Annotated in this window: 73 protein-coding genes, 3 pseudogenes and 1 riboswitch (1 of these 77 running past the window's edge); of the genes and pseudogenes, 26 read left to right on the plus strand and 50 right to left on the minus strand. The window is 63.5% G+C overall.

Annotated features, from left to right (window positions below):
• Nucleotides 1–62: 62 nt before the first annotated feature.
• From NTD89_RS24900 to NTD89_RS24910, 3 genes are read right to left on the minus strand one after another with little or no spacing between them, the layout of a single operon-like run.
• A complete protein-coding gene (locus tag NTD89_RS24900; RefSeq protein WP_262210219.1) occupies nt 63–1,358 on the minus strand; it encodes an NAD(P)/FAD-dependent oxidoreductase in 1,296 nt (431 codons plus the stop codon).
• Nucleotides 1,355–2,443 carry a polyamine ABC transporter substrate-binding protein gene (locus NTD89_RS24905; protein WP_145164639.1) on the minus strand — a complete coding sequence of 363 codons (1,089 nt, stop codon included), beginning with the start codon at nt 2,441–2,443 and terminating at the stop codon, nt 1,355–1,357. Before NTD89_RS24905 ends, NTD89_RS24900 begins: the two co-directional genes overlap by 4 nt.
• Nucleotides 2,444–2,466: 23 nt before the next feature.
• Nucleotides 2,467–3,825, minus strand: coding sequence for a glutamine synthetase family protein (locus NTD89_RS24910; RefSeq protein WP_145164641.1), 1,359 nt, complete (start codon nt 3,823–3,825; stop codon nt 2,467–2,469).
• A gap of 139 nt (nt 3,826–3,964) precedes the next feature.
• Here NTD89_RS24910 and NTD89_RS24915 point away from each other — a divergent pair, with 139 nt between their 5' ends.
• Nucleotides 3,965–4,861, plus strand: coding sequence for a helix-turn-helix domain-containing protein (locus tag NTD89_RS24915; protein WP_262210222.1), 897 nt, complete (start codon nt 3,965–3,967; stop codon nt 4,859–4,861).
• A 98-nt stretch (nt 4,862–4,959) separates the two neighbouring features.
• Nucleotides 4,960–7,119, plus strand: coding sequence for a TonB-dependent siderophore receptor (locus tag NTD89_RS24920; RefSeq protein ID WP_262210224.1), 2,160 nt, complete (start codon nt 4,960–4,962; stop codon nt 7,117–7,119).
• Here the strand turns inward: NTD89_RS24920 and NTD89_RS24925 are convergent.
• Entirely contained in the window at nt 7,109–8,239 is a 1,131-nt protein-coding gene (locus tag NTD89_RS24925) for an MFS transporter (RefSeq protein ID WP_262210225.1), read from the minus strand. The genes NTD89_RS24920 and NTD89_RS24925 overlap by 11 nt on opposite strands.
• 97 nt (nt 8,240–8,336) lie before the next feature.
• Between NTD89_RS24925 and NTD89_RS24930 the strand changes: the two genes are divergently transcribed.
• Nucleotides 8,337–9,107, plus strand: coding sequence for an AraC family transcriptional regulator (locus NTD89_RS24930; protein ID WP_262210227.1), 771 nt, complete (start codon nt 8,337–8,339; stop codon nt 9,105–9,107).
• Between the two features lie 4 nt (nt 9,108–9,111).
• Here NTD89_RS24930 and NTD89_RS24935 read toward each other — a convergent pair whose 3' ends face one another.
• Together NTD89_RS24935 and NTD89_RS24940 are read right to left on the minus strand one after the other, a co-directional pair.
• Nucleotides 9,112–9,549 (minus strand): carboxymuconolactone decarboxylase family protein, encoded by a 438-nt coding sequence (locus tag NTD89_RS24935; protein ID WP_262210229.1) that lies wholly within the window; start codon nt 9,547–9,549, stop codon nt 9,112–9,114.
• A 122-nt stretch (nt 9,550–9,671) separates the two neighbouring features.
• Nucleotides 9,672–10,142, minus strand: a complete 471-nt coding sequence (locus NTD89_RS24940; protein ID WP_262210231.1) for an Lrp/AsnC family transcriptional regulator — start codon at nt 10,140–10,142, stop codon at nt 9,672–9,674.
• Between the two features lie 123 nt (nt 10,143–10,265).
• Between NTD89_RS24940 and NTD89_RS24945 the strand changes: the two genes are divergently transcribed.
• On the plus strand, nt 10,266–11,513 hold the full coding sequence (locus NTD89_RS24945; protein ID WP_262210233.1) for a methionine gamma-lyase: 1,248 nt from the start codon (nt 10,266–10,268) through the stop codon (nt 11,511–11,513).
• A gap of 231 nt (nt 11,514–11,744) precedes the next feature.
• Nucleotides 11,745–12,422, plus strand: a complete 678-nt coding sequence (locus tag NTD89_RS24950) for a response regulator transcription factor (protein WP_262210235.1) — start codon at nt 11,745–11,747, stop codon at nt 12,420–12,422.
• A 56-nt stretch (nt 12,423–12,478) separates the two neighbouring features.
• Here NTD89_RS24950 and NTD89_RS24955 read toward each other — a convergent pair whose 3' ends face one another.
• From NTD89_RS24955 to NTD89_RS24995, 9 genes are all read right to left on the minus strand, one after another.
• Nucleotides 12,479–14,437: a MacB family efflux pump subunit gene (locus NTD89_RS24955; RefSeq protein WP_262210237.1), complete on the minus strand. Its 1,959-nt coding sequence runs from the start codon at nt 14,435–14,437 to the stop codon at nt 12,479–12,481.
• A gap of 3 nt (nt 14,438–14,440) precedes the next feature.
• Nucleotides 14,441–15,592: a macrolide transporter subunit MacA gene (macA, locus tag NTD89_RS24960; protein WP_242197590.1), complete on the minus strand. Its 1,152-nt coding sequence runs from the start codon at nt 15,590–15,592 to the stop codon at nt 14,441–14,443.
• 156 nt (nt 15,593–15,748) lie between these two features.
• The gene (locus tag NTD89_RS24965) at nt 15,749–27,073 is read right to left on the minus strand and encodes a non-ribosomal peptide synthetase (RefSeq protein WP_262210239.1); all 11,325 of its coding nucleotides are present in this window, start codon (nt 27,071–27,073) and stop codon (nt 15,749–15,751) included.
• Nucleotides 27,070–39,975, minus strand: coding sequence for a non-ribosomal peptide synthetase (locus NTD89_RS24970; RefSeq protein WP_262210241.1), 12,906 nt, complete (start codon nt 39,973–39,975; stop codon nt 27,070–27,072). The genes NTD89_RS24965 and NTD89_RS24970 overlap by 4 nt, the downstream gene beginning before the upstream one ends.
• A gap of 212 nt (nt 39,976–40,187) precedes the next feature.
• A complete protein-coding gene (locus NTD89_RS24975; RefSeq protein ID WP_145164675.1) occupies nt 40,188–40,790 on the minus strand; it encodes a vWA domain-containing protein in 603 nt (200 codons plus the stop codon).
• Between the two features lie 53 nt (nt 40,791–40,843).
• A complete protein-coding gene (locus NTD89_RS24980; protein WP_262210243.1) occupies nt 40,844–41,842 on the minus strand; it encodes an ATP-binding protein in 999 nt (332 codons plus the stop codon).
• 326 nt (nt 41,843–42,168) lie between these two features.
• A complete protein-coding gene (cobN, locus tag NTD89_RS24985) occupies nt 42,169–45,930 on the minus strand; it encodes a cobaltochelatase subunit CobN (RefSeq protein WP_262210245.1) in 3,762 nt (1,253 codons plus the stop codon).
• Nucleotides 45,931–45,933: 3 nt separating this feature from the next.
• Nucleotides 45,934–47,001 carry a cobalamin biosynthesis protein CobW gene (cobW, locus tag NTD89_RS24990; RefSeq protein WP_315975621.1) on the minus strand — a complete coding sequence of 356 codons (1,068 nt, stop codon included), beginning with the start codon at nt 46,999–47,001 and terminating at the stop codon, nt 45,934–45,936.
• A 92-nt stretch (nt 47,002–47,093) separates the two neighbouring features.
• Nucleotides 47,094–47,298: riboswitch (cobalamin riboswitch) on the minus strand.
• Nucleotides 47,299–48,297: 999 nt separating this feature from the next.
• The gene (locus NTD89_RS24995) at nt 48,298–54,567 is read right to left on the minus strand and encodes a non-ribosomal peptide synthetase (RefSeq protein WP_262210247.1); all 6,270 of its coding nucleotides are present in this window, start codon (nt 54,565–54,567) and stop codon (nt 48,298–48,300) included.
• A 490-nt stretch (nt 54,568–55,057) separates the two neighbouring features.
• On the opposite strand from NTD89_RS24995, the gene NTD89_RS25000 reads away from it, so the two are divergent.
• Nucleotides 55,058–55,852: a helix-turn-helix transcriptional regulator gene (locus NTD89_RS25000; RefSeq protein WP_106578919.1), complete on the plus strand. Its 795-nt coding sequence runs from the start codon at nt 55,058–55,060 to the stop codon at nt 55,850–55,852.
• A complete protein-coding gene (adeC, locus tag NTD89_RS25005; RefSeq protein WP_262210249.1) occupies nt 55,852–57,276 on the plus strand; it encodes an AdeC/AdeK/OprM family multidrug efflux complex outer membrane factor in 1,425 nt (474 codons plus the stop codon). Before NTD89_RS25000 ends, adeC begins: the two co-directional genes overlap by 1 nt.
• A 42-nt stretch (nt 57,277–57,318) precedes the next feature.
• Here the strand turns inward: adeC and NTD89_RS25010 are convergent.
• The 6 genes and pseudogenes from NTD89_RS25010 to NTD89_RS25035 all read right to left on the minus strand — a co-directional run.
• Nucleotides 57,319–57,939: pseudogene (locus NTD89_RS25010) on the minus strand (sorbosone dehydrogenase family protein); the annotation flags it as partial.
• Nucleotides 57,837–58,772, minus strand: coding sequence for a pyridoxamine 5'-phosphate oxidase family protein (locus tag NTD89_RS25015; protein WP_262210251.1), 936 nt, complete (start codon nt 58,770–58,772; stop codon nt 57,837–57,839). The gene NTD89_RS25015 and the pseudogene NTD89_RS25010, both read right to left, overlap by 103 nt.
• Before the next feature lie 80 nt (nt 58,773–58,852).
• A complete protein-coding gene (locus tag NTD89_RS25020) occupies nt 58,853–59,737 on the minus strand; it encodes a LysR family transcriptional regulator (RefSeq protein ID WP_262210253.1) in 885 nt (294 codons plus the stop codon).
• Nucleotides 59,737–60,657 (minus strand): LysR family transcriptional regulator, encoded by a 921-nt coding sequence (locus NTD89_RS25025; RefSeq protein WP_262210254.1) that lies wholly within the window; start codon nt 60,655–60,657, stop codon nt 59,737–59,739. The genes NTD89_RS25020 and NTD89_RS25025 overlap by 1 nt, the downstream gene beginning before the upstream one ends.
• Before the next feature lie 29 nt (nt 60,658–60,686).
• Complete coding sequence (locus NTD89_RS25030) at nt 60,687–61,319, minus strand: glutathione S-transferase family protein (protein ID WP_242199237.1); 633 nt, start codon at nt 61,317–61,319, stop codon at nt 60,687–60,689.
• 103 nt (nt 61,320–61,422) lie between these two features.
• Nucleotides 61,423–61,650 (minus strand): annotated as a pseudogene (locus NTD89_RS25035) (LysR family transcriptional regulator); the annotation flags it as partial.
• On the opposite strand from NTD89_RS25035, the gene NTD89_RS25040 reads away from it, so the two are divergent.
• Nucleotides 61,625–61,762, plus strand: a complete 138-nt coding sequence (locus NTD89_RS25040) for a hypothetical protein (protein ID WP_262210395.1) — start codon at nt 61,625–61,627, stop codon at nt 61,760–61,762. The pseudogene NTD89_RS25035 and the gene NTD89_RS25040 sit on opposite strands and share 26 nt — an antisense overlap.
• Nucleotides 61,763–61,903: 141 nt before the next feature.
• On the opposite strand, the gene NTD89_RS25045 is transcribed toward NTD89_RS25040, so the two are convergent.
• Together NTD89_RS25045 and NTD89_RS25050 are read right to left on the minus strand one after the other, a co-directional pair.
• Nucleotides 61,904–62,695 (minus strand): ABC transporter permease, encoded by a 792-nt coding sequence (locus tag NTD89_RS25045; protein WP_145165900.1) that lies wholly within the window; start codon nt 62,693–62,695, stop codon nt 61,904–61,906.
• Nucleotides 62,692–63,369 (minus strand): ATP-binding cassette domain-containing protein, encoded by a 678-nt coding sequence (locus NTD89_RS25050; RefSeq protein WP_262210257.1) that lies wholly within the window; start codon nt 63,367–63,369, stop codon nt 62,692–62,694. The genes NTD89_RS25045 and NTD89_RS25050 overlap by 4 nt, the downstream gene beginning before the upstream one ends.
• Nucleotides 63,370–63,500: 131 nt before the next feature.
• Here NTD89_RS25050 and NTD89_RS25055 point away from each other — a divergent pair, with 131 nt between their 5' ends.
• Both NTD89_RS25055 and NTD89_RS25060 read left to right on the plus strand, forming a co-directional pair.
• Entirely contained in the window at nt 63,501–64,577 is a 1,077-nt protein-coding gene (locus tag NTD89_RS25055) for an aldo/keto reductase (protein WP_262210259.1), read from the plus strand.
• Nucleotides 64,578–64,843: 266 nt separating this feature from the next.
• Nucleotides 64,844–66,049, plus strand: a complete 1,206-nt coding sequence (locus NTD89_RS25060) for a DUF1835 domain-containing protein (protein WP_262210261.1) — start codon at nt 64,844–64,846, stop codon at nt 66,047–66,049.
• Here the strand turns inward: NTD89_RS25060 and NTD89_RS25065 are convergent.
• On the minus strand, nt 66,035–67,150 hold the full coding sequence (locus NTD89_RS25065) for a catalase family protein (protein WP_404488452.1): 1,116 nt from the start codon (nt 67,148–67,150) through the stop codon (nt 66,035–66,037). The two genes, NTD89_RS25060 and NTD89_RS25065, sit on opposite strands and share 15 nt — an antisense overlap.
• A gap of 233 nt (nt 67,151–67,383) precedes the next feature.
• Between NTD89_RS25065 and NTD89_RS25070 the strand changes: the two genes are divergently transcribed.
• Nucleotides 67,384–69,741: an FdhF/YdeP family oxidoreductase gene (locus NTD89_RS25070; RefSeq protein ID WP_262210265.1), complete on the plus strand. Its 2,358-nt coding sequence runs from the start codon at nt 67,384–67,386 to the stop codon at nt 69,739–69,741.
• On the opposite strand, the gene NTD89_RS25075 is transcribed toward NTD89_RS25070, so the two are convergent.
• The gene (locus tag NTD89_RS25075; protein ID WP_262210266.1) at nt 69,684–70,205 is read right to left on the minus strand and encodes a chemotaxis protein CheY; all 522 of its coding nucleotides are present in this window, start codon (nt 70,203–70,205) and stop codon (nt 69,684–69,686) included. The genes NTD89_RS25070 and NTD89_RS25075 overlap by 58 nt on opposite strands.
• Before the next feature lie 220 nt (nt 70,206–70,425).
• Between NTD89_RS25075 and NTD89_RS25080 the strand changes: the two genes are divergently transcribed.
• From NTD89_RS25080 to NTD89_RS25125, 10 genes and pseudogenes are all read left to right on the plus strand, one after another.
• Entirely contained in the window at nt 70,426–71,097 is a 672-nt protein-coding gene (locus tag NTD89_RS25080) for a molecular chaperone (protein WP_262210267.1), read from the plus strand.
• Nucleotides 71,098–71,147: 50 nt separating this feature from the next.
• Entirely contained in the window at nt 71,148–72,104 is a 957-nt protein-coding gene (locus NTD89_RS25085) for a fimbrial protein (protein WP_256676528.1), read from the plus strand.
• A gap of 57 nt (nt 72,105–72,161) precedes the next feature.
• Nucleotides 72,162–74,960 (plus strand): ATP-binding protein, encoded by a 2,799-nt coding sequence (locus tag NTD89_RS25090; RefSeq protein ID WP_262210269.1) that lies wholly within the window; start codon nt 72,162–72,164, stop codon nt 74,958–74,960.
• On the plus strand, nt 74,947–76,140 hold the full coding sequence (locus NTD89_RS25095; RefSeq protein WP_106578938.1) for an EAL domain-containing protein: 1,194 nt from the start codon (nt 74,947–74,949) through the stop codon (nt 76,138–76,140). Before NTD89_RS25090 ends, NTD89_RS25095 begins: the two co-directional genes overlap by 14 nt.
• 83 nt (nt 76,141–76,223) lie before the next feature.
• The gene (locus tag NTD89_RS25100; protein WP_262210271.1) at nt 76,224–79,397 is read left to right on the plus strand and encodes a hybrid sensor histidine kinase/response regulator; all 3,174 of its coding nucleotides are present in this window, start codon (nt 76,224–76,226) and stop codon (nt 79,395–79,397) included.
• A gap of 23 nt (nt 79,398–79,420) precedes the next feature.
• Nucleotides 79,421–80,068, plus strand: a complete 648-nt coding sequence (locus NTD89_RS25105) for a response regulator (protein ID WP_053257033.1) — start codon at nt 79,421–79,423, stop codon at nt 80,066–80,068.
• A gap of 194 nt (nt 80,069–80,262) precedes the next feature.
• Nucleotides 80,263–80,865, plus strand: coding sequence for a fimbrial protein (locus NTD89_RS25110; protein WP_145165911.1), 603 nt, complete (start codon nt 80,263–80,265; stop codon nt 80,863–80,865).
• 78 nt (nt 80,866–80,943) lie between these two features.
• Nucleotides 80,944–81,675, plus strand: a complete 732-nt coding sequence (locus NTD89_RS25115) for a molecular chaperone (protein ID WP_262210272.1) — start codon at nt 80,944–80,946, stop codon at nt 81,673–81,675.
• 85 nt (nt 81,676–81,760) lie between these two features.
• Nucleotides 81,761–84,271, plus strand: a complete 2,511-nt coding sequence (locus NTD89_RS25120; RefSeq protein WP_262210273.1) for a fimbria/pilus outer membrane usher protein — start codon at nt 81,761–81,763, stop codon at nt 84,269–84,271.
• A 211-nt stretch (nt 84,272–84,482) separates the two neighbouring features.
• Nucleotides 84,483–84,602: pseudogene (locus NTD89_RS25125) on the plus strand (acid phosphatase); the annotation flags it as partial.
• 1 nt (nt 84,603) lies between these two features.
• Here NTD89_RS25125 and NTD89_RS25130 read toward each other — a convergent pair.
• Both NTD89_RS25130 and NTD89_RS25135 read right to left on the minus strand, forming a co-directional pair.
• Nucleotides 84,604–84,882 (minus strand): hypothetical protein, encoded by a 279-nt coding sequence (locus NTD89_RS25130; RefSeq protein ID WP_262210275.1) that lies wholly within the window; start codon nt 84,880–84,882, stop codon nt 84,604–84,606.
• Nucleotides 84,883–84,997: 115 nt separating this feature from the next.
• Nucleotides 84,998–85,486 (minus strand): Hcp family type VI secretion system effector, encoded by a 489-nt coding sequence (locus tag NTD89_RS25135; RefSeq protein ID WP_262210276.1) that lies wholly within the window; start codon nt 85,484–85,486, stop codon nt 84,998–85,000.
• Between the two features lie 187 nt (nt 85,487–85,673).
• On the opposite strand from NTD89_RS25135, the gene NTD89_RS25140 reads away from it, so the two are divergent.
• Entirely contained in the window at nt 85,674–86,588 is a 915-nt protein-coding gene (locus NTD89_RS25140; protein ID WP_262210277.1) for an NAD synthetase, read from the plus strand.
• On the plus strand, nt 86,585–87,151 hold the full coding sequence (locus NTD89_RS25145) for a hypothetical protein (protein ID WP_262210278.1): 567 nt from the start codon (nt 86,585–86,587) through the stop codon (nt 87,149–87,151). The genes NTD89_RS25140 and NTD89_RS25145 overlap by 4 nt, the downstream gene beginning before the upstream one ends.
• A gap of 4 nt (nt 87,152–87,155) precedes the next feature.
• Here the strand turns inward: NTD89_RS25145 and NTD89_RS25150 are convergent, their stop codons facing one another.
• The 19 genes from NTD89_RS25150 to NTD89_RS25240 form a co-directional block, all read right to left on the minus strand.
• Nucleotides 87,156–88,505 carry an LLM class flavin-dependent oxidoreductase gene (locus tag NTD89_RS25150; protein ID WP_262210280.1) on the minus strand — a complete coding sequence of 450 codons (1,350 nt, stop codon included), beginning with the start codon at nt 88,503–88,505 and terminating at the stop codon, nt 87,156–87,158.
• Between the two features lie 241 nt (nt 88,506–88,746).
• Nucleotides 88,747–89,181, minus strand: a complete 435-nt coding sequence (locus NTD89_RS25155; RefSeq protein ID WP_145165915.1) for a RidA family protein — start codon at nt 89,179–89,181, stop codon at nt 88,747–88,749.
• Between the two features lie 11 nt (nt 89,182–89,192).
• Nucleotides 89,193–90,776 (minus strand): flavin monoamine oxidase family protein, encoded by a 1,584-nt coding sequence (locus tag NTD89_RS25160; protein ID WP_262210281.1) that lies wholly within the window; start codon nt 90,774–90,776, stop codon nt 89,193–89,195.
• A gap of 11 nt (nt 90,777–90,787) precedes the next feature.
• Complete coding sequence (locus tag NTD89_RS25165; protein ID WP_262210282.1) at nt 90,788–91,711, minus strand: ABC transporter substrate-binding protein; 924 nt, start codon at nt 91,709–91,711, stop codon at nt 90,788–90,790.
• 17 nt (nt 91,712–91,728) lie between these two features.
• On the minus strand, nt 91,729–92,502 hold the full coding sequence (locus NTD89_RS25170; protein WP_262210284.1) for an amino acid ABC transporter ATP-binding protein: 774 nt from the start codon (nt 92,500–92,502) through the stop codon (nt 91,729–91,731).
• Complete coding sequence (locus tag NTD89_RS25175; protein ID WP_262210286.1) at nt 92,495–93,466, minus strand: amino acid ABC transporter permease; 972 nt, start codon at nt 93,464–93,466, stop codon at nt 92,495–92,497. Before NTD89_RS25175 ends, NTD89_RS25170 begins: the two co-directional genes overlap by 8 nt.
• Nucleotides 93,467–93,491: 25 nt before the next feature.
• A complete protein-coding gene (locus NTD89_RS25180) occupies nt 93,492–95,885 on the minus strand; it encodes a TonB-dependent receptor plug domain-containing protein (RefSeq protein WP_262210288.1) in 2,394 nt (797 codons plus the stop codon).
• Nucleotides 95,886–96,734: 849 nt separating this feature from the next.
• The gene (gspD, locus tag NTD89_RS25185) at nt 96,735–98,858 is read right to left on the minus strand and encodes a type II secretion system secretin GspD (protein WP_262210290.1); all 2,124 of its coding nucleotides are present in this window, start codon (nt 98,856–98,858) and stop codon (nt 96,735–96,737) included.
• A 5-nt stretch (nt 98,859–98,863) separates the two neighbouring features.
• Complete coding sequence (locus NTD89_RS25190; protein WP_262210291.1) at nt 98,864–99,382, minus strand: general secretion pathway protein GspN; 519 nt, start codon at nt 99,380–99,382, stop codon at nt 98,864–98,866.
• Nucleotides 99,379–99,978 (minus strand): type II secretion system protein GspM, encoded by a 600-nt coding sequence (gene gspM / locus NTD89_RS25195; RefSeq protein ID WP_262210292.1) that lies wholly within the window; start codon nt 99,976–99,978, stop codon nt 99,379–99,381. Before gspM ends, NTD89_RS25190 begins: the two co-directional genes overlap by 4 nt.
• Entirely contained in the window at nt 99,953–100,945 is a 993-nt protein-coding gene (locus tag NTD89_RS25200; protein ID WP_262210295.1) for a type II secretion system protein GspL, read from the minus strand. The genes gspM and NTD89_RS25200 overlap by 26 nt, the downstream gene beginning before the upstream one ends.
• On the minus strand, nt 100,942–101,643 hold the full coding sequence (locus NTD89_RS25205) for a general secretion pathway protein GspK (protein WP_242199197.1): 702 nt from the start codon (nt 101,641–101,643) through the stop codon (nt 100,942–100,944). The genes NTD89_RS25200 and NTD89_RS25205 overlap by 4 nt, the downstream gene beginning before the upstream one ends.
• Complete coding sequence (locus NTD89_RS25210) at nt 101,640–102,248, minus strand: prepilin-type N-terminal cleavage/methylation domain-containing protein (protein ID WP_262210298.1); 609 nt, start codon at nt 102,246–102,248, stop codon at nt 101,640–101,642. Before NTD89_RS25210 ends, NTD89_RS25205 begins: the two co-directional genes overlap by 4 nt.
• Entirely contained in the window at nt 102,245–102,577 is a 333-nt protein-coding gene (locus NTD89_RS25215) for a type II secretion system protein (RefSeq protein WP_262210300.1), read from the minus strand. The genes NTD89_RS25210 and NTD89_RS25215 overlap by 4 nt, the downstream gene beginning before the upstream one ends.
• Nucleotides 102,574–102,999 (minus strand): prepilin-type N-terminal cleavage/methylation domain-containing protein, encoded by a 426-nt coding sequence (locus NTD89_RS25220; protein WP_262210301.1) that lies wholly within the window; start codon nt 102,997–102,999, stop codon nt 102,574–102,576. Before NTD89_RS25220 ends, NTD89_RS25215 begins: the two co-directional genes overlap by 4 nt.
• A 7-nt stretch (nt 103,000–103,006) precedes the next feature.
• Nucleotides 103,007–103,456, minus strand: coding sequence for a type II secretion system major pseudopilin GspG (gspG, locus tag NTD89_RS25225; protein ID WP_145165883.1), 450 nt, complete (start codon nt 103,454–103,456; stop codon nt 103,007–103,009).
• Nucleotides 103,453–104,649 (minus strand): type II secretion system inner membrane protein GspF, encoded by a 1,197-nt coding sequence (gene gspF / locus NTD89_RS25230; RefSeq protein WP_262210302.1) that lies wholly within the window; start codon nt 104,647–104,649, stop codon nt 103,453–103,455. The genes gspG and gspF overlap by 4 nt, the downstream gene beginning before the upstream one ends.
• Entirely contained in the window at nt 104,646–106,343 is a 1,698-nt protein-coding gene (gspE, locus tag NTD89_RS25235; RefSeq protein ID WP_262210305.1) for a type II secretion system ATPase GspE, read from the minus strand. Before gspE ends, gspF begins: the two co-directional genes overlap by 4 nt.
• Nucleotides 106,344–106,607: 264 nt before the next feature.
• The gene (locus NTD89_RS25240; protein WP_262210307.1) at nt 106,608–107,648 is read right to left on the minus strand and encodes a LacI family DNA-binding transcriptional regulator; all 1,041 of its coding nucleotides are present in this window, start codon (nt 107,646–107,648) and stop codon (nt 106,608–106,610) included.
• A gap of 205 nt (nt 107,649–107,853) precedes the next feature.
• Here NTD89_RS25240 and NTD89_RS25245 point away from each other — a divergent pair, with 205 nt between their 5' ends.
• Genes NTD89_RS25245 through NTD89_RS25255 form a run of 3 tightly spaced genes read left to right on the plus strand, consistent with a single transcriptional unit; the run spans nt 107,854 to nt 112,309 of the window.
• Nucleotides 107,854–110,046 (plus strand): TonB-dependent receptor, encoded by a 2,193-nt coding sequence (locus tag NTD89_RS25245; RefSeq protein WP_262210309.1) that lies wholly within the window; start codon nt 107,854–107,856, stop codon nt 110,044–110,046.
• A 2-nt stretch (nt 110,047–110,048) separates the two neighbouring features.
• Nucleotides 110,049–111,380 carry an LLM class flavin-dependent oxidoreductase gene (locus NTD89_RS25250; RefSeq protein WP_262210310.1) on the plus strand — a complete coding sequence of 444 codons (1,332 nt, stop codon included), beginning with the start codon at nt 110,049–110,051 and terminating at the stop codon, nt 111,378–111,380.
• The gene (locus tag NTD89_RS25255) at nt 111,377–112,309 is read left to right on the plus strand and encodes a sulfonate ABC transporter substrate-binding protein (RefSeq protein WP_262210312.1); all 933 of its coding nucleotides are present in this window, start codon (nt 111,377–111,379) and stop codon (nt 112,307–112,309) included. The genes NTD89_RS25250 and NTD89_RS25255 overlap by 4 nt, the downstream gene beginning before the upstream one ends.
• A 180-nt stretch (nt 112,310–112,489) precedes the next feature.
• On the opposite strand, the gene fecE is transcribed toward NTD89_RS25255, so the two are convergent.
• The 4 genes in view from fecE to NTD89_RS25275 are tightly spaced (at most 4 nt apart) and all read right to left on the minus strand, a layout consistent with a single transcriptional unit that may run on beyond the window.
• A complete protein-coding gene (fecE, locus tag NTD89_RS25260; protein WP_242199170.1) occupies nt 112,490–113,281 on the minus strand; it encodes a Fe(3+) dicitrate ABC transporter ATP-binding protein FecE in 792 nt (263 codons plus the stop codon).
• 4 nt (nt 113,282–113,285) lie between these two features.
• On the minus strand, nt 113,286–114,254 hold the full coding sequence (locus NTD89_RS25265) for a FecCD family ABC transporter permease (protein WP_145165875.1): 969 nt from the start codon (nt 114,252–114,254) through the stop codon (nt 113,286–113,288).
• Nucleotides 114,251–115,240 carry an iron-dicitrate ABC transporter permease FecC gene (gene fecC / locus NTD89_RS25270; protein WP_262210315.1) on the minus strand — a complete coding sequence of 330 codons (990 nt, stop codon included), beginning with the start codon at nt 115,238–115,240 and terminating at the stop codon, nt 114,251–114,253. Before fecC ends, NTD89_RS25265 begins: the two co-directional genes overlap by 4 nt.
• A gap of 2 nt (nt 115,241–115,242) precedes the next feature.
• Nucleotides 115,243–115,343: the end of a Fe(3+) dicitrate ABC transporter substrate-binding protein FecB gene (locus NTD89_RS25275; RefSeq protein WP_410017229.1), read on the minus strand. The gene runs 814 nt beyond the window's last position; the window shows 101 of its 915 coding nt (coding positions 815–915); the start codon falls outside the window, past its right edge — the gene reads right to left on this strand; the stop codon is at nt 115,243–115,245.

The raw sequence follows: 115,343 nt of genomic DNA on the forward strand, positions 1-115,343 counted from the left end.
CCCCCCCCCCCCCCCCGCCCCGCCCCCCCCCCCCCCCGCTCCCACATTTGAATCGCGGCGCATCAGCTCACCCTCTCCCGCAGCCGGAACCACAACATCCCCAACGCCAGCAGCGGTGAGCGCAAGGCCTTGCCGCCCGGAAACGTCATGTGCGGCACCTGGCTGAAAATGTCCAGGCCCTGGCTATGGCCGGCATGAATGGCTTCGGCCAAAAGCTTTGCGCACCAGTGGGTCACGTTCAGCCCATGCCCGGAATAGCCCTGGGCATAGAACACATTCGGATATTGCTTGAGCCTCCCGACTTGCGGAAAGCGGTTGGCGGTGATGCCGATCTTGCCGCCCCACTGGAACTCGATGGCGGTGTTCGCCAACTGCGGGAATACCTTGAGCAGCTTGGGTTGCATGTACGCGGCGATGTCCACCGGATCACGCCCGGAGTAGTGACAGGCACCGCCGAACAACAGACGCCGGTCGGCGGAAAGCCGGTAGTAATCCAGCCCGACTTTCTGGTCACACAGCGCCAGGTTTTGCGGGATCAATTGCTTGGCGATAGCCTCGGACAACGGCTCGGTGGCGATGATGTAGCTGCCCGCCGGCAGCACCTTGCCGCTCAAGCGTGGCTCCAGTTCGTCCAAGTGTGCGTTGCAGGCCAACACCAAACGCGCGGCGCGTACCGTGCCAGCGGCGCAGCGCACTTGCACGGTGTCGCCGTGGATCAGTTCGAGCACCTGGGTGCGCTCGAAAATCCGCACCCCGAGCGACTCGGCCACCTGCGCCTCGCCGAGTACCAAGTTCAGCGGGTGCAGGTGCCCAGAGCCCATGTCCACCAAGCCACCGGCATAGACCGTCGAACCGACCACCTGCTGCATGTCCTGCGGTTCGACCAGCCGAGTCTCATGGGCATACCCAAGCGCCGCCAGGCCCTGCTGCTCGCCCTTGAACGCAGCGAATTGCGCGGTGGTATTGGCCAGTTCGCAAAAGCCCCAGCGCAGAGCGCAGTCAATGCTGTGCTGACGAATGCGCTCGCCCACCAGCGCCACCGAATCAATCCCGGCCCGCTCCAGGTAACGCACGCCCTCCTCGCCTACGTACTTGGCGAACCCCGACACGTCGTGGCCGATGCCGCGAATCAACTGCCCGCCATTGCGCCCGCTGGCGCCCCAGCCGATGCGCCGGGCCTCCAGCAGAATCACCGAGAGCCCGCGCTGGGCCAGTTCAATGGCCGTATTGACCCCGGTAAAACCGCCGCCGATCACGCACACATCGGCGCTCAGGTCGGTGCCCAGCGATGGACGCTCAGGCATGGCATTGGCCGAAGCACGGTAATAGGACCGGGCGTGGTCACTGGATGAAATCATTTGTTGGTCTTCACTTTGCTCCAGGCGCGGGTCATCAGGCGCATGGTCGCCGGGGTCGGCGTGGTGGAAATGTAGAGTTTGTCGAGCACTTCCTGGGGCGGGTACACCTCAGGGTTGTTCACCAGTTCCGGCGCCATAAACGGCTTGGCGGCGGGGTTGGCATTGGCGTAGCCGACCGAGGCACTGACCTTGGCGATCACTTCGGGGTCGAGCAAATAGTTGATAAAGGCATGGGCCTCTTTCGGGTTGCTCGCGTCGGCTGGGATGGCCAGCAGGTCAAACCACAGGTTGGAGCCTTCCTTGGGAATCGAATAGGCGATATTCACGCCGTTCTTGGCTTCCTTGGCGCGGTTGGCGGCCTGGAACACGTCGCCGGAATACCCGAAGGCCACGCAGATATCGCCGTTGGCCAGATCCGAGATGTACTTGGAGGAATGGAAATACGTGATGTACGGCCGCAGGGTCAGCAGCTTGGCTTCGGCCTGTTTGTAGTCCTCGGGGTTCTCGCTGCGCGGGTCCTTGCCCATGTAATTGAGGATCGCCGGGAACAGCTCGTCCGCCGAATCGAGGAAAGCCACGCCGCACTCGTGCAGCTTTTTGATGTTCTCGGGTTCGAACAGCACCGCCCACGAATCGATGTGGTCGATGCCCAGCACTTGCTTGACCTTGTCGACGTTGTAGCCGATGCCATTGGTGCCCCACAGGTACGGCACTGAGTGCGCGTTGCCCGGGTCGTTTTTCTCCAGCAGCTTGAGCAGTTTGGGGTCGAGGTTCTTGAAGTTGGGCAGCTGCGAGCGGTCGAGCTTGAGGAACGCGCCGGCCTTCACCTGGCGCGCCAGGAAGTGGTTGGACGGCACCACCACGTCATAGCCGGTGCGCCCCGCCAGCAACTTGCCCTCCAGGGTTTCGTTGGAATCGAACACGTCGTAGACCACCTTGATCCCGGTCTTGGCCTGGAAATCAGCCAAGGTGGTCTCACCGATATAGTCCGTCCAGTTATAGACGCTGACCGTCGGCGCGGCTTGGCTGGCACTGCTGAACGCGGCCACCAGGGCCAGCGGGAGAAGCTTTTTCACAAGACGCATATCGACACCCCTTTTGAGTTTTTTTAGACGCTCAACAGCAGGAACTCACGTTCCCAGGAACTGATCACCCGCTTGAAATTCTCATGTTCGGCGCGTTTGACCGCCACGTAGCCGCGCACGAACTTCTCGCCCAGGTACTGCTTGACCGTGTCGCAATCCTCCATCCGCGCCAGCGCGTCTTCGAGGGTGAACGGCAGGCGCAGGTTGCGGCGCTCGTAGGCGCGGCCTTCCACCGGGGCGCTGGGCTCGATCTTTTCGATCATGCCCAGGTAGCCGCACAACAAGCTGGCGGCAATTGCCAGGTACGGGTTGGCATCGGCGCCCGGCAAACGGTTCTCCACGCGCATCGCGTCGGGACTGGAAGTGGGCACGCGCAGGCCGACGGTGCGGTTTTCTTCGCCCCACTCCACATTCACCGGCGCCGAGGTGTCCGGCAGGAAGCGGCGGAACGAATTCACGTTCGGCGCGAACATCGGCAGCAGCTTTGGGATGTACTTCTGCAACCCGCCGATGTGGTGCAAGAACAGCTGGCTCATCTTACCGTCGGCATCGACAAACACCGGTTTGCCGGTGGCGATGTCCACCACGCTCTGGTGCAGGTGCATGGCGCTGCCCGGCTCGTCGGCCACCGGCTTGGCCATGAAGGTGGCGGCCACGTTGTGCTTGAGCGCCGCTTCACGCAGCGTGCGTTTGAACACGGTGATCTGGTCGGCCAGGTGCAAGGCATCGCCGTGGCGGAAGTTGATTTCCATCTGCGCCGGGCCGTCTTCGTGGATCAGCGTGTCGAGGTCCAGGCCCTGCAGCTCGCACCAGTCGTAGACGTCTTCGAACAGCGGATCGAATTCGTTGGCGGCGTCGATGGAAAATGACTGGCGGCCGGTTTCGGCGCGACCAGAGCGACCCACCGGGGTTTTCAATGGCAGGTCCGGGTCTTCGCAGCGCTGGGTCAGGTAGAACTCCATTTCCGGCGCCACAATCGGCTGCCAGCCTTGCTCGGTGTACAGCTGCAGCACCTTTTTCAGCACGTTGCGCGGCGACAGCTCAATCGGGTTGCCCTGCTTGTCATAGGTGTCGTGGATCACAATCGCGGTGGGCTCGATAGCCCACGGCACCACGTACGTGGCGTTGGACACCGGGCGGCAGATCATGTCGATGTCGGCCGGGTCGAGCAGGTCGTAATAGATATCGTCGTCGACAAAGTCCCCGGTCACCGTTTGCAGCAACACACTTTCCGGCAGGCGCATGCCTCGCTCATGCAGGAACTTGTTGGTGGGCGCAATCTTGCCGCGTGCGATGCCAGTCAAATCACTGATCACGCATTCGACTTCGGTAATCTTGTGTTCTTTCAGCCAGGCGGACAGCTGATCGAAGGGGGCGTTCATAAGGACCTCGTCATGGGTTGGATGCATGCGCTTGCTTGTACTCGCGGCGCATTGAGGTCTATCTTGATGCCGCCGCACGCCGGCATCTATCCACTTTGCACCCACCATAACGCACCAATAGAGTGCGCCCAGGTTACCCATGACACAGGCAACAGCTTTGCGCGTACAGGCTTTCACCACCGGTGATGTGGCCGCTCAATGCAGTGCGACACCCGGTTGGGTGCAGCAGTACCAGCAGATGTCCCCAGGGCATTTTGCCGGGCAGATCCGTTACCTCGACCTGCAAGGCGTGCAGGTGTACGAAGAGTGCATGAACACGCGCGTGGAGCAGAACTTCAACGCGCCGCCCGGTGCATTGGCGTTTTGTTTTGATGGCAGCGACAACGCGCTGTACCTGCTCAATGGCGAAAGCCGCAACACCTGGATCACCCCGGAAAACTACCGCGAAGTGGCCGTGGTGTTCGGCCCGCAGTTCGTGCAGCGCCAGGGCCTGGATGTGGCCCGACTTGAAGGCCTGTTCATGGCGCCGCTGACCTGTCAGCAGAACGCGCTGTTCACCCGCTGGCTCAGCGGCACCCTGACGCGGTTGTCCGTTACACTCGACCCGATCAGCCGCGACGCCCTCACCCAGCAGTTGCTCGACGATTGCCTGTTCATCCTCGACAACGCCTGCGTGTGCCTGGACCGCAGCTCATTGCAGCGACGCAGCGACGAACGCCTGCTGATGGCGCGCATCGGCGAGTGGGCAGCGGATGCGCCGGATGAAACCGTCAACTTGCTGGAATTGGCGCAAATCGCCGGTGTGCCGCTGCGCCAGTTACAGCAAGGCTTCAAGACCTACACCGGAATGAGCCCGGCGCAGTGGTTGCGTCTGCGCCGCTTGAACGGGGCGCGGCGCGAGTTATTGACCTCAGCCGACACCACTGTGGCCGAGGTCGCGATGAACTGGTCGTTCTGGCATTTGGGGCGGTTTTCGAATAGCTACCGCGCATTGTTCAAGGAACTGCCCAGTGAAACCCTGAAGCGCTCCAGCTGAAAGGCGGGACGGCAGAACCATTCGCGATAACTTGTAAAACCCCGCACTTCCCCCTAGCTTATGCGCCCCCCCGTCCTGCGCTTTAAGGCCCTGCCCCCATGGTTTTGCGTTTTCGTCCTGCCGTTCACTCACGTTTCGCCCTCGGCCTGCTGCTCAGCGGCGGCATCGGTAGCAGCCTGGCAGCTGAAATAGAACTGCCGGCGGTGAACGTCCAGGGCCAGGACGAGTCCGGCTACCGCAGTGAAACCGCATCGGTCGGCAGCTTCGATGAAGCGCCGTTGCTGGACACCCCGGCCTCGATCACGGTGATCAACGCCGCGCTGATCAAGGACCAGCAAGCGCGCCTGCTCAGCGAAGTGCTGCGCAACGATGCCTCGGTCGGCGACAGCTACGCACCGATTGGCTATTACGAAAACTTCGTGGTGCGCGGCTTCTCGCTCAATGCGGCAAGCAGCTACAAGATCAATGGGCGTACCGTCACCGGCGAGCAGAACGTTGCCCTCGAAAACAAGCAGCAAGTGGAAGTGCTCAAGGGCCTGGCCGGTGTGCAGAGCGGCATTGCCGAGCCCAGCGGTGTGATCAACTACGTGACCAAACGCCCGCAGGACGTGCGCTCGGTCACGGTGTCCACCGACGATCGCGGCAGCGGTTACATCGCCACCGATGTCGGCGGCTGGTTCGGCAGCGAGCAGCAGTTCGGCCTGCGCGCCAACGTGGCCCATGAAGACCTCAACAGCTATGTGGAGCACGCCAATGGCCAGCGCGATTTCGTGTCCCTGGCGTTCGACTGGACGATCAGCCCCGACGCGCTGCTGCAACTGGATGCGGAGTACCAGAACAAGCAACAGCGCTCGGTGCCGGGTTATCAGCTGCTGGGCGGCACCGAGGTGCCGCATGACGCGTCGCCGAAGAAACTGCTGGGGCACCAGAGCGGTTCCAAACAGGTGGGCATCGACTCGCTGAACCTCAATGGCAAGTTCGAATACCGTTTCAGCGATCAATGGAAAGGCACTATCAGCGCCGCGCGCAGCAAGGTGGTGATTGATGACTACAGCGCGTTTGCCTGGGGCTGTTATGGCTCGACCAGCTGTAGTTCATCGAGCGTGCCCAACCATTTCAGCCCCGAAGGCAACTACGACGTCTACGACTATCGCAGCCCCGACGATACCCGCCGTGACGATGAAGTGCAGGCTGCAATGACCGGGCTGTTCGACACCGGCGGCCTGGGCCACGAGCTGACTGTGGGCAGCAGCGCGTTTCGCCGGGTGATCGACAAGCGCGAAGCGGTCAACGCGTACATCGGCAGCGGCAATATCAACGAAGACGCACCGACCTTCGCGCCCACCGACGAACCGCTGAAAGACAGCCACCGCAACCTCGACAGCCGCCAGTACGGGCTGTTCGTCACCGACCGCATTCGCTTCAACGAGCAATGGCAAACCATTCTTGGCGGCCGCGAAGTGCGCCTGGATGAAAAAGCCTATGACGATAATGGCAACCAGGCTCGCCACACCCAGCAATACGTGTTCCTTCCTCAAGCTTCGTTGATTTACAAACCGGTGGAAAACATCTCGCTGTACACCAGCTACAGCAAAGGCCTGTCGCTGGGCGGCACGGCGCCTTGGTTCGCTGAAAACGCCGACGAAACTCTGGCTCCAACCGTGTCACGGCAAATCGAAGCCGGCGTGAAATACGACTGGCGCCGAATTAGCTTCGCCGCCGCCGTATTCCAGACACATCAGGCCTATCAGTACGCCAAACCGGAAGATGGCAAGTTCACCTACGTGCAACAAGGCCAACAGAAAAATACCGGCCTGGAACTCTCCGCCAACGGCTGGGCCACCGACCGCCTGCAAATCGCAACCAGCGTGGCGGCGATTCGCGCGCGCGTGAGCAACAGCGGCACGCCGGAATACGAAGGCCATCAGGCGATCAACGTGCCCACGCTGCGCGCCAGCGTGTACGCCGACTATGCGTTGCCGTGGGTGAACGGTCTGGCGCTGCTCGGCGGTGTGCAATACAGCGCCAAGAAATACGCCAACCGCACCGGCAATGTTGAAGTGGGGGATTATGCAGTGGTCAATGTCGGCAGCCGCTACACCACCAAAGTCGAGGGCTATGAAACCGTGTTTCGCCTGAGCGTCGACAACCTGTTCGACAAACGTTACTGGCGCGACGCCGGCGAATACATGGGCGATGACTACCTGTTCCAGGGCGCGCCGCTGACGGCGCGCCTGAGTGCTTCGGTCAACTTCTGAACACCCGCGGCGCTGCCAGACACAGCGCCGCCACGCCACAGATCAACAGGCTCCAGCCCAGGTTCTGGGCCCAGGCCACCAGCCCAAGCCCGGCGCCGATCATCAAGTAATACAGCAAGCCGAACACTGCGGCGGCCGTGCCAAGCCGGTCGGGATAGCGCACCAGCGCGGCACCCAGCACATTCGGAATTGCCATGCCGAATGCCAGCACCACCAACAGCATCGGCCATACAAAAAGCCAGCTGTCTTGCAGCAGCACGACGAGCAAGCCCCCCAGTGCCGCTACGCCAGCGGCGCTCAGCACCAACTGCTCACCGTTCATGCCACGCTTAAGCAACCGCTTGTTCAGCCACGCCCCAAGCCCCGAACCCAGCGCCAGCAGCACGCCGCTGTAGCCGAACTCGGCAGCGGACAAACCCAGCCGCGCGAAGATAAACGGCCCCACGCTGTAATAGCCGAACAGCGCAATATTGAACGCCGCCACCAGGCCGACCGAGCGCCAAATGCCTGCGTCCCTGAGCATCAGGCCCAGCGTTTCGGGCAGCGACGCCGTCGACACTGAGGCAGGACGCGTCTCGGGCAAGGCCCACAGGCACCAGCCCCACAACGTCAGCGCCGCCAGCAGCAACCCGGCCAGCATGCCGCGATAACCGAAGTACGCCACCAGCGTCGCGCCACTGAACAAACCCAGCGCAGGACTCGCAGCCAGGGCGATGCCCATTATCGAAAACACCTGGGCCAACTGCGCACCGTGGAAGCGATCGCGCAGCACGGTTTGCGTCACCACCGAGGCGACCGCTGCACCAAACGCCGCCAGCGCCTGGGCCACTAACAAGGCATTGAACGTGGTCACAGTCAAGGCCAGCACCGACGCCGCCACATACAGGGCCAATCCGGCCAACATCACCGGCCGCCGCCCCCAGCGATCACACAGCCGGCCCCACACCACGACCCCGAATGCGAACGCCAGGAAATACACCGACAGGGTCTGCCCTGCCCGTTCGGGCCCAACCGCAAACGCTTCGCCGATATCACCCAGGGCCGGGCTGTAAAGGGTCTGGGCCAATTGCGGAAACATCAGCAACGCCACAGTCAGCACCAACAAATTTTGCACGTTCATCGACGACTCCTTCGTATAAACAACGCCAGGAGTTTAAGGACCGTCAACTGGGGTATTATCCAAACTTCGCCATTTTATCGATCAAATCGGACAACCTATGGCCTGGCTTGCCGCCGACGCGTCTTTCGACCCCGACCGCCTCCCGGCGCCGGTCATCGGCATCGCCGCGCTGCTCGGCGACCATGACTCCGGCCTGCATCGGCACCAGCGTGGGCAACTGTTGTTTACCCAACAGGGCTGCACCCGCATCACCCTGGACAACCAACTGTGCCTGCTGCCGCCCTCCCGCGCGGCATGGATCCCCTGCGGTGTGCCCCACCGCGCGGTGATGCACAAAACCGTGGATTACCGCTCTGTCTACCTGAGCGCGGCATTGGCTGATCAGTTGCCCAAACAGGTGCGGGTCATCGAAGTCAGCGCCTTGCTGCGGGCGGTGCTGGAACCCATGGCAATGGCGCCGTTCCAGACCGATTGGCACGCCGGCCGGCATGCCCATCTATTGGGGTTGTGCCTGGATGAAATCCAGCAGGCCGCCGAGCAACCGATGCTCCTGCCCTTGCCGCACGACAAGCGCCTGGCCCCGTTGCTGGCCGATCTCGACAGGTTGCCGCCAACGCTGCAAGCGCTGGAAAAACAGATTGGCGCCAGCACCAAGACCATCGGCCGGATTTTCCTGCGGGAAACCGGCCTGGGGTATCAGCAATGGCGCCAGCAGTGGCGCTTGATGCGGGTCATCGAACTGCTCGCCACCGGGCGCAGCCTGGGCTACTGCGCTTTCGCGCTGGGCTTTGCCAGTGACAGTGCGTTGATCGCCTTTTTCAAGGGCATGACTGGCACCACGCCACGCGGGTATTTCAAATCAAGCTGAAGGCTTACTTGGGCATCTTGCGAAAGCCCACGGCCAGGCGGTTCCAGCTGTTGATAGTGGCGATGGCCACGCTCAAATCGACCTGCTCCTGGGCGCTGAACTCGGCGGCCAGCGCGTTGTAGTCTTCGTCTGCGGCGTGGGTCTGGCTGAGCAGGGTGAGGCTTTCGGCCCAGGCCAGGGCGGCACGCTCACGCGGGGTGAAAAACGGCGTTTCACGCCAGGCCGACAGGGTGTACAGGCGGCGCTCGGTTTCACCGCCCTTGCGGGCGTCGGCGGTGTGCATGTCGAGGCAGAAGGCGCAGCCGTTGATTTGCGAGACGCGCAGGCGCACCAGTTCCAGCAGCGGGAGTTCGAGGGACAGTTTGCCGACGGCGCCTTCCAGGGCGAGCATGGCTTTCATGGCGTCCGGGGAAGCGGTGTAGAAATCGGTACGGGTTTGCATGGTGATACTCCAGAACGGTGGGGATTGGTGGCCAGAGTAGTCACCGTGAGTGCCCGGAGAAATATCCAATTGCGGGGAAGATTGGGTGGCCAATGTGGCGACCGTGCGGGAAGGTAAAACGATCAACCCGGCAACGGAATCACCCGCAGCCGCCTGACCGACTTGTACGAAAAACTCGAATAGATCTCCTTGACGCAGGGCAGCGTTTGCAACACCTCGCGCGCAAATTCCCCGAACGACTCGAGGTCCTTGGCCACCACCTCGAGCAAGAAGTCATAGCGCCCGGACACGTTATGGCACGCCACAATCTCGGGAATTTCCAACAACCGCTGCTCAAAGGCGCGCGCGATTTCCTGGGTATGACTTTCCATCATGATGCTCACAAACGCGGTCACCCCGTACCCCAGCGCCTTGGGCGACAGGATCGCCTGGTAGCCGCTGATCACCCCGTTCTCTTCCAGGCTGCGCACCCTGCGCCAACACGGTGAGGTGGTCAGGGCCACGCGGTCAGCCAGCTCGGCCACCGTCAGCCGGGCATTGCCTTGCAACGCATTTAACAGTGCTTTATCGGTGCGATCCAGACTCACGGGCATGATGTGCCTCTATTCATTGTTTTTATCGACGTTTCGGCCCTTAACCCGGGCATTTCCAGCAAATTTTGCAAGGTTCATCTTTGGTTATGAGCATAGCATCGTAGGAAATAAGGAGCGTCCGGCATGAACAATAAACACAATGCATTCGGCTTTTCCACTCGCGCCATCCACCACGGCTATGACCCCAAGGACCACCACGGCGCCCTGGTGCCGCCGATCTATCTGTCTGCCACGTTTGCGTTCCCCACGGCTGAATACGGCGCTGCCTGTTTTGCCGGAGAAGCCAGCGGCCACTTCTATACGCGTATCTCCAACCCGACACTCGCGCTGCTGGAATCGCGCATGGCCACCCTGGAAAACGGCGAGGCCGCCGTGGCGTTCAGCTCCGGCATGGGCGCGATTGCCGCGACGTTCTGGACCCTGCTGCGTCCGGGCGATGAGGTAATAGTCAGCCAGACCCTCTACGGCTGCACCTTCGCCCTGCTGCACCATGGCATCGGCGAATTCGGCATCAAGGTGCGCCACGTCGACCTGACCGACCTGGCCGCCTTGCGTGCGGCGCTTTCCCCCGCGACCCGCATGATCTACTGCGAGACGCCGGCCAACCCCAACCTGCGCCTGGTGGACATTGCGGCGGTCGCCGCGCTTGCCCACCAGCAGCCCAACGTTACCGTGGTGGTCGATAACACCTACTGCACGCCCTACCTGCAACGGCCTCTGGAACTGGGCGCCGACGTGGTGGTGCACTCGGCGACCAAATACCTCAGTGGCCATGGCGATATCACCGCCGGCATCGCCGTGAGCAACCAGGCCCTGGCGCAGCGCATTCGCCTGCAAGGGCTCAAGGACCTGACCGGCGCGGTGATGTCACCGCAGGATGCGTCGTTGCTGATGCGCGGCCTCAAGACATTGGCCCTGCGCATGGACCGCCATTGCAGCAATGCCCTGGCGGTGGCCGAAGCGCTGCAGGCACACCCGGCCGTGCAGTGGGTGACCTACCCCGGGTTGCGCTCTTTCCCACAATACGAATTGGCGGCGCGGCAGATGAAGCAGTCCGGCGGCATGATCGCCTTTGAACTCAAGGGCGGCATTGCGAGCGGGCGCCGCTTCATGAACGCCCTCAACCTATTCACCCGTGCGGTCAGCCTGGGCGATGCCGAATCACTAGCCCAGCACCCGGCCAGCATGACCCATTCCACCTACACGCCCGAAGAACGTGCGCAACACGGCATCAGCGAAGGCCTGGTGCGTTTATCGGTCGGGCTGGAGGACATCGCCGATCTGCTGGAGGATATCCATCAAGCCTTGGCCAAGTGCACCCGCACCGTAGCGCCCCGCCGGGTCCTGGTAGAGGAGCACAGCGTGAAATAAGCCTTAGGCACCCAGTAACGCTTTCCCACAAACGGTGGTCGGACTGGTCTGACCACCGTTATGCGTTTTTAATCTGATTTTTTCCAGATTGGATCCCCATGCTTTCGTCAGGCTGTACTAGCATAGGTGCTCGACGGGTGCATTATCACTGCAGGTTATTCACCCTGGTTACCTTATTAAATCCCGTCGCGATAAGGCTGAATACCTGCACTGGAACTCATGGACGAATTGATGAACTCACACCTGTTCCCACATATAGGCAAGGTCATCGCCAGCACCGGCAGTCGCCATTTCCCACGCATGCTGCATGACCTCATCCTGACCCAACTGGCAGTGGACGCCACCCATATCACGCAATTGCGGGTCAGTGCCGAGGGCCACACCCGCCGCAGGATCAGCCCGGTCTACACCGATTCGGTAGCCGCCTTGGGTGAAGAACAGCCCGCCGCCCAGCTGCACCTCACGCGCCGCAGGGATGATGTTCGCTATGTGCTGTCGGTGTACCGCTCGCACCAGTCAGAAAGTTTTTCGCCGCAGGAACGCAGCATGCTGCAGGACTTCTCCACGCTGCTGCTGCCCATGGTCGAAAAACACATCACTGCGATCCAGCCTTGCCGCCCGACCAGCGAACCGGTGATGCCGGAAAACCAGGGCATCGAAACCCTGCGCCGGCGCATTGAAGAACGCCTGGTGCAATCGGGCCTGACGCTTTCCAACCGCGAACTCGAAGTGTGTGTCGGCCTGCTGGCCGGGCGCACTGCACCACAATTGGCAGAGCAACTGGCACTCAAGGTCAACACCATCGAGAGCTACCTCAAGCGCGCGGCGATCAAGCTGGGCATCAGCGGGCGGCATTCGTTGTTGCGGTGGATGTACGCGACCGAGGAAGGCACGCTTACAACCCTCTGAATCACCCAAAAACCTGTGGGAGCTGGCGTGCCTGCTCCCACATTTGACAGTTGCCGTCAGTCCCTGGCCAACGCCTCAATCGGGTCCAGCCGCGCCGCATTCCTGGCCGGTACAAAGCCAAACACAATGCCGATCAGGGTCGAGCACGCAAACGCGGTAATGATCGAGCCGAGGGAAAACACCATTTCCCATTCCTTCACAAACAACGAAAACAGATAGCCGATCGCAAAGGACAACGAGATCCCGATCATCCCGCCGATCAAACACACCATCACCGCTTCCACCAGAAACTGCTGGCGAATGTCCGACTGCCGCGCGCCCACGGCCATGCGAATACCAATCTCGCGCGTGCGCTCGGTCACCGACACCAGCATGATGTTCATCACCCCGATACCGCCGACCAGCAACGAAATTACCGCGATCAGCGACAACAGCAGCGCCAGCGAGCGGCTGGTTTTCTGCACCGTTTGCATGATGCTGTCGAGGTTATTGGTGAAGAAATCCTTGGTGCCGTGACGTTGCAGCATGAGTTTATTGACGTTTTCTTCCACCACTTTGCTCGGCTGGCCGTCCTTGATGCGCACGGTGATGCTGTCCAGATGGCGCTGGCCCAACAGACGCCCCGCCGCCGTCTCATAAGGCACCCACACGTTGAGCGCCTTGCTGGCGGCGAACATGTTTTTGTTGTCGGCCGTTACACCAATCACCGTGCACGGCAGATTGCCGACCAGGATCACCTGGCCCAAGGGGTCCACATTCGGTCCGAACAAGCGATGTCGGGTGTTGTGGTCGATCACCACCACCTGGGCCTGGCGCCGCGCGTCACTCTCGCTGAAGGCAATTCCGGCTTCCAGCTTCAACCCCTTCACTTTGAAGTAGCGGTCGCTGACGCCATTGACCTGTGCATCCAGGTCGATATTGCCAAAGCGCAGCAGCAGGTTGCGGCCCACCACCGGCGTGGCGCTGTCGACATAATACAGCTGGTTCAACGCCTCCACGTCCGAGGGCATCAATGTTTCGATGGCGGATGCGCGGCTGTCACCAAAACTGGTGCCGGAAAAGATGTCGATGGTGTTGCTGCCGATCGCCTGGATGTCTTTAAGCACATAACGCTTGGCGCCCTCACCGATGGCCGAGATCGACACCACCGAGGTGATGCCGATGACAATCCCGAGCATCGTCAGCAGGGTGCGCATGCGATGGGAAATCAACGCGACCCAGGCCATGTTGAATGCTTCCTTGAACAACCCCAGGCTCGCCACCAGGCGCCGTGCGCCGCTGCGCCGGGTCTCGATGGGCACCTCGGCGGGCACCTCCAGGCCGACGCTGTCGTTGGCCTTGTCGCTGACAATCTCGCCGTCACACACCTCGACAATACGCTGGGCATTGGCGGCCACCTTGGGGTCATGGGTGACGATAATCACTGTGTGCCCGGCGGCGTGCAGCTCGGCAAGGATGCGCATCACCTCCTTGCCGCTGTGGGTGTCGAGGGCGCCGGTGGGTTCGTCGGCGAGAATCACTTCACCGCCGTTCATCAACGCGCGGGCGATACTCACGCGCTGTTGCTGGCCGCCGGAAAGCTGGCTCGGCCGGTGGCTGGTGTGCCCCGCCAGGCCCAGGCGGGTGAGCAAATCCCGTGCGCGGCTGTGGCGTTGCGTCTCTGGCGTGCCGGCGTAGATCGCCGGCATTTCCACGTTGTGCAAGGCGCTCAGGTGCGCGAGCAAATGGTAGCGCTGGAAGATAAACCCGAAGTAATCGCGGCGCAGTTCCGCCAGTTGCTCATCGCCGAGCGAGCGGGTTTCGATGCCATTGATTTTGTAGCTGCCGGCGGTGGCGTAGTCCAGACCGCCGAGGATGTTCATCAGGGTGGATTTACCCGAGCCCGAGGCGCCGATGATCGCGACCATTTCTCCGGCATGGATGGTCAAGTCGATGCCCTTGAGCGCGATGAATTCGCGCTCGCCGGCCATGAAACTGCGGGTGATGCCCTTGAGTTCCAACAGTGGCTGGGTCATGCGTCAGTTCCCCGCCACAACAGGCGTTGCGTCACCGATCACGACCTTATCGCCCTCGACCAGGCCGTCCAGAATCTGCACTTTGACGTTGTTGTTGATCCCGGTCTTCACATCCCGCGACACGGCTTTGCCCTTGGCATCCAGCACACGCAGCGGGTAGCTGCCATCGGCGTTGCGCGAGCCGAGTGCCGCCACCGGCACCATCAGCGCGGCCTGGGCGGTGTCGAGCACGATACGCACCTGAGCGGTCATGGCGATGCGCAAGCGATGGTCAGGGTTGGGCACGTCGAACAGCGCGTTGTAGAACACCGCGGTGTTCTGCTTGGGCGTGCCGGCGGTCTGGGTTTCGAGGAAGTTCTGCGGCGCCGGCTCGGTCCCGCGCAGCTTGGCGTAGTAGCGCTTGTCGGCCTCGCCGAGGATGGTGAAATACACCTGCTGGCCGGGGCTGATGTGAATCACATCCGCCTCGGACACCTGGGCCTTGACGGTCATGGTGTCCAGGTCCGCCAGCTTGAGCAGCACCGGCGCCAGCTGGTTGGCGATCACGGTCTGGCCTTCCTGGGTGACGATGCCGACCACATCCCCGTCGATGGGCGCGACGATGCGGGTATAGGCCAGGTTGACCTTGGCGGTGTCGATCTGGATGTGCGCACTCTTGATCTGCGCATCCAGGGACAGCAGGTTGGCTTGCTGCACCTGGAAGGTGGATTGCGCGTCTTCAAAATCCTGACGCGACACCGACTCGTCGATCTGCAAGCCTTTGTAGCGCTCGTAGACAGACTTGGCCTGCTTGAGCTGCGCCGCCGTGGCGCGGCGCTGGGCCTGCAGGTTCTCTTCATCGACCTGGGCTTTGCGCAAGGTGTTTTGCAGGATCAGCGGGTCGATTTCGGCGAGCCATTGGCCTTTTTTGACCTTGTCACCGACCTTGACCTTGAGCGACTTCAACTGCCCCGAAACCTGGGCGCCGACGTCAACCTGTTTGATGCCTTCGAGCACGCCCGTGGCCAATACGGCATTTTCAATATCACCCCGTTCAGCCGTGGCGGTGAGGTATTGCGGTGTGTCGGCGGGCGCTTGCACCGTGTACACGACAAGGCCGATGGCAACCGCCAATACCGCGAGCATTCCGAGTTTGCGAAACGTTGACTTATCCATAAATGACCATAAAAAAATGAAGAGGGTCTTAAGCAAAAACGGCCTGATGTGGGCGCTGGATTGCCTGTGATTGCTGAGTGTCAGTCACCCTATGCCGGGCTGATACTCCGCTATCGCAGGCAAGCCAGCTCCCACCTTCAGTTCGGTGTATGCCACTCACGACACCACCTCCCCAATCGCCACACCCTCACGCCACCACCGTGCCAACCCTTGAACATTCGGCGCCTTGAGCAACGTAAAGTGGTTCCCCGGCCCATACCAAACCTCCAGCCCGCTGCCCTGCCGTCGCCATCCCTCAATCATCAGGCTCTGTTCGCGCTGATTGCCCGCCGCATCCAGCGAAGGGTCCTCAGCCAACACCAACCGCACCACGCCGTTGTAACGCTGATGCGGCTGATACACCGTGCGCAACGCCGCTGCATAGGTACGCGCCGGCCCGTCCATGGCATCCACCGCAGAGCGCACCGGCAACAGCCCCACGCCCACCATGCCCGCATGCAGCCATTGGCGCTGCGCCACTTCATCACGCTCGGCAAAGTCCACACGGTCGATACCCAGCGACTTGCCGGCGGCCAATTGCATCGCCTCGATCAACCGCAACAACGCCGCCGTGGTGGTGTAAGGCCGCCCGGTGCCCCCCGGCGCTTCGCTGTCAATCACCGTCAACGACGCCACCTCACGGCCCATCGCCTGCAACCGCAGCGCCATCTCCAACGCGATCCAGCCGCCAAACGAGTGCCCCACCAGGTGCACCGGCCCTTGCGGACACTCCTGTGCAAGCGCCGCCAGATAACACTGCGCCGCCGCTTCGACCTGGCTATGCGGCACCGCCTGGCCATCCAGCCCGCGCGGCTGCAAGCCGAACAGCGGCCAGTCACGCCCCAGCGCCTCGCTCAACCCCACATAGCCGGTGACGCTATCGCCCGCGCCCGGTACGCAGAACACCGGCGCATACCCTGCCCGCCCACTCTGAATGCGCAACAGCGGTTGATGCGCCACCTGCGCCACCGGCGAACACACGGCCAGCGCCTCGCTCATCGCCCGCCCCAGCGCCTGAATATGCGGTGCCTGCATCATGCTCTGGTGATCACCCGGCACCTGCACCCGGCGCAACTGCCCAGGCGCCAACGCGTCCTCCCACCCCAGCGAAACACTGCGCCGCGACAACTCGGTGGGCCGCTCTTGCGCGCTGAACAAATGCACCGCGACCGGCAACGGGAACAGGCTGTAATGCGCCAGCGCATGCCCATGCCCGACCTCCCGCTCGATAAAACTCAAGAGGTCCGCGTCCGCAGCCGCTGCCATTTGCGCGTATAGCAAACCTTGATCGCGACAGCGTTGCAGCAGACCCGCAAAGTCCAGCTGTCCAATGCCCGCCTCCAAGTATTCAAGGCTCGCCAGCTCATCCACACCTCCCTGTGCTTTCCAATACGCCGTGCACTGCAACAGCAAATGCCGTTTGAGCGCATCCGGCCCGCTCCAGCGCGCCTTGCCCTGATCGGTCATGCGCGGCACGTAGCTGTCGATCAAACCGAGGAAGGCCACCGCCTCATCCAGCCCGAGTAATTGCATCGCCACTTCGTAGGCCAGCACGCCGCCAAACGACCAGCCCGCGAGCCGGTATGGCCCGTGAGGCTGGATGCGCCGAATCAACCCGACCAGGCGCGCGGCCAGGCCTTCCATGGTGTTCAGGTGCGCTTCGCCAAGCGCCGCGCCCGGCAGCCCATAAATGGGATAGTCGCCCGGCAGGTGTTGGCCCAGCGCCGGGAAGTACACGTCCATGCCGCTGAACTCATGCAGCAGAAACAGCGGCGGCTGCGAACCGCTGCTGCGCACGGTAATCACCGACGTTTCGCGCGCCGGCGCCTGCGTGCGCTGCTGCAGCATCGCCGCAACGCCAGCCACGCTGGCATGCTGGAACAGCTCGGCCAGGGACACCTGCAACCCGGCCTCTTCCATCAGGTTGACCAGCCGGATTGCCAGCAACGAATGCCCGCCCAGCTCGAAGAAGCTGTCATGGCGCCCAACCTGCTCCAGCTTCAAGACTTCGGCCCACAGGTTGGCCAGTTGCTGTTCCAGTGCATCGCCAGGCGCTTCGAAATCACGGCGATTCAACGCGTCCAGCGCGGGAACCGGCAAGGCTTTGCGGTCGATCTTGCCATTGGCCGTCAGCGGCAAATGCGCCAGCGGTACATAGGCCGATGGCAGCATGTAGTCCGGCAGCTGGCCTTGCAGGTGCGCCCGCACGCTGTCGAGGTCGACAGGTTCGGCAGCCCAGGTGAAGTAAGCCGCCAGGCGCTTGTCACCCGGCACGTCCTCACGCGCCAGCACCACCACGTCCTGAATACCCGCAAAGCTCGCCAGGCGCGCTTCGATCTCGCCCAGCTCAATGCGAAAACCACGGATTTTCACCTGGTCGTCATTGCGTCCGATGCACTCCAGCAAACCCTCCTGGGTCCAGCGACCAAGGTCACCGGTGCGGTACATCAGGGCACCGGCGTTGAAGGGATCGTCGACAAACTTTTCAGCGGTCAGCTCAGGGCGGTTCAAATACCCCCTGGCCACGCCGTCGCCGCCGATGCAGATCTCACCGGTCACCCCCACCGGCACCGGCTGCAACCAGGCATCCAGCACGTGAATGTGCGTGTTGGAAATCGGCCGGCCGACGGGCACGCTGTCGGCGTCATCGGCAATCGCCTGCACTTCATAGGTGGTGGCATAGGTGGTGGTTTCCGTCGGCCCGTAGCAATGCACCAAACGCAGCCCTGGCGCCTGCGCCAACAGGCTGCGGAACGCCGCCGGGTCGGCGCGCTCGCCGCCGCAGAGCAACATGCGCAAGCCGGCCAGCGCGCGCGGAATCAGCTGCACGTACTGGTTGAACAGCGCCGTGGTGACGAACAGCACAGTCGCGCCTTGCAGCGCACTGCCAAACGCGGCCGGGTCGAGCAAGGTCGCGTGGTCGATCACCTGTACCTGCCCGCCGTTGAGCAACGCGCCCCACACGTCCATAGTGCTGGCGTCGAACGCCGGGTTGGAGGCGAAGGCAATGCGGTCGGCCGCATTGAAGTCGGCGTAGCCGTTGTTGAGCACCAGCCGCGTGATACCGCGATGCGGCACCAACACGCCCTTGGGCGTACCGGTGGAACCGGAGGTGTACATGATGTACGCCACACTGTCCGAGGCTTGTGACAGGTCCGGGTTGTGGCTCGGTTGCGGGTCAAGGGTCAGGGTGTCCAGGTCCAGACGCCGGGCGGCGTAATCGATGGACGCGTCGCTGCGGGTCAGCAGCCAGCTCGCGCCGCTGTCCTGCAGCATAAAGCCCTGACGCTCGGCGGGCGCGTGGATATCCAGCGGCACATAGGCCGCCGCGCATTTGAGAACCGCCAGTTGGCTGACCAGCAGATCGAGCGAGCGCGGCAGCAGGATCGCCACGTTATCGCCGGGACGCACGCCCAGGCTCAACAGGTGATGGGCCAGGCGATTGGCGCGGGTGTTCAATTGGCCGTAGCTCACTGCCTGCTCGCCATGCAACGCCGCCACCGCGTCAGGCCGCGCCTGGGCCTGGGCTTCGAACAGGCGCTGCACCGTGTGCTCGCGGGGGAATGCGCGCGCGGTGGCGTTGAAGCCCGCCAGCTGTTGGACTTCGGCGCTGGGCAGTATGGGCAGGCGGCTGATGGCAATTTCACGGTTGTGCTCCAGCGCATGCGCCACGTGTTCAAGTGCATGCTGCAGGTAGCCACACAAACGTCGGGCACCCGGCCCCATGGCGTGCACGCTGAACCCGTCGCCGAGGTCATCGACACTCACCGACAGCCCGTAATTGGTGTGTTCCTCGGCCTTGAGCAACTCGATGCCCTGCCAGGCCTGCGCCACGCCGCCGGTTTGCGCCGCGCTGTGGCGGTAGTTGAACAGCACGCTGAACAGCGGCGTCGCCACCGGCACGGCGCTGCAACGCTGGGCCAGCGCCAGCGGCGCGTGCTCATGGCCGAGCAGTTGGGTCAGGCGTGCATGAGTCGCACGCAACGCCGTACGCACCGAGTGCTCACCCAGATCGACCCTCAGCGGCAAGGTGTTGATAAACACGCCCATGGCGCGCTCGGCGCCTTCGCCGCCCTGCAGACGGCCGAGCATCACGGTGCCGAACACCACACGCTCGCGGCCGCTGACCTTGCCCAGCACATGGGCCCAGGCCAGGTGCATCAGGCTGGCGGCGCTCACGCCCGCTTGACGGGCCTGGGTGCGCAGGCGCTGGCTCAACTGAGGGTCGATGGTCAGCTGCGCTTGTTCATCGACACCCAGGTTTTCGACCTCGGTGGGCTCGTCGATCTCACCGAGCATGTCGCGGAAAAACGCCTCGTGATCGTTAACCGCCAAACGGGTCTGGGCCACGTAATTGCGGTACGGCACTGCAGCGCCCAACGCCGCGTCGCGACCCAACAGAAACGCCTGCATTTCGTGCTGCAGGATGTCCAGCGCGATGTGGTCCATCACCAGGTGATGAAACAGCAAGGTCGCCACCACGCGTTGCGGTTCCTGCACGTAAACCAGGCGCATCAGCGGCGCTTGAGCCAGGTCCAGACGCGACGGCAACGGCCCTGTTTCGACGCTTAACGAGGCTTCACGCCAAACCACCTGCACCGGCTCATGAAGGCCATCCCAATGGAAAGAGGAACGCAGCACATCATGCCGCTGGATCACCGCCTGCAACGCCTGGGCAAAGGCTTGCAGGCGCGCCCTGCTGTCGAACGCAAACTGCGCCTGCAGCAGGTACGCATCGCCCTCGAGTACGGCGCGATGGTGATAGAGAATGCCGGCCTGCAACGGCGCCAGCGGGTAGATGTCCTGCACATTGGCCGCCCCGCCGGGGATGCGGGCGACAATGCGCTCGATAGCCGTCTGATCCAGCTGGATCAGGGGCAGCATGTCCGGGGTGATGTGCGTGCAGCCGGGCGCGATGCCATTGGCCGGCACCGCCACTTCACGCCCGCTGCCCAGCGCCGCCGCCAACGCCGACAAGGTCGGCTGGCCAAACAGCACCTTCACATCCGCCGACAACCCAAGGCGGCGCATGCGCCCCATCAGGCTCACGGCCAGCAACGAGTGCCCGCCCAACTCGAAGAAGTTGTCGTGACGGCCCACCCGCTCCACGTTGAGCAGCTCGGCCCACAGGCTGGCCAGGGCAATTTCGGTATCACCCTGGGGCGCCTCGTATTCGCGCACCACCACCGAATCCAGGCCTGGCGCCGGCAGGGCCTTGCGGTCGAGCTTGCCGTTGGGGCTCAGTGGCAAGGCGTCGAGATGGACGAAAATCGCCGGCACCATAAACTCCGGCAAGTGGTGCAGCAGATGGCTGCGCAGCACGTCGATTTCGCAGTGCGCGCCGGTGTAGTAAGCCACCAGGCGTTGCTCGCGGGCGATAACGGCCGCTTCATTGATCGACGGATACTCGGTCAGACGGGCCTGGATCTCGCCCAGTTCGATGCGTAAACCGCGGATCTTCACCTGGTCATCATTGCGGCCCAAATATTCGATATTACCGTCCGGCAAGTAGCGCCCGACGTCACCGGTGCGGTACATGCGCCCGCGGGTGAACGGATCATTCAGGAAACGCTCGGCCGTCAGCTCAGGCCGATTCAGATAACCGCGCGCCACTTGCACGCCGCCGATAAACAACTCGCCGACCACCCCCAACGGCACCGGCTGCAACTGGCTGTCGAGCAGGTACATGCGCGTGTTGGCGATGGGCTTGCCGATTGGCGTATTGTCCGGCGTCACCGCGCCCGTGCAATTCCATGCCGTGACGTCCACCGCCGCTTCAGTCGGGCCATACAGGTTGTGCAATTCACTGTTCGGCAACTGCTGCTTGAAGCGCCGCACCAGGCTGCCCGGCAGGGCTTCGCCGCTGCACATCACACGCACCAGCCCGGCCGCCTGGCGCACATCGCCATGGGCCAGGAATACGTCCAGCATCGACGGCACAAAGTGCAGCGTGGTGATCTGCTCAGCCTCGATCACATCGCACAGGTACTCGGGCTCTTTATGCCCGCCAGGGCGCGCCATCACCAACCGCGCGCCCGTCAACAGCGGCCAGAAGAATTCCCACACCGACACGTCGAAGCTGAACGGGGTTTTCTGCAGCACCGAGTCCTGCGCCTCGAGGCCATATTCGTCCTGCATCCACAGCAGGCGGTTGACCACCCCGGCGTGTTCGTTGATCACGCCCTTGGGCTGGCCGGTGGACCCGGAGGTGTAGATCACATACGCCGTCACGCCCACTGCAGTCGGGTTATCCAGCGGCTGATGCTGCCAGCAAGGGTGGTCCAGATCGACCACCGGCACCGCGCCCAGCAACTCGCGCGTGGAGTCTTGAGCCAACACCACTGCCGGCGCACTGTCCTGCAGCATGTAGGCAATACGCTCCAGCGGGTAAGCCGGGTCCAGCGGCACATACGCGGCGCCCGCCTTGAGGATGGCGTACAGGCCCACGACCATGTCCAGGCTGCGCTCCACGCAAATAGCCACGCGCGAATCCGGCTGCACACCCAGCGCCAGCAAGTGATGGGCCAACTGATTGGCCTGCCCATTCAACTCGGCATAGGTCAGTTGCCGTTCGCCGGCCTTGACCGCAATCGCGTCCGGGGTGCGCTTGACCTGCGCCTCGAACATCCCGTGCAGGGTCTGGTCGAGGTTGTAATTGATCTCGGTGGCGTTGAACTCAAACAGCAGCTGCTGACGCTCACGGTCATCGATCAGCGATGCATGCTCAAGCACCGCCTGGTCGTTTTCGACCATCGCCTGCAACACGCGCTTGAAGTAACCGACATAACGCTGCACGGTCGACTCATCAAACAGCGCCACGGCATATTCCAGCGCGCCAAGAATGCTGCCCTGCACTTCGCCAAGGTTCAGCGACAGGTCGAATTTGGCAAAGTGGCTGTTTTCGACGATGCCTTCCAGGGCCAGGTCGCCCAATGCCAGGGTCGGTGCGCTGCTGTCCTGCCACGTCAACAGGGTTTGGAACAACGGGCTGTGGGCCAGGCTGCGCGGCGGCCGGGTGATTTCCACCACCTGTTCGAACGGCAGGTCCTGATGGGCCTGGGCTTCCAGCGTCAGCGCCTTGACCCGCGCCAGCAGCGCCTCGGTGCTCAACTCGCCGGAGGTGTCGATGCGCACTGCCAGCGTGTTGACGAACAGGCCGATCAGCCCTTCTACCTCACTGCGCGTGCGGTTGGCCACCGGCGAGCCGATCACCAGGTCATGTTGCCCGGACAGCCGCGCCAGCAACGAGGCCCAGGCACTCATCAAGGTCATGTACAGCGTGGTGCCATGGCGTTGGCTCAAGGCCTTGAGCCCGGCGGTGAGGCGTTCATCCAGGCGCACTTCGACGCTGCTGCCGGCGTAATCCTGCTGCGCCGGGCGCGGGCGGTCGGTGGGCAGCGTGAGCAAGGCCGGCGCGCCCGCCAGCGCCTGTTGCCAATAGCTGCTCTGGCGCTGCAGCACCTCGCCGCTCAACCACAGGCGTTGCCACACGGCGAAGTCACCGTACTGGATCGCCAGCGGCGGCAACGGGTCGGGCAGGCCGTGGCTGAAGGCTTGGTACAGCGCCATCAGCTCGCGGGTCAGCACGCCCATCGACCAACCGTCGGAGACGATGTGGTGCAAGGTCAGCAACAGCACATGGTGATCGTCGGCCATCACCACCAGCCGCCCGCGCAGCAGCGGGCCGCGCTCCAGGTCGAAGGGCGCCGAGGCTTCGCCGTGGATCAACGCATCCAGGGCCTGCTGGGGTTGCGGGTGGCGGCGCAGGTCCTGCACTTGCAGCGGCAGCACGTCTTCGGCCGGCACAATCAGCACCTGGGCGTCGTCGCCGTGCTGGGCAAAGCGGCTGCGCAGGGTTTCGTGGCGCGCCACAATCCGCGCCAGCGCCCGTTGCAGCGCCTCGACATGCAATTGCCCACGCAGACGCAGGCCAATGGGGATGTTATAGGCGGTGTTGGCGCCTTCCATCAGTGCCAGGAACCACAGGCGCTGCTGGGCGAAGGACAGTGGCACGGGTTCATCGCGGCTGGCCGGGAGAATATCCGGCAAGGTGCTGCGCCCCGATTGGGCCAGGACTTCAGCGACCGCCGCCAGCTCGGCATTGGCAAACAGGTCGCCGAGGATCAGCTCGACACCCAGACGCTGCCGCACCTGGGAAACCATGCGCATTGCCAGCAACGAGTGCCCGCCCAATTCAAAGAAATGGTCGCGACGCCCGACGCGCGCCACGTGCAATACATCGGCCCAGATCTGCGCCAGCACGCTTTCGATCTCGCCCTGGGGCGCCTCGTACTCGCGGGTAAACACCGCAGCCATGTCTGGCGCGGGCAAGGCCTTGCGGTCGAGTTTGCCGTTGGCGGTGAGCGGCAATGCCTCAAGCTTCACGTAGGCAACCGGGACCATGTAGTCCGGCAGATGCGCCACCAGGTGGGCGCGGATATCGCCAACGGCCAGCGGAGCGAACGACGGGTTTTCGGTGAAGTACGCCACCAGCCGATCCTCACGGACCAGCACCACCGCTTCCTGAATGCCCGGCAATTGATTGAGTTGGGTTTCGATCTCGCCCAGCTCGATGCGCACGCCACGGATCTTCACCTGGTCGTCGTTACGCCCCAGGTACTCGATATTGCCGTCCGGCAGCCAGCGCGCCAGGTCGCCGGTGCGGTACATGCGCCCGGCGTTGAATGGGTCTTGCAGGAAGCGCTCGGCCGTCAGCTCCGGACGGTTGAGGTAACCGCGCGCCACGCCTTTGCCGCCCACATACAGCTCGCCGGCAACCCCCAGCGGCACTGGCCGTTGCTGCTCATCGAGCAAGTACACCGTGGCATTCGCAACAGGCTTGCCGATATGCAGTGGCAGGCCCGCCTCCACCTTGCCGGACGTGGCGACCACCGTGGCCTCGGTGGGCCCGTAGTTATTGATCAACTCAAAACGCTGGGCCCGCGCGAACTGGCGCAGGCGATCACCGCCGATCAGCAAGGTGCGCAAGGTCGGGTGTTCGATCTGTTGGCTGAAGGCGTACTCGGCCACCGGCGTGGGCAAAAAGCACACGTCCAACGGCTGCGCGCACCACCACGCGAGCAAGGCGTCGATGTCTTCGGTGCCGTCATTGGCCGGCGGCAGGTGCAGGGTCGCGCCGACACACAGCGCCGGCCACACTTCCCAGGCCATCGCATCAAAGCCGAAACCGGCGACACTGGCGGTGTGGCGCCCGGCACACAGGTCAAAGGCGCGGCAATGCCAGTCCACCAGGTTGGCCACGGTGTGGTGTTCGACCATCACGCCTTTGGGCAAGCCAGTGGAACCGGAGGTGTAGATCACATAGGCGAGGTTAGCGGGCGTGACATCGACCGTGGGGTTGTTCGCCGAATGATGCTGCCGGGTGAAGCGGTCCAGGTTGATCACCGGCACTTGCAGCGCGGGCAGTCGGTCCAGCAGCGCCTGTTGCGTCAGCACCGCCACCGGCGCGCTGTCGGTGAGCAAATAATTGAGGCGCTCGGCCGGGTGGGACGGGTCCACCGGTACATAGCAGGCGCCGGCCTTGAGGATCGCCAGCAACCCGGCCAGGGTATCCAGGCCACGGCGGGCGACGATGGCCACGCGGTCGTCGGGCTTGACCCCCAGCGCCAGCAGGTGATGGGCCAACAGGTTGGCTTGCTGGTTCAGTTCGGCGTAGGTCAATTGGCGGCCTTGCTGCACGGCGGCGATGGCCTCGGGCGTGCAGGCCGCCTGAGCTTCGATACGCCCGTGCAGCGTGGTGCCTTGAGGGAAGTCGGCGTGGGTCGCGTTGAACTGCTTGAGCAGTTGTTGTCGCTCCGCGGCGGGCACGACCGAGACGTGATTGAGCGGAGTCTGTGGCGCCTGCTCCAGCGCAGTCACGAGGTTTTCCAGCGCGGTTTGCAGGTAGGCGCAGACGCGCTGCGGGTCCACCTGGGTGCTGGCGAGCAAGCTCAGGGCAAAGCCTTCGCCGAGGTCATCCACGCTCAAGGTCAGCGGGTAGTTGGTGCGTTCTTCGGCGCTGAGCGCCGCGATACCTTGCCAGGCCGACACGGCGGCAGCGCTGGCGGCCGGGGCACTGTGGCGGTAGTTGAGCAACGCGCTGAACAGCGGCGTCGGCGCGACCACGCCGCTGCAGCGCTGGGCCAGGGCCAATGCGGCGTGTTCGTGGCGCAGCAAGGTGGTCAGCCGCGCGTGAGTGGCTTTGACCCCGGCGCGCACGTCCTCGGCGCCCACGTCCACGCGAAACGGCAGCGTGTTGATGAAAATGCCCAGTGCCCGATCGGTGTCATGGCTGCCCTGCATGCGGCCCATCAACACGGTGCCAAACACCACGTGCTCTTTACCGGCCAGCACACCCAGCACCTGCGCCCAGCCCATATGAAACAGGCTGGCGGCGCTCACGCCCAGTTGCCGGGCCTGCGCACGCAAGCGCTGGCCCAGCTCCGGCGCCAATGGCAGGCTGACTTCGGCAATCCCGCGGGCATCGCCTTGCACGTCTTGCAGGCCAAATGGCAAGGTCGGCTCGCTGATGTCGCCGAGCATCTGGCGGAAGAAACTTTCGTGCTCCTGCTCGCTGATCCCCAGCCGCGCCTGCGCCACATAGTTGCGAAACGGCACCGCCTGGCCCAGCGCTGCGCCCTGCCCCAGCAGGCACGCCTGCATTTCATGGCACACCACTTCCAGGGCGCTGTGGTCGAGGGCCATGTGGTGAAACAGCAAGGTGGCGACGATGCGCTGATTGGCCGGATCTTCGGCACGCACCAGGCTCAGCAACGGCGCCTGGGTCACGTCGAGGCGATAGTGGCGGGCATCAAACAACGCGTGCAGCTGCGCGGCGATATCGCCGTCAGCCGGGTCCAGTTCCAACACCTGCACCGGCAATTGCGCCTGGCGCCAGACCACCTGCGACGGTTCCTGCAACCCGTCCCAGACCACGCCAGTGCGCAGGATGTCGTGGCGGTTCATCACGCTTTGCAGGGCGTGGGCGAAGGCCTCAAAACGCGCCAGGCTGTCGAACGCAAACTGCGACTGCATCACGTACGGGTCGCCCTGCTCGGCGCTGACGTGATGGAACAGAATGCCTTCCTGCAACGGCGCCAGCGGGTAGATATCCTGGATATTCGCCACGCCGCCATCGACGGTGGCGACGATGCGGTCGATCTCGTCCTGGCTCAGGCTCGACAGGGTCAGCATGGCCGGCGTGATGCGCTCGGCGCCCGCCGGGATGCCATTGGCCGGCACCGTCACTTCACCGGCCTTGGTCGGCGAATACTCGCCGGCCTTGATCAACTCGATCAACGCCGGCTTGTGCTCGCGCAACGCGGCAAGAATCGCCGGGTCGCTCAGCGCCTGTTTATTGCCCTGCACCGACAACTGCTCGCCCTTGAGCGCCAGTTGCACATCTTTGGTTTTCAGCGTCGCCAACAGCTCAGAAATGCTCACAGGACGATCTCCATTCGTTCGGTTATGGCGGCGTAGCCGGCCAGCGTCGGCTGTTCGAACAGCGCCCGCACATCGGCTTCCAGGCCTTCCTGGCGCAGGCGTCCGATCAAGCTCACGGCGAGCAGCGAGTGCCCGCCCAGTTCAAAGAAGTTGTCATGGCGCCCGACCCGCTCGACGTTGAGCAGCTCGGCCCACAGCCTGGCCAGGAGGATTTCGGTGTCACCCTGCGGCGCCGCGTACTCGCGCACGATCAGCGCGTCCATGCCCGGCGCAGGCAAGGCCTTGCGGTCGAGCTTGCCGTTGGGGCTCAGCGGCAGCGCGTCAAGGTGCATGAACAGCGCCGGCACCATGAAGTCCGGCAGGTGCTGCAGCAGGTGCGCGCGCAGCTGCTCGATGTCGGTAGGTACGCCGGTGTAATAAGCGACCAACCGGTCCTCGCGGGCCACCACCGCAGCCTCGTTGACCTGCGCATGTTCGAGCAGTCGCGCCTGGATTTCCCCCAGCTCGATGCGCAGGCCGCGGATTTTCACCTGGTCATCGTTGCGGCCCAGGTACTCGATATTGCCGTCGGGCAAGTAGCGGCCAACGTCGCCGGTGCGGTACAGGCGCCCATGGGTGAAGGGGTCCTTGAGGAAGCGTTCGGCAGTCAGCTCGGGGCGATTCAAGTAGCCACGCGCCACTTGCACGCCGCCGATAAACAGCTCGCCGACCACGCCCAACGGCACCGGCTGCAATTGCGTATCCAGCAGGTACATGCGCGTGTTGGCAATCGGTTTGCCGATCGGCGTGTTGTCCGGCACCTCGGGACGCGCGCAGTTCCAGGCGGTCACGTCCACGGCCGCTTCGGTGGGGCCATACAGGTTGTACAGGCCGATGCCCGGCAGTTGCTGCTTGAAGCGCCGCACCAGGCTGCCCGGCAAGGCTTCGCCGCTGCACATTACGCGCACCAGCCCGGCCGCCTGGCTGACATCGCCGTGGGCCAGGAACACGTCAAGCATCGAGGGCACAAAGTGCAGTGTGGTGATCTGTTCGGCCTCGATCACTTCGCACAGGTACTCAGGCTCTTTATGGCCACCCGGGCGCGCCATGACCAGGCGTGCGCCGGTAAACAGCGGCCAGAAGAACTCCCACACCGACACGTCAAAGCTGAACGGGGTTTTCTGCAGCACGCTATCACTGGCCGTAAGACCGTACGCGTCCTGCATCCACAGCAGGCGGTTGACCACCCCGGCGTGCTCGTTGATCACGCCTTTGGGCTGGCCGGTGGAGCCGGACGTGTAGATCACATAGGCCTGGTGCCGGGCGGTAAGGCCTGGCACGCGGGGGTTGCCAGCGGGCTGGTGCTGCCAGGTGGCGTGGTCCAGGTCGATCACCGGCACCTCACCCAGCAACGCGCGGGTGGCGCCTTGCGCGAGCACCACCACCGGCGCGCTGTCTTGCAGCATGTAGGCCAGGCGCTCGCGAGGATAGGCCGGGTCCAGCGGCACATAACCGCCGCCGGCCTTGAGGATCGCAAACAGGCCGATGACCATGTCCAGGCCACGCTCCACGCAGATGCCTACGCGCGAATCCGGCTGCACGCCGAGTTCACGCAGGTGATGGGCCAGGCGGTTGGCGCGTTCGTTCAGCGCGCTGTAGGTCAGCTGCTGATCGCCGGACTTGACCGCCACGGCCTGCGGCGTGCGCTCGACCTGGGCTTCGAACAGGCCGTGCAGGGTTTGATCGAGGTTGTAGTTGACGTCGGTGGCATTGAATTCCACCAGCAGTTTTTGCCGTTCCTCACTGCCCATAATCGGCAGGCGATTGAGCGGCTGATGCGGCGCCTGCTCGAGGGCTTCAACCAGCCCTGACAGAGCGGTCTGCATGTAACCGCACACGCGTTGCGCGTCGATTTGCGCCAGGGCGGTGACGTCATAACCATCGCCCAGGTCATCCACGTTCAAGGTCAGCGGGTAGTTGGTGCGCCCGTCGTTGACCAGCGTCTGCATGCCTTCCCAGGCCTGCTGCGCCTCGGCCGAGCGCGTGGCGGCGCCGCGATGGCGGTAGTTGAGCATCGAGCTGAACAACGGCGCCGGGGCCGCCACGCCGCTGCAGCGCTGGGCCAGCGCCAGCGACGCGTGTTCGTGCCCCAGCAGCGCGGTAAGCCGTGCATGGGTGGCTCGCACCGCAGCGCGCGCACCTTGTGCGTCGATGTCCAGGCGCAGCGGCAAGGTATTGATGAACACCCCCAGCGCGCGGTCGGCGCCCTCGCCGCCTTGCATGCGACCCACCAGCACCGTGCCGAACACCACGCTGTGGCGACCCGAAGTGGCCGCCAGCACTTGGCCCCACGCCAGGTGGAACAGGCTCGCCGTGCTCACGCCCAGCAAGCGCGCCTGGGCGCGCAGCCGGCGGTTGAGGTCATTGTCCAGGCGCAGGCAGTGTTCTTCGATCGCGTTGCCGTCGCCGCGCACATCCTGCAAACCGAACGGCAAGGTCGGTTCATCGACGTCCCCGAGCATCTGGCGAAAGAACGCTTCATGTTCCTGCTCGCTTACGCCCAGACGCGCCTGGGCCACGTAGTTGCGGTACGGCATCGGCGCCGCTGTTGGCGCTGCGTGGCCGAGCAAGTGGCCCTGCATTTCGCGCAGCACCACGTCGAATGCGGTGTGGTCGAGGGCGATATGGTGGTAGAGCAACACCACCACTACACGCTGGTTGGCCGGATCCCGGGCGTACTTGAGGCTGATCAACGGCGCGTGGCTGAGCGTCAGGCGATAGCGTCGCGCATCGAAACGCTCATGCAGGCCAGCCAGTACATCGCCTTGCAGGTGCAGCTCTTCACGCGGCAGTTCAGCCTTGCGCCACACCACTTGCAGCGGTTGCGCCAGGCCTTCCCAGACCACGCCGGTGCGCAGGATGTCATGGCGATCGATGACCTGTTGCAGCGCCTGGGCGAAGGCGTTCAGGCGCTCAATGCTGTCGAACGCCAGGTGCGACTGCAGCAGGTACGGGTCGCCCTGCTCGGCGGTGATGTGGTGGTAAAGAATGCCTTCCTGCAACGGCGCCAGCGGGTAAATATCCTGCACATTGGCAGCGCCGCCGGGTACGCGGCTGACGACGTCGTCGAGAGTTGACGGGTCGAGCTCCACCAACGGCAACATGTCCGGGGTGATGCGCTGGCAGTCGGCGGCGATGCGGTTGGCCGGCACCTGCACTTCGCGGCCACTGCCCACGGCGGTGGCCAACGCCGCGAGGGTGGGCTGGCTGAAAAGCACCCGCACGTCAGCGCTGAGGCCGACCTGGCGCATGCGTTCGATCAGGCTGACCGCCAACAACGAATGGCCGCCCAGTTCGAAGAAGTGGTCATGCCGGCCGACTTGCTCCACCTGCAACACCTCAGCCCAGATCCGCGCCAGGGTGGTTTCCACCGCGCCTTCCGGCGCTGCGTAGTCGCGGCTCAGCAACGCGGCTTGATCGGGTTGCGGCAAGGCCTTGCGGTCCAGCTTGCCGTTGGCGGTCAGCGGCAGCGTGTCGAGCCTGACGTAGGCTGCTGGCACCAGCGCGTCGGGCAGCTGTTGCTGCAGTTGCGCACGCAAGGTTTCAATCGCCAGCGGGTACTTTTCGATGAACCAGGCCACCAGACGCCCCTCGCGCACCAGCACCACGGCTTCAGCGATGCCGTCCAGCGCGGCCAGGCGGCTTTCGATTTCGCCGAGCTCGACGCGCACACCGCGCACTTTGACCTGGTCGTCGTTACGGCCCAGGTACTCGATATTGCCGTCGGGCAGCCAACGCGCCAGGTCACCGGTGCGGTACATCCGCCCAGGGTTGAACGGGTCCTGCAGGAAGCGTTCGGCGCTCATCTGCGGGCGGTTCAAATACCCCCGCGCCACGCCACGGCCGCCCACATACAGCTCACCGGCGACGCCCACCGGCACCGGGCGCAACTGTGCGTCGAGCACGTACACGCTGGCATTGGCGATGGGCCGGCCGATGTGCAGCGCCTGCCCGGCGCGCACGCGGCCGGAGGTGGCGACCACCGTGGCCTCGGTAGGCCCGTAGTTGTTGATCACCGCAAAGCGCCGCTCCTGGGTGAACTGGCGCAGGCGATCACCGCCGATCAACAGAATGCGCAAGGTCGGGTGGTGCAGGTTCTGGCTGAAGGCGTACTCGGCCACTGGCGTGGGCAGGAAGCTGACGTCCAGTGGCTGCTCCAGCCACCAGGCGAGCAATTCGTCAATGTTTTCATTGCCGACCTTCGCGGGCGGCACGTGCAAGGTCGCGCCTGCGCAGAGTGCCGGCCAGACCTCCCAGGCCATCGCGTCAAAGCCAAACCCGGCGACGCTGCTGGTGTGGCTGCGCGCGTCCAGGCCAAAGGCCTCGCAATGCCAGTGCACCAGGTTTTCCACGGTGCGGTGTTCCACCATCACGCCTTTGGGCTGGCCGGTGGAGCCGGAGGTGTAGATCACGTAAGCCAGGTGCGCCGGGGTCAGGCCGACCAGCTGCGGGTTGCTGACGGCGTGGTGCCGCAAGCACTCGTCGAACAGGTCGACAGTGGCATGCGTGCCCAGCAAGTCACGTGTGCTTGCCTCGGCCAAGACCGCTACCGGCGTGCTGTCCTGCAGCAGGTAGGCGATACGTTCGGCGGGGTAAGCCGGGTCGACAGGCACGTAGCCGGCGCCGGCCTTGAGAATGCCCAGCAGCCCGACCAGCATGTGCGGGCCACGGCGACAGCAGATCGCGACGCGGTCGTCCGGCTGCACGCCGAGTGTCAACAGGTGATGGGCCACCTGGTTGGCGCGTTGATTGAGCTGCTGATAGGTCAGGACTTCGCCGTCCTGCTGCACGGCAATCGCGTGGGGCTGACGTTCGACCTGGGCTTCGAAGGCGCCGTGCACGGTGTGCCCGGTCGGGAAGTCCGCGGCTGTTGCGTTGAATTCGCGCAGCAGGGTTTCGCACTCTGCCGGCGGCAGCACTGGCAATTGATTAAGCGGGGTGCTCACCGCGCTTTCCAACGCCGCGACCAACTGCTCCACGGCGCGGTGCATGTAGCCACACAGGCGCTGGGCGCCGATCTGCGGCAGTGCCAGCACGCTCAGGCCAAAGCCTGTGCCGAAGTCATCGACGCTGAGGGTCAGCGGGTAATTGCTGCGCTCCTCACCGCCCAGCAGTTGCACGCCTTCCCAGATGCCATGACCATCGCGGGCCATTTCGCCGGGGGTACTGTGACGGTAATTGAGCAAGGCGCTGAACAACGGCACGGCCGTCGGTACGCCGCTGCAACGCTGGGCGAGGGCCAGCGACGCATGCTCGTGCCCCAGCAGCGCGCTCAAGCGGCTATGCGTGGCCTTGACGGCCGCAGCAGCAGCGCACGCGACATCGACGCGCAGCGGCAAGGTGTTGATGAACATGCCCAACGCACGGTCAGCGCCCTCACCCGCCTGCATGCGCCCCATCAGCACCGTGCCGAACACCACCTCATCACGCCCGGACACCAGCCCCAGCACTTGTGCCCACGCCAGGTGCATCAGGCTGGCCGCACTGACCCCCAGCACCCGCGCCTGTTCACGCACCCGCATGGCCAACGCCGCGTCCAGCGGCTGTTCGGCCTCTTCGATAGCGCGGCCGTCGCCCTGCACGTCCTGCACGCCAAAGGGCAAGGTCGGCTCATCGACATCGGCGAGCATGTCGCGGAAAAAGTGCTCGTGCTCCGCCACGCTGACACCAAGGCGCGCCTGGGCCACGTAGTTGCGAAACGGTGCAGCGTCGGGCAATTCCTCGGCCTGGTTGAACAGGAACGCACGCATCTCCTGGCCGACCACTTCCATGGCGGTATGGTCGAGCGCCAGGTGATGGAACAACAGGATCGCCGCGACCCGATTATTCGCCGGGTCCTGGGCATAGACCATGCGCAGCAGCGGCGCCTGGGTGATGTCCAGGCGATAGTGGCGGGCATCGAAACGTTCGTGCAGTTGCTCGATGACGCCGCCGTCAGCCGGGTCCAGGACGACCTCCTGCACCACCAGGCGGGCCTCGCGCCAAACCACTTGCACCGGGCTGTCCAGACCTTCCCAGACCACGCCGGTGCGCAGGATGTCGTGACGGGCCGCGACCTGTTGCAGCGCGCCCATGAAGGCGTGCAAACGCTCAAGGCTGTCAAACGCCATGCGCGACTGCAGCAGGTACGGGTCGCCCTGCTCGGCGCTGATATGGTGATAAAGAATGCCTTCCTGCAGCGGCGCGAGCGGGTAGATATCCTGCACATTGGCCGCGCCACCCGGCACCGTGGCGACGATGCGCTCGATCGCTGCCTGGTCAAGTTGCACCAGAGTCAGCATCGACGGCGTTATCCGGGTGCAGCCGGCTGGAATGCCATTGGCCGGCACCTCGACCTCACGCCCGCTGCCGACTGCCGCTGCCAGCGCCGCCAGGCTTGGCTGGCTGAACAGCACACGCACATCCGCGCTCAGGCCCACCTGGCGCATGCGCTCAATCAGGCTCACCGCCAGCAACGAATGCCCGCCCAACTCGAAGAAATGGTCATGCCGGCCGACACGCTCGAGCTTGAGCACGTCCTGCCAGATCTGCGCCAGCAAGGTTTCCACCTCGCCCTCCGGCGCCTCGTAACCGCGACTGAGCAGCGCGCTCTGATCCGGTACGGGCAAGCCCTTGCGGTCGAGCTTGCCGTTGGCGGTCAGTGGCAACAGTGCCAGCCACACGTAGGCCGACGGCACCATGTAGTCCGGCAACCGGCCTTGCAGATGAGCACGCAGTGCCTGGATGTCCAAGGGTGCCTGGGCGGTGTAATACGCCACCAGGCGCTTGTCACCCGGCTCGTCTTCGCGGGCCAGCACCACCGCGTCTTTTACGCCGGGGAACGCGGCCAGGCAGGCTTCGATTTCGCCCGGCTCGATACGAAAACCGCGGATCTTGACTTGCAGGTCGTTACGCCCCTGGTACAGCAAGGTAGCGTCGGCCTGCCAGCTGGCCAGGTCGCCGGTGCGGTACAGCAGGCCTTCGCCAAAGGGGTTGGGGATGAATTTTTCTGCCGTCAATTGCGGCTGGTTCAAATACCCGTTGGCCACACCGGCGCCGCCGATATACAGCTCGCCAACCACGCCCAGCGGCAGCGGTTGCTGGCGCGCGTCGAGTACGTAGGCCTGGGCATTCGCGATGGGGCGGCCAATCGGGACACTGCCCGCAGCCGGCGCGGTGATTTCAAACGTGGTGGAGAACGTAGTGGCCTCGGTCGGGCCATAGCCATTGAGCAGATGCTGGGGTTTGCCGTGCTGGAGCACACGGCTGATCACCTGCGGGTCGAGCACGTCGCCGCCGACGATCAGGTAGCGCAGTTGGCGGAACACCGGCAACAACGCGTCGGCGTATTGATGGAACAGGCCGGCGGTCATCCACAACACGCTGACGGCTTGCTCCTGCAACAGCGAGGCAAACGCCGCCTGGGACAGCAGCACCGCATGCTCGACCACCACCACACAACCGCCGTTGAGCAACGGTGCCCACACGTCGAGGGTGCTGGCATCGAAGGCCGGGTTGGAAGCGAACGCCACGCGGTCGCGCTCATTGAAATCGGCATAGCCGTTGTTCAGCACCAGGCGCGAGATCGCGCGGTGCGGCACTTGCACGCCTTTGGGTGCACCGGTGGAGCCGGAGGTGTACATGATGTACGCCACGCTTTGCGCCGACTGGGCCAGGTCGGGGTTGCGCGGCGACTGCGCGTCCAGGTTCAGGTCGGCCAGGGTATTGAGCACACGATGCGCGCCGCTGTCCTGCACCATGAAGGCCTGGCGCTCGACCGGCGCATTGACGTCCAGCGGCACATACACCGCTGCGCACTTGAGGATCGCCAGTTGGCACACGAGTAAATCCAGCGAGCGCGGCAGTGCGATCGCCACGCTTTCGCCCGGCTGCACGCCCTGGCTGATCAGGTGATGGGCCAAGCGGTTGGCACGGCGATTGAGGTCGCGATAACTCAACGACAGCGCGCCCTGCACCGCCGCCACAGCGTCGGGACGGGCCAACGCCTGAGCTTCGAACAGTTGGTGCACCGTGAGCTGCGACGGGTAGTCACGCGCGGTGGCGTTGAAAGCCACCAACAGTTGGTGGCGTTCGGCAGCCGGCAGGATCGACACGGCCTGCAAGGGCGTGGTCGGCGCTTGTTGCAGCGCGGTCACCAGATGGCTCAACGCGGTGAGCATGTAGGCGCCCACGCGCTGTACATCCAGGCTGTTCACGCCCTGCACGGTCAGGGAAAACCCGCTGCCCAGGTCATCGACGTTCAACACCAGCGGATAGTTGCTGCGTTCTTGCGAACTGAGAATCTCGATCCCGGACGCGGCAAACGGGCTGTCTCCCGGGGCTTCACCCGGCGCGCTGTGGCGGTAATTGAGCAGCGTGCTGAACAGCGGCAATGAACCCGGTACGCCGCTGCAACGCTGTGCCAGCGACAGCGAGGCATGCTCATGCCCAAGCAACTGCGCCAGGCGCGCGTGGGTGGCGCGCACGCCGGCTTGCACGCTGACGGCGCCAAGGCTGACGCGCAGCGGCAAGGTATTGATGAACATCCCCAGCGCACGGTCGGCGCCCTCGCCGCCCTGCATACGGCCCAGCAACACGGTACCGAACACCACGTCCTGCTGGCCGGAGACTTGGGCCAACACCTGGGCCCAGGCCAGGTGCACCAGGCTGGCGGTGCTCACGCCCAGTTGCCGCGCCTGTTCGCGCAGGCCGTGACTGAGCGCCGGCTCCAGTGGCACGTGCGCGTCGACGATGCCGCTGCCGTCGCCATTCACATCCTGCAAACCGAACGCGAGCGTCGGCTCGTCGATATCGCCCAGCATGTCGCTGAAGAAGGCTTCGTGTTGCGCCTGCGTCACGCCCAAGCGCGCCTGGGCCACGTAGTTGCGGTACTGCACCGCGTCCGGCAGCTGCGCGCTGGTGCCGGCAAGGCTGGCGCTCATTTCTTCGACCAGCACTTGCAAGGCGGTGTGGTCGAGCAGGATGTGGTGCAGCAGCAGAATGCCGACGTAACCGCCCTGCTGTTCGGCGTAGCCAAAGTGCATCAGTGAAGCACGCGACAGGTCGAGGCGATAATGGCGTGGATCGAAGCGTTGCTGCAGTTGCGCGAGTGCATCAAGGCCGTGCGCGTCAATGCGCTCAACCGCCAAGGGCGCCTGGCGCAGCACCACCTGCACCGGTTCATCCAGGCCTTCCCAGACAATCCCGGTGCGCAGGATGTCGTTGCGTTCAATCACGCTGTGCAGCGCCTGGATAAACGCATCCACCGCCGCCTGGTCGGCAAAGCGCAACTGCACCTGCAACACGTAGGGGTCGCCCTCGGTGGTTGCCAGGTGGTGGTAAAGAATGCCGGCCTGCAACGGCGCCAGACCGTAGATGTCCTGCACGTTGGCAATGCCGCCGGGCACGCTTTCGAGGATGTGGTCGATAGCGGCTTGGTCCAGGGCCACCAGAGGAAGCATGTCTGGCGTGATGCGCGCGCAGGGGTCGACGATCAGGTTGGCCGGCACCTGCACTTCCCGCTGCCCGCCCACTGCTGCGGCCAGTGCGGCCAACGTGGGTTGGCCGAACAGCACGCGCACATCACAGCTCAAATCCACCTGACGCATGCGTTCGATCAGCTTGACCGCCAGCAGCGAGTGGCCGCCGAGCTCGAAGAAATTATCGTCGCGGCCGACCTTGTCGAGCTTCAACAACTGCTGCCAGATACTGGCGATGGCGACTTCAACCGCACCTTGCGGGGCGGCATAGTCACGCCGCGCCAGCGCGTCGGCGTCCGGTGCGGGCAAGGCCTTGCGGTCAAGTTTGCCGTTGGTGGTCAGCGGGAATTGATCCAGCAGTACGAACGCGCTGGGCACCATGTACTCGGCCAGGCTGAGCAGCAGGTGATCACGCAGCTGGGCAGCACCCAGTTCACGCTCGGCGATCACGTAGGCCACCAGGCGCTTGTCGCCCGGTGCGTCTTCACGGGCGATTACCACCGCATCACGTACGCCGTCAGCGGTGGCCAGACGCGCCTGGATTTCGCCCAGCTCGATACGGAAACCACGGATCTTCACCTGGTCGTCGTTGCGGCCCAGGTACTCGACACTGCCGTCGGCCAGCAGGCGGCCGAGGTCACCGGTCTTGTACATGCGCAGGCCGGTGGCCGGGTCGGCCAGGAAACGCTCGGCATTGAGCGCGTCACGGTTGAGGTAACCCCGCGCCACCCCGGCGCCGCCGACGTACAGCTCGCCGACCACACCAAACGGCAACGGCTCGCGACGCTCATCCAGCACGTACAGCTGCAGGTCGGGAATGCGCACGCCAATCGGGCTGACGCCGACCAGCTGCGCGTCCGCGGCCTCCAGCGCGCGATAGGTCACGTGCACAGTGGTTTCGGTGATGCCGTACATGTTGACCAGTTGGGTACCGGCGTTGATGGCGCGGGCGTACCACGGCTTGAGCATGCCCGGCTCAAGGGCTTCGCCGCCGAAAATGACTTGACGCAAGGAGTGCGACTGGGCGCCTTGGGCCGCAATCAACTGGCGGAACGCGCTGGGCGTCTGGTTCAGAATGCTCACGCCCGCGTCGCAGATCAGCGCGTAGCACTCATCCGGCGAACGGCTGACCAGTTGCGGCACGATCAGCAATTGGCCGCCGTGCATCAGCGCGCCCCAGATTTCCCACACCGAGAAGTCGAACGCGAAGGAATGGAACAGCGCCCACACATCATTGCGGTTGAAACCGAACCAGTGGTCAGTGGCAGTGAACAGCCGTGCGACCTGGCGATGCTCGATCATCACGCCTTTGGGCAGGCCGGTGGAGCCTGAGGTGTAGATCACGTAGGCCAGGCTCGCCGGGCTGAGAGCGATGCGCGGGTTGACGATGGATTCGCCGCGCAGGCTGTTGAGGTCGATCTGCGCCAGCTCGCCCACCAGGTGGCGGGTGTTGGCTTGCACCAGCACGGCCAGCGGTTCGCTGTCAGCCAGGGTGTAGGCGATGCGTTCCAGCGGGTAAGCCGGGTCAATCGGCACATAACCGGCGCCGGCCTTGAGGATGCCCAACAGACCGATGATCATCTCGGGGCCACGTTCAACGCAGATCGCCACGCGGTCATCCGGGCGCACACCCTGCGCAAGCAGACGGTGCGCGACCTGGTTGGCGCGTTCATTGAGTTGGCGGTAGGTCAGGCGCTGCGTGTCGAAGCGCACGGCGATGGCTTCGGGACGGGCGGCGGCATGGGTTTCGACTTGCTGATGGATCAGGGCGGTGTCGGCGTAGTGCGCGGGGCTTTGATTGAGGCGGTGCAGCAGGTGGTGGCGCTCGGTGTCAGGCAGGATGTTCAGGCCGCTCAGCGGCTGATCCGGTCGCTGCTCCAACGCATCGGCCAGGCTGTGCAGCGCGGTGTGCAGGTAAGCCGCGACACGCTGTGCGCCGATGGCGGCATCGACCATCACCGTCAGTGCAAAGTCTTCGCCCAGGTCATCCACGTTGACGGTCAGCGGGTAGTTGGTGCGCTCCTCGGCACCGAGCACCTGGATGCCTTCGGCCACGTCGATGACGGCGGCCATATCGGTAGCGGCGCTGTGACGGTAATTGAGCATGGCGCTGAACAGCGGCGTCGGCGCCGCCACACCACTGCAACGCTGAGCCAGGGCCAGGGACGCATGTTCGTGGTTGAGCAAAGCCGTCAGACGCGCATGGGTGGCCTTGACCCCGGCGCGCACGCCCTGCTCGCCCACATCCACGTGTAACGGCAAGGTATTGATGAACATGCCCAGGGCCCGTTCACCGCCCTCGCCTGCGCCCATACGGCCAAGCATTACCGTGCCGAACACCACCGCGTCACGACCGGACACCACGCCCAATACACGCGCCAATGCCAGGTGCATCATGCTCGCCACGCTGACGCCCAATGGTCGCGCCAGGCTGCGCAGGCGCCGGCTGAGGGCGCTGTCCACGGCGATGCGTGCTTCGTCAATGCCCTGCCCGTCGCCTTGCACATCCTGCAAGCCGAAGGGCAAGGTCGGCTCATCGATATCGGCCAGCATGTCGCGGAAAAACGCCTCGTGCGCCTGCTCGCTGACGCCGTGGCGCACCTGGGCGATGTAGCCGCGAAACGCGACCGGCGCACCCGCCTGGGCTTGCTGACCGGCCAGGTACAACTGGATTTCATGGCGCACCACATCAAGGGCGGTGTGGTCGAGGATGGTGTGGTGGAACAGCAGCATCGCCACCACCCGACTGTTGGCCGGGTCGTCGGCAAACACCAGGCGCAACAGCGGCGCCTGGCCAAGGTCCATGCGGTAGGTGCGTGCGTCATAACGCGCGAGCAACTGGGCCAGGGCATCGCCGACATTGAAGTGCGCTTGTTCGCAGACCAGGTTTGCCTTGCGCCATACCACTTGCAGCGGCTCGTCGAGGCGCTCCCACGCCATGGAGGTGCGCAGGATATCGTGACGGTCAATGACCCATTGCAACGCTTGCGCAAAGGCGTCCAGGCGTGCGCGGCTGTCGAACACAAACTGCGCGTGCAGCACGTAAGGGTCGCCCTGCTGCGCCGAAAGGTGATGGTAAAGCATGCCTTCCTGCAGCGGCGCCAGCGGGTAGATGTCCTGCACATTCGCCGCGCCGCCGGGGATGGCCGCGACGATACGGTCGATGGCCGGCTGGTCGAGGCTGACCAGCGGCAACATGTCCGGGGTAATGCGGTAGGCCGGGCTCAGCCAGTCGCCGCCCTGCTCGGCCACCCACTCCAGCAAGCGCGGCTTGTGCGCGATCAGTTGATCCCACAGCGCATCATCCAGCGCTTCGTCGTCGCCCAGGATGATCAGGTCGCCTTCTTCCAGTTGCAGACGGATCGCGTGGGTGGAAATCGCTGCCAATAATTCGCTGAACTGCATGGGGGTAACCTGCCTGATAAGTCACGGTAAAGGAGAAAGTCCGTTTTCAGCTGCCGTTAGGATCGGGTGTGCTGGGCGCCTGTAAAAAGCAGGCGCAGCCGCAAGCCTGAAGAGGCTTCCGGCAGGCTTGGAAAATTAAGGGATTTGGCAGGCGGGGGGTGACATGGGAAGCGGGGACAAGTGCAAATCGCGCAGAGTTCAGTTTATTAACGCTACAGACTGTCGATGTGCCGATAGTCCAGATTCAACGCCAACGCCAGCTGTGCTGCTCGCCCGAGTGTGATCGGACCGCGCTCGATATCCACCAGCAGCCCCGGGCAATCGAGCGCTGGCAAACCGGCAATATCCTTGAGCCGGCCATCGGTGATCACCAGCAGACGCTGTCGCTCGGCGGGGTAACGCTGGCGTCGCGCCTGCAGCCACTGCCCCGCTTCAGAGAGCGCCGCCAGCAACGGCGTGCCGCCGCCGGCGCCGAGTTGCGCCAGCCATCCGGTCAAGCCTTTGGCGGCCTTCAAACCCTGCACTTGCCAGGTGGGCGACTGGCCGCTGGCCGTGAGTAACGCCATGCGTGCGCGTTGGCGGTAGGCATCGTCGAACAGCTGCGCGAGCAGGCCTTTGGCGTCGGTCAACGCACCATGGCGCCGCGTGGAGGCCGAGGCATCGACGATCACCAGCCACAACTCGTGGGCCGCGCGGGTGCGCAGGTGGTAGCGCAGATCCTCACGGCCGTGCGGCCGCCCGCCGAGCAAGGTGCCCGGCCAGTTAATCGTGCCGTGTTTTGCACTGCGCGCCTTGCCGTGCCTGCCTTTTTCCAGTCGCCCCGCCTTGGGCCGGGCATCCGCCCCCGCGTCAGGACGAGGGCGAATGCCTAAGGCTTTTTTGGCCAGGCAGGTACTTCCCGGCGTGCGCCCGTGGGCAAGGCTGGCGCGGGCATGTCGCCCCACTGGCCCTGGCCGGGTGAAGAATCGGAAGGTTTGGGCGCCTGGCCTTGATTGGGCGGGCTCGCCGGTGGGGATTGCTCTTGCCGCCGATGGCGCAAGGCAAATTCGGCCACGGCTTCGATGTCTTGCTCGGCGATGGCGGTCGCGCCACGCCAGGCGGCATGGGCGCGTGCGCCGCGCAACCACACCAGGTCCGCGCGCAAGCCATCGACACCGGCGACGAAACAGCGCTCGGTGATCTGCGCCAGAGACTGGTCATCCAGCTCGATGCTGTCGAGCCGCGCCCGCGCCTGGGTGCAGCGCTCACGCAAGGCGCCTTGCTGCTCGGCCCATTGGGCGCAGAATGCGGCGGGGTCGCTGTCGAAATCCAGGCGCCGACGAATGATTTGCCCACGCTCGGCGGGCAGGGTTTGCCCGCTCAAGGCCACGTTGAAGCCGAAACGGTCGAGCAGTTGCGGGCGCAACTCGCCCTCCTCCGGGTTCATGGTGCCGATCAGCACGAAGCGCGCTGAATGGCGATGCGAGATGCCATCGCGCTCGATCAGGTTGGTGCCGCTGGCGGCGACGTCCAGCAGCAGGTCCACCAGGTGATCGGCGAGCAAATTGACTTCATCGACGTACAGCACGCCGCCATCGGCCTTGGCCAGTACGCCAGGGGAAAACTGCGCGCGGCCTTCGCCCAATACGGCGTCCAGGTCCAGCGTGCCGACCAGGCGTTCTTCGGTAGCGCCCAACGGCAGGGTGACGAACTGGCCGCTGGCGAGCAGGTCCGCCAGACCACGCGCCAGGGTCGACTTGGCCATGCCACGCGGGCCTTCGATCAGCACGCCGCCGATTTTCGGGTCGATGGCGGTCAGGCACAGCGCCAGTTTCAGTTCATCGGCGCCGACCACGGCGGACAGCGGGAAATGTGGAATGTCGGTCATGCATGTTCTCGTTAAATTCTGCGGCACAGGCAATCCCCTGAGGTGGCCGGGCTGGTCGTGTCTACCGCTCGTTGTGGCGAACGGGCTTGTTGTGGCGAGCGGGCTTGTTGTGGCGAGCGGGCTTGCCCCGCGTTGGGCTGCGAAGCAGCCCTAATACAGCCAACGCGGTTTTCCTGGAAGAACCGGGTGTGCGGTTTTGGGGCCGCTTCGCGACCCAACGCAGGGCAAGCCCGCTCGCCACAACCAGCCCGCTTGCCCCAAGCCCGCTTGCCACACGTTTGCTCGCCACAACAATTCTGCTCGCCGCGACAGTCGGGGCTCGTACGCTAGCTGTCTTCTTCTATATCCAGCAACAGGTTTTCCAACGCCTCGCGGTATGCGCCGGGCTCTTGCCACAGGCCGCGTTGCTGGGCTTCGAGCATGCGTTCGGTCATGTCGCGCAACGCGTCAGGGTTGTGCTGCTGCACGAAGGCTCGGGTGTCAGCGTCAAGCAGGTAAGCGTCGGCAAGCAACGCGTATTGGTGATCATCGATCAGCGCCGTGGTGGCATCGAAGGCGAACAGGTTGTCCACCGTCGCGGCCATTTCGAACGCGCCTTTATAGCCATGGCGCTTCACGCCTTCGATCCACTTGGGGTTGGCGGCGCGGGCACGGATCACCCGGTTCAGCTCTTCCTTCAAGGTGCGGATCTTCGGCAAGTCCGGCTGGCTGTGGTCGCCATGGTAACTGGCGGCCTTGTCACCGCTCAGGGTTTCCACGGCGGCGAGCATGCCACCCTGGAATTGGTAGTAGTCATTGGAATCGAGCAGGTCGTGCTCGCGGTTGTCCTGGTTTTGCAGGACCGCCTGCACCTGGCTCAGGCGCTGGGCGAACTGTTCGCGGGCGGCGGTGCCTTCATCGGAACCACCGTAGGCGTAGCCGCCCCAGTTCAAGTAGACCTCGGCCAAATCCTCGCGGCTCTGCCACAGCCGCGCGTCAATCGCACCTTGGACGCCAGCGCCATAAGCCCCCGGCTTGGCGCCGAAGATGCGCCAGCCGGCTTGTTTTGCAGCGGCGCTCTCATCCAGGCCGGCGCTGAGCAGTGCCTCACGTTCGCTGCGCACCTTGGCCGCCAGCGGGTTCATGTCATCCGGCTCATCCAGCGCCGCCACCGCCTGCACCGCGGCGTCGAACAGGCGGATCAGGTTGGCGAAGGCATCACGGAAGAACCCGGACACGCGCAGCGTTACGTCAACGCGCGGACGGTCCAGCAGGCTGATCGGCAGGATTTCAAAGTCATCCACGCGCTGGCTGCCCGTGGCCCAGACCGGGCGCACACCCATCAGCGCCATGGCCTGGGCGATATCGTCGCCGCCGGTGCGCATGGTCGCGGTGCCCCATACCGACAGGCCGAGTTGGCGCAGATGATCGCCGTGGTCCTGCAGGTGCCGTTCAAGGATCAGGTTGGCGGACTGGAAGCCGATGCGCCAGGCCGTGGTGGTGGGCAGGTTGCGCACATCCACGCTGAAGAAGTTGCGCCCGGTGGGCAGCACGTCCAGGCGTCCACGGCTCGGCGCGCCGCTCGGGCCGGCCGGTACGAAGCGACCGCTCAAGGCATCCAGCAAGCCGCGCATTTCCGCCGGCCCGCAGGCATCCAGGCGTGGCGCGACGACGATGCGCAGGCTCTCGATGACCGACTTCACGTCTTCCCAGCCGGGCTCTTCAAGCTGCTCAAGCGGCCCTTCCAGTGCTTGCTCGATCAAACGCGCGGCGTACAACTCCAGGCGCTCGCGGGTATCACCGGCGGTGCGCCACAGCTGCTGATCGATCTTTTGCAAGACCTCGGGTCGGCGCCCGGTCCAGGGCTCGGCCAGGGCGCAATCGAGCGGGTCAAAGCCCAGCTCAAAGGCCTTGGCCAACACGCGCAGCAAACTCGATTGCGGGCCACGGCCATCGCCGCGCGGGATGCGCAGCAAGGCCAACAAGGTGTCGATGCGCAAGCGGCCGTCGGGCGACTCGCCAAAGATATGCAGGCCGTCGCGGATCTGCGACTCCTTCAAGTCACACAGGTAGGTGTCCAGGCGCGGCAGCCAGACCGCCGCGTCGGCGTCGTTATCCAGCTCAAGTTCCTGGTCGATACGGGTTTCGCGCACCAGCTTGAGGATGTCTTTTTGCAGCTCGAGGGCGCGGCGCGGGTCGAGCAATTGCGCCTCGTAGTACTCGTCCGCCAACAGCTCAAGGTTGCGCAACGGGCCGTAGGTTTCGGCGCGGGTCAGCGGCGGCATCAGGTGGTCGATGATCACCGCCTGGGTGCGGCGCTTGGCCTGGGCGCCCTCGCCCGGGTCGTTGACGATAAACGGGTAGATGTTCGGCAACGGCCCCAGCAGCGCATCGGGCCAGCAATTTTCCGACAGCCCCACACCTTTGCCCGGCAGCCATTCGAGGTTGCCGTGCTTGCCGACGTGGATCACGCCGTGGGCGCCGTAGGTGTGGCGCAACCAGAAGTAAAACGCCAGGTAGCCGTGCGGCGGCACCAGGTCCGGGTCGTGGTACACCGCGCTGTGGTCGACCTGATAGCCGCGCGCGGGCTGGATGCCGACGAAGGTCTGGCCCAGGCGCAGGCCGGCGATCATTATGCGGCCGTCGCGGCACATCGGGTCGTTGTGCGGCGTGCCCCAGCGCTCCATGACCGCTTGGCGATTGGCCTCGGGCAAGCGCTTGAACATCGCCTCGTAGTCGTCCAGTCCCAGGCTTTGATGACACGGGCGCAGGTCGAGGCTGTCGAGGTCATTGGTGACGCCGCCGAGCAGTTCATGGATCAGCGCGGTGCCGCTGTCGGGCAACTCACTCGGCACCGGGTAACCTTCGGCGTGCAGCGCGCGCAGGATGTTCAGCGCTGCTGCCGGCGTGTCCAGCCCCACGCCATTGCCGATGCGGCCGTCACGGGTCGGGTAGTTGGCGAGGATCAGCGCGATACGCTTTTGCGCATTCGGCACCCGCGCCAGTTCAACCCAGCGCCGCGCCAGTTCGGCGACAAAATCCATGCGTTCGGGCGCGGCGCGGTAGCACACCACGTCGGACTGGCTGCGCTCGCTGCGCCAGGCCAGGTCCTTGAAGCTGATCGGCCGGCTGATGATGCGCCCGTCCAGCTCCGGCAAAGCGATGTGCATGGCCAGGTCGCGCGGGCCGAGGCCTTGTTCGCTGGCCTCCCAGCCGGGCTGGTTGTCCTGGGCGCAAATCGCCTGGATCACCGGAACATTGCGACGAAACGGGCGCAGGTGCGGCGCTTCGGGGCTGGATTGGGCAAAGCCTGTGGTGTTCAGAATCACCGCCGCTTGCACTTCATCCAGCAAGTCCTCGACCACGTTAAGGCAGCCGGGCTCTTTCAAACTGGCCACCGCCATCGGCAACGGGTTGAGGCCCGCCGCCTGCAAACGCTGGCAGAACACGTCGATAAAACCGGTATTGGCCGCCTGCAAATGCGAGCGGTAGAACAGCACCGCCGCCACCGGAAAATCGGCCTGCCAGTCCGCCAGCCAATCATTGAGGCGAGCGTTGGCTTTGTGCGGGTGATAAATCGCGGTGCGCGGCAGGGTTTGCGGCTCGGCCCAGGCGTAGTCGCGGCCCAGGTAGCTGCTCGCCAGGCAGCGATAGAAATCCAGCGCATTGCCCAGGCCGCCCTGGCGCAGGAAGTGCCAGAGGCGATCACGCGCTTCAGCGCCTACCGTGCTCAAGCCGCTGAGTTCCGGGTCTGGGCGATCATCACCCGGCACCAGGATCAGTTGCACGCCGCGCTCGGCCAGCTCCACCAGGCGTTCGATGCCGTAGCGCCAATAACCGATGCCGCCGTGCAGCGAAATCAGTATGACCTTGGCGTGGCGCAGCACCTCATCGACGTAAAGGTCGACCGAGGCATGGTTTTGCACCTGCATCGGGTTGGCCAGGCGAACGCTGGGGTAGTCGTCGGGCAACTGCTGAGCCGCTTCGGCCAGCAGCGCCAGGCTGGAATCGCCGCTGCACAGGATCACCAGTTCAGCGGGGGTTTGGCCTAAGTCGGCAATATTGTCGTCCGAGACGAAACCACCGGGCTGGGTCCTGAGCAGGTGCATGGGTTAAACGCTGAGGGCGGCGCGCAGTTGCGCTTCGAGGCCCGCCGCATCCAGTTCCTGGCCGATCAGCACCAGGCGCGTGATGCGCGCTTCGTCGGCGCCCCAGGCGCGGTCGAAGTGTTTGTCAAAACGCGTGCCCACGCCCTGAATCAACAGACGCATCGGCTTGTTCGGGATTGCCGCAAAACCTTTGACGCGCAGGATGCCGTGTTGCACCACCAGCTGGGTCAGGGCGTCGAGCAGCAGCGCTTCGTCGGCTTGCGGCAGGTCGATGGAGATGGAGTCGAAGGCGTCGTGATCGTGGTCATGGTCGTCTTCACCGTCGTGGTGATGATCGTGGTGACTGTGGCGGCCGTCGATGTGTTCTTCGGAGCCGGCGCCCAGGCCAATCAGCACGTCCAGTGGCAGGCGACCGCTGCTGGCTTCGACGATTTTCACCGCGGGCGGCAGCTCTTCGGCGACTTCCAGGCGCACGCGGGCCAGGTCGTCAGGGCTGATCAGGTCGGATTTGTTGAGGATCACCAGGTCGGCGCTGGCCAGTTGGTCGGCGAACAGCTCGTGCAGTGGCGACTCGTGGTCCAGGTTCGGGTCGAGTTTGCGCTGGGCGTCGACCTGGTCCGGGAACGCGGCGAAGGTGCCGGCGGCCACGGCCGGGCTGTCGACCACGGTGATCACGGCGTCAACCGTGCAGGCGCTGCGGATTTCCGGCCACTGGAAGGCCTGCACCAGCGGTTTTGGCAGGGCCAGGCCGGAGGTTTCGATGAGGATGTGGTCGAGGTCGCCGCGACGGGCGACCAGTTCGCGCATGACCGGGAAGAATTCTTCCTGCACGGTGCAGCACAGGCAGCCGTTGGCCAGTTCGTAGACGCGGCCGTTGGCTTCTTCTTCGGTGCAACCGATGGAGCACTGTTTGAGGATTTCACCGTCGATGCCCAACTCGCCGAACTCGTTGACGATCACGGCGATGCGACGGCCCTGGGCGTTGTCGAGCATGTGGCGCAGCAAGGTGGTTTTGCCCGAGCCGAGAAAGCCGGTAACGATGGTGACGGGGAGTTTGGCCAGTGTTTTCATCGGATGCCCTTTGGGGCGGGCATACGGGACGATAGGCCCTGCGGCGGCGCGCAGGAGCGGATTTCGTCACCGGATCACCCCGCCCGGTTGAAGTAGAAAATCGGTTACGAGGCAGGTCTCCTGGCTTGGGGCTTGCGGGTCTTGCGACCGGCGCTGGCTGCGCCTTCCCGCCTTGGTTAAGGGCAGTGGCGTGGCAGTCAGTTGAACCCTTTACAGTTGCGGGGGCAGCCGCGGCTTGGACCGCGTTCCCTTCTTAGCTTCGGCGTGGGCCGAAGAACCTCGAGGGTGCCAAGGCTACGCAGTGCGTGGGGGATGGTCAATGATGGGGTTGGGTGGATGGTGTGCATATCCGTTGCTGCGGTGAGGGCGGCTATGGGTTCCGCTCTTACAGCGGGTCACTTTTGAAAAGAGCCCAAAAGTAACCAAAAGGCTCTTGCCCCACCACTCGGCACCTCGCCTAGGCTCGGTGTGCCCTCACGCAGGCTTTGGAGCGTGGGCCGCCGCGATGGGCCATCCATGGCCCAACACGGCTAAACCGGCGTCCTGCCGGTTTACCCACGCTCCAAAACCTGCGTGAGGCCAGCGTGGTTTAACGGGGCGCCTAAGATCAAGATCAAGATCAAAAGCAAAAGCACGGCGGCCTAGTAGCCGACCTGAGTGGTTAGATCAAAAGCGGAAGCGAGGCGGCCTGACAGCCGACCTGATTCTGGAACCTGAACTCAATCAAATGTGGGAGCTGGCTTGCCTGCGATGGCATCAACTGGTTATGCCTGACACACCGAGGTGCCTGCATCGCAGGCAAGCCAGCTCCCACAGAAAAGCAAAGCAATGCGGTGCTGGCAGTTGAACTCGGTCAAATTGTGGGAGCGGGCAAGCCCGCTCCCACAATTTGGATCTCAGTGGATCAGATGGATCATGTGTCGCTGTGCTTTTGATCCGCTTTTGCTTCTACCACTCAGGTCGGCTTTCAGGCCGCCGTGCTCTGCTTTTGATCTTGCTTGTGATCTGACAGGCCCCGTCAACCACGCTGGCCGAACGCAGGCTTGAATCCGTGGGTAACCCGGCAGGACGCCGGGTTAGCCGTGTTGGGCCATGGATGGCCCGTCGCGGCGGCCCACGGATTCAAGCCTGCGTTCGGGCACACCGAGCCTAAGCGAGGTGCCGAGTGGTGGGGCAAAGACCTTTTGGTTACTTTTGGGGCGTTTGCCAAAAGTGACCCGCTGTAAGAGCGGAACCGCCAGCCGCCGTTACCGCAGCAACGGATATGTACTCCCCCCCCCAAAAAAAAACCACCCCTCAAATCCGCCGACGCCGCCCAAGCTGCGGAATAGCCGTCTGCACAACATCCACACACTCCACCCGTGTCGCAGTGCACGCTGCAAGCTGCGCCAAAGTCGGCTGACTGAACAACGTCCGCGCATCCACATCCAACCCCGCCTTGCGCATACGCGCCACCAAACTCACCGCCAGCAACGAATGCCCGCCCAGCTCGAAGAAATGGTCATGCCGCCCTACCCGCTCCAGCTTCAAGACCTGCGCCCAAATCCCCGCCATCAAGGTTTCCACCTCACCCACCGGCGCTTCATACGCACGGCTGACCACCGCCTCCAGCCCCGGCTCAGGCAGCGCCTTGCGGTCAAGCTTACCGGCGGGATTAAGCGGCAATACCTCAAGCTGCACAAAAGCCGCCGGCACCATGTACTCCGGCAATTGCTCCAGCACATAGGCCCGCAAGGCCTCCAGGCTCGGCGCCTGAGCGCGCAGGGTGAAGTAGGCCACCAGCCGCTCATCGCGAATCAGCACCGCCACCTCGCGCAGCGCCGGATGCGCCGCCAGGCGTGACTCGATCTCCCCCAGCTCCAGACGCACACCGCGCAGCTTGACCTGAAAGTCATTGCGCCCCAGAAATTCCAGATTACCGTCCGGCAAGTACCGCACCAGATCGCCCGTGCGGTACAGCCGGTCACCCGCCACGAACGGGCTGTCGATAAAGCGCTCGGCGGTCATCTGCTCCAGCCCCAGATAACCCCGGGCTACGCCAACGCCGCCGATATGCAGCTGGCCGCTGACGCCCATCGGCACCGGCGCATCGTGTTCGTCCAGCACATACAGGCGCGTGTTGTTGATCGCACGGCCAATCGGCAGCTGCAAGGCCGGCACCGGATCGCCGGGTTCCAACGTCCACGCGCTGCTGTCCACCGTGGCTTCGGTGGGCCCGTAGACGTTATGCAAACGCACCTTGGGCAAGCGCGCCTGCACGCCACGGGCCAGGGCTTCGGTGAGTTCGCCACCGCCGCAGAGCACGTCGGTGAGGCTGGTGCACAATGCCGACTCTTCCAGCTCGAGAAACTGCTGCAACATCGCCGGCACGAACTTGATCACCGTGATCTGCTGCTCGCGAATCACCTGTGCCAAATAGGCCGGTTCACGGTGGCCGTCGGGCCGTGCAAGTACCAGGCGCATGCCGTTGGCCAGCGGCCAGAACAGCTCCCACACTGAGCCGTCGAAGCTGAACGGCGCACGTTGCAGCAACGCGCCGCCTTCGGTATTCGGGCACAGCCGGGAGCCCCAGTGCATCAGGTTGCCCAGGCCGCGATGTTCGATCATCACGCCTTTGGGCGTGCCGGTGGAACCCGAGGTGTACATCACGTAGGCCAGGTTGGCGACGCTCAAGCCGGGCACCGACGGATTGCCGCTGGGCGCATGGCTCCAGGCGTTCTGGTCAAAGTCGATCACCGGGACAGACACCGCGCCCGGCAAGTCGCGGGTGGCGGCGTGCACCAGCAGGGCCACCGGTTGGCTGTCGTTGAGCATGTAGGCCAGGCGCTCGCGCGGATAGCCCGGGTCGAGCGGCACATAGGCGCCACCCGCCTTGAGAATCGCCAGCAAACCCACCACCAGGTCCAGCCCGCGCTCGACACACAGCGCCACCCGCGAATCCGGCTCAACCCCGCGTTCACGCAGGTGGAAGGCCAGCTGATTCGCGCGCTCATTGAGCTCGCGGTAGGTCAGTTGCCGCTCGCCGGCCTGTACCGCGATGGCATGAGGAATGTGCCGCGCGTGGGCTTCAAACAGCGCCTGCACGGTAAGGGTTTCGGGGTAGTCGATTTCGGTGGCGTTGAGGTCCACCAACAGCCGGTGCAGCTCGCTGGCAGGCAGCACCGGCACCGTGCGCAATGGCGTGGCCGGTGCGTGTTCGAGTGCGTCGGCCAAGCCATGCAGCGTCGTGTCGAGGTATGCCAACAGCCGCTGGGCACCGATCTTGCGCGGCGCCTTGGCCTTGAGCCGAAAGCCGCTGGCAACGTCGTCAACGGTGAGCATCAACGGGTAACTGAGGATGTCTTCACTGCTGAGCAACGCAATGCCCGGCACCAGGTTCAACTGTGGGTCAGCATCGGTATGACGGTAGTTGAGCAGGCTGTTGAACAGCGGCGACGCACTGCTGCAACGCTGGGCCAAGGCGAGCGAGGCCTGTTCATGGGCCAACAAGGCGCTGAGCTGGGTGTGGGTGTCGTTGAGCGCATCGAGCACGGTTTGCCCGGCCAGGGACACGCGCAACGGCAAGGTATTGATGAACATGCCCAACGCGCGATCGGCGCCCTCGCCGGCTTGCAAACGGCCGAGCAGCACGGTGCCGAACACCACGTCATCGCGGCCCGCGACACGGCTGAGCACGTGCGCCCAAGCCAGATGAAACAGGCTGGCAGCGCTGACGCCAAGGGCACGCGCCTGGGCCCGCAGGCGTTGGTTGAGCGCGTCGCCGAGGGGCTGTTCGGACTCCTCGATTTCAGCGCGGTCCGCCTGCCGCTCCTGCAAGCCGAACGCCAGGGTCGGCTCGTCGACATCCGCCAGGCGCTCGCGGAAGAACGCCTCGTGGGCGGCCTGTCGTTCCGGCGCCCGGGTCTGTGCAACCACATTGCGATACGGCACCGGCACAGGCAGTTGCGCCTGCTCCCCAAGCAGGTGCGCGCGGATTTCGTCCACCAGCACGGTGGTCGAGGTGGCGTCGTTGACCAAGTGATGGAAACGTAGCTTGGCCACCCAGCGCCGGTTATGCGGCTCTTCGGCGTAATCCAGGGCCATCAGCGGCGCCAGGCGCAAGTCCAGCGGCTGATGCTGTTCGCGCAGGGGTTGAACCCGCAATTGCGCGTTGCGCCACACCACTTGCATGGGCTGTTCCAGGGCATCCCAAGCCAGGCTGGTACGCAGGATATCGTGACGGTTGATCACCTGTTGCAACGCCTGGGCAAACGCGTCGAGCTGCGCGCGACTGGCGAAACTGAACAGCGCATGTTGCTGATAGGGATCGCGTTCGTCGGTGAGGTGGTGGTAAAGCAAGCCTTCCTGCAACGGCGCCAGCGGGTAGATTTCCTGCACATTGGCCGCCCCTCCCGGAATGCCGGCGACGATGCGATCAATGCCGGGCTGATCCAGTTCGGCCAGCGCGAGCATGTCTGGCGTGATGTGCGTGCAACCCGACGGGATGCGGTTAGCCGGCACCTGTCTGTCGCTGCCGGCACTGGCCGCCGCCAACGCTGCCAGGGTGGGCTGGCCGAACAACACCTGCACGTCGGCGCGCAACCCGGCATCACGCATGCGTTGCACCAGTTGCACCGCCAGCAGCGAGTGCCCGCCCAGCTCGAAGAAATGATCATGGCGCCCTACCTGTTGCACGTGCAGCAACTGCGTCCAGATCTGCGCCAGGGTGGTTTCCACGCCCTCGCGTGGCGCCTCAAACAACCGCGTCACAAAAGCCGCCTGTGTGGGCGCCGGCAAAGCCTTGCGGTCGAGCTTGCCGTTGGCGGTGAGCGGGAAAGCCTCCAGCTTCACGTAGGCCGCCGGCAACATGTAGTCAGGCAACGAGGCTTGCAAATGGGCACGCAGCGATTCGACAGTGACGCTGGCGCGTTCGACATACCACGCCAGCAATTGCCCCTCACGGAACAGCACCGCGGCTTCCATCACGGCCGGGTGCGTGGCCAGCGCGGATTCGATTTCCCCAAGCTCGATACGCACGCCGCGGATTTTCACCTGATCGTCATTGCGGCCCAGGTACTCGAGATTGCCGTCGGGCAGCCAACGGGCCAGGTCGCCAGTGCGGTACATCCGGCCGTTGCTGAAGGGGTCATCGAGAAAGCGTTCGGCAGTCAGTTCCGGACGGTTGAGATAACCGCGCGCCACGCCCTTGCCGCCGACGTACAACTCCCCCGCCACACCGATGGGCACCGCGCGTTGCTGCTCATCAAGCAAGTAAACGCAGGCGTTGGCGACCGGTGCGCCGATATGCAGCGGCCGGCCCACTTCGACACGCCCGGAGGTGGCGACCACCGTGGCTTCGGTGGGCCCGTAGTTGTTGATCACCTCGAAAGTCTGCGTTCGGCTGAACGAGCGCAGCCGGTCGCCGCCGATCAGCAATGTACGCAATGTAGGGTGTTCCAGGCGCTGACTGAAGGCGTACTCGGCCACCGGCGTCGGCAAAAAGCACACCTGCAACGGCTGCGCGCGCCACCAGTTGAGCAATGCATCGATGTCCTGCGCGTCATCCTGTGCCGGCGGCAGGTGCAGCGTCGCGCCCACACACAGCGCGGGCCAGACTTCCCAGGCCATTGCATCAAACCCGAAGCCGGCCACGCTGGCCGTGTGGCTGCCGGCGCGCAGGTCGAACGCCCGGCAATGCCAGTCCACCAGGTTCGCCACCGTATGGTGCTCGACCATTACGCCCTTGGGCTGCCCGGTGGAGCCGGAGGTGTAAATCACGTAGGCCAGGTTCGACGGCGCGACGGCGACTCGCGGACTGTCGCCCAGGTGCACGGCCGGGTGCTCCAGGCGGATGACCGGCACGTCCAGCAAAGGCAGGCGATGCAGCAAATCCTGCTGGGTCAGCACCGCCACGGGCGCACTGTCGTGCAACAGGTAGTTCAGGCGTTCGGCAGGATGGGCCGGGTCCACGGGGACATAACAGGCGCCGGATTTGAGGATCGCCAACAACCCCACCAGGGTGTCGAGGCCACGCCGGGCCACAATCGCCACGCGATCGTCCAACTGCACGCCGTGTTCGAGCAACTGCCAGGCCAGCGCATTGGCCTGTTGATCGAGCTGGGCGTAAGTCATCTGCTGGCCCTGGTGCACCGCCGCGATGGCCTGCGGCGTGCGTGCGGCCTGCGCCTCTATGCGCGCGTGCAGGGTTTGCGGTTCGGTGGCGGGTTGTGCGGTGGCATTCCAACGCAGCAATTGGGCCTGTTCGGCCGGCGTGACCAGCGACAACTCAGCCACGCTCAGCACGGTGTCTTCCAGGCCCTGTTCCAGCAGCCAGGTAAAGCGCTGCGCCATCGCTTTCACGTCGTCGTGCTGGAAATACGCCTCGTTGTACACACAATGCAGGCACGCGGTGTCCTGGTAACGGTTGCTGCGCAGGTGGATGGCAATCGGCAGCGGCTCATGATGGTTGGAAACCTTGACCGCGCGGGCCTGGACCTGACCGTAACGCAGGTCGTGGTCGTCCTGCTCGAAGGACACCGACAGGTCGAACAACTGGCCGCGATCTGTACGCCGCAGACCCAGCTCACGGTTCATCTCGCTCAAGGGGAAGCGTTGATGGCGGAAATCCTGCTTGAGCTGGTCACGTATGCCACGCACCAAGGCGCTGAATGGCAACTGCTCGCTGAACTGAAAACGCACCGCACTCACCTGGGTGAACAAACCCACGGTAGACCGAAAACGCGCGTTGGAGCGGTTGAGAATCGGCACCCCCACTACCCACTCATCGCGTTGGCTGGTGCGGGTGAAATACACGTACATCGCCGCCAGCAACACATGAAAGGCCGAGGCCTGATAACGGTTGGCCACTTGTTCCATGCGGTTGAGCAGCGCCACCGGAAACGCTTGCACCAGCGTATTGCTCGGCGCCTGCGCGTTGTGCCGAGGCGTCAACAGCGGCGCGGGCAGCACCTGGTATTTGTCCAGCCAATAGGCACGGTCACGGGCATAACGCGCCGATTGCAAGTAGCGCTGGTCGGTGTCGATAAAGTCGATATAGGACGGCGCCAGTGGCTCCGGTTGCCGACCTTGCTCCAGGTCGCTGTACAGCCGCGCCAGGGATTGCAGCATCTGGCCAAAGCCCCAGCCGTCGAGGATCAGGTGGTGAGCCTGGGTTCCCAGGCGGTAGTGATCATCGTCGAGTTTGACCAGGAAAAACCGAAACAACGGTTCACCGCTCATGGCATACGGGCGGGCCATTTGCGCCTGCATCAATGCCTGGGTCGCGGCCTGCGGGTCGGGCAGCGCAGAGTAATCGTACTGGCCCACTTCCACGGCCATCGCAGGGACGAAGGTTTGCCGAGGCAGGCCCTGGTCGTCGCTATGCAGCTGGGTGCGCAATGCATCGTGTTTGGCCACCAGCCGCTCGACGGCGCGCTGGATCAAATCGGGGACCACCGGCCCGGCGAAATCGACATAGCCGCCGATGTTGTACAGCGGTGAGTCGCCCACACGCAGTTGGTCGAGCCAAATGTCTTGTTGGGCAGCGGTGAGGGGGAAGCAGGCCGGCTGGCGGTTGAGATGCGTCATAAGATCCTTCTCATGGGAGGTCAGGCACTGGCCGCGCGAGGGCCCATTTCGCCGAAATTGCCGGATTTGAGCATGGGGGTTCGGGCCTGTCTGTCACCCGAAACCCGGACACCACAAAGGCGCAAAACGGCCTTGACTGAGGGTTCATTGCTGAATCGATTAAACGCTTGTAGGAAATTGGCTATTTGTGGCCGCTACCAATGCTTAAAAGAATTTTTTAAATAAACATATTTTTCATATAAATCAGCACGTTAATTAAATCTAAAAAGCATAGGCGGTTTTTCGTGGGCGGAATGAGCTGTCAGAAACGTCGAATTAATGACGTGGTTTTTATGGCAGGTTGTGTCCCTCGTTTCCGCTGCATACGTAGGACAAATCCCTATGGCTAAATAAAATCTCGAACGCCGAATTACGTTCAAGGAGCACGGACCGCGCCTCACAAACCCAGGGCGCCCCGTCGACGGTTTTCGACATCAAGGATGAGATGGCTATGAGTCTGACCCGCAGTATTGGCGACACACAGAGCCCGCATTTCTACGCCGAAATGGGTGAGTTGATTTCAAGCAGCGGCCACCAGCACTTCGCCGCCAACATGTTGCACCTCGTGGACAAGTGGGTGCCGATTCATCTGGTGGACCTCAGTGAATGGACCCTCGACGAGCTGCGCGACAGCGTGCGCGAGATCAAGCTCCTGGGCAGCGCCGGCGTTAAAAATGACCTGTCTGCGCCGCAGACCCTGCACCCCATCAAGGACCACCCGCTGCTGCGGCAAATGCTGCGCATGCAGGACCCGCTGCTGATTCAAATGAAGGCCAAGGCCAACAGCGCGCACCCACGCGGCAGCTCACACCAGTGCAACCTGGTGTCGCGCCAGGGCAATCGACGCTGCGTGATTTCGTTCTATCGCCCGCCGACGCAGCCGGGGTTTTCCCTGGCGCAGTTGTCGTTCCTCAAGTGCCTGTCGGACACCCTGCTGCCGTTGATGGAGCGGCACGCGCAAATCCTGCGCCAGGCACCGCACACCGAGATCGAGCCGGCTCACAACCCGCTGGAGCAGTCGCAGTTGCAGCGCGAGTTCTACAAACGTTTGTCCTTAAGCGATATCACCCTCTCAGCGCGCGAGCAGGAAGTGTGCCTGGGCCTGTTGACCGGCGGCACCGTGCCGCAAATGGCGGAAAAACTCAGCGTGAAAAACAGCTCGATCGAAACCTACCTCAAACGCGCCGCAGCCAAGTTGGGCGTCAGTGGCCGACATGGCCTGGCCAAATGGATGGTTGGCGCCTGATGAACAAAGGGATGCTCACCACGCTAGGCGTGGCCTGGATGCTCGGCGGTTGCTCGCTGATCCCCGAGTACCAGCGGCCGGCGCAGCCTGTGCCGGCGCAGTACCCGCAAAGCGGGGTCTACCGTCTGGCGCAATCGGGCACCGTGGCGATAACCCAGGACTGGCAGCACGTGTTCCACGACCCGGCCTTGCAGCAGTTGATCGCCAACGCGCTGCTCAACAACCGCGACCTGCGCGTTGCGGCGCTGAATGTGGAGGCGTTCCAGGCGCAGTACCGCATCCAGCGTGCGGACCTGTTCCCGGCCCTATCCGCCACAGGCGCCGGCAAACGCCAGAAGTTGCCGGGCGATGTGACCGGCACCGGCAAGTCTGCGATTACCTCCAATTATTCCGCCACGTTGGGGCTCAGCGCTTATGAACTGGATTTGTTCGGCCGTGTGCGCAGCCTCAGCGAGCAGGCGATGCTCACGTACCTGGGCACCGAAGAGGCGCGACGCAGCGCGCAGTTGAGCCTGGTGGCCAACGTCGCCAATGCGTACCTGACCTGGCGCGCCGACCAGGAACTGCTGGCCCTGGCCCAGCAAACCCTGGATGCCGACGACCACAGCTGGCAGCTCACCAGCCGCAGCAAAAGCGCGGGCAAGGCCTCGGCGCTGGACGTGGTGCAAGCGCGCACCGCGGTGGAAAGCACGCGTGCGAGCGTGGCCCGTTATGAACGCCAGGTCGCCCAGGACCTGAACAACCTCGCCCTGCTGGTGGGCGCGCCGGTGAATGAGCATTTGCCGGCGCGCCCACTCGCCGATGAGCTGGTGGCGCGCGTGCCCGCAGGGTTGCCGTCCGACTTGCTGCAACGGCGCCCGGATATCCTCCAGGCCGAATATCAGTTGCAGGCCGCCAACGCCAATATCGGCGCGGCGCGCGCAGCGTTCTTTCCATCGGTGACCCTCACGGCCAACGCCGGCAGCACCAGCACGCAACTGTCGGGGTTATTCAAGGGCGGCTCGGGCACCTGGACCTTCCAGCCGCAGATCAACCTGCCGATCTTCAACGCCGGCAGCCTGCGCGCCAGTCTCGACTACGCAAAACTGCAAAAGGACATCACTGTGGCCCAGTACGAAAAGTCGATCCAGACGGCTTTTCAGGAAGTCGCCGACGGCCTCGCCGCCCGCCAGACCTTTAATGACCAGCTGGATGCACAACGCGATTTCGTCGCGTCCAACCAGGCCTATTACGACCTGGCCCAACACCGCTACCGCAGCGGCGTGGACAGCAACCTGACGTTTCTCGATGCACAGCGCTCGTTGTTCAGTTCGCAACAAGCGCTGATTGTCGACCGGCTGGCACAGTTGGTCGCGGAGGTAAATCTGTATACGGCGCTGGGTGGCGCGTGGGGGGATACGCCGGTGCTGGCGACGGCAAAATAAAGCGGGTTTGGATGTGGGCTAGCCACATCCTTTGTGCAGCGTTCAAGGGGTGCGCTGTGCCACCCGCCACACCTTGTTGCCCACATCGTCTGCCACCAGCAACGCGCCTCGTAACCGGCCTGCGGGTTGCGGTTCCACGAACCCTGTTCACCGACAAACACGCCATCGGCGAACGCCGTTGGTAATCGGGCACCTGGTGGCTGCCGATTTCGTCACGCTCGTTGACCACTGTCCACAGTTGGGTGGAGCCAGGCTTCCAGATGGCGGCGCGGCGTTCTTCGGCGTCGAGGACGTTTTCACCGACATTGCTGTTGGAGCCCACCGTCACATAGAGCCGCGTGCCGTCCGGGTTGGCCAGCAGGTTTTTGGTCCAGTAATGGTTGATCCCGGCCGGCAGCCCGGTGACCTTTACCGGCGTGGCGTCTATGTGGGTCTGGCCCGAGGTAACGCCACCTTGACCACCGCGTCAGCGTTGCCGATGTACAGCTCATCACCCACCAGCGCCATGCCGAAGCATGCGCTTGGCCGGCTTGTGACAACCACTCCGGCCGCCCTGCAAATCACAGCCAACGGCCCATCGCCAGGCTGAACGGCGAGAACTCGGCAAACTGCCAGCGCAACGCCAACGCTGCCGGGCGCCGTACCGCATGCTCCACGGTCAGCGTCCATAACCGCTGCGCACCGTCGAACATGGCCACTTCGGGGCCGCTGAGGATCAGCGCGGTGCGCCCGGCAATCTGCAGCACGTCGCCCGATTCGAAGTCGATAAACAACAGCCCCGCCACAGGGTTGGCCGACAGGTTGCCCAGGGTGTTGAAGAACAGATTGCCGGCGAAGTCGGGAATGGTCAGCACATTGCCGTCGACGCGCACGAAGCCGGTGTTGCCGCCGCGATGGGAGACGTCTACCGAGCGTGCGCCCTCCTCGTCAACGTAGCTTGCGACAAAGAAGGTGTCAGCGTTGCGGATCAAGTGTTGCGCGGCGTCATCCAGCCCGTTCAGGGGCTCGACCAAGGTGCCGGGTTGGCGCGCGATGCCCTCGACCGGGCGTTGTTGAATGTACTTGGGGCAGTTGCCGAACGTGTGCACCACCTCGACCGAAAAGCCAGCGTGACCAAGGCTGCCCACGCGCCCGTTCATGCGGTTGCGGCGGCGGGTAGTGAGGTCGATGCCCAGCAGGCCCACGGACGCACCGCGGTGTAACGCAGCCAGCGCCGGGTCGCCCTTGGACGGCAAGCTGTCGATCTGCAAGGTGTGCGGGTCGGGTGAATGGGCAAACCCCGGCGCGCCTTCGAGCAGCGTCGCCCAAGGGATGCCTTGCGCATCCACCACCGCGAGCATCAAGTAGGGCAACAGCGGATAAAAATCCCGATGCTGCTCCGGCAAATGGTCGCGGATCACCTTGGGCCCCACGACTGCCATGCGCTCGGCAACGCCGGCGCTTTGCTGCATCTGCCGTTCGCCGGCATGCCAGGGGGAGGGTTCGATCAGGTTCATGGCGCACACCTCAGTGTTGGATGGGTGAATGCTGCGCTCTATCGCCCATCGAGAGAATGCCCACGCTTGGCAATCCAGCATTACGCCAACTGAAACGCCGGATGGTCACGCAGCGCTGCCACGCAGTGATCGACAAAACTGCGCACGCGCATCGGCGCGTTGCGGCCTTCGCGGTACACCACGTGCACCGCCAGCGCCGGCGGTTCAAAGGCCAGTAGCAGGCGACGCAACTGGCCGCTCGCCAACTGTTCATGCACCGGGTAGCTGAGGCAGCGAATCAGCCCCGCACCGTGCACGGCGGCATTGATCGCGCCTTGCACCGTGGTGCAACTCAAGCATGCGCGCGCCTTCAATGAGCCGCCTTTGAAGCCCCAGTCAACCTGATCGGCACTGGCGATCAGGCGATGCTGCTTGAGGTCGTCGGGATGCGCCGGCTCGCCGTGAGCGGCCAGGTAGTCGGGGCTGGCGCAGAGAATCGGGCGCACCTGCCCTACCCTGCGGGCGATCAGTGACGAACTGGGCAGTTCACCGACCAGGATTGCCACGTCCAGCCCCTCTTCATGCAGATTGGGGTAATAGTCGTGATAGCGGGCAACGAGACGCACGTCGGGGTAACGCTCCATATAGCCAGCCAACACCGGCGCCATGACGTAGCGGCTGAACAGAAACGGCAGAAAGATTTGCAGGTTGCCCTGAGGCTGCGCGTGCAAACCCTGGGCCGAGGCTTCGGCGGCGTCCACCGCGGCCAGCAGGCGCACGCAGTCGGCCAGGTAGGCGCTGCCCGCGTCGGTCAGGCTCATACCTCGCGTACTGCGTTGCAGCAACTGCGCGTGCAGGCGCGCCTCCACACGCGCAATCGCACGCATCAGGGTCGGGCTGGAGACGTGTGCGTGACGGGCCGCCGAGGCCAGGCTCGGTTGCCCGGCGAGCGCCGCAAACAGCTGCATATCGCGATAACGCTGCATCAGCTGCGCCGCTTCAGCGCCGGGTTCAGGGCCGTGTCCTGCCCGAGGCGCTGAGTGAGAAAGTCGACAAAGGTATGAATTTTGGCCGGTACCCGCGCGCTCTTCTGGAACACCACTTGGATCGGCAGAGGCGCCGGCTCGAAATCCTCCAGCACAATCTCCAGCTCCCCCGCCGCCACCGCCGCTGCGACTTGATAGGACAGCACCCGCGTCATGCCCCAACCCAACCGCGCCAGGTTGATCGCCGCGTTATTGGCCGTGACCACCAGACGCGGCTCGATAGGCACGGTCAGCGGTTGGCCGCCCTCGATAAACCGCCACTCACTCACCAACTGGCTGGAGGACGACGTGACAATCTTCGCTTCACGCAGTTGCTCCGGCCGCGCCGGCCTGCCGTGCTGGTCGAGATACCCTGGCGCAGCACACACTACGCGGCGCACTTCACCCACCTTGATTGCCTGCTGCCCGGGCTCGTGCAGATGGCCGATGCGCACGGCCACCTCCACGCCTTCATCGACCATGTTCACCACGCGGTCGACCAGCAAGGCGTTGATGTTCACCTGCGGAAAACGGTCCAGGTAATCGCCCAGCACCGGCGCCACATACAACTCGCCAAACAGCACGGGCGCGGTGAGCGTCAGGTGACCGCGCGGGATGGAATAACTGCCTGCCGCCGCGTCCTCGGCCTCGTTCAGTTCGGCGAGGATGCGTCGGCAATCTTCCAGGTAGCGCTGGCCGGCTTCGGTCAGGTGCAGGCTGCGCGTGGTGCGCGCAAGCAGTTGCGTGCCGATGCGTTGCTCCATGGCGGCAATGGCCCGGGTCACGCTGGGCGGCGAGGTTTTCAGGCGGCGTGCGGCAGCGGCGAAGCCCGCCTCCTCGGCGACCGCGAGAAATACCTGCATTTCATGAAATCGGTCCATCGGCGCTCACTCTTCTGGCCACAGATCATTTAAGGCGCTTGCAGCCCCACTGCCGTGCGCGGCATGCCGACAAAGCCTGGCAAGGCCTCGATGCTGGCGAGCCAGGCGCGTACCTGAGGGTAGTCGGCCAGCGACACATTGCCTTCCGGCGCGTGGGCGACGTAGGTGTAGAAGGCAATATCGGCAATACTCGGCTGCTCGCTGGCCAGGAAGCGGCTCTGGCCCAGTTGCTGCTCCACCAGCCTCAGCAGGGCGTGCGAGCGACTGATGGCGCTGACGGTGTCGACCTCGGCGCCAAACACCACGGCCAGTCGCGCGGCCGCCGGCCCGGCGTGAAGTTGACCGGCGGCGGCCGACAGCCAGCGCTGCACGCGCGCCTGGCCGGCAGGATCACTCGGCAGCCATTGCCCGTCGCCGTAGGTGTTGGCGAGGTAAACCAGGATCGCATTGGAATCGGCCAACACCGTGCCACTGTCATCGATCACCGGCACCTGGCCGAAGTGGTTGAGGCGGGCCATAAAGTCCGGGGCTTTCTGCGCGCCTTGCTTGAGGTCAACCAGAATAAATTCATGGCGCAGCCCCAACAGCGACAACATCAGCTCCACTCGGTGGGAGTGGCCGGACAGTGGGAAACCATACAGTTTGATTGCAGGCTGGGACATGAAAGGCTCCAAGGATGAGGTATCGACGCCGCCATGTTCCACCGCTGCGCTGATCGAGGGAATCATCAGGATTTACAATCCAGCATTTCACCGGACGAAACAATCACTGCGCGAATAATTCCAGGATCAGGCTGAACAGCGTGATCTTCACCGCGCTGTCCAGCTCGGTCCAGGCCAGTCCGGTGCTGGCCTCATACGCCCCCAGCTCGAGGTGACGCGACACGCAATTGGCCGGCAGCGCGCGCGCCGCCTGTTGTGGCAACACCCCGACGCCCAACCCGGCAGACACCAGCGCGAGCATGGTGGTGAACTCGCCCAGCTCCGAGGCGATGTTCTCCCACACCGTGCCGTTCGGTGATGCGGTGCAAGCATTTGAGCTGGCGGCGGACAAGACCCAGGCGATGAACGTGGTGCTGGACTTTGGTGTGGCGGATCTGGATTGAGGCCTTCCCGCCAAACCCTGTGGGCGCTGGCGGGCTTCAGCGAGGCTGTGATAGCGGTGGTTCAGTCAGCTTATTCGGCGACTGATACACCGTTATCGCAGGCAAGCCAGCGCCCACATTTGGGCGGTGCTGGCTGCTGTGTCAGCGCTCTTGCAGCCGGTCGCGCAAAAACCGGTGGTGGGTGGAAAACAGCCGCCTATAGGTGAGCAACACCGCACCTACCGTGCCCAGCGCCGACGACGCGGCGATCAGAAACATGATCACGATCTGATACCGCACCGCGTCCACCGGGCTCTCTCCCGCCAGTACCTGGCCGGTCATCATGCCGGGCAGGCTGACGATGCCAACCACCGTCATCTGGTTCAGCGTCGGGATCATCCCGGCGCGTACTGCCTGGCGGATGGCTTCCTGCGCGGCTTCCCAGCGCGAACCGCCCAACGCCAGGATCATCTCGATGGTGTTGCGCCCCGAGGTCAGTTCCTGAGTCATGCGCTCGATGCCCAGCGACACGCCGGTCAGGGTATTGCCAAGGATCATCCCCAGAATCGGGATCGCATACTGCGGCTCGTACCACGGGTGGATGCGGATCACCGCAAACAAACCCACCGCCGTGACCAGCCAGGAGCTGCCCCACACCGACAGGATGCTGTCGACCCGTTGCCCGCGATAGGTCCTGCGTCCACGCCCGGCCGCCGACAGGCCGGCGATCAAGGTCATCGCGCACATCAGCGGCAGCACCACGTACCAGTAGGCAAACTCGAACACCCAGCCCAGCAGATAACCGATGGCCAACAACTGCACCACCGTGCGCACCGCCGCCCACAGCAACTGGCGACCCAGGCCCAGGCGCAACAGCAAAGACAGCGCGCCGTTGATCAGGATCAGCGAGGCGGCGATGCCCATGTCCAGCGCGGTGAGGTTTTGATAATTCATGGTTGGGCCACTGCGCTCAGCACGCCGGCGCTCATCTGCAGGTGGATGGCGCTCATGCGTTGGGCCTGGTCGAGGTCGTGGGACACCCAGATGAAAGCACGCGAGGTGTCGCCGGCAAACCAGGCGTCGATCAGCGCTTCCACATCACGGGAGGACGTAGGATCAAGGGCCGCTGTGGGTTCGTCGAGCAACAGCACTTCGGGGTTGAGTTGCAGCGTGCGGATCAGCGCGACCACCTGGGCTTCACCGCCCGACAGGTCACCGGCATTTTTGTGCAGAAAGTCCGCCGTTTTCCCGGCATGCCCGAGCAGCGTGGTGACCGCCTGCAGGTCGAAGCGGCGCTTGCGCAACGTCTTGAGGCTGAACGGAAAACGCAGATTGTCTTGCACCGTGCCCTCAAGCAGCGCAGGGCGTTGCGAGAGGTAGCTGATGTGGCTGCGGTAATGGGGAATTTCGGCATTGGCAACGGGCTGGCCATTCCACAGAATCTGCCCCGCAGTGGGCGCATCCAGCAGCGCCAGCGCACGCAGGAACACGCTTTTGCCGGAGCCGGAAGAGCCGGTGATCGACACGCGGTCGGCGCTGTTCAGGGTAAAGTCTGTCGGCTCAAGCAAGGCCACTTGGCGACGCTCGTCCACGCGCGTGAGGGCGCGGGTTTCTATCAGTGCGCTCATGGACGCGGTGTTCCTCTTAAATCCTGTTGGGCGCAATGGTGCGGCAGGTGCACGAAGATTTCATGAAAAAATTCAAACTATCGCCGTTCATGTCGTTCACACCTTCACGTGCAATGTAAACAGGAGGCGACATGCAATACCGACAACTGGGCCATTCAGGCCTGCTGGTGTCCGAAATCATCCTGGGCACCGTGCCCTTCGGCGGCCGCGCCGAGTTTGAAAAGTGCGGCGCGGTGGACGTGCCGCAGGCCAAGCGCATGTTCGACATCGCGTTCGACGCCGGCGTGAATATGGTCGACACCGCCGACCTCTACTCCCACGGCCTGGCCGAAGAAGTGGTGGGCAAGGCCTTGGGCGACAAGCGCCACGACATCCTGTTGGCCACCAAGGGCCGCAGCCCGGTGGACAAGAACCCGAACAACTCCGGTTCCTCGCGCTACCACTTGATCCGCGCCTGCGAAGCCAGCTTGAAGCGCCTGGGCACCGACCACATCGACCTGTACCAATTGCACAATTGGGACGGCATGACGCCCATCGAGGAAACCCTCGAAGCGCTGCGCCTGTTGGTCGGTTCGGGGAAGATCCGCTACTTCGGCACCAGCAACTTTACAGCCTGGCAAATGATGAAAACCCTGGGCAAGGCCGAGCTGCACGGCATGCTCAAGCCCATCACCCAGCAGATTTACTACACGCCGGAATCGCGCGAAGCCGAATATGAACTGCTGCCGCTGGCGCTCGACCAGTCCGTTGGCACGCTGGTATGGGGCCCGATGGGCGAGGGCCTGCTGACCGGTTCGACGCGGCGCGGGCACAAACCACCGGCCAATACCCGCCAAGGCAGTGACTGGCCGGAACCCTATGTGCATGACCAGGAACGCGCGCTGGATATCATCGAAACCCTCGCCGCCGTAGGCGACGAGCACGGTGTATCGGTGGCGCGCACTTGCCTTGCGTGGCTCAAGGATCGCCCGGGCATTACCTCGCTGATCGTCGGCGCCCGCACCGAAGCACACTTGCGCGACAACCTGGCGGCGACCGAACTGAAACTCACCGAAGAACAGTCTTCACGCATCGAGGCGGTGACGCGGCGACAGCCGTTGTATCCGTACTGGCATCGCTTCACCGCCGGGATCGACCGTTTTGACCCGGCGGAGCAGCCGTTCCTGGCCGAGCATCAAAAGACCATGGATGCGCGCAAGGACAAGTAAGAGCAACACAACAAAAAGGTGGGAGCGGGCTTGCCCGCGAAAGCGGTGGTTCAGTCAGCACATTGGCTGACTGACACCGCGCTTTCGCGGGCAGGCCCGTTCCCACACGTGCAGGGTTGCACTGAGCGCCAATGCTGCCTATATTTCCCGCCTGGCGCTCTCTACGCCACCTTCCGCGGAAAGGGCTGCGCCCAAGACACTCACGCTGCATTTCATTTCTACGACTCCCAACCTTAAAGCGGAAAAGGTATGTGCAAGGAGATCGTATGTCGCAACGCCCTGTATCCTCCAACACCGATGGCCGTCTTAACCTTGAGCAGCAGCGCAAGCGCGCCAAGGAACTGTTGCCGCGCCTGAAAAGCCAGGACCCCACCGCCACGTTGTCCCAGGCCCAATGGCACGTCGCCCGGCAACTGGGGTTCAGCAGTTGGCCCAAGCTCAAGGCGCACGTCGACGCCCTCGACTTCGCCGCCCGCCACCCCGCGTTTGAGGCCAGTGATGAAGCCCGCACCACCCACTGGCGTTGCGGCAGCGACATTGCCCACACCCTGCAGGTGGCGGGGTTCAAAGGCCAGTTCCAGATGCTCACCGATCCGCTGTGCATGGGGCCGGTGCGTGACCTCCCCGGCGACGCGTTCCGTGCGATGCGCAGCGCGTTTATCAGCCAGGCCTTCGCTCTGGACCCCACCGAAGTCGCGCGGCGCATCAATGATGAATACCACCAGCTTGAGGCCTTGGCCGACGCCGATCACAGCGTGCTGTGGTGCGAGGCAGATGCCTATGACCAGCTGTTCCTGATCCGTGCGTTGGCCGGGCTTGAGCAGGCACCGCGCAAGCTTGAGCTGATCGAAGTGCACCGCATTCCCGGCGTCGAGCGGTTTATCGGCATTGGCCAACTGGCACCCGACGTCCTCGCGTGGTTATGGCCACAGCGCCGGTTGATCGACGATGAGGCCGTGCAACTGGCCAAACGGGCCTGGTCGGCTTATTGCAATCCCTCGCCGGTCGACTGGGCGCAACTGGCTCACGGCAACCACCGCGCCCTGCCCTTGCTCGCGCCCGCGCTGACGCGCCAATTGCAGGAGCTGCCAGGCAGACGCGATGGCTTGTCACTCACCGAACGCTTGTCCCTGCAGTATATCGCCGAAGCCGGGCCGGTGCCGTTTGGCCGGGTGTTCGCAGAACTAATGGCCAAGCGTGAGCCGCTGCCGTTTCTGGGCGACATGATGTTCCATGCGTTGTTGCGACCGTTGATCGATGGTGACGCGCCGTTACTGGTTGAAACTGCAACCGAGCACAATTGGCCGCGTCGCCCACTCGCACTGACCCCACTGGGGCAGGCGGTGCTGAACGCCGACGCCTATTGGCTGGACCACGCCAGCCATACGCGTTGGGTTGGCGGGGTATGTCTGGAACCCCGCCAACCCCATTGGACGCTGGATGACGACCACCAACCTTTATGGCGTGATTGACGGCCGCGGTTCGTGGATCGGGCACCCGTTGTGCTCAGCCCTGAACCCGGACGACATCTCGTAAGCCGGTTTACGCACGCGCATTACTCCGCCCAACGGGCGATGCGCCGCCAGCCCGTGCCACGGGCTGAAGGCCATGCCGTCGTCGATTTTCTGGACGTTTTCAGGGCTCCAGGCCGCCTGGGGTTCGAGGTCGATGCGCGCCACGGTCACGTACGGGCTGAGGTCCTCGGGCCATTGCACGGAAGCATCCTCGATGGGCATTTTTTCCAGGTCAGTGGCCAATTGCACGCGCACCTCCCAGGTGCCGCCGCTCTGGGCAAAGTACGCCTCGACGGCTGCGCGCAGGCCGTCGGGGTTGTCACCAAAGTCCACGTGCAAGTCGGTCAATGCCGTCAGGTTGGACGACACCGGCACCACAGCGACTTTGGCGTAGTAAGGGCCATAGAGCATCGGCACCACGCTGGAAAAGCTCTCGCCAAGAATATGGGTCTGCGGATGGCCGCCGAGGCTTTTCAGCGTGCCGCTTTCGCCGCCCATGGATTCAAGGGTGGCTTCCACGCCTCGCAGCAGCGCCGAGAAGGCTTTTTTCATGCCAGGTGCCTTGTCAGTGGTCTTGGCCAACAATTTCAGCGTCTTCAAAAAAGCCTTGGGCGTTGCGGCCGTGAAGGCCTTGGCGTTTTGCATGACGAAATCCTGGGTGACCTCGCCATCACTGCCCGGCAATCGCGGGCCGTCCACGCCGACGATCTTGATTGCCAGCCCGCGGGGCGTGGACACCTTGTCATCGAGAATATCGCCAGGGTTGGTCGAAAAGCGCAGGTACACCGGCAACCTCACCGGTTTGGCAAACGCGCCCTGGGCCAGTGTGGCAGGCAGGTTTTCCAGCACGCTGATGTGCCCGCGCAGCAGGCCATGGGCCTTGGCGTGGACACTGCGAGTGGCGTGGCCACTGTCGCGAAAGGTCGTTTCCATGATGCCGTGCAGCGCTTCGGCCAGCTCCTTGCTGGTCTGCGCTTCATCATCGGGAATCTGTTCGAATGACGGCTCAAAAGCCAAAGGCTGAATCGCTGGGTTGACTGCAGGTAGGTCGTTCATCAGGCGTCTCTCCGCTCGGCAAGGTATTCACGGCAGGCTTTTTTTAATAGGCAGCGACGACTGAATAAATGCGGCCGTCTTGATTGATAGGGCCGAGGCAGAGAAACGGATGTTCAACAAATCCGCACGGCGTCGGACGAGCGGTTAGCCTGCCGCCCGGAAGCCCGCTCGAACCTTTTGCCAAGCGTACTCGTCGTAACGTTATCCCTCACCGATAAAGCCCTCAGGTGCAGCCCATGCTCATCTATCCAAAAGCCCACTTTCACCCCTACACCCACGCGAGCGGCGGCTGGGGTTCGGCGCAGTCGGTGATGAAAATCCTCTGGCGCGAGCAGGCCTTTGCCAAGGCCACCAAAGCGCTGCTCAAACAGAACAAGCCCGATGGCTTCGCCTGCGTCAGTTGCGCCTGGGCCAAACCCGGCAAGCCGCATGCCCTGGAGTTCTGCGAAAACGGCGCCAAGGCCACGGCCTGGGAACTGACCTCGCTCAAGACCTCACCCGCGTTCTTCGCCGAACACTCGCTCAGTGAACTGCGCCAATGGTCTGACTACGCACTGGAGCAACACGGTCGACTGACCCATCCAATGCGCTACGACGCGGCCACCGACCGCTACCGCGAAACGTCATGGGAGGAGGCTTACCGCGAGATCGGCGCGCAATTGCAAACGCTGCAACCCGACAGCGTGGTGTTTTACGCCTCGGGCCGCGCCTCGCTGGAAACCTCGTTCATGTACCAGCTGTTCGCCCGGGCCTATGGCACCAACAACCTGCCCGACAGTTCGAATATGTGCCACGAAAGCACCTCGGTCGGCCTGCAGGAAAGTATCGGCATCCCCGTCGGCAGCGTGACGCTGGAAGATTTCGAGCACACCGACTGCCTGTTTTTCTTCGGCCAGAATGTCGGCAGTAATGCCCCGCGCATGCTTCACCAGTTGCAGGATGCGCGCAAACGCGACGTGCCGATCATCACCTTCAACCCCTTGCGCGAACGTGGCCTGGAACGCTTCGTCAATCCGCAATCACCGGTAGAAATGCTCACCCCCGAATCCACCGTGATCAGTACCCAGTATCACCAGGTGGCGATCGGTGGCGACACGGCCGCCCTGCTCGGCCTGGCTAAAGTGCTGCTGGAGCTGGACGACCAGGCGCAGCGCGACGGGCGTGCGCCGGTACTCGACTACGCCTTTATCGCCGAACACACCGAAGGCTTCGAGGCGTTTGCGGCGATGGTTCGCGCCGCGCAGTGGCCGACCATCGAGCGCCGCTCCGGCCTGAGCCGCGGCGCCCTGGAAGCGGCCGCGCAGGTGTACGCGCGCAGTAACCGCGTCATGATGATCTACGGCATGGGCCTGACCCAGCATCGGCACGGGGTGCAAAACGTGCAGATGCTGGTGAACCTGTTGCTGATGCGCGGCAATTTCGGCAAGCCGGGCGCAGGCATCTGCCCGGTGCGCGGCCACTCCAATGTGCAGGGCCAGCGCACGGTGGGCATTACCGAAGACCCGAAAAAAGTCCCGGTCGAGCTGATCGAGCAGCAGTTCGGCTTCAAGGTGCCGGAGCAAATGGGCCTGTGCACGGTGGACGCCTGCGAAGGCATTCTGGCCGGGCGTGTGCGCGGCTTCATCGGCTTGGGCGGCAACTTCCTGCGCGCGATTCCCGACACCTCGCGCATGGAGCCCGCCTGGCAAACCTTGCAACTCAATGTGCAGATCGCGACCAAACTCAATCGCACGCACTTGCTGCCCGCGCAACACCAGTGGCTGCTGCCGTGCCTGGGGCGTATCGAAATCGACCGGCAGCAGGGTGTTGAGCAAACCTGGGCCACCGAGGACAGCACCGGCTGCATCCACGGCTGGCATGGCAGCGCCGAACCGGTCAGCGCCCACGTGCGCGCCGAGGCCAGCATCGTCGCCGGCCTGGCCCAGGCCACGTTGCCAGCGGGCGGCTCGATTGACTGGCAGGGCTGGAGCGCGGACTACTCAAAGGTGCGCAGCGCTATTGCCGCCATCTACCCGCAGATCTTCCACGACATGGAGACCCGCATGGCCGAACCGGGAGGTTTTCACCGCCCCATCGCCGTTGCGCAGCGCGAATGGCTGACTGAAAGCGGCAAGGCACAGTTCGTGCTGCCCGCCACGCTCAATGAAGACGATGACGTCAACACCCAGGTGCTGGCGCGTGACGTGCTGCAACTGATGACGCTGCGCAGCAACGACCAGTTCAACACCACGATCTATGGCTACGAGGATCGCTTTCGCGGCATCAGTGGCACGCGCGAGGTGATCTTCATGCACCGCAACGATATCGCGCGGCTGGGTTTCGAGAACGGTCAGGGGGTGATGTTGACCACCGCCATAGAGCCTGAGGTCAAGCGCCAGGTCGGCCCGCTGGAAATCGTTGCGTATGACATCCCCGAAGGCTGCGCCGCGGCGTATTACCCTGAATGCAACCCACTGGTGCCGCTCTGGCACCACGCCGAACGCAGCAAGGTGCCGGCGGCCAAATCGGTGCCGATACGCCTGAGCCTGCCGGTTGATCAACGCTTGGGCGAGAGCCCGACCGCGCAGGCCACCACCGCCGGATCGCCCTGGTAGATCGCGCGTGGCGCCGCTGACGGCACGCTGGTCCGGCTGTCAACGGCGCGCAGCACCGGGCGTTCGACGGTTGGCAGGCTATGGTCCGGATCGACCACTTCCATGCAGCGACGCAGCGAGTTGAAATCCGGCGATTGCGACAGCGACAAGTGCAGGGTCTGGCTGACCGATACCGACACCACCGAGCTTTGCGCACATTGCCCGTCGTAGATCAGCGTGTGGCGAATCAGCGGGTTGTCATGGCAATACTTCAACAGGTTGACCTGCCGCGAGTGCACCAGCGCGGTGTTGATGATCAACAGGTCGAACGCCACGACGCCCGAACGAGTCAGTACCTGCAGCTCGTCGAACGAGCTCAAGGGGACGATACGGTGATAGCCCAGCTGGTTGAGCATTTTCTCGATCTTGATCCGTTGCAGAATGTCTGCATCGGCAATCAGAAGGCGTAACGCTTTATTGGACATAGGTAAACCTGACAGTTGGGCATCCGCGTCGATCATTCAACGCTGACCACGTTACCTGTCAGGGGTGAAACCTGACTTTAAGGCGATTCTGAAACGGTAACCGGGTACAGCCGCGCACTTTTAAGAATCGCCTGAAAGCCCCCGCTGCGCCCTGCCCCTACCATGGGCCGCGTTCCCCCACGCTCCCATGGATTCATCTGTGCTCATGTTTTTACTCAGAATGATGATTTTAACCTGCGGATTGCTGGCCCTTGCACCGCCGCCTGCCAGCGCCGCGCTGAAGGTCGAAGGCACGCGCCTGATCTATTTCGGCCATGACCGCGAAGCCAACATCGGCGTGGTCAACCAGGCTGCACGGGAAGTGGTGGTGCAAACCTGGATCAGCGGCGAGGACGAAGCCAGCAGCCACAGCGTGCCGTTTGCCGCCACCGAGCCGTTGGTGCAACTGGGCGCTGGCGAGCATCATCAGTTACGCATCCTGTATGCCGGTGAAGGGTTGCCCAGCGATCGTGAATCGCTGTTCTGGCTGAACATCATGGAGATCCCGCTCAAGCCGGAAGACCCCAACAGCGTGCAATTTGCGATACGCCAGCGGCTCAAGCTGTTCTATCGGCCACCCGCGCTCAAAGGCGGTTCGGCCGACGCGGTGCAGCAGCTGCAATGGAGCAGCAACGATGGGCGCACCGTCACGGTCAGCAATCCCAGCGCCTTTCACCTGTCGCTGGTGAACCTGCAAACCGACGGCCAGGTGCTCAGTGATTACCTGCTGCTCAAGCCTTTCGAGCGCAAAACCCTGACCGCGCCAGGCCCGTTGCCCAAAGGCACCACCCTCCACTTCACCGAAATCACCGATATCGGTTTGCAAGCCCGCCACAGCGCGGCGCTCAACTGATGGTTCGCGGGGTATTTGCACCAATGTCACTCACCAAACGAATGCTACCCATGCTGCTGTGGGCTTGCGCAGTCCTGCCCGCCACCAGCCATGCGCTGGCCTGCCGTGAGGACGGCAGCGACTCGATCATTACCAAGGAAGCCTTGGGCACCGCCCTGGCGGTGGCGGCCGATGCGCCAAACGGCAGCATTATCTGGGAGTCCGGCCCACGCTCCACCAATGTGATTTGCAAAGATGACTACTACTACGGCCGCGAGGAAATCTACTTCTACGTCAACCCGGCCAACGTCAGCATCGGCACGGGTATCCGCGTGGGTATTCGCTATAACAACCAGCCGATCACCCAAAGTACCGGCAAGGTCGGCACCGGGTTCTTTTCCGACCGCGGCTGCAACCTGACCAACTGCAAAGGCTGGGAAAAGGCGCGCTTCACCCTCAACTTCAGCGTATTCATCGAGAAATACGACCCGACGCCTCCCAGTGGCCAGGCCAGTACCCTGACCGAGTATCGGGTGTTCCAGCTGGACGGCGTGCGCGGGCTGAACTCAAGGCCCAACAGCAACTTCAACTACGTGGTCACCGGCATGAACGGCATCCGCTTCGTGCCCTGTACCCCCGAGCTGACGATCAGCCCCAGCGTGGTCAGCTTCCCGATGCCCTCACGCAAGTTTGCAATCGGCGAAGTCGCCAGCACCGCAAACTTCAGCTTGAACCTGCGCAAAGGCTGCGACACGCCTTATACCGTCAGCGCGCGCTTCGCCACCACGCCAGGTGGCGGCAGTGTGATCAATGGGTTGCTGGTACCGGACAACAATAAATCGGTGGGCATCGCCCTGTCCCGCGCCGAGAGCCAACAACAATTGCCGTTCGACAATTGGTTCACGCTGCAGAACCTCATGGGCCTGGGCCAGAGCCACGACGAATTCCGCGCCGATTTGAAATGGCGCACCCTGCCGATTCCCGGCGCATTCGAGGCTGCGGTGGTGGTGGATATGTATTACAAATAGCTGATTTTTAAGGATCGTCTTATGCCACGCGGCACGGCCGACGCTTAAAGTCCGCCGATGCGATTGAAAAGTTATCTGCTCCAGATCAACCCCGTCCTCTCCCGACCCGAAGCAGCCAGAAGGCTGCTTCGTATTTTCGCGACCGTGCTGCTCATCGGCATCCTCAGCGGCGTTTACACCTTTCTGCTGTCCACCTTCAACAACGATATTTCCCAACGCCGTGGCTACATGAGCAGCGCCATCGCCGAAGCCCATACGTTTTTCACCAACCGCGAGGCGCTGCTTGAAAGCCTCAGCCTCTCGGCGGTGCGCAAGCAGTCGAGGATTTACCCCTCCTCTCCCGAAGAAGAGCATGTGCAGCTGGGCGACACGCCGGGTAACCAGTGGAGCATCTGGCTGACGGCACGCCTGCGCGACTACCTCAAGGCCAAGCAACTCAACCTGCTGTACGTGAACGCCGGCCCTACCCCGCAGGTGACACGGGTGTATGACGCGACCGCGCAAGTCCTGCCGATTTCCAAGTGCATGCTCAACCGCCTCAAGGCCTTGCAGCACAGCGATCCGTCCACCCTCAACGAGTTGTGGCTGAGCGACCGCACCGAACACCATTCGCACCTGTACATATTCATCCGTCTGGATCGCCAAGACCCCACTTCCGGCTGGCTGGGTCTGGAAATGGAAAGCCGTGAAGTGTCCTCGACCCTCAGCGACCAGAGCGCCGGCGAGTTCATGATGCTCAACTCCCAGGGCATGCTGGTATTTACCAACAGCGACGACACGCAGATGCGCCAGCAACACCTCAGGCCCAAGGAAGAAAGCTTTTTCGGCTTTGTCGGCAACGGCTTGCTGCCCGATCACCTGGTGATCCGCAAGCACCTGAAATCCTCGGACTGGCAGTTGATGTATTCCATCGACCTGCGCGCGGTGGTCACCGGCTTGTGGAAACAGCTACTGGGTTCGCTGCTGTTCTGCCTGTTCAGCCTGACGCTGATCTGGCTGGTGATGCGCCGCGTCGATCAGCGCTTCATCATTCCCTCGATCCATCGCATCCAGGCGCTGATCGAAAGCGAGGCGTTCGGCCGTGATGTGATCCAGACCGCGCCTGTCGCCCTGTGTGTACTGCGCCGCACCGACGGCCAGGTGGTGCTGGAAAACACCCTGGCCCAGCAATGGCTGGGCCACGGCCCGGAGCGCGAGGCGTTGCGCGCCGGTTGGATCGCGCAGGCCTACGCCGGTGAGCCGTCCGAACGCAGCGATTACTTTGAAACCATCGACGGCCGTCACCTGTACCTGAGCAGCGCACCGACCCGCTACAGGGGCGAGGACGTGCTGTTTTGCGCCTTCAGCGATATCAGCGTACGCAAACAAGTGGAAGCGGCGCTGGAAGAAGCGCGGCAGTCGGCAGACGCCGCCAACGCCGCCAAGACCTTGTTCCTGGCGACCATGAGCCATGAAATCCGCACGCCGCTGTACGGCGTGCTCGGCACTTTGGAATTGCTGGCGCGCACACAACTGGACGCCCAGCAGAAAGACTATCTGCAGGCCATCGAAGGGTCTTCCTCGACCTTGCTGCAACTGATCTGCGACGTGCTTGACGTGTCGAAGATCGAAGCCGGGCAGCTGGCTCTTGAAATGAGCGAGTTTTCGCCGCTGGACCTGGTCCACGAAATCATTCAGGGCTACGCCGCGGCCGCCCAGGGCAAAGGTTTGCAGCTGTATGCCTGCTTCGACCCGAAGCTGCCGGAACGGCTGATCGGCGACGTGACACGCATCCGCCAGATCCTCAACAACCTGCTCAACAACGCCGTGAAGTTCACCGACTACGGGCGCGTGGTGCTGCGCGTCAAAGTGCTTGGCCGCGATGGCGAACGCTCCAGTGTGTTGTGGCAAGTCTCGGACACCGGCAAAGGCATCGCCCAGGAAGACCAGGCGATGATTTTCGAGCCCTTCTACCAGAGCGAAGGCAACACTAACGTGGTTGCCGGCACCGGCCTGGGCCTGCCGATCTGCCAGCGCCTCACCGAATTGATGAACGGCAATATCCGCATGGTCAGCGAACTGGGCCTGGGCAGCAGCTTCAGCCTGATCCTGCCGCTGGAAGAAGCGCCGACTCCACCGATGACACCGCTGCTGGCCGAGACGATCTACGTGGTGTCGCCCATCCCGGAACTGGCGCATTCGATCAGCGGCTGGCTGCGCCGCTGGGGTGCCCGCGCTCAGACCGGGCTGCCGACGCTGCCGGAAAGCCATCTGCTGCTGCAAGTGCATCCCGGCAGCGTCGATCCATCGCTGGCGCCCGAGTGGCCGGGCCCGGTGATTCACGTCAGCAGCCATGCCTGCACCGCGCTGGAGGCCGAGGCCGGCGCCTGGCACGTCAACCTCAACCACTTGGGCGCTGTTCATCAGGCCGTGAGCCAGGCCCAGGGGCTGTGGGTGGCCCGCGCCGGTGAGCAGACGCGTCAGCGTGACTTGAACAAACTCAACCTGCACCTGCTGGTGGCCGAGGACAACATCATCAACCAGCTGATTTTGCGTGACCAACTCGAAGAACTCGGCTGCACCGTGGAGCTGGCGGCCGATGGTCAGGAAGCGTTGCAGCTGTACACCGCCGGCAACTTCGACGTGGTGCTGACGGACGTGAACATGCCCCACATCAACGGCTATGAACTGGCGCGCGAACTGCGTCGTCAGGGCTGCCCGTTGCCGATTATCGGGGCCACCGCCAACGCCATGCGCGGCGAGGCCGACCTGTGCCTGGCCGCCGGCATGAACCATTGCCTGGTCAAACCCTTTGCGTTGCGGGCTCTATTCAACTCCCTGGCGCCTTATGCACGGATCACCCATGAAGCCCCTTAGTATTTTGATTGTTGAGGACCATCCCCTGCAGCACATCTACCTGCAGCACCTGCTCAGTGAGTTGGGGGATTTCATGCTCGAAACCGCCGAGGACGGTAAAGAAGCGCTGGAGCGTCTGCGCCAGCGCGATTTTGACCTGGTACTGACTGACCTGCTGATGCCCGGCATGGACGGCGTGCAGTTTATCCAGTGCCTGGCCAGCCTGCGCTGCAAGCCGGCGCTGGCGATCATGAGCGCGGCGTCGCGGCGCATGCTGATGGCGGCCAGCCTGGTGGCGAAAAACCTCGATGTGGAAGTGATCGGGCTGATCTCCAAACCGGTCGCCGCCGACGCCCTGCGCAGCCTCGTCGACCAACTCAGGAACACAGTGCGCAAGCCCTCCCCCGAATTGCCCGAGCACCTGGACATCGACCGCCACACCCTGGTGCACGCCATGAGCAGCGGCCAGCTGCAGGCCTGGTTTCAACCGAAAAAGTCCCTCGCCAACGGCCGCATCGTCGCCGCCGAAGCCCTGGTGCGCTGGATGCACCCCGAGCAAGGCGTGATGCTGCCCGCCGCGTTCCTGCCGGCGATCAAGGCATTCGAGCTGGAGGAGCGATTGTTGTGGGTGGTGCTCAAACAGGCGATCCACGCCCAGGAACGCTGGCGCCAGCGTGGCTACGAAATACCGGTGTCGATCAACTTGCCCACGCACCTGCTCAACAGCCATGACCTGGCCGACCGCTTGCTGGAATTCGTGCTGCACCACGACGGCATTCCGGGAATGATCTGCTTCGAACTGATGGAATGCTCGGTGCCCCAGGACATCAGCAACTTCTACGCCGGCGCCTGCCGCCTGCGCATCAAGGGCTTCGGCCTGTCCCAGGACGATTTCGGCAAGGGCTACAGCTCGTACTTGAACCTGGTGTCCACACCGTTTACCGAATTGAAGATCGACCAGGCACTGGTGCAGGGCTGCCACGACAACGAGGGCATGGCGCAGGCCCTGGCAAGCATCATCGCGCTGGGCCGCAAACTTGGCCTCACGGTGGTGGCCGAAGGGGTGGAAACGCCGCAGCAACTGGCTCTGCTGCGCAAGGTCGACTGCAATCAGGTGCAGGGTTTCCTGATTTCACACGCGGTCTCTTCAGAACAATTTCAACAACTTCTGAACAATGATGGCCCCGCGACATCTCACTAGCTGACGGCCGCGGATTATCTGTTCGATAGTAAGGAGTCAGCTCCATCCTGTGCCGATTTATCCTGCGCCTGCGGAAACCCCTGATGAAGCACAACAACGCGGTCCTCGAAGCCTTCACCCGCAGCTCGTCGCGCCTGAACAAAGGCCTGATGGTGCTGCTCGGGATAGCGTTGCTGTTGGTGCTGACCAACTACTGGTCACTGCAACGCGGGGTCGAAACCCGTTACGGCGCCACGCGTTTTCATTTTGCGCGCCTGATGGAGAACCTGGCGGAGCAGGAGTCGTACCTCAAGAGTCTGACGCACCCGGGCATCCAGGCCGAACTGTTGCGCGCCACCAACGTTCAGGTCAGCCTCAAAAGCCGCATGGTCGACAACCACCGTACGCTGTACGAAGGCCAGAAATATTCGTTTTCGGTGCCGTTCAGCGTCAAGTTTGACGAGCAGCAGATCAGCGCTGCCGCCCGGTCGCAGATTTTTGCCCTGGGCGCGCACCTCACCAGCTATTACAGCGCCTTCTGGTCGTCATCGCCCTATGAAGCGCCACAAACCTTTCTGCTCAATCGCCAGACGCCTTACGCCATCACCGTTCCGTCGGTGGGCTACCAGCGTCGAGAAAGCGCCGAGGAAACCGGCAACCTGGTGGCGCTGGTCAACGCGGTGCAACAGACCCTCGAGCAGACGCCGCAGCCGCTGGAACAGAACCGCGTGTACTGGCAGGCCGGTCCCGCACCTGCGCACCTGCTGGCCTATATCGGCCTGCCCCTCGACGGCCAGGGCCAGGCGGTGGTCGGCACCTTGCTCGACGTGGCTCAGGTTGACGATGTGCAGCGCGCCCTGGACCACTCGGCCTTTGACCGCTTCACCCTGATTGCCCCCGACGGCAGCCGGCTGGTCGGGCCAGACATCGGTGTGCCGCTCAGCGATGGCGTGCACTTCAGGGCAGACGGCTTCGAATTCAAGATTACCCAACGCGGCGACCAGCCCTGGAGCGCAATCTATGGGCTGAACTACTCGCACTTTTTCCATTCGGCCTTGTGGCCGCTGAGCAGCCTGGCCCTGTTGCTGGGCATCCTGATTACGCTGTGCTGGGGCGGTAGCCGCTGGTACCGGCGCCAGGTGATCAACCCCGCGCGCCTGGCGCACGAACGCATCGCCGAAAGCGTGGCGTTCAGCCGCGTGATCATCGACACCGCGCCCACAGGCCTGTGCGTGGTGCGGCGCAGTGACGGCAAGGTGTTGATCGAGAACCAGCGGGCCCAGCAATGGCCAGGCACCGCGCGGCTGGTCTCCGCATTGACCGGTGTGCATGACAGCGCCGACAGCGGCGAGACGCACCTGGAGATCGAAGGCCGCCACCTGCAGATTGGCTTCGTCTCCACCCGTTACCAGGCCGAAGACGTGCGCCTGTATGCATTCAACGACATCACCCGGCATATCGAAGATGCCCAGTCATTAGAGGACGCCCGCCACGCCGCCGATGCCGCCAACGAGGCCAAGACGCTGTTCCTGGCGACCATGAGCCATGAAATTCGCACGCCGTTGTATGGCGTGCTCGGCACTCTGGAACTGCTCGGCCTGACCGACCTGGACCCGCACCAGAAAACCTACCTGCAGACCATACAGCGTTCGTCCGCGACGCTGTTCCAGCTGATCAGCGACGTGCTCGACGTGTCGAAAATCGAGTCCGGGCAAATGGCGATTGAGGCCGTGGAGTTCTGCCCGCTGGACATGCTCGAAGACACCCTGCACACCTACGCCGCCTTCGCCCAGCGCAAGGGTTTGCAGCTTTACAGTTGCATCGACCCGCAGCTGCCCGACAGCGTACTGGGCGACCCGATGCGCATTCGCCAGATTCTCAACAACCTGGTGAGCAACGCGCTCAAGTTCACCGACATCGGGCGCGTGGTGATCCGCGCCCGGGTCACGGCGTGCGACGCCGAGTACGTCAACCTGGAATGGCAGGTCACCGACTCTGGCGTGGGCATCCCCGAGGCGCAGCAGGCCAAGCTGTTCGATGTGTTTTACCAGGCTCCCGACACCGCCGGCGAAGGCGGCGCCGGGCTGGGGCTGCCGATTTGCCGCTGGCTGGCGCAAATGATGGACGGCGAGATCAAAGTGGTCAGCGAGCCCGGCCTGGGTAGCAGCTTCACCCTGAAAATACGCCTGCCGCTGAGCAGCGGTGCGCTGACCAACCCGCCGCTGATCGAACCCAGCGCGACGTCTGTGTATGTGCAGGCGCCGGTGCGCGAGCTGGCGCAGTCGCTGTGTGACTGGCTCAATCGCCTGGGCATTGCCGCGGCCCTGGCGGCGCCCACGCCGGAACAGGACAGCCGCCAGGCGGTGCTGGTCGATCTGCTGCCCAGCGAGCCCGCCCGCTACTGGGCCGGGCAACGCGTGCTGTGCCTGCCCGGCGCGCACAGCCCGCCGCTGCACACGGCGCAGGGCTGGGTCGTGGACGTGCACGACGTACGGGCTATCGCCACCACCGTGTCGCTGGCCCAGCATGGCAAGCATGAGCAACCGCCGGCGGCCCTGCCACAAAGCGCCGGGCAGCTTGGGTTGCGCATCCTGGTGGCCGAGGACAACCCGATCAATCAGGCGATCATCAAGGAACAACTGGAGGCGCTCGGCTGCTCGGTGACCCTGGCCGCCAACGGCGAGCAGGCGCTGCAGTTGTGGCAACCGCACGCCTTCGACCTGGTGTTGACCGACGTGAACATGCCCTTGATGAATGGTTATGAGCTGGCCCGCACGCTCAGGGCGCATGACCCGCAATTGCCGATCATCGGCGTGACCGCCAACGCCATGCGCGAGGAAGGCGTGCGCTGCCTGGCGGTCGGCATGAACGCCTGGATCGTCAAACCCCTGAGCCTGCAAACCCTGCGCGCGCAGTTGGTCAAGCTGTGCCAGGTCAAGGCGCCGGTCGAACCGCCGCCCGCGCCGTTCGACGACCACGTGCAGCTGTCGGACAAGATGCGCCCGCTGTTCATCAGCAGCGTGCAGCAAGATTTGCAGCGACTCGGCGCGGCACTGGCGCAGCGTGATGCGCGCGCGCTCGCCCAACTGCTGCATTCGGCCGCCGGCGCACTGGGCGCCGTGCAGGCGCTCCCTCTGGCCCAGGCCTGCATCGAGCTGGAAAACGCACTGAACCGCGGCAGCCTCGACACCACGCTTGAGCTCAAGGTGAAGGCGGTGATGCAACGACTGTCGGCCGTCCTGGACACTCTCCAGCCCGGGCACACTTCCCTCACTTGAACTGGCACTACGGACGGCCCTTTATGAAAAAATTCAACGTGGTTATCGCGGACGATCACCCGATCGTGCTGCTCGGGGTACGCGAACTGGTGGAGCGCGACACGCGCTTTCAAGTCGTGGGCGAAGCGGTGTGTTCGGCGGGCCTGATCGAGCTGTTGCAGCGCCAGGGCGCCGACATCGTGATCACCGATTACAACATGCCCGGCGACTCGCCCTACGGCGATGGGCTGAAGCTGGTGGAGTACCTGAAACGGCATTTTCCGCAGGTGCAGATTTTGATTCTGACCATGATTTCCAACCACCTGATCCTCACGCGTCTGCAGGAGTTGGGCGTGGTCGGCATCATCCAGAAAAGCCAGTTGCACACCGAGATTCAACTGGCGCTCAAGGCGATTGCGCAACAGAGCGCCTACCGCAGCCTGGAGCCGCCCAAGACCTCGGTGATCGAGACCCTCACGGCCATCGACGAGCGCTTTACCAGCTTGTCGCCCAAAGAGTTCGAGATCTTGCGTTTGTTTATTTCAGGCATGAGCGTGAGTGATATTGCGCGCAGCCAGAACCGCAGTTCAAAGACCATCAGTGCGCAAAAAATATCGGCCATGCGCAAACTTGAAGTGAGCAGCGACCAGGACCTTCTCGCCTATTGCCTGGCGCGCAATATCTTCAACTAAGCACACCGTGCAAGCCATTCCCGGGCAATGGCTTGGCCCCCTGTTTGCGGGCTCCGAAACTGCCTTGCGGTGCAACTAACCCGTCTATTGCGCGGCTTATAAGAATCGTCTTATTCGCTCGCAGCGCCTGCCCTCTTATTCTTTCCTCGCAGTTCAACAACCGCATTTTCCAACTAACACTTACGGACATCATCATGAAGAAGTTTTCCCTGGCTGTTATCGCCTCGGCCATTATCGCCGCCTCCGGCAGTGCATTTGCCGATGATCCGGCACCGACGCCTACCCTGGGCGGCAGCGGTAAAATTACCTTCACCGGCGTGATCAACAACGACGCCTGCTCGGTAGACGGCGCCAACTCCGATCGCAGTATTTCGGTGGACATGGGCAACGTTTCGATCAAAGACATGGGCACCGCGGAAAACCCAACCGCCGGCCGTGTGACTGCCAAAGACTTCAACCTGAACGTCAACTGCAACCAGGGCACCAAAGTCGCGATGATCTTTGACGCCAACAACGGCGGTTCGGGCCTGGTGACCGGCAAGAACGTACTGGCGCTGAACGCCGGTTCCGCTTCGGCTAAAAACGTCGGTATCGCCCTGCTCGACAGCAATGGCAGCTTGATCGACCTCAGCTCGCAGGCCACTGCGCGCATCGAAAGCACCATGCACGGCACCGGCACTGCCGGCGGCGACGCCACCCTGAGCTTTGCGGCCGCCTACGTCACCACCGGCGCTGCCGGTGCATCCACCGCCGGTCGCGGTGATGCCACCCTGCCGTTCATCCTGCAATACGAGTAACCCCGGCGCCCCGTGCACCGAACGCGCGAGGCCACACGGCCTCGCCATTCTCTTTTTTGATTACACCGGATAACCCTCATGCTGCCTCGTTCTCTTGCCGCATGCCTGGGGCTGCTGGGCATGCTTATGGCTACCCAGGCCGCCGCCAGCATTTCATTGAATGCCACCCGCATCGTGTTCGATGGCGACCACAAAGAAGCCAATATCACCGTGCGCAACGGTAACCAGGATGTGTTGATTCAGTCCTGGGTCGACATGAATGACTCCAGCGGCAGCCGTGCTCCGTTTGCCGTCACCCCGCCACTGGCCCGGGTGTTCGCCAAGGAACAGCAACTGCTGCGCATCTTGTATGAAGGCACGGGCATGCCCACGGACCGCGAGTCGGTGGTGTGGTTGAACGTGCAGGAAATCCCCAAGGCCAGCGAGACCGAGAACACCTTGCAGTTGGCCATTCGCCAACGCATCAAGATTTTTTTCCGCCCTGCCGGCCTGACCGGCAGTGCGTTGCAGGCGCCTGCACAGCTGGAGTGGACATTGGTCAAGCACGGCGCGCAAACGCTGTTGCAGGTGAAAAACCCGACGCTGTACCACGTGTCCATGGCCGACGTTAAGGTGCAGGCACAACTGGCGAGCGACTCGACCATGATCGCGCCCGGCGAGCAAAGACAGTTCGCGCTCAAGACGGCGCCAGCGCCCGGCCCGGTGCAACTGTCGTTTTCCAGCATCAATGACTACGGCGCACAGAATCATTACACCGCGCCACTTTCGGGCATCGCTGCACACGCCACCGAAGCACGCCTCAACCCCTAAGCACTTTCTCTAACCCACAGGCTCACGTTGCGTGCGTGTTCGCGTGCCCGCCTGTTCGCCAATCAGGGATGTCACAGGTCTTCGCATGTCTTTTCTTTCCAGTAACAGGCCCGCGCGTGGCGCACTGAAGTTGAAGACGCTGTCGTTCGCGATTGCCGCCGGCCTGCCGGCCTGGGCGATGGCCGAGGACACTGCGCAAACCTTCAACACCACGTTCCTGCAAGGCTCGCAGTCAACGGTCGACCTGCAGCAATTGCTCTCGGCCAACAGCGTGCTGCCGGGCAATTACCGCGTCGACCTGTACAGCAACGAAGTGCTGGTGGGCCGGCGCGACATCGACTTCAAGCGCAACCCGAAAAACGACCGGGTCGAAGCCTGCCTGACCCTCGATCTGCTCAAGCAGCTGGGCATCGACATGCACCGCCTCCAGGCCGAAGGCAAAATCGACCCGCAGCAGCCGCAGGAATGCTATGCCCTCGCCGAGATGATCGAGGAGGCCAGCGTGCGTTACGACAGCAGCCGCCTGCGCCTGATGGCGAGCATTCCGCAGGTGGCCATGCAGCGCGGCATGCGCGGTTACGTCGACCCGCAACTATGGGATGACGGCGTGCCCGCAGCGTTTATCAACTACCAGCTCAACAGCAGCCGCACCGCCGGCGACTACAAAACGCGCCTCTCCAATAACCTCGGCCTGCGCAACGGTATCAACCTGGGCGCGTGGCGCCTGCGCAATGAATCGAACTTGAGCGGCGGCACCGGGCGCTCGAACACTTACACCAGCAACCGTACTTACCTGCAGCACGACGTGACGGCGATCAAGGGCCAGTTCAGCGCCGGTGAGATTTTCTCCGACACCGACCTGTTCGACAGCGTGCGTTATCGCGGCCTCAAACTGGCCTCCGATGACGGCATGCGCGCCGACAGCGAGCGCGGTTATGCGCCGGTGATCCGTGGCGTGGCGCAGACCAACGCGACGGTGGAAATCCGCCAGAACGACTACATCCTCTACACCGCCAACGTCGCGCCGGGGCCGTTCGAGATCAACGACATCTACCCCAGCGGCTCCAACGGCGACCTGCAAATCACCGTGATCGAAGCCGACGGCACGCGCCGCGTGACGATGCAGGCGTTTTCCAGCCTGCCGATCATGGTGCGTGAAGGCCAGGTCAAGTACAGCCTCTCGGCGGGTACCTTCAAGAGCAACGCCGACGGCCTGGCGAGCCCGCGTTTTCTCAGCGGCACCCTGGCGTACGGCCTGACCAGCAACCTCAGCGGAATTGTCGGGTTGCAGGCCAGCGAGGACTACAACGCACTGTCCATTGGCGCCGGCAAGAACACCTCGTTCGGCGCCTTCTCGCTGGACACGACGCACTCCTCCAGCAAGGCGCAAGGGAAAACCACCCAGGGCAGCAGCGTGCGGGCGCTGTATGCAAAAACCTTCACCGGTACCGACACCAACTTCACCCTGGCCGCCTACCGTTACTCCACCGAGGGCTACCGCACCCTCAGCGACCATGTCGAAGACAACAGCCAGGACGTGCGTGTGCGCACCGGCCACTCTAAAACCCGCACCGACCTGACCATCAACCAGAGCATCGGGCGCAACAACGAATTTGGCAGCGTGTACGTGAATGCCAGTGACCAGCGCTACTGGAACCGCGGCGGCTCGCAGAGCTTTTCGGCCGGCTACACCAGCAACTGGGGCGACCTGAGCTACAACCTCGGCGTAACGCGCACCAAGCAGATCGTCACCTGGGGCCAGCCGAGCAGCGACACGCAATTGAACCTGTCGATTTCGTTCCCGCTGGGCAGCCAGGCCCGCGCGCCGCGCGCGTTTGTCACCAGCAGCCGGCAGCACGGCGACACCACCACGCAGGCGGGCATCAATGGCTACGTCGCCGATACCAGCGACACGTTTTATTCGGTGCAGGCCGGCCACAGCGACACCAGCGGGGATTCCGGCTCGGTGAACATCAACAGCCGGACGTCCGTGGCGGATGTGAGCCTGGGCTACAGCCAGGGCCAGGGTTACAACTCGCAGAACCTCAACCTCGCCGGCTCGGTGGTCGCTCACGCAGGCGGCATCAACCTGGGGCAGACGGTCAGTGAGACCTTCGCACTGGCCGAAGTGCCAGGCATCTCCGGCGCGAAGATCAGCAGCTACAGCGGCGTAGAGACCGGCTATAACGGCTATGCAGTGATCCCCAATGCCCAGCCTTACCGGGTGAACTGGGTCAGCCTGGACACCCGCGACCTGGGCGGCAATGTGGAAATCACCAACGCCACCCAACAAGTGGTGCCGCGCCGTGGCGCGATCGTGGTGGCGCACTACAGCGGCACCACCGGGCGCCGGGTGTTGTTCGAGTTGTTTGATGCGCAGCACAAGCCTCTGTCGTTCGGGGCTTCGCTGGAAGATTCGGCCGGCAAGCAACTGGCGATTGCAGACCCGAATGGCAATGCGCTGGCGTTGGTGGAAGAGGATCAGGGCACGCTGATCATCAAGTGGGGCGATCAGCAGTGCAGCGCAAGCTATGCGTTGGCGCCGCAGAACAAGGCGCTGAACTATGAGCGCCAGGCGTTGGTGTGTAGGCCTTGAAGGGGCAATCCACATCCTTGCTGTCTGATTCTCGAAGATCCAAATGTGGGAGCGGGCTTGCTCGCGAACGCAGTGTGTCAGTCACCAGATACATCAACTGACACTCCACCTTCGCGAGCAAGCCCGCTCCCACATTTCGGTTGAGGTACAGCTTAAGGTCAGCGTTTAGGCTAAGGTGCTGCCGATGCGCCCTCCTCTTCGAGACTTGCCCATGCGTAACCTGATTTTCGCCGGTGCCTGCCTGCTGGCCACAGCCCTCGCAGGCTGCCAGCAAACCCCACCGGCCAACGATCAACTCGACGCCGTGCTCTGGGCCCAGACCTCCATCGACATCATTTGAACCGTTCGTTTTTGCCCATTTCTCGGGCAATCCAAGCCGTAAACAGGGTCAGCGCAATTAAAAACGTTTCAATAGCTGCCAACCAACTAAGGGTGAACCAATAGTGTTTCGGCTGCCCCGCCAGCGTGTAAGTGATGGAAGGCCCGACGCGACTGAAGGACACCACTACACCTCGAATCAACCCATCAATAATCTGGTAGCCGGAAAGCCCTACAATAACGGTCAATAGCGCAGTGATGTACCAGAACGACCGGCTGTCTGAACGCTTCATAAAACTTCTCTTAATCTCCTAGATTGCGGGGGCAAATGAATCCGCCGCAAATTCTGGCGGCCGCATGTGCTGTCTATTTTGATGAAGACGCAGTATACGGGCACGTGGTGGGGGCTCAGGCTTTCACGTTCTGCCGGATGTTCCAGCCAAACTTCACCGGCCCACCGTCCTTGCCGCCGTCGGCTTTCTGCGGCTGGTAGCCGACATCGACGGTGGCGAAATTCAAGGCGAAACTGTCGTGCAGCACATCGGCGCCGTTTTCAGCACTCGTGCTGTAGGACACCACCATGACCTCCTTCAGAGTGATCACCAGATACTCCACCGGGCTCGCGCCTCCCGCCTTGCGCACCACCAGTTTCGCTTCCGGATAATGCTTGCCGCTGGCGCAGGCCATCATCAGGTTAGGGCTGGATTTATCCAGCGGCTTTGTCAGGTTCAAGTTGGCAATATTGACCTTGCCCGCACCGCCACCCGTGCCGCTGTGCATCGAACCCGACTGCGACATTCCCCACGCCCAGTGGGTAATATCGATCTCATCGCGATGGGCTTGATCCCTTGACTCACCCTTGATGTCGCCAAGCTTCAAAAACATATCGACGGCCATGTTTGCTCCCTGCCTTGGTGTGCGTTGGTAGTGACGTGGGGGCGCACTTTTCCTTAGCCCCCACGTTGCACGCAAGACGCCAAAGCGGGATAGAGACGCACCCCACTTGAATTGGCGAACCTTCCGACATTCATAGGTGCCTGCGGGTCTTTACGCTCTCGACTCCCGCAAAAACCAGGCGTTAAGGATGACTGCGTCCCTGTTGAAAGATGGTTTCCCCTCGGCTCACCGCACCACGCGTCAGCGGATTGAAAGCAGTATTGATGTGCGTCGGCTGTTTTTTGCCATTGATACCGACCCGGGGCTGATTGGCGCGGGCGTGGTGTACATCGATGAGGCGTTCAACGTGGTGACACTGCGTGAGTTTCAGGCGGTATGCAGCGTGGTGCCGAAGAAGCTGGTGCTGCGCGAGGCGCCTCGCTATGTCGGGCCTGCGGAGTTCAAGCGGATGCTGGAGCATGAGCCGCGGGAGTCAAAGTTAGTGGCGGAGGCGCTTGGCACGGCGGTGACGTGTGCGGGGGCAATACTGAGTTGGATAGTTGTGACGAGTGGAGTGATGTTGTTGCCCTTTACAGCGGGCACGAGTGCGGTGATTACATTTATCGGCCAGGCCGCCCTAGCTGCCAGCGTTACACAATGCATGGTCGGGCTAGGTCGAACCGGCGCCGAGGCGTTTGCTCCGCAACGCCTTGATCGGTTGGATAGCGAAGCCTGGTATCAGGCCGTCGACGCAACGCTGAATGCCATTGCATTACTGGGTGTTGCCACTTCCGCCTTGACCACGATCAAAACAGTAAACACAGCAACGAGAGTCACCGGCAAGCCGCTCAAACAAGTACTCAAAGGCCTGAACCGCCAAGAGCGAGCGAAACTGAATGATGAGCTGCTCAAGCTTCGTGACCCCCGATTGACGTCCAAACTGCTCAAGGTAAAACAAGCCAATGGGGTATTACCAAAACGAATCAGCGCCACACAAATGCAACTTTCTACCGTCAACCATATTAGAGATGCCTTCGCTGCAACCTTGGGTTTCGCTAGCAGCTCACTACCAGGAAACATCAGGACGCTGGCGATTGGTATCTACGAGGAAGCCAGCCAATGAGCAAGCGCGAAACATTAAAAGACCTTGGCGAATCCGCAATGGATGAAAAATGTAAAGATTGGAAATCTTTGCCTTCCGACGAACGCGCTTACGCATACTTCTACTTTGAAAACCCACGAAAGTACAGGAGACGCTATGCGCTAGTGATTGGAGCCGATCTACTTGCCGGCTGTTTCACGATTGCGATGACTGCCGTCCTATTGTTGGTGACCCTTCTCTCAGGACTTCCGGAAGACCTTGCAATCAAAATCTTCTTTTTCGGCAGTGTTGCGACAGGCCTTGTCCTCTTTTTTTCCAAGGCTCAAGTCACCTATGGTCGAATCCGCTTGGTATGGGTCAGTGTCGGCATTTACGTAATCTGCTTACTGATATCGCTGCCCACGATAGCGTACCGTCCGCCGCCTTTTCTCTACGCCATATCCCTGCTTAGCCCGCTGACCGGCCTATTGATCCTCAACAGCCACCGCTACCGCGAACTCCGTCACAAGATGGTAGAAATCCGCCATAAACGCGAAGCCGTCATCGCGACCCTGAAAAAACAGGGTCGCTGGAAATGGTGGTAATCCCCTATCCGACTGCCTGCAACACCTCAGGCGCAGGCTCAGCGCGCGCCGCGGTGTGCCGATTTACCGGCACCGGTAAGCCCAAGTGCCCGCGCAAGGTGCTGTGGCTGTACTCACTGCGAAACAACCCGCGATCACGCAACAACGGCAGCACTTGATCGGTGAAGCGCGCGAAGTCGTCCGGCGCGCCCACGTGGATATTGAAACCGTCCACCGCCTCTTCGACAAACCAGCGTTCGATCTCGTCCGCCACGGTCTTGGGTGAGCCGACAAAACTGGAGAACGGCTTGGCGAAGCGCAGCGCCGCCTGGCGCAAGGTCAGCCCTTGATCGCGGGCGACTTGCTTGATGTTCTCGGCATGCCCGCGATAGCCATTGCTGCCCAGGTCAGGGAACGGCTCATCCAGCGCGTACTGCGTGAAGTCGTGGTAGTTGACCGGCCGACCCAGTTGCACCAGCGCCTTGTGCAAGTCCAGCTCGCCGTTGCGTTCACGGTCGATGGCCTGGGCCTGTTCGTCGGTGTCGGCAATAATCGGCGAGATGCCGGGCAGGATGGTCACGTGGTCGGGGTTGCGCCCGGCGGCGGCAGTACGTTGTTTGATGTCGCGGTAGTAAGCCTGGGCGTCTTCAAAATTGCCCACGCCGGCGAAAATCCCTTCGGCGTAGTTCGCCGCCAGGCTGCGCCCGGACTCGGAGATCCCGGCCTGGAAGATCACCGGTTGGCCTTGGGCCGAACGGGCAATATTCAGCGGCCCGGTGACTGAGAAAAACTCACCGTGGTGGTCCAGGCGATGCTGACGTTGGGGGTCGAGGAATACCTTGCTGGCTTTGTCGCGCACGAAGGCATCGTCCTCGTAGGAATCCCACAGCCCTTGCACCACTTCCAAGTGCTCAGCCGCGCGGCGATAGCGCTCGGTGTGGTCGATATGCTGCTCACGGCCAAAGTTGCCGGCGGCGCCTTCCAGGCCGGTGGTCACCACGTTCCAGCCGGCGCGGCCGCCACTGATCAAGTCCAGGGAGGCGAACTGCCGCGCCACGTTGAAGGGTTCGGTGTAGGACGTGGTCAGGGTGGCGACCAAGCCGATTTTCGAGGTCGCACCGGCCACCGCCGAGAGCAGGGTCAGCGGCTCCAGGCGGTTGAGAAAGTGCGGCGCCGAATCCTGGGTGATGTAGGGGCTGTCGACGATGAACACCAGGTCGAACTTCGCCGCTTCGGCCTGCTGCGCCTGGGCGCGATACCAGTCGATGTCGACACTGGCATCGCCGGGGATTTGCGGGTGCAGCCATTCGTTTTGCGCCGTGCCGACGCCAGTGAGAATGGCGCCGAACTTGAGTTGCCGGGGGAATGTGGACATTTTGATGCTCCTCCGTGGATAAACATGAATCACTGTGGCCAGCGCGCTTGTTGTGGCGAGCGGGCTTGCCCCGCGTTGGGCTGCGCAGCAGCCCCAAAACCTGACGACGCGGTTTACCCGTTATACCGCGGCGGTTGGATTGGGAGCGCTTCGCACTCCAACGCGGGGCAAGCCCGCTCGCCACAGTAAGCCCGCTTGCCACAACAGCCCCGCGCGCCACAACAAGCCAGCTCACTTCAAATCAAAGGGTACGGGCCGCGATGGCTTCGACTTCCACCAACGCCCCCGGCAAGGGCAACGCCACCACTTGCAACGCCGTACGCGCTGGTTTGTTCGGCTGCTCTGGCGTGCCGAAGAACTGCGTATAACCACGCTGCAACCCGGCGAAATCCAGTTTGCCACCGGTTTCTTCAGCGCCGACCAGAAACACCCGCAACTGCACGATATCGCCCAGGTCCAGGTCTTGTTGTTGAAGGATCTTGCGCAGCTTGTTGAACACCGACACCGTCTGCACTTCGGTGCTGCCGTACGCGGCTGGCGTGCCTGCCGGTGCCTGCGCGTCGGCAAGATCCGGCAAAGTGCCGCTGACGAAAATCAGGCTGGCAGACGCCGGCACAGTCACGGTTTGCGAGATTGGAAAATCACCGACGCTGGTACGTTGAATGCTGTCGCTCATGAGGATGCTCCTTAAGACGCGGCCAATGCCGCACGCTGTGTTTGTTGCGTCACGCGGTCAGCCAGTTGCGCAACCACATGGCGCGCCGAGTTGGCCGCCGATTCCTGCCAGATGCCCACGCCGCTTTGCACCAGACCGTCTCCGGCGAAATACACGCGGCCATGGGCCTGTTCGAGCAAGGCACTGGCGTCGGCGGGGAAGTGTTCGCGTTGCAGCCACGGGCCTTCGCTGTAGGGAATCTGTTCCCAGGACACGGCCAGCGGGTTGCGCAGGTGTTTGGCGTAACCCGCATGCAACAGCTCCACGGCCTCCCTGGAGGTGGCGTACTGCTTATCGAACGGCTGCGCGCCAAACACGTCGGCGCCCTCCCCGGTCACGTATCCGGCCACCAGCAAGCCTTCGCGCGTGTTGAGGTCGTTGCTCGGGTACCAGAGCAGGCGCGCCGGGTGTTCGATCCAGGACAGGCCGCCGTAGGTGCGGTAGTCGGTTTCCCAGAAGCGCGGCGATTGCCACGCCACTTTGGTGGCCTGGTCGCTGCGGGTGCTGAGCAACGCGGATTTGATCGGGTCGCTGAAATCGGTGTCGAGTTTGGCCAGCAGCGGCAGCGGTAAGGTCGAGACCAGGTAATCAGCGCGCACCACCTGTTCGCGGCCGCTGTGTGTGTCGTGGTAAGTCACTGCCACGCCATGTTCCAGCTGGCGGACCTGCCTGACCTGAGCGCCCAATTGCACGTGTTCGCTGACGCGTTGGTAGAAAGCGTCGGTGATGCGGTCCATGCCGCCGACCGGCTGGAACATGGTTGCCGAAAACTCAGGGAACTCAGTGTGTAATAACGCGCCCCACAGTTCGGGGTGCAGCAAGCGGTCCAGCGCCAGCGGGCTGCGGCTGGCGGGCAATGCGCCGGGATGCGCGGGTGATTCCAGGTGACCGGCGCGCAGGCTGCCCTCATAGGCCAGTTCTTGCGACAGATCGCCGTAGACCTGCAAGAAGGCCAGCAAGCGCGTGCGCTCTTCGCCGCTCAACACGTCATCGAGTGCATCACGCTGCACGGCCTTGGCCAGCAAGCCGGACAAGTGCCCACGCGCATCGTTGATCGCCTGGCCAACGGTGAATGCCGGCTGTTGCAGGTCCGGGCGCACCTGCGCGCCATGGCTGCTGTTGACCAGCACTTCCAGCGGCACGCCCAGCTCGCTGCAGTAATCCAGAATCGTACGGTGCTGGCTGGGAATCCTGGCCGGGCCGGCGTTGAAATACAGGCTCTGATCAAATGCCACGGTTTGCGTGCGGCCGTCCTTGTAGTCCACGCGGTCGCCATGGCGCAGGGTCCAGGTGCGCCCGCCGACGCGATCGCGCGCTTCCAGCACTTGCACACTGAACCCGGCGCGGGTCAGTTCCAACGCACTGACCAGCCCGGCAATCCCCGCGCCCAGCACCAGCACGCGGGTGCCCTGCCCCAGGCCGGGCTTGAGTTTCAGCGGCTGCGGGCGTCGGTGCGACGACGGCCCCAGCCCCAATACCGCCAGTGCATCCTTGACGGCCGGCTCACCGCCTACCGCGGCAATGCTCGACAGCGCTTCACGTCGTGTCAGTCCCATGATCGATGCTCCTAGTCCGGCAGGCCCGGTGGGTTGATCAGCGACTTATCGACGCGCTCGATGTCCAGGCCCCAACGTTGCAGCACCTGTTCGTATTGGCCGCCGGCAATCGCGCCTTCAAGCGCCGTATGAATCGGCTGGACCAGGCCGTTGTCCTTGCGTGTGGTCACGGCGATATCCGCTTTCAGCGGCCAGCCACCATTGACCGTGCCGACAAGCTTGATGCCGCCGGTGATGGCCGCCGAATAGGCGTACACCGAGTTAGGCCCGAACAGCGCATCGCTGCGCCCCGATTGCACCGCCAGCTGCGCGGCGGCCTGGTCGTCGAAGTACTGCAACAGCGCAGGCTTGATGCCGGCCTTTTCATTCGCCTCGTTCCACGCCAGCAGGACTTTTTCCTGGTTGGTGCCGGAGCCGACAATGATCTTCAGCCCGGCAATGTCCGCGGCCTGCTTGATCGCGGTGATCTTGCTGGTGCTCTTGACGTAAAACCCCAGCACATCCTGGCGATACGTGGCGAAGTCAAAACGCTTCTTGCGCGCTTCGGTCACGGTGACGTTGCTGATCACCGCGTCGTATTTGCCTGAGCTGACGCCCAGCGGCCAATCCTCCCAACTGGTCTGCACCACGTTGAGTTGCAGGCCAAGGCTGTCGGCGATCAGCTGCGCGGTGTCGGCCTCGCTGCCGATGGTGGTCTTGTCGTCATTGGCCAGCAGCGCCAGCGGTGGCCCGGCCACGCCGGACACAGCCACGGTGAACTTGCCCGGCTGGGCAAACTTGAAGCCCGGCGGAATCTGCGCAATGGCTGCTTCGTTGCGCGGCACATGAATGCGCACGCGGTCGGGGCTGAGGTCGACCTGTTGCACGGCAAAAGCGCTTTGCGCGGTGCTGACGGCGAGCGCCAGCAGGGCCACGCGGGCGGTATGGATGAACATGGCAGTCACTCCTTGAACTAAAGCACCTTGCCGAGAAAGGCCACGGTGCGGGGATGTCGGGGTTGGCGGAAAATCTGTTCGGGCGGGCCCTCTTCGATCAGTTGGCCGTCGCATAGGAACACCACGTGGTCGGCCACCTCACGGGCGAAACCGATCTCGTGGGTGACGATCACCAGGGTCACGCCCAGTTGGGTCAGGCCCTTGATCACATCGAGCACCTCGCCCACCAGTTCCGGGTCGAGGGCTGAAGTAGGTTCGTCAAACAGCAGCACCTTGGGGTCCAGCGCCAGGGCACGGGCGATGGCCACGCGCTGTTGCTGACCACCGGAGAGCTGGCGCGGGTAGGCATCGACCTTGTCCGCCAGGCCAACCTTGGCCAGCAACTCGGCGGCCTTGAAGTGGGCTTCGGCCTTACGCCAGCGTTTGTGGGCCAGCGGCGCTTCGGCGATGTTTTCCCAGGCGGTGAGGTGCGGGAACAGGTTGAAGTTCTGGAACACAAAACCCACGTCGATGCGCCGCTTGAGAATCTCGCGCTCTTTCAATTCGTAGAGCAGGTCACCCTTGCGCCGATAGCCGACGTATTCACCGTCGATGGTGATGTGCCCGCTGTCGATCTTTTCCAGGTGGTTGATGGTGCGCAGCAAGGTGGATTTGCCCGAACCGGACGGCCCGAGAATCACCGTGACCTTGCCCGGGTCGATGGTCAGGTCGATGTCGTTGAGCACCTGCTGGTTGCCAAAGCGCTTGCCCACGCCCTGGATCTGGATGCGCCCGGCGCGTGCTTCACTCATGGGTTTTCTCCTTGAGCCAGCGGCGGATGCGTTGCAGCGGCGTCGGTGGCAGCACGCGCGCGGTGCCACGCGCAAAGTGGCGCTCGACGTAGTACTGGGCGCTGGTCAGCACAGTGGTGATGATCAGGTACCACACGGTGGCCACGATCAGCAGCGGAATCACTGCCTGGGTGCGGTTGTAGATGACCTGCACGGTGTAGAACAGCTCCGGCAAGGCCAGCACGTAGACGATGGACGTGCCCTTGACCAGGCCGATGATTTCGTTGAAACCCGAGGGCAGAATCGAGCGCAAGGCCTGGGGCAGGATGATGCGGAAGATACGCCGCGAGGCCGGCAAGCCCAAGGCCGCCGCCGCTTCATGCTGGCCGGCGTCCACGCCGATCAGGCCGCCGCGAATGATCTCTGCCGCGTAGGCCGCTTGCATCAGGCTCAGGCCCAACACCGCCACGGTGAATTGACTGAGCACATCCACCGTCGACCATTCGGCGAACACCACGCCGGTGAACGGCACGCCGAGCACGATGTGGTCATACAGGTAGGCAAAGTTGTAGAGGATGATCAGCACCAGCAGCGCCGGCATCGAGCGGAAAAACCAGATGTAGCCCCAGGCCAACGCCGCCAGCAGCGGCGAGCCCGACAGCCGCGCCAGGGCCAAGGCAGTGCCGAGGATGATGCTGAACACGGTGCTGAGCAATGTCAGCAACAGCGTCTGGCCCAGGCCACGCAGCACCGACGGCGAAAAGAACCACTGGCCGAACACGCCCCACTCCCAGCGCGGGTTGGTGGCCAGCGAATGCACGATGCCCAGCAGCACCAGCGCGGCGAAAATCGACCCGGCCCAGCGCCACGGGTGCCGGGCCGGCACCACGTGCAAGGCTTTGATCGGCGTTGCGACACGCGCCTGGCGAACCGGGTAGTCGGCGACCTCATCGATCAGGTCATAGGTTTTGGCGACAATGGGCATGGTCTATTCCTCGCGAGTTGCGGCCTTAGAAGGCGTAAGTCAGCCGGGTGTAGTAGTACCCGCCGGTAAAACCGTAGGGCGAATACGTGCCGTAGCTGGCGAGCATGGTGCTGCTCGGCACGCCTTGTTTTTTGGGGTATTGGTCGAACAGGTTCTTGGCGCCGACGGCGACGTTCAGGTCTTTGGTGAGGTTGTAGCCAAGGTCGAGGTCGGTGATCCACTTGGCGCTGTAGACCCGGTCGAGGCTGCGGTCGGCGGAAACGTTGACCTCTTTGTACGAGCCGTAACGGGTCAGGGCCAGGTTGAGGTTGAAGCGGTCGATGCTCCAGTCACCGCCCAGGATCAGCTTGGTCTTGGGCTGCACATCGGTAATCAGGCCGCGGGCCTGGCGGTCCATCAGGTCATAGGAGGTGCCGAGGATGTCGGTGGACGCCTTGTAGTTGAGGATCTTGGTCTGGTTCCAGTTGAACGCGGCCGTCCACTTCAGCGAGCCGTACGGGCCGATGTCCTGGTTGTAGTTGCTGACCAGGTCCACGCCTTTGGTGCGGGTGTCGGCGCCGTTGATGAAGTACTGGCCGCCGGAGGTGGAGTTGATGCCGTTGTTCTGCAAGACCTGGGTGACTTCCGGGCCCAGCAGGGTTCCGGTCAGGGTGATGCGGTCACGCAGGTTGATCACGTAGGCGTCGGCGGTGAAGTTCAAGCGGTCGGTGGGCGTGAGGGTGAAACCGAGGCTGAAGTTGGTCGAGCGCTCGGGTTTCAAGCCCTCGGCGCCCAAGGCCTTGGCCGCCGCCGACCCCACGGGCAACACGCCGTAGTTGATCGATTGATACACGCCGTCAACCACGCCATAGGTCGTGGAGCGCGCGCTGAACAGGCTGTTGGCCAGGGACGGCGCGCGAAAACCATTGCTGACCGTGGCGCGCACGGCGAACTGCGGGGTGAAATCGTAGCGCGTGGTCAGCTTGCCGCTGCGGGTTGCGCCGACGCCTTCGTTGTAATGCTCATAGCGCAACGCGGTGCCCACGTACCAGTCCGGCAGCGGGTTGAAGCCCACATCGACATAGCTGGCGAGGCTGTTGCGCGAGGCGCTGCTCTCTTCCGCCGGTGAAATGCCGTTGGTGACCTGCGCCCCGGACGACGCGCAATTGCCCGGCGCCACGCAGTAACCGCCATTGGCATAGGACGCGTAGTCACCGGCCTGCACCTCATAGGTGTCGCGCCGATGCTCGAAGCCGTAAGACAGGTCCAGCGGCTTTTGCAGGCCAATGTCGAAGCCGCGCTTGAAGTCGAGGTTGGTGGTCAGCTCGGTGGAAATCCAGGTGCCGGAGGTGAAGCTGTTGGGCGTGTACTCGCCCAGCGACGGGTTCTGGTTGTGGGTGGTGCCCTGCTCCGCTTCGTTGCGCCCGTAGGTGGTGGACAGGTCCCAGTCCCACGCGCCGACCGTGCCCTTGCCGCCGAACGCGGCCTGGAAATCATCCTCGTCGATGTACCAGGTCGGCGTGTAGCCGGCCGGGTAGCCATTGGGCCCGGTGGTGATGGTGTTGGTGATGGTCGGCAAGCGGAAGTTCTGGCCTTGCTCGGCCTTGCGCCGCGAGTAGGTGGTGAAGGAATACAGGCTCAAACTGTCATCAATCGGCAGCTCGGCGTTGTAGCCCAGGGTCAGCAGGTTGGTCTTGGGCGTGCCGTAGCCGCCATAAGTGGACTTGCCCGCCAGGCCATAGGCTTGCTCGTAGGTGTAACCGTTGGCGCTGGCCTTGTTGTCGTCATTCTGGCTGCGTGCGTCCAGGGCCAACTGCACGATGCCGCCGTTGCCGATTTCGAAACCCTTGTTGAGGCTTTGCTGCACGGTCTGTTTCTTGCCGTCGTAGCCCTGGCCGATGTTGGTCACAGCGGTGCCGCTGGTGTCGGCCTTGAGGATCACGTTGATCACCCCGGCAATGGCGTCCGAGCCGTATTGGGCGGCAGCGCCGTCGCGCAGCACTTCAACGTGGTCGATGGCGCTGATCGGGATCAGGTCCAAGTCAGCCGGCGCCGCGCCGGTGTTGATGCCGTTGATGTTCAGGGTGGCGCTGGTGTGACGGCGCTTGCCGTTGACCAGCACCAGCACTTCGGCGGCACTCAGGCCGCGCAGGTTCGGGGCGCGGGCAATACCGCTGGCGTCCCAACCGGTTTTTTCCGGCAGGGTCAGCGACGGGATCACCGCGCTCAAGGCTTCCATCAAACCGGGCTTGCCGGTGCTTTGCAGTTGCTTGGCGCTGACGACATCGATTGGCACCGGGCTGCTGGTGACGGTGCGCTGCTCGGCGCCACGGTTGCCGGTGACCACCACGGTGGACAGGGTGCTGTCGTCCTGGGCCTGAGCTGCACTCGCCAGCAGGGCCAGCGCCAGGGCGGTGGTGGGGTGTAAAACGTGCTTCATGGCCACTCCAGACTTTCCAGATCGCGAAGTCGGGCGCTCGCGCGGTCGGGCGCGGTGCTCGGATTTTTCGAGGGTGTTTCGGCGATTGGAAACTAGGTGTGGGGCGAGCGAGGGGTTTGAATGGGCAACATACGTTGAACTCCGTTCCAACGATTCTGCCGCAGGGTCTTTACCCGGTTATGGCGCGCAGAATCTGAATCACGCTGGGTACCATCCGAGGTCAGGGGTAGGCTGTTGCGATCAAACATAACGGAATGGATTTTAAAAATATAATGCTATTTAGGCATAAGCTAATATTCTCCAATTTCATTATTTATTAATAATTTTATTCGCATTGGTAATATTTTATTGAGATCAGGCGCGGGTTGCCAGCGTGGTTTAACTGAGCACCCAGGATCAAAATCTACAGCTCGGCGGGCTGACAGCCGACCTGATCCTGGAGGCTGCACTCAATCAAATGTGTGAGCTGGCTTGCCTGCGATGCAGACAACTCGGTGTATCAGGCATACCCGGTTGATGCCATCGCGGGCAAGCCCGCTCCCACATTTGGATCTCTGTGCATCAGATAGATGTGTTGCTGTGCTTTTGCTTCTACCACTCAGGTCGGCTACCAGGCCGCCGTGCTCTGCTTTTCCAAAGCCAGCGTGAGGGCACACCGAGCCCAGGCGAGGTGCCGAGTGATGGGGCGAGGACCTTTTGGTTACTTTTGGGTCCGTACAGGTCCTTCCAAAAGTGACCCGCTGTAAGAGCGGAACCCATAGCGGCCGTTACCGCAGCAACGGATATCTACACGAGCTACCGCCATCTCAGGCGACCCAACTCCCACATTTTCCACCCCATTGCTTCACTTCATCTCGCCGGCCGCAGCAACTGCATCTGCTGGCGATAATCATCCGTCACCTGCCGCGCCTGGCTGCTGCTGGTAATCACCCGAGGCGTAATCAACACAATCAACTCCGTGCGATCCTTGGACTTGCTGGTGTTACCAAACAACCACCGCAACCCGGGAATCTTGCCCAGATACGGCACAGCACTGACACTCTGCGCGTTGTCCTGCTTGATCAACCCGCCCAGCAACACCGTCTGCCCACTTTGCACCGCGACCTGCGTCGACACCGACCGCGTCGATATCCGCGGATTCACCGGCGTATCACTGGTACCACTCTGAGTTTCGGCATCACTGACCTGCTGCTGAATATCCATGTACACCAACCCGCCCGGATTAATGCGCGGCACCACATCCAGAATCACCCCGGTCTGCACGTACTCGACGCTGCTCAAGGTGGAATCGGCGTTGCCGGTATTCACCGTGGTCTGACTGATAGGAATGTTATCCCCCACCTGAATTTGCGCCGGCTGGTTATTCATCACCACCAGCGACGGCGCCGACAGCACCTGAGTGCGCCCATTGGTCTCCAACGCATGCAACGCCACCTGCAAATTGGTACTGACAAACGAATAAAACAACGAATCCGACGCCCCCAGCCCCGCGCCGCCGCCCCCGAGCGCCCCCTGGCTGCCCGAGGCATTCGCCACCGTATTACTTCCCGAATTCCCCGCCAGGCGCCCCAGATACCACTGCACCCCAAGGTCCAGTTCCCCGGTCAACTTGACCTCAAGAATGCGCGTCTCGATCTGCACCTGAAGCGGCGGATTATCGAGGCGTTTGATCGCCGCTTCGATCTCCTTCCACTGCGCCGGACGCGTGCGCACCAGCAGTTGGTTACTGCTCTTCTGCGCAGTAATCCGAGTACCGGCTTCAAGACTTTTATCCGCCGCAGGCGCAGCAACGTCCGGTGCTTGCTCAGGCTCCTCGGCAGGCGGCGGCGCATCTTGCAACCCGCCGGAATTGCTGTTGAGCGACGACAACGTCGCCGTGCGCAACCCCGGCGCAACCTTCGCCGGCGCGTCGTCCTTGATCGCGTCATTGCCGTAGATCTGGCGCAGGTACCTGGCCAGGTCCGAAGCCTTCATATTGCGCACATCGTAGACATACATCTGCGGCTCGTTACCGCCGCCCTCGTCGATGGTGCGGATCCAGTCACCCACCTCGCTGAGGTACTGCGGCTGTGAAGAAATCGCCACCACCGAATTGGTGCGCTCAATCGGCAAAAACCGCAGCATGCCCGCCAACGGCATGCCACTGTCCGGGCCGAACATGGCTTGCAGCTCGGGCATCAACTCGGCCACTGACGCGCGTTGCAGGCCGAACACGCCCACCGACATGCCCTTGAGCCAGTCCACATCAAAGGTGTCGATGGTCTCCTGATAGTTGGCCAGTTCCTCCGCGGTGCCGGCCAGGCTGAGGATGTTGCGCGCCGGGTCCACCAGCAAAAACGCGTTCTCGCGGGCAAACGGCTTGAGCAGCTTTTGCATCTCGGTGGCGGAGATATACCGCAGTGGGAACAACCGCGCAGAGAGGCCGCTGGACGGCGCCGCCACGTGCATTTGCGGCACCAGCTTGCCGGCCACGGCTTGGTCGGCGGGCAGGATCACATAGCGCTGGCCCTGGCGGATCATCGCGTTGTCGGTCCAGGACAGCAGGGTTTCCAGAATCGACAACGCCTGCTGCTTGTCCACCGGTTTGGAGGTGGAGAAGCTGACGTTGCCCTTCACGCCCTGGGCGATGCTGTAGTTTTCGTGCAGCAGGTCGCCCATCACGCTGTTGATCACCGCTTCGATGGGCTGGTCGGCGAAGTTGAACACGATGTCGCCGCCCTGCTCCTTCGCGCTCGGTGATGCGGTGGGCGGGCGCACGAATTGCTGGTTGCCACGGATCACCTGGCGCTGTGGCGCTGACCTGGCTGCAAGCGGTGGGCTTTCAGGCGCAGGCGCCGCAGTCGGCGGCCGTTGTGAACCGGTGCCCTGCATGGCTTCGTGCAGCAGCTCGTCGTCCGCGTCGGGGCGGTCGGGGAAGGCGCCACAGCCGCCCAGTGCGAGGGCGGTGGCCAGGCAAAATGTTGAAGTGCGCATGTCGATCAAGGGAGGGGCTCGCGGGGAAGAGTAATCGGGGGCCGGGTGGACGGCGGCGGCAGGCGCTTGGCATAGAGGTTCAAGGTTTGCGTGCGGCCATCCAGGGCAAAACGGGCGTATTGCGGCGTCAGGTGTTCCAGGCGCCAGCCGTTGGGCAGCGTCTGGCCCAGGCGCACGGTCAGCGGGCGGCCGTCGGCCTGCTTGAGCATCGCCATTTGCAGGTTGCCAGTGATCATGATGCCGCTGAGGGTCAGGTTGGCCAGGCTCGAGACTCGGGCTTTGCCCACCACGCTGTCGGGGCTGCGATCAGGGCTGAACAGCGGCGTTTGCCACGTGGCGGCGAGGCTATCGAGTGTCACGCTTGGCGCCACGCGCGCACTGACCGCAGGGTGCGCACGCGCGACGGGTTCGGGCAGCCACTGCGGTTGATCGCCGATGCTGCTGAGGATGAACGCCATCAGCACGCCGAGTAACCCGGCCAAGCCGAGCAAGCCCCATTCCAGGGGGCGCAGGGCGCCGATCATCGCGCCACCTGCGGTTGCAGATAGCCGCGCACCAACAGGTGCACCAGCAGTTTTCCCGCCCCGCCCCTGGCTGGCGCCTGCTGGCCACGGCGGATGCGCAGCTCATCCACAAACAAAAACGGCGGCTGGTACTCCAGCTCATGCAGCACGGCTTCCAAGGGCTCGATGGCGCAGTTCAGGGTCAGGCTGACTTTGACCTGGCGATACGGCTCGCCCTCGTCCTGCTCGGGGGTGATGGGCTTGCGTTGGGTCAGGCTGCAGCCGCCGCCGAGCGTGGCGTGGCTGTTGATCAGGTCGGCAAGACGCTGCATCAGGTCGGCGGCCACCACGTCAGGGTCATCGCCCGGCAACAGGCTGGTGCTGCTGGCCGGGTCCTGGCGGGCCTGTTGCAGTTGCTGGCGCAGCGCATCGCCCTGGCGCACCACGCCGGCGTAGCGTTGCTGCTGCTCGCGCAACTGCTCGGCCTGTTCGCCCATGTCACGCAAGGGGCCGGCGAACCAGCTGTCGATCAACAGCCAGTAGGCCGCGCCGACGACCACGGCCAGCAGCAGCAAGGCCGCGCCGCGACGTTCACGGGGTGTGAGGGGTCGGCGCATCGGCGGCCTCCTGGCGTAGGTGGGCACGCAAGGCAAACTGGTCCTTGCCGGTGCGCGCATCGGGTTGAATCACCCCTTCGAACTGGGCGTTTTCCAGGCTGTGGCAACCCTTGATGCGGGTGATCAGCGCGCTGGCCTTGGCGCTTTGCCCGGAGATGGAAATCTCGCCGTCCTTGACGTCCAACTGGTCGAGCCAGGTGTCGGCGGGCAGGCAGGTGGTGAGGTCATTGAGCAACGCGGCCAAGGGCGGCTGCGCCAGTTTGCGCCGGGTCAGGTATTGCGCCGCGCCACGGGTATTGAGCAGTTGCTGGCGCAAGGCGTGCACCTCGGCAACCTGGGCTTTTTGCTGCTGCACGCTGGCGCGCATGGCGTCGAGCACGCGCTGGCGGTCGTTGAGCCACAGCAACATCGCCGCAATCAGCAAGGCACCGCACAGCCACGGCAGGCTGCGTTGCAGGCCTTTGCCGGTGGGGCGTTGGCGCGGGCGCAGTGGCGCCGGGAGCAGGTCGATGCCCAGGTGGTTCACATCCACCCGATGAGGGTGCACGCCGAGGGCGGCGCAGTCGGTGAGGATCTGGTCCAGCTGTTCGCGCAGGATCGCCACCAGCGTGACCTGCAGGTGCGTGGCGGTGCGTTGCTCCTGGCGCGCGACGAAGTACAGCTGGTCAGCCTCGAAGGGCGTGTAGCGATCCAGCTCGTACCCGACCACGGCGGTCAGGTTGCGCGCGGCGGCCAGCGGCAGCTGCACGGTTTGCAGCAGCACCGCGTCGGGCGCGAGCATCAGCACCTGGCGCGCGCTGGCGAGTGTGACCGGTTCGCTCAGTGGCCAGTGGCAGACCTGCTCAGGCGGCTCGCTCAGGGCCAGCCATTTCGGTACACAGGCGCGCAACTCCGCGAGCCACAGGCGCCAGCCCTGTTGCAGCAGGCTGCCGCGCCAGTGCCGGGCGATGGGTTCCAGTCGATTCATTCTTGCCAACGCAGCACCCGGTAGGGTTGCGCGCTGTCCTCCGAGGGGCTCAATAAAACGGTGAGTTGCAGGCGTGCCTGGTAGCCGCCGGGGCGCTGTGCGTGGCTGTCGACCACCAGCACCACACCCGGGTCGGCGCCTTCGGCGTTCTGACGCGGCAAGTTCAGCGCCTTGCGCATCAGCGGGCTGGCGAAGGCCGGATCGGGTCGATCCAGGTCACTCCACAGGGTGATTTCCGGCAGCAATTGGCTGTACAGCGTTTGTGTCATGCCGGGCAGCTGGCGCACTTCTTCCAGCACCCGAAACGGCGGCAGGCCTTGCTTGCGGCGCGCCTCAAAGGCTTTGATCAATTGGTCGGCCTGGGCTTGGGTGGCGCCGCAGGCCAGGGCCAGGCGCATCAAGTCATCGGCCTCGGCGTTGATCAGGTAGAGCTTGCCGCGCTCGCTGCGCAGGCTGACGTGCAACTGGGCATCGTCGAAGGTCAGCGGGATGTCACGGCCGTCGGCAATCCAGCGCCGATCGGCCATGACCAGGGCGATGCCGGCTTCGGCAGCCAGCACGGTCTGGGTGTGCTGGCGCAACCACAGGGCCTGGCGGCTTTGCAGCTGTACCCAACCGGCCAGGCCGCCGAGCAACACACTGAGCAAGGCCAGCGCCCACAGCACCAGCAGCAGCGCAGCGCCGCGTTGGCGCCTCATTCCTCCAGCGCTCCGCTGGCGAGGTTAAGACGCAGGGCAATCACTTGGGTAACCCACGGCAGCGGGCCGTCGATGCGCGCGGCAATGCGCACCGCAGCGGGCAAACGCTTGGGCCACGGCCATTGGTTGACCCATCCGGTGGCTTGGCCCAAAGGCGATACGCCGCGGTAACTGAACTGCAAGTCCTGGACGTTTTTGAGCAGCACTTGCGGCTCACTGCGGGCGACGTTGGTGTGCGATTCGAGCTGGGCAAACGACACCTGCAATGCCTGTTTTTGCGCTTGCAGCGTGAACCGCTGAATGCCGCCGCCGAGCACACCCGGCAGCGTCGCCACAAACTGCAATCGCTGGGGCGTGCCGACAAAAAAACCATCGGTCTGGCTGTCATCTTCGGTGACGTCCAGGGGCAGCGCTTCACTGATCGCCGTGCGTAGAAACTGCTGGGCGGCGCGCATCTCATCCAGGCTGGTGGTGTAGCGCTGGGCCTTGGAAACGGCGCGATTGGCGCCCAGCAACGCCCCGCCCACCAGCACCAGCAGTACCGCGAGCAGGCTCAGCACCACGAGGATTTCCAGCAAGGTAAAGCCCTGCTCGCGGCGCTTCACAGGCGCGCCTTCAAGGTACTGAAACGGGCCTGGTGCGGCCCTTCGCTGACGGTCAGGTCGAGGCGAAAAAGGTGCGGCTGTTGTCGGGTCTGGGTCAGTTGCCAGTGGATGCCCTGCAAGTCACCTTCACTGACACCTTCAGCCAGCGGCCCCGCCGCTTCCTGGTCGAGTACCGTCAGCGCCGTATGGGTGAGGCGGTCGCTGTGGGCGACTTGCGACAACGAGCGCGCGCTTTGGCCAAAGGCGACCAGCAACACTGTGCCGCACACCGCCATCAAGGTCAGCGCGGCGAGCATTTCAAGCAAGGTGAAGCCTGTCTGGTATTTCATGGCAGCGCCCTGGACTGCACGCTGCCGGTCAGCCAGCCCACGTCGATGCGCCAGCGCCGGCTGCCATTGGCCAACAACAGGTGGCCGCCGGTTGAGCTGCCGTCGGGGTAAAACTCGACAGCCGAGCCGGCCTGTTCGGCAGTGTGCAAGCTCACCTGCAACTCAGCCGGCCAGTGTTGCAACGCGCGGCCCGGCGCCTGGAAGGTCATTTTCTGCAGATCGAATTCAGTGCGCGCCGCCGTGCCGCTGACAACCGCCCCGGCCCGCGTGGTGCGCAGCGCATCGACCATCTGCCCGACCACGCGACGCTCTTGCGCCGCCTGCAAACCCTGGCGCACGCCCAGCCCCAGCAACCCGGCGGCGAGGCCGATCAACAGGATGACCACCAGCATCTCCAGCAGGGTAAAGCCGCGCTGGGCCATGGCGAGGTTATTCCCAGTTGCCCAGATCGGCGCTGTAGCCATCGCCGCCCGGCTGGCCGTCCTGACCGTAGAAAATCAGGTCGAAGGCGCCGTGCTCGCCGGGGTAGCGATAGCCGAAGGCATGGCCGAACGGGTCCTTGAGGTCGGAGGGCTTGGCGTAGGGGCCGGCCCAGCTGGATGCGTTGGCGGGCTTGTCCACCAGCTGTCGCAGGCTGTTGGGCGGTGCGCCGACGTCGAGGGCATAGCTGTCGATTTTCATGCTCAGGCCGGCCAGTTGCGCCTTGCCTGCGCCGTATTTGCCCTTGTCCACGTTGCCGCCGACCTGGCGCACCACAATGGTCGCGACAATGCCCAGCAACACGATCACCGCGAGCATTTCGAGCAGGGTGAAACCGCTTTGGCGGCGTGTCGATCCGAGTTGAAGGTGTCGCATGGGAGTGGCTCCTTGAAGGTTCATATATTGCTGGTCAGGCTCATCAGCGGCAGCATGATCGCCAGCATGATCACCGCCACCAGCACGGCCATGACCACGGTCAGCGACGGCACCAGCGCGGCGAGCAGGCGGTCGATGCCGCGTTTGGCTTCGACGTCGAACACCTCGGCGACCTTGAGCAGCATGCTGTCCAGTTCACCGGCCTGTTCGCCGACTTCAATCATTTGCAGGGCCAGGTCTGGCAGCAGCGGTTGCGCGCCGAACGCGCTGGCGAGGGTGCCGCCGCCTTTGACCGATTCCGCCGCATCCGCCACTTGGGCCTGCAGCGCCCGGTTGGTGCAGACTTGGCGGGCAATGACGAGTGCCTGCAGCAAGGCCACGCCGTTGCTGAGCAAGGTGCCGAGGGTGCGCGTCAGTCGGGCGGCTTCGACGCGTTGCAGCAGCGGGCCGATCACGCGAATGCCGAGCAGACGGCGGTCGTAGCGCTGCCTGCGCAGCGGATCACGCAGGCGTGCGGCCACGATCCAGATGGCCGCCACCAGAGCGCCCAGGACCCACACGCCATAGGCGCCGAGGAACTGGCCAAGCGCGAGAATGACCTCGGTGATCAGCGGAATCGGTACGCCCAGGTCCTGGAAAATCGGCACGAATTGCGGCACCACGTACGCCAGCAACAGCGCCAGCGAACCCACTACACCGACCACCAGGAACGCCGGGTAGATCAGCGCATTGATGACGTCGCCGCGCAGCAATTGGCTGCGTTCCAGATAGTCGCCCAACTGGTGCAAGGTGCTTTCCAGCGCGCCACCGGCCTCACCGGCGCGCACCATGCTCAAATACAGCGCCGAGAACGTGTCACCCTCCTCCTCCAGCGCGGCGGATAACGGCTTGCCTGCCTTGACGTGGTCGCGGATACGCTCGATCAGCGCGCGCACCTGGGGTTGGCCGGGTGGTTTGAGCAGCAGGCCCAACGCGCGCTCAAGCGGCTGACCGGCGCCGAGCAACGTGGCCAGTTGCTGGGTAAAGCTCACCAGGGCCGCGCCCTTCAACGGCCCGCGCGCAGTGCGCAGCAGTGGGCTGCCGGCCACTTCGATGTGCAACAGCAGTAAACCGCGTTTGTGCAGGACGGCGATGGCAGCCGCCTGGTCCTGGGCTTGCAGCGTGCCGTTGTGGGCCACGCCCTGGCTGTCCAGCGCGCGAAACTTGAACAGGCTCACGCGCCCTCTCCACGGGTGACGCGCAGCACCTCTTCCAGCGAGGTGACGCCCGCCAGCGCCTGGCGCAGGCCTTCTTCATGCAAGGTGCGCAGACCGGCGCGGCGCGCGGCCTGCTCCAGCGTGGCGGCGTCGGCGTGGCGCATCAACAGGCTGCGCAGTTCGTCGTTCATCACCAGCAATTCGGTGATTGCACTGCGACCGCGATAACTGCCCTTGTAGAGCAGAATCGGGCGCTGGTCGGTCAAGCGATCCAGGCCATGTTCTTCGATCAGTTCCGGCGCGGCTTCGAATGCCACGCGGGTCGCCGGGTCCAGGCGCCGTACCAGGCGCTGGGCGAGAATGCCGCTGACCGTCGAGGCGATCAGGTAGCTTTCCACGCCCATGTCCAGCAAGCGCGTGATGCTCGCGGCGGCGCTGTTGGTGTGCAGGGTGGAGAGCACAAGGTGCCCGGTGAGCGAGGACTGGATGGCGATGCGGCAGGTCTCCAGGTCGCGGATTTCGCCGACCATGATCACGTCCGGGTCCTGGCGCACGATGGAGCGCAGCGCGCCGGCGAAGTCCAGGCCAATGGCGGGCTTGACCTGGATCTGATTGATGCCTTCGAGCTGGTATTCCACCGGGTCTTCCACGGTGATGATCTTGCGTTCAGCGGTGTTGAGCCGCGACAACGCGGTGTAGAGCGTGGTGGTTTTGCCCGAGCCTGTGGGCCCGGTGACCAGCAGGATGCCGTGCGGACGTTCGAGCAGGTCGAGAAACGCCGCCAGGCGCTGGCCGTCAAAGCCCAGGCTCTGGAAGTCGAACTGCACGGTTTGCCGGTCGAGCAGGCGCATCACCACCGATTCGCCGAAGCTGGTGGGCACCGTGGACACGCGCAGGTCCAGCGCCTTGCCCTGGACGCGCAGCATGATCCGCCCGTCCTGGGGCAGGCGCCGTTCGGCGATGTCCAGGCGCGCCATGATCTTGACCCGCGAGATCACCGCCGCCGACGAACTGGCCGGCGGCGCTTCGGCGTCGTGTAGCACACCGTCGATGCGGTAACGCACCTTGAGCTGGTTTTCGAAGGGTTCGATGTGGATATCCGACGCGCGCTGTTCCACCGCACGCTGCAGGATCAGGTTGACCAGGCGAATCACCGGCGCTTCGGAGGCCATGTCCTTGAGGTGTTCGATATCTTCCAGCGCCCCGCCCTGCTCATCGAGGTTTTCAATCAGGGTGCCCATGGCGGAGCGGCCCTGGCCGTAGTAGCGCTCGATCAGCGTGTCGACTTCAGTACGCGGGCCGATGGCCAGCCACACCGGCACCTGGCAGGCGTAGGCCAGGGCTTGAAAGGGATAGAGGTGCGCCGGGTTGGCCGCCAATACGCGCAGGCCACCTTGGGCCCAGCCCATGGGCACAACCTGGTAGTGGCGCATAAAGCGTTCAGTGAGGGCGGGCAACGGGTCGAGCAGCGGCGGCGCGGCATCGGCCAGCAACAGCGGCGCGCCAAGCAGGTCCGCCCAGGCGCGGGCCAGTTCGATTTCAGAGACCAGCCCCAGACGCGCGAGCAGGCCGAGCAGGTCGCCGGCGTCCGTAGACAGGCGCCGGGCGCGCTCCAGGTCGACCGTTTTCAGCCCGGCGTGCCGCATCAGCCACGCGCACACGTGGTCGGTGTGCGGGATCTGCAGAGTGCAGGCATCGATGGGCATTGACGACATAGTGTGGGGTGTCTAGTTGCGAGAAAGTATGGCTATTTGGAACTACTGGCCAATACCGGAGAAGTGCCATTAGTTCGCCATGCCGCAGTCGGGGTTAACCGGGTTAATCGACTGAAAGTTGTAAATCTAGTTCCTGATGGCTGGAAACAAACTGAAAAGAATACGCATTGGCTGTCCCGGATTTCCGTTACAGCCCTTGATTTATGGCCTTTGGAGTGAGTCAGCAGAAGTGAGCTAGTTGCAATTAGCCACTTCACTAGTTATTCAAGTGCTCTCACGCTCAATCAAGCGACACTCCAGAAGATTCAATCGCACAACTTCATCCTCCACTGGCAGAACACCCAAACTTTCAAGTACCCGCGTGGCGGCTAATATTCCGATTTCCAAGGCTGGCGGTTTTATCGTGCTCAGACTTGGCAAAAGCATTTCGGCAAAGGGGTAATCACCAAAACCGAGCACGGCGCAGTCTTGCGGGATGTTCAATCCGGCCCGCTGGCCTGCCAGCAAACCACCGGCGGCCAGGTTGTCGTTGGCGAAGAAAATCGCATCCGGCGGCGTGGCGTGGCTCATCAGCACCTGCATTGCCTGCTTGCCGGCTTCGAAAGGCGCCAGGTCCGCATCCGGGGCAAACACCCAGGGCTGCACACCTAGTTGGGCGGCGGTGGCGGCATAACCGTCGCGCCGCTCCAGCGCACTGAAGTCGCCGGGCGCACTGTTCTGCACGAAGGCGATGCGCCGATACCCTTTGGCATGCAGGTAGCGCGCAGCACTGACGCCCACCTCGTAATGGGAGAAGCCAATCTGCAAGGGTTCGCGCGCGGGCACGTAATCCCAGGTTTCCACCACTGGAATATCCGCCTCGGCAATCATCTTTTCAGTGCCCGCGCTGTGGAAACGACTGGTCAGTACCAACGCCGCCGGCGACCACCCGAGAAACGCGCGCACCGCGCTTTCTTCCTGCTCGGCGCTGAAGTAGCTGGACGCCAATAGCAGCTGATAACCATGGCGGCTGAGCGTGTCACTGAAGCCCTGGATGGTGTTGGCAAAGATCGGCCCGGAGATGTTGGGAATCACCATGGCCACGATCCGCCCGCGCGCCGAGGCCAACCCACCGGCCACCAGATTCGGCACATAACCCAACTCGGCCACCACCGCCGCGATGCGCTCCCGGCGCTCTGGCGAGACCTGCTCTGGCTGATTGAAATAGCGCGACACGGTGATCGCCGACACCCCGGCCTGGCGCGCCACGGTATTGAGAGTGACGCGCCCGGCGCCACGGCGTTTGCGCGGTTTTTCTTCGCTCAAGAGGCAATCCTGTTAGAAACGAAAAAGCATATAGGACTAATTTTTTAGTATTTGACGCTCTAAACCAGCCCCAACAATAATGCCGATGTTAGCGCTACCAAAGCGCTTTGTCTGCTACTCGCTCGAGCGAATGCCCAAGACACGACACAGGCGCTGACGGTCGCAGAACCGCAGCGGTTCAGGGCATTTTTGGAGCGGGCACAGCATGCACAACTTTCCACGTCACACTCATTTATTGTTTCTCGCCGGGCTGACCGCCCTCCCCGCGCCGGGCGTATTTGCCGCCGATGAGCAAGAACCCACGCTCAAATCCGTCACGGTCACCGCGACGCGCCGCGAAGAGTCGCTGCAAAAAGTCCCGGTGGCGCTCTCGGTACTCGATGGCGAACAACTGGAGCGCGACAACCGCAACGGCGTGGCGAGCATCGTGCAGCAAGTGCCGTCGCTGAACTTTCGCACCGGCGCGTCGAACAAGGACACCTCGTTGTTCGTGCGCGGCGTGGGCACCATTTCCACCTCCCCAGGCGTTGAACCGACCGTGGCCACAGTGATCGACGGCGTGGTGTATGCGCGTCCAGGCCAGGCCACCCTCGACCTGCTGGACCTTGAGCGCATCGAAGTGCTGCGCGGCCCGCAAGGCACCCTGTTCGGCAAGAACGCCTCGGCCGGCGTACTGAACATCACCAGCAAGGCACCGACCGCCGAGACCCACGGCTATATCGACCAGTCGTATTACAGCGGCAACGAAAGCCGCACGCGTTTCGGCATTGGCGGCAGCCTGGTGCCGGGGGTGCTCAAGGGCTCGATCAGCACGCTGTTCGGCAGTTACGACGGTAATGTGGATAACAAAAACAACGGCCAGGAGGTCAACGGCTACAACCACAAAGGTATTCGCGGCAAGCTGGAATTCACCCCCAGTGACGAGGTGAAACTGACCTTGATCGCCGACTACATGCAGGCCCATGACGACGGCCCGAATGGCGTGGTGAGCAAGTCGCTGACACCCGCGTTTGCCAATGCGTTGAGCCCGGTGCGCGCGTCCAGCGACAACCGCGATATCAACACCGACACGCGCAGCCATGTCGAAGACACCAACAAAGGGTTGTCGGCGCAGCTGGACTGGAACCTGGGCGACTACACCCTGACTTCGATCACCGCCTGGCGCGGCTGGGACAACACCCAATACCAGGATGGCGACCGCCTCGGCACCGTAACCGCCGCCTTCCCCGGCACCGCCGACAAGGGCGAGCTGGCCTTCGACCAGTACTCCCAGGAACTGCGCCTGGCCTCGCCCAAGGGTGAATTCCTGGAGTACGTCGGTGGCCTGTTCTACATGCACGGCAAGGACGAAGAGACCTACCAGCGCACGCTGACCACCCCGGCGCGCACCGACCGCGGCATTGCCGACTACAGCACCACCAGCGACAGCTACGCGGCATTCGGTGAAACCACGCTGAATTTCACCTCCCGCTTTCGCGGCATCGCCGGCCTGCGCTACACCCACGACGAGCTGAAATACGATCACCGCCGCGTGTCGACCTCCGCCACCACGGTGAGTGGCATTCAACCGGCCACCCGCAGTGCCGGTTCGGTAGACGAGGACGGCTGGTCCGGGCGGCTGGGCGTGCAATTCGACATCAGCGACAGCATCACCAGCTACCTGACCTACTCACGTGGCTACAAAGGCCCGGCGTACAACGTGTTTTTCAACATGCAGCCGCGCGACACCAACGCCCTCAAGCCAGAAACCTCCAACACCTGGGAAGCCGGGATCAAGGCCACCAGCTGGAACAATCGCCTGACCACCAACCTTGCGGTCTTCCACAGCGACTACGACAACTACCAGGCCAACTTTTTCGACACGGTCGCCGGCCAAGTCGTGACGCGCCTGATCAACGCCGGCAGCGTCAGCACTGAAGGTGTCGAACTCGATTACGCTTTGCAGGCCACCCAGCAACTCAAGCTGTCCGGGGCCCTGGCCTACACCCGTGCACGTATTGACGAATTCGCCTGCCCCGCCGGTGCGGCGGCAACGTGCAACGTGAATGGCAAACCACTGCCGTTCAGCCCGGACTGGAAAAGCTACGTGCGCGCCGACTACAGCATCCCGCTGGATAACGGCCTGGACGTCGAACTGGGCACCGACTACAGCTGGCAGAGCGAAGTGCAGTACGACATCAGCCAGAACCTCGACACCAAACAAGGCGCCTACGGCATCTGGAACGCCAGCGTGGCCCTGGCCGATTACAGCAATGGCTGGCGCGTGGCGCTGTTGGCCAAGAACCTCGCCGACAAGTCTTATTCACCGCTGCTGGCCAGCGGCGGCAACTACATCTACCGCGCCGTACCCCGTGACGATGAACGTTACTTCGGCGTGCAACTGCGCAAGGATTTCTAAGCATGAGCCGTCAATTGAAACTCGGCGCCTTTCTCATGGCCACCGGGCACCACGTCGCCGCCTGGCGCCACCCGGACGTGCCGGCCAACGCCGGGCTGGATTTCGCCCAGTACAAACGCCTGGCGCAGATCGCCGAGGCGGCCAAGTTCGACGCGCTGTTTGTGGCCGACAGCGTTGCCGCCGCCACGGGTGAGATCGCCAGCCAGATGGCGCGTTCGGATCACTTCGAGCCGCTGACGTTGCTCTCGGCGTTGAGTGCGGTAACGGCGCGAATCGGCCTGATCGCCACGGCGACCACCAGCTACAACGAGCCCTACCACGTGGCCCGCAAATTCGCCTCGCTGGACCACCTCTCCGGCGGGCGCGCGGGCTGGAACCTGGTGACCTCGGACAATGCCGCCGAGGCGCAGAACTTTGGCCGCGATGAGCACCTGGGCCATCGCGAGCGTTACAGCCGGGCGCGGGAATTTCATCAGGTGGTGACCGGGCTGTGGGACAGCTGGGAAGACGACGCTTTTGTGCGCAACAAGGCCAGCGGCCACTACTATGACCCGGCGAAACTGCATGTGCTGGACCACGTCGGCGAGCATTTCCGGGTCAAGGGCCCGTTGAACATGGCCCGCTCGCCACAGGGCCAGCCGGTGGTCGTGCAGGCGGGTTCTTCCGAAGCCGGCCGGGAGCTGGCTGCGCAGACCGCCGACGTGGTGTTCACCGCGCAAACGTCGCTGGCCAATGCGCAGGCGTTTTATGCCGACCTCAAAGGGCGCCTGGGCGGCTACGGACGTGAGGCCGACGCGCTGAAAATCATGCCCGGCGTGTTTGTGGTGGTGGGGCCAACCGAGGCTGAGGCACAGGCGAAATTCGAGGCGTTCCAGGCGTTGGTCGAGCCCGAGGTGGGCGTGGCCTTGCTGGGGCGCATGCTGGGTAATTTCGACCTGTCCAAGTACCCGTTGGACGGGCCGTTGCCGTCGTTGCCATTGACCGACAGCGGGCAACGCAGCCGCCAGCAATTGCTCAGTGACCTGGCGAATCAGGAGCAGCTGACGCTGGCGCAACTGGGCCGGCGGATTGCCGGTGGTCGCGGGCATTACAGCCTGATCGGCACGCCGCTGCAGATTGCCGATGAGCTGCAACGCTGGTTCGAAAACGCTGCGGCCGATGGTTTCAATATCCTGGTGCCGCATTTGCCGGGAGGGCTTGAGGACTTTGCCCAATGGGTGGTGCCCGAGTTGCAGCGGCGCGGCCTGTTCCGGACCGACTACACCGGCAGCACACTCAGGGAACACCTCGGTTTGGTGCGCCCGGCGAATCGTTTCAAGGCGGCTCAGGCATGAAAATCCCTTTGCTGTTGCTGGGCCTGCTGGCCGTCACCCACACCGCGCTGGCGGCCGACCCCGCCACCCTGCGCATCGGCTACCAGAAAGGCTCTATCGCCCTGGTACTCGCCAAGGAACATGGCTTGCTGGAACAGCGCTTTGCACACACCGCGGTGAAATGGATCGAGTTTCCCGCCGGCCCGCAGATGCTTGAGGCACTGAACGTGGGCGCGCTGGATGTAGGCTCTACCGGCGATATCCCGCCGCTGTTCGCACAAGCGGCCGGTGCCGACCTGGTCTACATCGGCGCCGAACCGCCCAAGCCAACCGCCGAAACCCTGCTGGTGCGCAACGACAGCCCGCTGCACTCGGTTGCCGACCTCAGGGGCAAGAAAGTGGCCTTCCAGAAGGGCTCCAGCTCCCACAACCTGATCCTGCGCGCCTTGAATAAAGCCGGCCTGCGCTATCAGGATATTCAACCGGTGTACTTGCCCCCGGCCGACGCCCGCGCGGCGTTCGAGCAAGGCAGCGTGGACGCCTGGGCGATCTGGGAACCCTATTCGTCATTGGCTTTGAGCCAGAGCCCGAGCCATGTGCTGGCCAACGGCGAGGGCCTGGCTTTGTCGGGGCCGGTGTACACCGCGCGGCGTGAGTATGCGCAGGCGAACGGCGCGTTTATCCATGCACTGTTGGATGAACTCAGTGCTGCCGAAGCGCTCACCCGCAGCGAGCGTGAAGACAGCTTGAAGGTGCTGACCGCCTTTATGGGCCTGCCTGCCGAGGTGATTGCCCGCTATATGGATAACCGCCCGCCTTCGCCGATCCTGCCGATTGACGAGACGGTCATCCAGGCGCAGCAAGCGACGGCGGATCTGTTTTATCAGAACCGTTTGTTGCCCAAGGCCATTGAAGTGAAGAAAGCCGTGTGGAGCGCTGAAGCCAACTGAGGCCCAGCCTGCACCCACAGTTTTTGACTGTATTTCACATCAAGTCATGCAGAGCAGTAACAGGCTAAACACGGTCAACCTGTGGGAGCTGGCTTGCCTGCGATGGCGGTGGATCAGCCAGCCTGCTATCACTGACCCACCGCTTTCGCAGGCAAGCCAGCTCCCACAGGTTGAGTGGCGTCAGGCTTGATTTCGGGTGCTTTTTTCCACGAGGCACATGGGTGTGCCGGCCACCGGCTCGCGCATGATCTGCACCTGCACATCGAATACTTGACGCATCAGTTCGGCGCTGATCACTTCGGCGGGCGCGCCGTGCGCGACCAGTTTGCCGCCGTGCATCACCGCCAGGTGGTCGGCATAGCGGCAGGCCTGGTTGATGTCATGGAGCACGGTGATCACGGTCTTGCCTTCGGCGGCCAGTTCGCCCATCAGGTCGAGCAGTTCGACCTGGTGACTGATGTCGAGATAGGTAGTGGGTTCGTCGAGCAGCACCACCGGTGCGTTCTGCGCCAGCACCATCGCCAGCCACGCGCGTTGGCGCTGGCCTCCGGACAAGTCCGCCAGGGCACGGTCGGCCAGGGCGTCGAGCTCGAGGCGCTGCATGGCTTGGGTCACGTGGGCCTGGTCGTGGCCGCTCAGGCGTCCCCACAGCGAGTTATGCGGGCTGCGGCCATAAGCGATCAGTTGGCGCACGCTGACGCCTTCCGGCACCGGCAACACCTGGGGCAAAAATGCGATCTGTTGTGCCAACTGACGAGCGGACAGGCTGGCGTAGGCTTGATCCCCCAACGTCAACTCGCCCTGGCTTGGCTTGAGGATGCGCGCGAAGGCCTTGAGCAAGGTGGACTTGCCGCAGCCATTGGGCCCGATCAACGCAGTGACACGCCCCGGTGGCGGCGCGAACGACAAACCCTGCACGATGCGCGTGGCGCCGTAGCCGATGTCGAGTTGATGTGCTTTTAAAATGCTCATGTCATCAGCCCTTGAACCGTGCCAGCAACCAAAGAAAATACGGCGCGCCAATCACCGCCGTCAGCACCCCCGCAGGGATTTCGCTGGGCGCGATCAACGTGCGTCCGAGGGTGTCGGCCAGCACCAGCAACAGCGCGCCGATCAGCATCGCCGCCGGCAGCAGATACAGGTGATGCCCGCCCACCAGCCGCCGCGCCATGTGCGGCGCGACCAGGCCGATAAACCCAATCGGCCCGATCACCCCCACGCCGAGGCTGGTCAGGACCACCGCGCACGCCATCGCCAACCAGCGCGTGCGGGTCAGTGCGGTGCCCAGGCTGTGGGCGGCTTCGTCACCCAAGGCAATCAGGTTCAGCGGTTTGGCCAGGCACAGGCCCAACGGAATCAGCAGCAGAAACGGCAACACCAGCGCCACGTGGTGCCAGTTGCGGCTCCACAAACTGCCGGTCAATGCGAGCAAGGCGGTGTTGATATCCAGCGGATGGGAGAGGATCAGAAACTCGGTAACGCTGGACAACGTGACCGCAATCGCCACGCCCGACAGCGCGAAACGCACCCCGGAAAAACTCACGCCGGTGTTGTACAGCGCAAGCAGCAAGGCGCCACCCGCACCGCCGAGGCAGGCCACCAGGGGCAACCAGGCAATCGGCATGTGCGGCCAGCCGATGATCGCCACCGTCAGTGCCAGCCCGGCGCCTTGAGTGACGCCGAGGATTTCCGGCGAGGCCAGCGGGTTGCGAATCACACCCTGGACAATCGCCCCGGCCAGGCCGAACGCGCAGCCGGCGAGGATGGCGATCAGGCTGCGTGGCAGGCGATGGTTCCACACTTCGAAGTCGAGGGCGTTGTGGGCCAGCAGACGGTCCAGCACCGTTTCCGGGGTGAGCCACACCGTGCCGGCACTGAGGCTGACACCGGTCGCCACCAGCAACATGCCGAGCAGCAGCCATAGGCGTAATCGGGGTTGGGTCATAGCGCGCGCCTGGCAAGAAAGAGGAAGAACGGCGCACCGATCAGCGCGGTCACCACACCCGCCGGGGTTTCCACCGGAAAGGCCACAGCGCGGCTGAGCAAGTCGGCGCCGAGCACGATCGCCGCGCCCAGGGCTGCACTCATCGGGATCAGCCAGCGGTAGTCATTGCCGAGAAATTGCCGAATGATATTCGGCGCGATCAGCCCGACAAAACCGATGGGGCCGACGGCGCAGACGCTGGCCCCCACCAGCAACAGGCTGGCGAAAAATACCTGCAGACGCAGGCTGGCGATGCCCACGCCCAGCGAGCGTGCAGCGTCTTCGCCCAGGTTGATCAGGTTCAGGCGCGGCGCGCACCACAGCGCCCACAGGCCGCCGATCAAGGTGCAAGGCCAGAGTAATTGCACCTGGGCCGCGCCGACGTTCGCCAGGGAGCCGGCCAGCCAGTTCAGCACGCTTTGTGCCTGAGCCTCGACCAGAATCACCGTGAGCCGCGTCAATGCTGCGCACAGCGCCGCCACGGCCACGCCGGCCAATACCAGGCGACCTTGGGCGGTGGCGGGCGACCACGCACCGCCCAGACTGAACACGGTAATCCAGGCCAATGCGCCGCCCACGCAGGTCATCAACAACGCGCCGCCGGCGAAGGGTGGCGCGACCAGGCCGGTCGAGAACAATGCCAACCCCAGCGCCGCACCTGCCGTTACACCAAACAGCGACGGCGATGCCAGGCGGTTGCGGGTAATGCCCTGCATCAGTGCACCGGCCAGGCCCAGGCAGGCCCCGACCAAGGCCGCGCATACCGCTCGCGGCACCCGCAACTGGGCGACGATATAGGCCATATTGCCGCCCACGCTGCCCTGGTGAACCAAGCCATTCCAGGCATCCGTCGCCGTGAGGGTGAACGGTGACCAGCTGTACAAAGAGAGCCAGAACAATAAAGCGCCCAGCAGCACGATACTCGCTGCCGCGAGACTTCGGCCCATGCTTATTGGCTCAGTACGGCTTTGCCGCCTTTGAGAATGGCCAGGGCGTCTTCGGCGATTTGCTCCGAGGCCAACACACCGCGATTGCGCGCCCAGCTGTCGC

The organism is Pseudomonas sp. 14P_5.3_Bac1, assembly GCF_025466135.1.
GTDB lineage: Bacteria > Pseudomonadota > Gammaproteobacteria > Pseudomonadales > Pseudomonadaceae > Aquipseudomonas.

Excerpts from the sequence above, each read along its gene's own strand:
- NTD89_RS25215 (WP_262210300.1), bottom strand. The coding sequence starts at position 102,577 with ATGAAATACCAGACAGGCTTCACCTTGCTTGAAATGCTCGCCGCGCTG.
- NTD89_RS24955 (WP_262210237.1), bottom strand. The coding sequence starts at position 14,437 with ATGACCCAGCCACTGTTGGAACTCAAGGGCATCACCCGCAGTTTCATG.
- NTD89_RS24935 (WP_262210229.1), bottom strand. The coding sequence starts at position 9,549 with ATGCAAACCCGTACCGATTTCTACACCGCTTCCCCGGACGCCATGAAA.
- NTD89_RS25060 (WP_262210261.1), top strand. The coding sequence starts at position 64,844 with ATGTCGCAACGCCCTGTATCCTCCAACACCGATGGCCGTCTTAACCTT.
- NTD89_RS25265 (WP_145165875.1), bottom strand. The coding sequence starts at position 114,254 with ATGACCCAACCCCGATTACGCCTATGGCTGCTGCTCGGCATGTTGCTG.
- NTD89_RS25120 (WP_262210273.1), top strand. The coding sequence starts at position 81,761 with ATGTCTTTTCTTTCCAGTAACAGGCCCGCGCGTGGCGCACTGAAGTTG.
- NTD89_RS25085 (WP_256676528.1), top strand. The coding sequence starts at position 71,148 with ATGCTGCTGTGGGCTTGCGCAGTCCTGCCCGCCACCAGCCATGCGCTG.
- NTD89_RS25170 (WP_262210284.1), bottom strand. The coding sequence starts at position 92,502 with ATGAGTGAAGCACGCGCCGGGCGCATCCAGATCCAGGGCGTGGGCAAG.
- NTD89_RS25020 (WP_262210253.1), bottom strand. The coding sequence starts at position 59,737 with ATGCAGCGTTATCGCGATATGCAGCTGTTTGCGGCGCTCGCCGGGCAA.
- NTD89_RS25220 (WP_262210301.1), bottom strand. The coding sequence starts at position 102,999 with ATGGCCCAGCGCGGCTTTACCCTGCTGGAGATGCTGGTGGTCATCCTG.
- NTD89_RS24915 (WP_262210222.1), top strand. The coding sequence starts at position 3,965 with ATGACACAGGCAACAGCTTTGCGCGTACAGGCTTTCACCACCGGTGAT.
- NTD89_RS25140 (WP_262210277.1), top strand. The coding sequence starts at position 85,674 with ATGACTGCGTCCCTGTTGAAAGATGGTTTCCCCTCGGCTCACCGCACC.
- NTD89_RS25070 (WP_262210265.1), top strand. The coding sequence starts at position 67,384 with ATGCTCATCTATCCAAAAGCCCACTTTCACCCCTACACCCACGCGAGC.
- NTD89_RS25130 (WP_262210275.1), bottom strand. The coding sequence starts at position 84,882 with ATGAAGCGTTCAGACAGCCGGTCGTTCTGGTACATCACTGCGCTATTG.
- NTD89_RS25205 (WP_242199197.1), bottom strand. The coding sequence starts at position 101,643 with ATGAGGCGCCAACGCGGCGCTGCGCTGCTGCTGGTGCTGTGGGCGCTG.
- NTD89_RS24950 (WP_262210235.1), top strand. The coding sequence starts at position 11,745 with ATGAACTCACACCTGTTCCCACATATAGGCAAGGTCATCGCCAGCACC.
- NTD89_RS24920 (WP_262210224.1), top strand. The coding sequence starts at position 4,960 with ATGGTTTTGCGTTTTCGTCCTGCCGTTCACTCACGTTTCGCCCTCGGC.
- gspD (WP_262210290.1), bottom strand. The coding sequence starts at position 98,858 with ATGCGCACTTCAACATTTTGCCTGGCCACCGCCCTCGCACTGGGCGGC.
- NTD89_RS24940 (WP_262210231.1), bottom strand. The coding sequence starts at position 10,142 with ATGCCCGTGAGTCTGGATCGCACCGATAAAGCACTGTTAAATGCGTTG.
- NTD89_RS25255 (WP_262210312.1), top strand. The coding sequence starts at position 111,377 with ATGAAAATCCCTTTGCTGTTGCTGGGCCTGCTGGCCGTCACCCACACC.
- NTD89_RS25000 (WP_106578919.1), top strand. The coding sequence starts at position 55,058 with ATGAGTCTGACCCGCAGTATTGGCGACACACAGAGCCCGCATTTCTAC.
- NTD89_RS25155 (WP_145165915.1), bottom strand. The coding sequence starts at position 89,181 with ATGAGCGACAGCATTCAACGTACCAGCGTCGGTGATTTTCCAATCTCG.
- NTD89_RS25180 (WP_262210288.1), bottom strand. The coding sequence starts at position 95,885 with ATGAAGCACGTTTTACACCCCACCACCGCCCTGGCGCTGGCCCTGCTG.
- NTD89_RS25105 (WP_053257033.1), top strand. The coding sequence starts at position 79,421 with ATGAAAAAATTCAACGTGGTTATCGCGGACGATCACCCGATCGTGCTG.
- NTD89_RS24995 (WP_262210247.1), bottom strand. The coding sequence starts at position 54,567 with ATGACGCATCTCAACCGCCAGCCGGCCTGCTTCCCCCTCACCGCTGCC.
- NTD89_RS25200 (WP_262210295.1), bottom strand. The coding sequence starts at position 100,945 with ATGAATCGACTGGAACCCATCGCCCGGCACTGGCGCGGCAGCCTGCTG.
- NTD89_RS25055 (WP_262210259.1), top strand. The coding sequence starts at position 63,501 with ATGCAATACCGACAACTGGGCCATTCAGGCCTGCTGGTGTCCGAAATC.
- NTD89_RS25075 (WP_262210266.1), bottom strand. The coding sequence starts at position 70,205 with ATGTCCAATAAAGCGTTACGCCTTCTGATTGCCGATGCAGACATTCTG.
- NTD89_RS24970 (WP_262210241.1), bottom strand. The coding sequence starts at position 39,975 with ATGCAGTTCAGCGAATTATTGGCAGCGATTTCCACCCACGCGATCCGT.
- NTD89_RS25025 (WP_262210254.1), bottom strand. The coding sequence starts at position 60,657 with ATGGACCGATTTCATGAAATGCAGGTATTTCTCGCGGTCGCCGAGGAG.
- cobN (WP_262210245.1), bottom strand. The coding sequence starts at position 45,930 with ATGCACCTGCTCAGGACCCAGCCCGGTGGTTTCGTCTCGGACGACAAT.
- NTD89_RS24945 (WP_262210233.1), top strand. The coding sequence starts at position 10,266 with ATGAACAATAAACACAATGCATTCGGCTTTTCCACTCGCGCCATCCAC.
- NTD89_RS24910 (WP_145164641.1), bottom strand. The coding sequence starts at position 3,825 with ATGAACGCCCCCTTCGATCAGCTGTCCGCCTGGCTGAAAGAACACAAG.
- NTD89_RS24925 (WP_262210225.1), bottom strand. The coding sequence starts at position 8,239 with ATGAACGTGCAAAATTTGTTGGTGCTGACTGTGGCGTTGCTGATGTTT.
- NTD89_RS25015 (WP_262210251.1), bottom strand. The coding sequence starts at position 58,772 with ATGAACCTGATCGAACCCTCCCCCTGGCATGCCGGCGAACGGCAGATG.
- NTD89_RS24930 (WP_262210227.1), top strand. The coding sequence starts at position 8,337 with ATGGCCTGGCTTGCCGCCGACGCGTCTTTCGACCCCGACCGCCTCCCG.
- NTD89_RS25100 (WP_262210271.1), top strand. The coding sequence starts at position 76,224 with ATGAAGCACAACAACGCGGTCCTCGAAGCCTTCACCCGCAGCTCGTCG.
- gspM (WP_262210292.1), bottom strand. The coding sequence starts at position 99,978 with ATGCGCCGACCCCTCACACCCCGTGAACGTCGCGGCGCGGCCTTGCTG.
- NTD89_RS25030 (WP_242199237.1), bottom strand. The coding sequence starts at position 61,319 with ATGTCCCAGCCTGCAATCAAACTGTATGGTTTCCCACTGTCCGGCCAC.
- cobW (WP_315975621.1), bottom strand. The coding sequence starts at position 47,001 with ATGAAAACACTGGCCAAACTCCCCGTCACCATCGTTACCGGCTTTCTC.
- NTD89_RS25245 (WP_262210309.1), top strand. The coding sequence starts at position 107,854 with ATGCACAACTTTCCACGTCACACTCATTTATTGTTTCTCGCCGGGCTG.
- NTD89_RS25165 (WP_262210282.1), bottom strand. The coding sequence starts at position 91,711 with ATGTTCATCCATACCGCCCGCGTGGCCCTGCTGGCGCTCGCCGTCAGC.
- NTD89_RS25080 (WP_262210267.1), top strand. The coding sequence starts at position 70,426 with ATGATGATTTTAACCTGCGGATTGCTGGCCCTTGCACCGCCGCCTGCC.
- gspE (WP_262210305.1), bottom strand. The coding sequence starts at position 106,343 with ATGTCGTCAATGCCCATCGATGCCTGCACTCTGCAGATCCCGCACACC.
- NTD89_RS24980 (WP_262210243.1), bottom strand. The coding sequence starts at position 41,842 with ATGACCGACATTCCACATTTCCCGCTGTCCGCCGTGGTCGGCGCCGAT.
- fecE (WP_242199170.1), bottom strand. The coding sequence starts at position 113,281 with ATGAGCATTTTAAAAGCACATCAACTCGACATCGGCTACGGCGCCACG.
- NTD89_RS25145 (WP_262210278.1), top strand. The coding sequence starts at position 86,585 with ATGAGCAAGCGCGAAACATTAAAAGACCTTGGCGAATCCGCAATGGAT.
- NTD89_RS25095 (WP_106578938.1), top strand. The coding sequence starts at position 74,947 with ATGAAGCCCCTTAGTATTTTGATTGTTGAGGACCATCCCCTGCAGCAC.
- NTD89_RS25250 (WP_262210310.1), top strand. The coding sequence starts at position 110,049 with ATGAGCCGTCAATTGAAACTCGGCGCCTTTCTCATGGCCACCGGGCAC.
- NTD89_RS24905 (WP_145164639.1), bottom strand. The coding sequence starts at position 2,443 with ATGCGTCTTGTGAAAAAGCTTCTCCCGCTGGCCCTGGTGGCCGCGTTC.
- gspG (WP_145165883.1), bottom strand. The coding sequence starts at position 103,456 with ATGAACCTTCAAGGAGCCACTCCCATGCGACACCTTCAACTCGGATCG.
- NTD89_RS25150 (WP_262210280.1), bottom strand. The coding sequence starts at position 88,505 with ATGTCCACATTCCCCCGGCAACTCAAGTTCGGCGCCATTCTCACTGGC.
- NTD89_RS25045 (WP_145165900.1), bottom strand. The coding sequence starts at position 62,695 with ATGAATTATCAAAACCTCACCGCGCTGGACATGGGCATCGCCGCCTCG.
- macA (WP_242197590.1), bottom strand. The coding sequence starts at position 15,592 with ATGGATAAGTCAACGTTTCGCAAACTCGGAATGCTCGCGGTATTGGCG.
- NTD89_RS25050 (WP_262210257.1), bottom strand. The coding sequence starts at position 63,369 with ATGAGCGCACTGATAGAAACCCGCGCCCTCACGCGCGTGGACGAGCGT.
- NTD89_RS24900 (WP_262210219.1), bottom strand. The coding sequence starts at position 1,358 with ATGATTTCATCCAGTGACCACGCCCGGTCCTATTACCGTGCTTCGGCC.
- NTD89_RS25090 (WP_262210269.1), top strand. The coding sequence starts at position 72,162 with ATGCGATTGAAAAGTTATCTGCTCCAGATCAACCCCGTCCTCTCCCGA.
- adeC (WP_262210249.1), top strand. The coding sequence starts at position 55,852 with ATGAACAAAGGGATGCTCACCACGCTAGGCGTGGCCTGGATGCTCGGC.
- NTD89_RS25190 (WP_262210291.1), bottom strand. The coding sequence starts at position 99,382 with ATGATCGGCGCCCTGCGCCCCCTGGAATGGGGCTTGCTCGGCTTGGCC.
- NTD89_RS25175 (WP_262210286.1), bottom strand. The coding sequence starts at position 93,466 with ATGCCCATTGTCGCCAAAACCTATGACCTGATCGATGAGGTCGCCGAC.
- fecC (WP_262210315.1), bottom strand. The coding sequence starts at position 115,240 with ATGGGCCGAAGTCTCGCGGCAGCGAGTATCGTGCTGCTGGGCGCTTTA.
- NTD89_RS25115 (WP_262210272.1), top strand. The coding sequence starts at position 80,944 with ATGCTGCCTCGTTCTCTTGCCGCATGCCTGGGGCTGCTGGGCATGCTT.
- NTD89_RS25160 (WP_262210281.1), bottom strand. The coding sequence starts at position 90,776 with ATGGGACTGACACGACGTGAAGCGCTGTCGAGCATTGCCGCGGTAGGC.
- NTD89_RS25135 (WP_262210276.1), bottom strand. The coding sequence starts at position 85,486 with ATGGCCGTCGATATGTTTTTGAAGCTTGGCGACATCAAGGGTGAGTCA.
- NTD89_RS25110 (WP_145165911.1), top strand. The coding sequence starts at position 80,263 with ATGAAGAAGTTTTCCCTGGCTGTTATCGCCTCGGCCATTATCGCCGCC.